The 114928-nt window shown below is 54.1% G+C and carries 108 protein-coding genes, 1 tRNA gene and 1 pseudogene (2 of these 110 only partly in view); 60 read left to right on the top strand and 50 right to left on the bottom strand.

Going from position 1 to position 114928, the window contains the following annotated elements; genetic code table 11:
• From BUC32_RS07500 to miaA, 4 genes are all read right to left on the bottom strand, one after another.
• A protein-coding gene (locus BUC32_RS07500; RefSeq protein ID WP_073251197.1) for an ABC transporter permease crosses the window boundary here: on the bottom strand, positions 1–1406 show its 5' portion. The gene continues 55 nt to the left of window position 1, outside the view; only the first 1406 of its 1461 coding nucleotides appear in the window; it begins with the start codon at positions 1404–1406; its stop codon lies beyond the left edge, outside the window.
• 13 nt (positions 1407–1419) lie between these two features.
• Positions 1420–2505, bottom strand: coding sequence for an ABC transporter permease (locus BUC32_RS07495; protein WP_073251274.1), 1086 nt, complete (start codon positions 2503–2505; stop codon positions 1420–1422).
• 468 nt (positions 2506–2973) lie between these two features.
• A complete protein-coding gene (locus BUC32_RS07490; protein ID WP_083599270.1) occupies positions 2974–3906 on the bottom strand; it encodes a helix-turn-helix domain-containing protein in 933 nt (310 codons plus the stop codon).
• Between the two features lie 83 nt (positions 3907–3989).
• Positions 3990–4871, bottom strand: coding sequence for a tRNA (adenosine(37)-N6)-dimethylallyltransferase MiaA (gene miaA, locus BUC32_RS07485; RefSeq protein ID WP_073251270.1), 882 nt, complete (start codon positions 4869–4871; stop codon positions 3990–3992).
• 119 nt (positions 4872–4990) lie between these two features.
• On the opposite strand from miaA, the gene pyrH reads away from it, so the two are divergent.
• The 15 genes from pyrH (at position 4991) to BUC32_RS07415 (ending at position 19243) form a co-directional block, all read left to right on the top strand.
• The gene (pyrH, locus tag BUC32_RS07480; protein ID WP_073251268.1) at positions 4991–5722 is read left to right on the top strand and encodes a UMP kinase; all 732 of its coding nucleotides are present in this window, start codon (positions 4991–4993) and stop codon (positions 5720–5722) included.
• A gap of 74 nt (positions 5723–5796) precedes the next feature.
• The gene (locus tag BUC32_RS07475) at positions 5797–7302 is read left to right on the top strand and encodes an SH3 domain-containing protein (RefSeq protein WP_073251195.1); all 1506 of its coding nucleotides are present in this window, start codon (positions 5797–5799) and stop codon (positions 7300–7302) included.
• A gap of 107 nt (positions 7303–7409) precedes the next feature.
• Positions 7410–7973: a ribosome recycling factor gene (gene frr / locus BUC32_RS07470; protein WP_073251265.1), complete on the top strand. Its 564-nt coding sequence runs from the start codon at positions 7410–7412 to the stop codon at positions 7971–7973.
• 24 nt (positions 7974–7997) lie between these two features.
• A complete protein-coding gene (locus BUC32_RS07465; protein WP_139280674.1) occupies positions 7998–8723 on the top strand; it encodes an isoprenyl transferase in 726 nt (241 codons plus the stop codon).
• Positions 8720–9496: a phosphatidate cytidylyltransferase gene (locus BUC32_RS07460; RefSeq protein ID WP_073251191.1), complete on the top strand. Its 777-nt coding sequence runs from the start codon at positions 8720–8722 to the stop codon at positions 9494–9496. The genes BUC32_RS07465 and BUC32_RS07460 overlap by 4 nt, the downstream gene beginning before the upstream one ends.
• On the top strand, positions 9496–10659 hold the full coding sequence (gene dxr, locus BUC32_RS07455) for a 1-deoxy-D-xylulose-5-phosphate reductoisomerase (RefSeq protein ID WP_073251264.1): 1164 nt from the start codon (positions 9496–9498) through the stop codon (positions 10657–10659). The genes BUC32_RS07460 and dxr overlap by 1 nt, the downstream gene beginning before the upstream one ends.
• A gap of 23 nt (positions 10660–10682) precedes the next feature.
• Positions 10683–12032: an RIP metalloprotease RseP gene (rseP, locus tag BUC32_RS07450; protein ID WP_073251189.1), complete on the top strand. Its 1350-nt coding sequence runs from the start codon at positions 10683–10685 to the stop codon at positions 12030–12032.
• An 86-nt stretch (positions 12033–12118) separates the two neighbouring features.
• On the top strand, positions 12119–12253 hold the full coding sequence (locus BUC32_RS21125; RefSeq protein ID WP_281248968.1) for a hypothetical protein: 135 nt from the start codon (positions 12119–12121) through the stop codon (positions 12251–12253).
• Between the two features lie 181 nt (positions 12254–12434).
• Positions 12435–14789: an outer membrane protein assembly factor BamA gene (gene bamA / locus BUC32_RS07445; RefSeq protein WP_073251188.1), complete on the top strand. Its 2355-nt coding sequence runs from the start codon at positions 12435–12437 to the stop codon at positions 14787–14789.
• A 66-nt stretch (positions 14790–14855) separates the two neighbouring features.
• A complete protein-coding gene (locus tag BUC32_RS07440) occupies positions 14856–15356 on the top strand; it encodes an OmpH family outer membrane protein (protein ID WP_245815147.1) in 501 nt (166 codons plus the stop codon).
• A 73-nt stretch (positions 15357–15429) separates the two neighbouring features.
• Complete coding sequence (gene fabZ / locus BUC32_RS07435; protein WP_073251186.1) at positions 15430–15894, top strand: 3-hydroxyacyl-ACP dehydratase FabZ; 465 nt, start codon at positions 15430–15432, stop codon at positions 15892–15894.
• Between the two features lie 6 nt (positions 15895–15900).
• Positions 15901–16698, top strand: a complete 798-nt coding sequence (lpxA, locus tag BUC32_RS07430) for an acyl-ACP--UDP-N-acetylglucosamine O-acyltransferase (protein ID WP_407695245.1) — start codon at positions 15901–15903, stop codon at positions 16696–16698.
• A gap of 4 nt (positions 16699–16702) precedes the next feature.
• Positions 16703–17506, top strand: a complete 804-nt coding sequence (locus BUC32_RS07425; protein WP_073251184.1) for an LpxI family protein — start codon at positions 16703–16705, stop codon at positions 17504–17506.
• Complete coding sequence (gene lpxB, locus BUC32_RS07420) at positions 17506–18663, top strand: lipid-A-disaccharide synthase (protein ID WP_073251182.1); 1158 nt, start codon at positions 17506–17508, stop codon at positions 18661–18663. The genes BUC32_RS07425 and lpxB overlap by 1 nt, the downstream gene beginning before the upstream one ends.
• Before the next feature lies 1 nt (position 18664).
• Complete coding sequence (locus tag BUC32_RS07415) at positions 18665–19243, top strand: hypothetical protein (protein ID WP_073251180.1); 579 nt, start codon at positions 18665–18667, stop codon at positions 19241–19243.
• Positions 19244–19255: 12 nt separating this feature from the next.
• Here BUC32_RS07415 and mnmA read toward each other — a convergent pair whose 3' ends face one another.
• Positions 19256–20401 (bottom strand): tRNA 2-thiouridine(34) synthase MnmA, encoded by a 1146-nt coding sequence (gene mnmA, locus BUC32_RS07410; protein ID WP_073251178.1) that lies wholly within the window; start codon positions 20399–20401, stop codon positions 19256–19258.
• Between the two features lie 122 nt (positions 20402–20523).
• On the opposite strand from mnmA, the gene sciP reads away from it, so the two are divergent.
• From sciP to BUC32_RS21120, 5 genes are all read left to right on the top strand, one after another.
• On the top strand, positions 20524–20802 hold the full coding sequence (sciP, locus tag BUC32_RS07405; protein WP_073251176.1) for a CtrA inhibitor SciP: 279 nt from the start codon (positions 20524–20526) through the stop codon (positions 20800–20802).
• Positions 20803–20898: 96 nt separating this feature from the next.
• On the top strand, positions 20899–21618 hold the full coding sequence (gene ctrA, locus BUC32_RS07400; RefSeq protein WP_073251175.1) for a response regulator transcription factor CtrA: 720 nt from the start codon (positions 20899–20901) through the stop codon (positions 21616–21618).
• 67 nt (positions 21619–21685) lie between these two features.
• A complete protein-coding gene (gene ligA, locus BUC32_RS07395) occupies positions 21686–24118 on the top strand; it encodes an NAD-dependent DNA ligase LigA (protein ID WP_073251173.1) in 2433 nt (810 codons plus the stop codon).
• Positions 24115–26205, top strand: a complete 2091-nt coding sequence (gene recG / locus BUC32_RS07390) for an ATP-dependent DNA helicase RecG (RefSeq protein ID WP_073251172.1) — start codon at positions 24115–24117, stop codon at positions 26203–26205. Before ligA ends, recG begins: the two co-directional genes overlap by 4 nt.
• Positions 26206–26316: 111 nt before the next feature.
• On the top strand, positions 26317–26439 hold the full coding sequence (locus BUC32_RS21120) for a hypothetical protein (protein ID WP_281248967.1): 123 nt from the start codon (positions 26317–26319) through the stop codon (positions 26437–26439).
• Positions 26440–26644: 205 nt separating this feature from the next.
• Here the strand turns inward: BUC32_RS21120 and BUC32_RS07385 are convergent, their stop codons facing one another.
• Entirely contained in the window at positions 26645–27097 is a 453-nt protein-coding gene (locus tag BUC32_RS07385; RefSeq protein ID WP_073251170.1) for an iron-sulfur cluster assembly scaffold protein, read from the bottom strand.
• Positions 27098–27162: 65 nt separating this feature from the next.
• On the opposite strand from BUC32_RS07385, the gene hisI reads away from it, so the two are divergent.
• Positions 27163–27522, top strand: a complete 360-nt coding sequence (gene hisI / locus BUC32_RS07380) for a phosphoribosyl-AMP cyclohydrolase (RefSeq protein WP_073251168.1) — start codon at positions 27163–27165, stop codon at positions 27520–27522.
• A 49-nt stretch (positions 27523–27571) separates the two neighbouring features.
• Here hisI and gluQRS read toward each other — a convergent pair whose 3' ends face one another.
• From gluQRS to BUC32_RS07360, 4 genes and pseudogenes are all read right to left on the bottom strand, one after another.
• On the bottom strand, positions 27572–28414 hold the full coding sequence (gene gluQRS / locus BUC32_RS07375; protein ID WP_073251167.1) for a tRNA glutamyl-Q(34) synthetase GluQRS: 843 nt from the start codon (positions 28412–28414) through the stop codon (positions 27572–27574).
• A complete protein-coding gene (locus tag BUC32_RS07370) occupies positions 28411–29025 on the bottom strand; it encodes a class I SAM-dependent DNA methyltransferase (RefSeq protein ID WP_073251165.1) in 615 nt (204 codons plus the stop codon). Before BUC32_RS07370 ends, gluQRS begins: the two co-directional genes overlap by 4 nt.
• 36 nt (positions 29026–29061) lie before the next feature.
• Positions 29062–30405 carry a methylenetetrahydrofolate--tRNA-(uracil(54)-C(5))-methyltransferase (FADH(2)-oxidizing) TrmFO gene (trmFO, locus tag BUC32_RS07365; RefSeq protein WP_073251163.1) on the bottom strand — a complete coding sequence of 448 codons (1344 nt, stop codon included), beginning with the start codon at positions 30403–30405 and terminating at the stop codon, positions 29062–29064.
• A 324-nt stretch (positions 30406–30729) separates the two neighbouring features.
• Positions 30730–31524: pseudogene (locus BUC32_RS07360) on the bottom strand (enoyl-CoA hydratase); the annotation flags it as partial.
• A gap of 47 nt (positions 31525–31571) precedes the next feature.
• Here BUC32_RS07360 and BUC32_RS07355 point away from each other — a divergent pair.
• Entirely contained in the window at positions 31572–31997 is a 426-nt protein-coding gene (locus tag BUC32_RS07355) for a PaaI family thioesterase (protein WP_073251160.1), read from the top strand.
• Between the two features lie 13 nt (positions 31998–32010).
• On the opposite strand, the gene BUC32_RS07350 is transcribed toward BUC32_RS07355, so the two are convergent.
• Positions 32011–32541: a hypothetical protein gene (locus tag BUC32_RS07350; protein ID WP_139280673.1), complete on the bottom strand. Its 531-nt coding sequence runs from the start codon at positions 32539–32541 to the stop codon at positions 32011–32013.
• A 284-nt stretch (positions 32542–32825) separates the two neighbouring features.
• On the opposite strand from BUC32_RS07350, the gene rplM reads away from it, so the two are divergent.
• From rplM to BUC32_RS07335, 3 genes are all read left to right on the top strand, one after another.
• Positions 32826–33287 (top strand): 50S ribosomal protein L13, encoded by a 462-nt coding sequence (gene rplM, locus BUC32_RS07345; RefSeq protein WP_073251156.1) that lies wholly within the window; start codon positions 32826–32828, stop codon positions 33285–33287.
• A 3-nt stretch (positions 33288–33290) separates the two neighbouring features.
• Positions 33291–33776 (top strand): 30S ribosomal protein S9, encoded by a 486-nt coding sequence (gene rpsI, locus BUC32_RS07340; protein ID WP_073251154.1) that lies wholly within the window; start codon positions 33291–33293, stop codon positions 33774–33776.
• Positions 33777–33944: 168 nt separating this feature from the next.
• Complete coding sequence (locus BUC32_RS07335; RefSeq protein ID WP_073251152.1) at positions 33945–34904, top strand: SLAC1 family transporter; 960 nt, start codon at positions 33945–33947, stop codon at positions 34902–34904.
• A 203-nt stretch (positions 34905–35107) separates the two neighbouring features.
• On the opposite strand, the gene BUC32_RS07330 is transcribed toward BUC32_RS07335, so the two are convergent.
• From BUC32_RS07330 to guaA, 10 genes are all read right to left on the bottom strand, one after another.
• Positions 35108–35860 carry an FkbM family methyltransferase gene (locus BUC32_RS07330; protein ID WP_073251150.1) on the bottom strand — a complete coding sequence of 251 codons (753 nt, stop codon included), beginning with the start codon at positions 35858–35860 and terminating at the stop codon, positions 35108–35110.
• Between the two features lie 64 nt (positions 35861–35924).
• Complete coding sequence (locus BUC32_RS07325) at positions 35925–36542, bottom strand: TetR/AcrR family transcriptional regulator (protein WP_073251149.1); 618 nt, start codon at positions 36540–36542, stop codon at positions 35925–35927.
• Positions 36535–37404: a polyphosphate kinase 2 gene (gene ppk2, locus BUC32_RS07320; protein ID WP_073251147.1), complete on the bottom strand. Its 870-nt coding sequence runs from the start codon at positions 37402–37404 to the stop codon at positions 36535–36537. Before ppk2 ends, BUC32_RS07325 begins: the two co-directional genes overlap by 8 nt.
• Positions 37405–37445: 41 nt before the next feature.
• Positions 37446–38363, bottom strand: coding sequence for an alpha/beta fold hydrolase (locus BUC32_RS07315; protein WP_073251145.1), 918 nt, complete (start codon positions 38361–38363; stop codon positions 37446–37448).
• A 25-nt stretch (positions 38364–38388) separates the two neighbouring features.
• Positions 38389–39312, bottom strand: a complete 924-nt coding sequence (gene metA / locus BUC32_RS07310) for a homoserine O-acetyltransferase MetA (protein WP_073251143.1) — start codon at positions 39310–39312, stop codon at positions 38389–38391.
• A gap of 33 nt (positions 39313–39345) precedes the next feature.
• Positions 39346–40215, bottom strand: a complete 870-nt coding sequence (locus tag BUC32_RS07305; protein ID WP_073251258.1) for an ATPase — start codon at positions 40213–40215, stop codon at positions 39346–39348.
• 111 nt (positions 40216–40326) lie between these two features.
• On the bottom strand, positions 40327–41262 hold the full coding sequence (locus BUC32_RS07300) for a DMT family transporter (protein ID WP_073251141.1): 936 nt from the start codon (positions 41260–41262) through the stop codon (positions 40327–40329).
• 141 nt (positions 41263–41403) lie between these two features.
• The gene (locus BUC32_RS07295) at positions 41404–42270 is read right to left on the bottom strand and encodes a DMT family transporter (RefSeq protein ID WP_073251138.1); all 867 of its coding nucleotides are present in this window, start codon (positions 42268–42270) and stop codon (positions 41404–41406) included.
• Entirely contained in the window at positions 42267–42626 is a 360-nt protein-coding gene (locus BUC32_RS07290; RefSeq protein ID WP_139280672.1) for a hypothetical protein, read from the bottom strand. Before BUC32_RS07290 ends, BUC32_RS07295 begins: the two co-directional genes overlap by 4 nt.
• Positions 42627–42776: 150 nt before the next feature.
• Positions 42777–44330, bottom strand: coding sequence for a glutamine-hydrolyzing GMP synthase (gene guaA / locus BUC32_RS07285; RefSeq protein ID WP_073251134.1), 1554 nt, complete (start codon positions 44328–44330; stop codon positions 42777–42779).
• A 174-nt stretch (positions 44331–44504) separates the two neighbouring features.
• Between guaA and BUC32_RS07280 the strand changes: the two genes are divergently transcribed.
• Both BUC32_RS07280 and BUC32_RS07275 read left to right on the top strand, forming a co-directional pair.
• Positions 44505–45194, top strand: coding sequence for an MgtC/SapB family protein (locus BUC32_RS07280; RefSeq protein WP_073251132.1), 690 nt, complete (start codon positions 44505–44507; stop codon positions 45192–45194).
• A gap of 140 nt (positions 45195–45334) precedes the next feature.
• Complete coding sequence (locus tag BUC32_RS07275; protein ID WP_073251130.1) at positions 45335–46879, top strand: trimethylamine methyltransferase family protein; 1545 nt, start codon at positions 45335–45337, stop codon at positions 46877–46879.
• A 1-nt stretch (position 46880) separates the two neighbouring features.
• Here BUC32_RS07275 and BUC32_RS07270 read toward each other — a convergent pair whose 3' ends face one another.
• Positions 46881–47192 carry a DUF6477 family protein gene (locus BUC32_RS07270; protein WP_073251128.1) on the bottom strand — a complete coding sequence of 104 codons (312 nt, stop codon included), beginning with the start codon at positions 47190–47192 and terminating at the stop codon, positions 46881–46883.
• Between the two features lie 489 nt (positions 47193–47681).
• Here BUC32_RS07270 and BUC32_RS07265 point away from each other — a divergent pair, with 489 nt between their 5' ends.
• Positions 47682–48521, top strand: a complete 840-nt coding sequence (locus tag BUC32_RS07265) for a DUF6456 domain-containing protein (protein ID WP_322788016.1) — start codon at positions 47682–47684, stop codon at positions 48519–48521.
• Positions 48522–48616: 95 nt separating this feature from the next.
• Here the strand turns inward: BUC32_RS07265 and BUC32_RS07260 are convergent, their stop codons facing one another.
• The 3 genes from BUC32_RS07260 to katG form a co-directional block, all read right to left on the bottom strand.
• Positions 48617–49306 carry a DsbA family oxidoreductase gene (locus BUC32_RS07260; RefSeq protein ID WP_073251127.1) on the bottom strand — a complete coding sequence of 230 codons (690 nt, stop codon included), beginning with the start codon at positions 49304–49306 and terminating at the stop codon, positions 48617–48619.
• A 150-nt stretch (positions 49307–49456) separates the two neighbouring features.
• A complete protein-coding gene (locus BUC32_RS07255) occupies positions 49457–50002 on the bottom strand; it encodes a peroxiredoxin (RefSeq protein ID WP_073251125.1) in 546 nt (181 codons plus the stop codon).
• A 162-nt stretch (positions 50003–50164) separates the two neighbouring features.
• Positions 50165–52357 carry a catalase/peroxidase HPI gene (gene katG, locus BUC32_RS07250; RefSeq protein ID WP_073251123.1) on the bottom strand — a complete coding sequence of 731 codons (2193 nt, stop codon included), beginning with the start codon at positions 52355–52357 and terminating at the stop codon, positions 50165–50167.
• A gap of 260 nt (positions 52358–52617) precedes the next feature.
• On the opposite strand from katG, the gene lipA reads away from it, so the two are divergent.
• Positions 52618–53568 carry a lipoyl synthase gene (gene lipA, locus BUC32_RS07245; protein ID WP_073251120.1) on the top strand — a complete coding sequence of 317 codons (951 nt, stop codon included), beginning with the start codon at positions 52618–52620 and terminating at the stop codon, positions 53566–53568.
• 255 nt (positions 53569–53823) lie between these two features.
• On the opposite strand, the gene hpt is transcribed toward lipA, so the two are convergent.
• Positions 53824–54363 (bottom strand): hypoxanthine phosphoribosyltransferase, encoded by a 540-nt coding sequence (hpt, locus tag BUC32_RS07235; RefSeq protein WP_073251255.1) that lies wholly within the window; start codon positions 54361–54363, stop codon positions 53824–53826.
• Between the two features lie 67 nt (positions 54364–54430).
• On the opposite strand from hpt, the gene BUC32_RS07230 reads away from it, so the two are divergent.
• Entirely contained in the window at positions 54431–54880 is a 450-nt protein-coding gene (locus tag BUC32_RS07230) for a type II toxin-antitoxin system RatA family toxin (RefSeq protein WP_073251116.1), read from the top strand.
• Positions 54881–54913: 33 nt separating this feature from the next.
• Positions 54914–56212, top strand: coding sequence for an MmgE/PrpD family protein (locus BUC32_RS07225; RefSeq protein ID WP_073251253.1), 1299 nt, complete (start codon positions 54914–54916; stop codon positions 56210–56212).
• 118 nt (positions 56213–56330) lie between these two features.
• On the opposite strand, the gene BUC32_RS07220 is transcribed toward BUC32_RS07225, so the two are convergent.
• From BUC32_RS07220 to BUC32_RS07205, 4 genes are all read right to left on the bottom strand, one after another.
• Positions 56331–57530 carry an ammonium transporter gene (locus tag BUC32_RS07220; RefSeq protein WP_073251251.1) on the bottom strand — a complete coding sequence of 400 codons (1200 nt, stop codon included), beginning with the start codon at positions 57528–57530 and terminating at the stop codon, positions 56331–56333.
• Positions 57531–57702: 172 nt separating this feature from the next.
• Positions 57703–58176, bottom strand: coding sequence for a CinA family protein (locus tag BUC32_RS07215; protein WP_073251114.1), 474 nt, complete (start codon positions 58174–58176; stop codon positions 57703–57705).
• The gene (locus BUC32_RS07210) at positions 58173–58664 is read right to left on the bottom strand and encodes a phosphatidylglycerophosphatase A family protein (RefSeq protein WP_073251112.1); all 492 of its coding nucleotides are present in this window, start codon (positions 58662–58664) and stop codon (positions 58173–58175) included. The genes BUC32_RS07215 and BUC32_RS07210 overlap by 4 nt, the downstream gene beginning before the upstream one ends.
• On the bottom strand, positions 58661–59803 hold the full coding sequence (locus BUC32_RS07205; protein WP_073251110.1) for a bifunctional 2-C-methyl-D-erythritol 4-phosphate cytidylyltransferase/2-C-methyl-D-erythritol 2,4-cyclodiphosphate synthase: 1143 nt from the start codon (positions 59801–59803) through the stop codon (positions 58661–58663). The genes BUC32_RS07210 and BUC32_RS07205 overlap by 4 nt, the downstream gene beginning before the upstream one ends.
• Positions 59804–59970: 167 nt before the next feature.
• Between BUC32_RS07205 and dusB the strand changes: the two genes are divergently transcribed.
• The 5 genes from dusB (at position 59971) to ntrX (ending at position 67199) form a co-directional block, all read left to right on the top strand.
• Positions 59971–60972, top strand: coding sequence for a tRNA dihydrouridine synthase DusB (gene dusB, locus BUC32_RS07200; protein ID WP_073251249.1), 1002 nt, complete (start codon positions 59971–59973; stop codon positions 60970–60972).
• Complete coding sequence (locus BUC32_RS07195; protein ID WP_073251108.1) at positions 60969–62054, top strand: two-component system sensor histidine kinase NtrB; 1086 nt, start codon at positions 60969–60971, stop codon at positions 62052–62054. Before dusB ends, BUC32_RS07195 begins: the two co-directional genes overlap by 4 nt.
• Entirely contained in the window at positions 62054–63418 is a 1365-nt protein-coding gene (locus BUC32_RS07190) for a response regulator (RefSeq protein WP_073251107.1), read from the top strand. Before BUC32_RS07195 ends, BUC32_RS07190 begins: the two co-directional genes overlap by 1 nt.
• 112 nt (positions 63419–63530) lie before the next feature.
• Positions 63531–65771: a sensor histidine kinase NtrY-like gene (locus BUC32_RS07185; RefSeq protein ID WP_407695246.1), complete on the top strand. Its 2241-nt coding sequence runs from the start codon at positions 63531–63533 to the stop codon at positions 65769–65771.
• A 12-nt stretch (positions 65772–65783) separates the two neighbouring features.
• Entirely contained in the window at positions 65784–67199 is a 1416-nt protein-coding gene (gene ntrX, locus BUC32_RS07180; protein WP_073251103.1) for a nitrogen assimilation response regulator NtrX, read from the top strand.
• Positions 67200–67204: 5 nt separating this feature from the next.
• Here ntrX and BUC32_RS07175 read toward each other — a convergent pair whose 3' ends face one another.
• On the bottom strand, positions 67205–67642 hold the full coding sequence (locus BUC32_RS07175) for a hypothetical protein (protein ID WP_139280671.1): 438 nt from the start codon (positions 67640–67642) through the stop codon (positions 67205–67207).
• A 24-nt stretch (positions 67643–67666) separates the two neighbouring features.
• Positions 67667–68137, bottom strand: a complete 471-nt coding sequence (locus BUC32_RS07170; protein WP_073251099.1) for a hypothetical protein — start codon at positions 68135–68137, stop codon at positions 67667–67669.
• 120 nt (positions 68138–68257) lie between these two features.
• Between BUC32_RS07170 and trkA the strand changes: the two genes are divergently transcribed.
• The 4 genes from trkA to hflX all read left to right on the top strand — a co-directional run bounded on the left by trkA (position 68258) and on the right by hflX (position 72938).
• On the top strand, positions 68258–69634 hold the full coding sequence (gene trkA, locus BUC32_RS07165) for a Trk system potassium transporter TrkA (RefSeq protein ID WP_073251097.1): 1377 nt from the start codon (positions 68258–68260) through the stop codon (positions 69632–69634).
• A gap of 3 nt (positions 69635–69637) precedes the next feature.
• The gene (locus BUC32_RS07160) at positions 69638–71152 is read left to right on the top strand and encodes a potassium transporter TrkG (RefSeq protein ID WP_073251095.1); all 1515 of its coding nucleotides are present in this window, start codon (positions 69638–69640) and stop codon (positions 71150–71152) included.
• A gap of 275 nt (positions 71153–71427) precedes the next feature.
• Complete coding sequence (hfq, locus tag BUC32_RS07155; RefSeq protein WP_007119530.1) at positions 71428–71667, top strand: RNA chaperone Hfq; 240 nt, start codon at positions 71428–71430, stop codon at positions 71665–71667.
• Positions 71667–72938 carry a GTPase HflX gene (hflX, locus tag BUC32_RS07150; RefSeq protein ID WP_073251093.1) on the top strand — a complete coding sequence of 424 codons (1272 nt, stop codon included), beginning with the start codon at positions 71667–71669 and terminating at the stop codon, positions 72936–72938. Before hfq ends, hflX begins: the two co-directional genes overlap by 1 nt.
• Before the next feature lie 50 nt (positions 72939–72988).
• On the opposite strand, the gene BUC32_RS07145 is transcribed toward hflX, so the two are convergent.
• The 5 genes from BUC32_RS07145 to BUC32_RS07125 all read right to left on the bottom strand — a co-directional run bounded on the left by BUC32_RS07145 (position 72989) and on the right by BUC32_RS07125 (position 77477).
• Entirely contained in the window at positions 72989–74650 is a 1662-nt protein-coding gene (locus BUC32_RS07145) for a Hint domain-containing protein (RefSeq protein ID WP_073251091.1), read from the bottom strand.
• A gap of 416 nt (positions 74651–75066) precedes the next feature.
• A complete protein-coding gene (locus BUC32_RS07140; protein ID WP_139280670.1) occupies positions 75067–75468 on the bottom strand; it encodes a hypothetical protein in 402 nt (133 codons plus the stop codon).
• 139 nt (positions 75469–75607) lie between these two features.
• Positions 75608–75823, bottom strand: a complete 216-nt coding sequence (locus BUC32_RS21210) for a Rieske (2Fe-2S) protein (protein ID WP_073251087.1) — start codon at positions 75821–75823, stop codon at positions 75608–75610.
• Between the two features lie 194 nt (positions 75824–76017).
• Entirely contained in the window at positions 76018–76254 is a 237-nt protein-coding gene (locus BUC32_RS07130; protein WP_073251085.1) for a hypothetical protein, read from the bottom strand.
• A 713-nt stretch (positions 76255–76967) separates the two neighbouring features.
• Positions 76968–77477, bottom strand: coding sequence for an RNA polymerase sigma factor (locus BUC32_RS07125; protein ID WP_073251084.1), 510 nt, complete (start codon positions 77475–77477; stop codon positions 76968–76970).
• A 253-nt stretch (positions 77478–77730) separates the two neighbouring features.
• Between BUC32_RS07125 and BUC32_RS07120 the strand changes: the two genes are divergently transcribed.
• The gene (locus BUC32_RS07120; RefSeq protein ID WP_073251082.1) at positions 77731–77973 is read left to right on the top strand and encodes an EF-hand domain-containing protein; all 243 of its coding nucleotides are present in this window, start codon (positions 77731–77733) and stop codon (positions 77971–77973) included.
• Positions 77974–78048: 75 nt separating this feature from the next.
• On the opposite strand, the gene BUC32_RS07115 is transcribed toward BUC32_RS07120, so the two are convergent.
• The 3 genes from BUC32_RS07115 to soxR all read right to left on the bottom strand — a co-directional run bounded on the left by BUC32_RS07115 (position 78049) and on the right by soxR (position 81633).
• Positions 78049–79587, bottom strand: coding sequence for a trimethylamine methyltransferase family protein (locus BUC32_RS07115; RefSeq protein ID WP_073251080.1), 1539 nt, complete (start codon positions 79585–79587; stop codon positions 78049–78051).
• Between the two features lie 223 nt (positions 79588–79810).
• Positions 79811–80989 carry a pyridoxal phosphate-dependent aminotransferase gene (locus BUC32_RS07110; protein ID WP_073251078.1) on the bottom strand — a complete coding sequence of 393 codons (1179 nt, stop codon included), beginning with the start codon at positions 80987–80989 and terminating at the stop codon, positions 79811–79813.
• Between the two features lie 179 nt (positions 80990–81168).
• Positions 81169–81633 (bottom strand): redox-sensitive transcriptional activator SoxR, encoded by a 465-nt coding sequence (gene soxR / locus BUC32_RS07105; protein WP_073251076.1) that lies wholly within the window; start codon positions 81631–81633, stop codon positions 81169–81171.
• Positions 81634–81710: 77 nt separating this feature from the next.
• Here soxR and BUC32_RS07100 point away from each other — a divergent pair, with 77 nt between their 5' ends.
• From BUC32_RS07100 to BUC32_RS07085, 4 genes are all read left to right on the top strand, one after another.
• A complete protein-coding gene (locus tag BUC32_RS07100; RefSeq protein WP_073251074.1) occupies positions 81711–82085 on the top strand; it encodes a VOC family protein in 375 nt (124 codons plus the stop codon).
• A 294-nt stretch (positions 82086–82379) separates the two neighbouring features.
• Positions 82380–83759 (top strand): cysteine--tRNA ligase, encoded by a 1380-nt coding sequence (cysS, locus tag BUC32_RS07095; RefSeq protein WP_073251072.1) that lies wholly within the window; start codon positions 82380–82382, stop codon positions 83757–83759.
• The gene (gene cimA / locus BUC32_RS07090) at positions 83756–85387 is read left to right on the top strand and encodes a citramalate synthase (RefSeq protein ID WP_073251070.1); all 1632 of its coding nucleotides are present in this window, start codon (positions 83756–83758) and stop codon (positions 85385–85387) included. Before cysS ends, cimA begins: the two co-directional genes overlap by 4 nt.
• Entirely contained in the window at positions 85387–86166 is a 780-nt protein-coding gene (locus BUC32_RS07085) for a squalene/phytoene synthase family protein (RefSeq protein WP_073251068.1), read from the top strand. The genes cimA and BUC32_RS07085 overlap by 1 nt, the downstream gene beginning before the upstream one ends.
• A 15-nt stretch (positions 86167–86181) precedes the next feature.
• On the opposite strand, the gene BUC32_RS07080 is transcribed toward BUC32_RS07085, so the two are convergent.
• On the bottom strand, positions 86182–87390 hold the full coding sequence (locus BUC32_RS07080) for an MFS transporter (protein ID WP_073251066.1): 1209 nt from the start codon (positions 87388–87390) through the stop codon (positions 86182–86184).
• A 93-nt stretch (positions 87391–87483) separates the two neighbouring features.
• On the opposite strand from BUC32_RS07080, the gene BUC32_RS07075 reads away from it, so the two are divergent.
• From BUC32_RS07075 to BUC32_RS07060, 4 genes are all read left to right on the top strand, one after another.
• Entirely contained in the window at positions 87484–88116 is a 633-nt protein-coding gene (locus BUC32_RS07075; RefSeq protein WP_073251065.1) for a DNA-3-methyladenine glycosylase family protein, read from the top strand.
• The gene (locus BUC32_RS07070; RefSeq protein ID WP_073251063.1) at positions 88113–88778 is read left to right on the top strand and encodes an alpha/beta hydrolase; all 666 of its coding nucleotides are present in this window, start codon (positions 88113–88115) and stop codon (positions 88776–88778) included. The genes BUC32_RS07075 and BUC32_RS07070 overlap by 4 nt, the downstream gene beginning before the upstream one ends.
• Positions 88779–88977: 199 nt before the next feature.
• On the top strand, positions 88978–90558 hold the full coding sequence (locus tag BUC32_RS07065) for a hypothetical protein (RefSeq protein ID WP_139280669.1): 1581 nt from the start codon (positions 88978–88980) through the stop codon (positions 90556–90558).
• A 180-nt stretch (positions 90559–90738) separates the two neighbouring features.
• Complete coding sequence (locus BUC32_RS07060) at positions 90739–91323, top strand: HNH endonuclease (RefSeq protein ID WP_073251059.1); 585 nt, start codon at positions 90739–90741, stop codon at positions 91321–91323.
• A 126-nt stretch (positions 91324–91449) separates the two neighbouring features.
• On the opposite strand, the gene BUC32_RS07055 is transcribed toward BUC32_RS07060, so the two are convergent.
• From BUC32_RS07055 to rocF, 3 genes are read right to left on the bottom strand one after another with little or no spacing between them, the layout of a single operon-like run.
• Positions 91450–92496, bottom strand: coding sequence for an ornithine cyclodeaminase (locus BUC32_RS07055; protein ID WP_073251058.1), 1047 nt, complete (start codon positions 92494–92496; stop codon positions 91450–91452).
• Positions 92493–93425: a citrulline utilization hydrolase CtlX gene (gene ctlX, locus BUC32_RS07050; RefSeq protein ID WP_073251056.1), complete on the bottom strand. Its 933-nt coding sequence runs from the start codon at positions 93423–93425 to the stop codon at positions 92493–92495. Before ctlX ends, BUC32_RS07055 begins: the two co-directional genes overlap by 4 nt.
• Positions 93425–94348, bottom strand: coding sequence for an arginase (gene rocF / locus BUC32_RS07045; protein ID WP_073251247.1), 924 nt, complete (start codon positions 94346–94348; stop codon positions 93425–93427). The genes ctlX and rocF overlap by 1 nt, the downstream gene beginning before the upstream one ends.
• A gap of 118 nt (positions 94349–94466) precedes the next feature.
• Here rocF and BUC32_RS07040 point away from each other — a divergent pair, with 118 nt between their 5' ends.
• The gene (locus BUC32_RS07040) at positions 94467–94892 is read left to right on the top strand and encodes an Lrp/AsnC family transcriptional regulator (RefSeq protein WP_073251245.1); all 426 of its coding nucleotides are present in this window, start codon (positions 94467–94469) and stop codon (positions 94890–94892) included.
• Here the strand turns inward: BUC32_RS07040 and BUC32_RS07035 are convergent.
• Together BUC32_RS07035 and BUC32_RS07030 are read right to left on the bottom strand one after the other, a co-directional pair.
• The gene (locus BUC32_RS07035; RefSeq protein WP_073251054.1) at positions 94889–95368 is read right to left on the bottom strand and encodes a disulfide bond formation protein B; all 480 of its coding nucleotides are present in this window, start codon (positions 95366–95368) and stop codon (positions 94889–94891) included. The two genes, BUC32_RS07040 and BUC32_RS07035, sit on opposite strands and share 4 nt — an antisense overlap.
• The gene (locus tag BUC32_RS07030) at positions 95365–95943 is read right to left on the bottom strand and encodes a YqaA family protein (protein WP_073251052.1); all 579 of its coding nucleotides are present in this window, start codon (positions 95941–95943) and stop codon (positions 95365–95367) included. Before BUC32_RS07030 ends, BUC32_RS07035 begins: the two co-directional genes overlap by 4 nt.
• A gap of 159 nt (positions 95944–96102) precedes the next feature.
• Between BUC32_RS07030 and BUC32_RS07025 the strand changes: the two genes are divergently transcribed.
• From BUC32_RS07025 to BUC32_RS06985, 8 genes are all read left to right on the top strand, one after another.
• Entirely contained in the window at positions 96103–97137 is a 1035-nt protein-coding gene (locus BUC32_RS07025) for a TRAP transporter substrate-binding protein (RefSeq protein WP_073251050.1), read from the top strand.
• 91 nt (positions 97138–97228) lie between these two features.
• Positions 97229–98482 carry a flavin-dependent oxidoreductase gene (locus BUC32_RS07020; RefSeq protein ID WP_073251048.1) on the top strand — a complete coding sequence of 418 codons (1254 nt, stop codon included), beginning with the start codon at positions 97229–97231 and terminating at the stop codon, positions 98480–98482.
• A 12-nt stretch (positions 98483–98494) separates the two neighbouring features.
• The gene (locus tag BUC32_RS07015; protein WP_083599269.1) at positions 98495–99079 is read left to right on the top strand and encodes a TRAP transporter small permease; all 585 of its coding nucleotides are present in this window, start codon (positions 98495–98497) and stop codon (positions 99077–99079) included.
• Positions 99076–100428, top strand: a complete 1353-nt coding sequence (locus tag BUC32_RS07010) for a TRAP transporter large permease (RefSeq protein WP_073251046.1) — start codon at positions 99076–99078, stop codon at positions 100426–100428. Before BUC32_RS07015 ends, BUC32_RS07010 begins: the two co-directional genes overlap by 4 nt.
• A 61-nt stretch (positions 100429–100489) precedes the next feature.
• A tRNA-Leu gene (locus BUC32_RS07005) sits at positions 100490–100575 on the top strand.
• A gap of 403 nt (positions 100576–100978) precedes the next feature.
• Positions 100979–101617, top strand: a complete 639-nt coding sequence (locus tag BUC32_RS06995; RefSeq protein WP_073251042.1) for a hypothetical protein — start codon at positions 100979–100981, stop codon at positions 101615–101617.
• Between the two features lie 20 nt (positions 101618–101637).
• Positions 101638–102678 carry a hypothetical protein gene (locus BUC32_RS06990; protein WP_073251040.1) on the top strand — a complete coding sequence of 347 codons (1041 nt, stop codon included), beginning with the start codon at positions 101638–101640 and terminating at the stop codon, positions 102676–102678.
• Between the two features lie 22 nt (positions 102679–102700).
• Positions 102701–105592 carry a DUF1036 domain-containing protein gene (locus BUC32_RS06985; protein WP_073251038.1) on the top strand — a complete coding sequence of 964 codons (2892 nt, stop codon included), beginning with the start codon at positions 102701–102703 and terminating at the stop codon, positions 105590–105592.
• Between the two features lie 236 nt (positions 105593–105828).
• Here the strand turns inward: BUC32_RS06985 and BUC32_RS06980 are convergent, their stop codons facing one another.
• Positions 105829–106041 carry a hypothetical protein gene (locus tag BUC32_RS06980; RefSeq protein ID WP_175556910.1) on the bottom strand — a complete coding sequence of 71 codons (213 nt, stop codon included), beginning with the start codon at positions 106039–106041 and terminating at the stop codon, positions 105829–105831.
• A 53-nt stretch (positions 106042–106094) separates the two neighbouring features.
• Here BUC32_RS06980 and BUC32_RS06975 point away from each other — a divergent pair, with 53 nt between their 5' ends.
• Positions 106095–107114, top strand: a complete 1020-nt coding sequence (locus tag BUC32_RS06975; protein WP_139280668.1) for an autotransporter outer membrane beta-barrel domain-containing protein — start codon at positions 106095–106097, stop codon at positions 107112–107114.
• Positions 107115–107190: 76 nt separating this feature from the next.
• Here the strand turns inward: BUC32_RS06975 and BUC32_RS06970 are convergent, their stop codons facing one another.
• Positions 107191–109260, bottom strand: a complete 2070-nt coding sequence (locus BUC32_RS06970) for a mechanosensitive ion channel family protein (RefSeq protein ID WP_083599268.1) — start codon at positions 109258–109260, stop codon at positions 107191–107193.
• A gap of 153 nt (positions 109261–109413) precedes the next feature.
• Between BUC32_RS06970 and BUC32_RS06965 the strand changes: the two genes are divergently transcribed.
• On the top strand, positions 109414–111138 hold the full coding sequence (locus BUC32_RS06965; RefSeq protein WP_139280667.1) for an alpha/beta hydrolase: 1725 nt from the start codon (positions 109414–109416) through the stop codon (positions 111136–111138).
• 62 nt (positions 111139–111200) lie between these two features.
• Here BUC32_RS06965 and BUC32_RS06960 read toward each other — a convergent pair whose 3' ends face one another.
• Together BUC32_RS06960 and BUC32_RS06955 are read right to left on the bottom strand one after the other, a co-directional pair.
• Positions 111201–114257 (bottom strand): efflux RND transporter permease subunit, encoded by a 3057-nt coding sequence (locus tag BUC32_RS06960; RefSeq protein WP_073251028.1) that lies wholly within the window; start codon positions 114255–114257, stop codon positions 111201–111203.
• 6 nt (positions 114258–114263) lie between these two features.
• Positions 114264–114928: the 3' portion of an efflux RND transporter periplasmic adaptor subunit gene (locus BUC32_RS06955; protein ID WP_175556909.1), read on the bottom strand. Its footprint extends 418 nt past the window's final position; 665 of the gene's 1083 nt are visible here — the last part of the coding sequence; the start codon falls outside the window, past its right edge; it ends in the stop codon at positions 114264–114266.

Below are 114928 nucleotides of genomic sequence, written 5' to 3'. Positions count from 1 at the left end.
ACAAGGCTCAACAACGAGAAGGCCGGTACCAGTGCGGGGTGCGGATAAATCGACAACAGCTTACGGCCATCGTTGATCGTCGTCCCCCAGTCCGGGCTCTCGGGGGGCAGGCCAAGGCCAAAGAACCCCAAAGTTCCCAAAAGGATTGTGGTGTAGCCAATGCGCAGACAGAAATCCACGATCAGTGGTCCTCGTGCGTTGGGCAGGATTTCCCAAAGCATGATGTACCAAGGACCCTCTCCTCGGGTTTGGGCGGCAGCCACATAATCCCGTGTCTGGATATCCATCGCAAGGCCACGCACAATCCGAAACACTGTCGGTGAGTTCACAAAGACCACGGATACGAACACCACAAGGATGCCGCCGGGAATATTGAACAAATCCAAAGTGCCCGGCAGGACGTCAATCACAGAACCCGCAGACGAAATACCAGAAAGGTAAATCCAGAACATTCCGATCAGAACACCAGCCAGCAACGGATTGCGCAACTTAGGTCTCGTATAGTACCGCGAATTCAGTAGGACGCCGACAAAGATGATCGGAAAGACGAACAAAACCATCCCCATATAGTTGGGAATGCCCGTGGCCACGATTTCCGGCGTTACAAGTAGGTAGAACAACAAGATCACCGGGAAAGCGAGGATCAGGTTGGCAAGGAACGATAGGCCAGTGTCCAGCCTGCCGCCAAAGTATCCAGCCGGAAGGCCTAGGGTGATCCCCACCATGAAGGCAAACAGCGTGGCGAACGGTGCAATCACAATGACAATTACGCTGCCGGTGACCATTCTGCTGAAGACGTCACGCGCTAGGTTGTCCCCCCCCAATAGATAGTAACAGGCCGATCCACATTCTTCCGGGTTGGCGCCGCGTACTGCCGTTCCAGGCAGCTTGTTCTTCATGCCGGAAAGCTGTGAAAGCGGATCTTGGGTGGCGATCAGGTCAAACAGGCCAACAAACAGCGCTGTATAGACCCAGAACATCACCAGACCAAAACCGATCATACCGATCATTGAATCAAACAGCTTGCCATAAAGGCCGAGGCGGCGTTTGTAGACTATCGACAAGAGAAAAGTCACCACAAGCGCCAGCCAGACCGGTGAAAATTGTGCGGAAACGGTTCCGATTATGCCCGTGGTTTCAGATGACAGAACCATCCCAAGGATCAGATAGGCAAGACAGATCGCAAGCAGAGCTAAGAAACTGTAGCGAACAGCCATGCCAATCAGAGCACTTGGGCCCCGATCCAACGTGATGGTGCCGTCTGAATTGATCTTGTCCGAGGCCGGAGCCAAAACAAGGCTGGTGACAAATTGCAGGGCCACCAAAAGGAGGAACACCACCGCAACGATTTGAAAAACAGGATCCAGGATTGATCCGAGAGAGCCTGTCCAGGTTAGATTTTCCATGTGCTCACCTCCCTCAAGAAATACGGATGCGTGGGTTGAGGTAGACATAGCCGATATCAGAGATCAGCTGGGTCACCAGAACCACGAAAACCGAAACCACCGAGACCGCCAAAAGCATCTCGATATCATTGTTGCCCGCGGCGTTCACCAACTGCCAGCCAAAGCCGGAATAGGAAAACAGGGTCTCAACAATCACCACACCGTTCAACAGCCAGGGAAACTGCAGCATAATCACTGTAAAAGGTGCAATAAGCGCATTGCGCAGAGCGTGTTTCATCACGATATTGCGGAAACTCACCCCCTTGAGGCGGGCAGTCCGCACATATTGCGCCGTCATAACTTCGGCCATTGAGGCCCGTGTCATACGCGCGATATAGCCCATACCGTACAAGGCAACGGTTAGGACCGGCAGGGTAAAGTTCTGAAAGGTGGCCTTATCCATGGCCGTCTTGGCTGTGCCTTTGAACAAGGCTTTGCCTTCGATCCATCCCCATTCATGTAAAATGGGTCCCAAACCGTTGCGCGTTGAGGCCAGTAGCGCAATGAAAATAACCCCAGAGACATACTCTGGCGTCGCAGTGGAAAGAATTGAGACTGTTGACAAAGACCGGTCCGTGCGGCTGCCTTCGTTCATTCCCGCCAGCACACCAATCACCAGTGCCGAGGGCACCATTACAACCATGACCCAGAACATCAGCTTACCTGTGTTCTTCAACCTTTTTCCCAGGGTTTCGGCCACCGGCGCTTTAGCCACAGTTGAAAAACCCCAGTCGCCCTGCAAAATACCGCAATACCGAGGCATATCTTCTGGAGCAACACCGGGCCGCACGCATTTACCAACGGTTTTGCCGTCTTCTTTGACGGTTTTATAACCGGGCATGAGGCCCAGCCATTGGGCGTATTTGATTGGTGCTGGTTGCAAATATCCGCGATCCGAAAGATAGGACGCCACGGCTTCATCCGACATACGGAAGTTGCCTTGGGATTTTGCCAGCTTCTCAAGGTTGGGGTAGAGGTTGGTCATAAAGAAAACGATGAACGTCAAGCAAATTGCCGTCACAATCATCATTCCGACCCGTCTGAGTATAAACAGTCCCATAATGTTCCCTGTTGGTCTGTTTCGGTGAGCCTGCAACTGCAAATGCGGCGCTGGCATACGAAAAAGGCAGCTCCGGTTTGGATGCCGCCAATTGTTAAATCAGTTTGCCTTAGAGGTGATCGCGCGCTGCTTGGCCGGTTTGAGTTCTGGTTGCAATCTGACTATCAAAGCCAGGCAAATACCGGACACAAGAACGCAGTTGAATGCGAGCATAAATTTCCCCCTAGTGAAAAAGCTTTTCTCTGTGCGCAGAGCAAGCCTCTTTCATTTTTTTGACCGGATATTTAGCCGTTAGGCGGCCCGATCTATTGTTGTATCGGGCATTCGGCACTAAAAATGGTTATGGGTCAATGATCTTGTTCGTCATTTAAGAGGCTAAAAACGACATTGATGGTGTCGAAAACAGGCTTTCAGCAGTTCATTAAGGGCATTTTGGGGGACCGTTTCCGTTTTTTCAGCTCTGCGATTCTAACCGCGCGGCGCGGCGGTCTTGCGAACCTGGCTTGGGGCCGCGCCGAAATGCTGTTGGCTGAAGCGGGTGAAGTAGGCCGCGCTACCGAAACCAAGTTTGTCTGCGATTTCGTTGATAGGTAAGTCGGTTTGGGTCAGCATGATCCGGGCTTTATGCTGGACCACCTGACTCACCATGTCGGCTGCAGTTAATCCCGAGCATTGGCGCGACACGCGGGTCAAATGCGTTGGAGTGATGCCTAAGTCTTCGGCATAATCCTGCATCGGTCGGCCAGATTGGAAGTTGTCCGACAGAATATCGCAAAACCGGCGCACAATGCGTTCGGCAGCACTGGCCAGCGGAGGCGCCCCCTGAATTTGCATTTGACGCCGCAACCAGATCGACACCAGAGAAGCAATGGCCGTCAGCGATTCATTCACAAATGGGCGATCTTCGTGCAACTCGCGACGCAGATCATCAAACAGTCCGGTCAATTCGGCCTGCGCAAGGCCGTCCTGCAGGCGCAGTTGCTGCGTACGATCCGGCAATTGCACACGTCCGTTATTTGGGATGATCAAAGCCTGACCCTGAATATGTCGCCCGACTTCGATGGAGGCAAGTTTGCCCGCGGGAATGAAAATAGCGTTGTGTGCGCCGAAACCTCGCCGCAGTCCATGCAGCAAAAGCCGACCTTGACCGCGGGTGATCCAAAGAAACAGATGATGATCGCGCACATGCAACTGCTCCAACTGCCAAAGACCGCCATGGGTCATTTGCGCAAGGGTCATCACTTGAATGCCATTTGTGTGCTGAACCGGATGTTGTAACAACGGTTCAGTAATAATTTTTTGGATCGGATCTTTCAGAGGCGCGCCGACCTCTCGCCGGGCCATCGCACCGGCTTGCGGGCGGGCCATAAATGACGGGATATGTAAATTCTTAGAGCTCATCTGCGGTGATATATGTCAGCAGGGTTCGGATTCGGCAAGTCACTTTGGGTCCATCAGCAGAGCTTTGCCATTGCCAAAACCGCTTATGAAGCATCTGGCTTATACGCAAACCAGTCACGCATTTTTGAGCGAAACCACGTGCGCTGCCTTTTGGCAAACTGACGTGTGGCAATGGTTGCAGCTTCGCGCGCCTGCGCCAACGTTATTTCGCCACGCAAATGAGCGATCAATTCAGGTGCACCTATCGCCTTTGAAGACAAGTGTGTAACAGCCCAATGGGCGAGGTTGGCGCGGGCTTCGTCCAATGCACCCTGTTCCAACATCAGATCAAAGCGGCGGCCAATCCGTTCGTTCAGCCAGTCCCGGTCAACATCAAACACAATAGACGCAGGCAGCTCCGGGGTCAGCAAGGGGGCGGGGGTGTTGTCTTGCCACTCGGCCAAAGGACGCCCGGTTGTGTGCAGCACCTCCCAGGCACGCTGAACCCGCATAGGGTTTTGCTGATCGATTCGCGCTGTGGTCATCGGATCCAACTCATCAAGCAATGCTTGGAATCCTTCGCTGGCTACACGGGCATCCGCTTCGGCGCGTATCTCGGGTGGTGTTGCCGGAATTTCAGCCAACCCTTGGGTTAGCGCGGTGAAATAGAGGCCGGTGCCACCTGTAATAATCGGGCGCTCGGGTCCTTGCAACAATGGCGCCACCTGACGCAACCAATGCCCGACAGAATAATCCGCATCAAATGCCACATGCCCGTAAAGCGCGTGGCGTGCCTGCGATTCGTCGTCTTCGGAGGGGCGTGCTGTCAGGACACGCCAGTTTTCATACACCTGAATGGCATCGGCGTTGATGATGACGCCGCCCTGTTCCTCTGCAATCTGCAAGGCTAGGGCGCTTTTGCCGCTTGCGGTAGGCCCGGCAATCAAAACAGGCTGATCCGGTGCAATTTGGGGCAGGGCCGTCATGTGTGAGCCTTGTCTTTTTTCCGCCGATGGGTCAAGGAATCGATATCGCGCATTGAACCTGCCTGTGTTTTCCGACATTTTGCGCCCGATCCTAATTCCTTGCGCAGATGGAGTGCAACATGACTGAGGCAGCCCCCGACAGCGAAACCACATACAAGCGCGTGATGCTGAAGATTTCGGGGGAGGCATTGATGGGAGATCAGGGCTTTGGCCTGCATCCGCCCACGGTTCAGCGCATCGCCGAAGAAGTGAAATCCGTGCATGATTTGGGTGTCGAGATTTGTATGGTCATCGGGGGTGGGAACATTTTCCGCGGGCTTCAGGGTTCGGCGCAAGGCATGGAGCGCACCACGGCAGACTATATGGGGATGCTGGCAACCGTGATGAATGCGCTGGCGATGCAGTCCGCTTTGGAAGAACTCGGCGTGTTTACCCGCACAATTTCAGCAATTCCGATGGATCAGGTCTGCGAGCCCTACATTCGACGCCGTGCTGTGCGCCACCTTGAGAAAAAGCGGGTCTGTATTTTTGCCGCCGGTACCGGGAACCCGTATTTCACAACCGATACAGCCGCGACCTTGCGCGCTTCAGAGATGGCTTGTGAAGCCATTTTCAAAGGCACCAAAGTGGACGGGGTTTACGACAAAGATCCGGTAAAATTTGACGACGCTGTGCGCTATGACACGGTGAGTTACGATGATGTTCTGACAAAACGTCTAGGCGTTATGGATGCCTCTGCGATTGCTTTGGCGCGCGACAACAGCCTGCCCATCATTGTGTTTTCATTGGATGAGCCCGGTGGGTTCCGCGGCATTCTTGCAGGTCGGGGTACCTATACCAAGGTTGGCTAAGATCCTGCTTTTTCCTTGATAATGTGATATTCTTGGTGCTGTTCCAGTAACCTGACCATCACCGGAGGACCACCTTGCGCTATCTTTTGAAATTGATCTTAACCTTGTGTTTTGTGGCCCCGGGTGCCTGGGCTGCGGACCTTTCGGTGTCCGGTTCCGACATTTGTCAAACCCGGCTGAGTGGGCAGATCACCAAGGGGGACGCTGAGACACTTCGGGCGTGGTACATCGACAAAGGTTTATTTGAGGGTAACATCCATAACGAGGCACTGTGTCTGGATGGACCAGGAGGATCGCTGGGCGAAGCTTTGAAAATGAGCCGGTTCTTGTACGAGTTCGGCATTCGAACTCGGCTGGACAAAAACGCGACCTGTCTGTCGGCCTGTGCCGTTTTGTTCATGATGGGAACAGAGTATGCCGATCACGGATCGGGTGATGGGCTGAACGCGGATCGCCGCATGCATGTGACCGCCCAATTGGGATTTCACCGCCCTGAACTACGTCTTCCATCCGGCGGTTCGGTCGATACAGAACAGTTGGGGCGTGCTTATGATCTGGCTATCGATACGGTGCTGGAGTTTGTGCGTTTGGCGAATTTTGCCTCTCATAGTGAGACTATGATCGCCTCAGATCTGATTGAAGTGATGATGGAACGGAAGGGCGAGAATTTTTTCTACATTGATACTGTGGGCAAGGCGGGACGCTGGAATATTGGGCTTGAAGGTTTGACCCTGCCACGCGCCATGGACAAGCAGGCGGCGCTGACTGCCTGCAACAATCTGGCCATCTGGCAGCTGCGCTATATCGATGACTACAATGATTATAGCTACGATGATCAGCCAGACTACGATGAGCAAGTCGAAGTGTTGACGTCCTCGAAAAAGTCTTTTGTTGTGTTCGGTGATTTTGGCGCCATGGATCATCATCATGAATGCATCATCCGGTTGAGCAATTTTGGGGACGGATTTTACGAGTTATCTGCCTGTGGTTTCATGGATGCAGAAGGTGTCACAATCGGCGAAAGACGCTGTGAAGACGCAGGTGTTGCCGACCCGATGCTTGAAACATGGAGCACTGATCTTGTTCCACTACCGGACGGTTCCCGGCTGGCGCTCTTGCCACCCGGAACGCGCTTGATCCAAGCAGATTCCGTTGCGCGCAATCTTGAATTGCGCGCCGTGAATGCCGAGAAAGCGCGAGATGAAGGGCTGCTGTCTTTCAGAACCCGCTGCTCTGGCTTGGTCATGTCAGCGCAAATTCGTGGCGTGACGTCCTTTACCAACCTGCGATCTTCGCCGGGCTTTGATGGTGAAGTGGTCGCGCAAATCGCATTGGGGGAAAGGGTGACACCGATCTCTTCCGAAGAAGAGTCCTTCATAATGGCCGAGGGCGCTTCGGAAGCCTGTCGCAGCTCGTGCGAGTGGATGGGGCCGGGTCCGGGCGGGCTTAAGGCGCTTTACGGGACTGCATCGGGGCTGGGCGACATCAACCAGTGTTTTGAAGACAACTTAATCTGGTACCATGTGGAAACACAGTCCGGGCAACAGGGGTATTTGAGCGGCAAGTTCTTGCGGTACTGATGAAAATCGCAACTGCAGTTTGATCCTGCCTGCAAACTGTGCGAAACCGGATATAGAAAATGACCGGGGCGCAAAGCACCGGACCAACTAAGACAAGAGCAACACCTATGTCTGATGATTTTGAACTTGATACCGACGACCTGACCCGCCGCATGGATGGCGCTATGGGGGCGCTGAAAACTGAATTTTCGTCACTACGTACCGGGCGTGCGTCGGCCAATATGCTCGAACCCGTTATGGTCGAAGCCTATGGCCAAAGAACGCCAATTAATCAGGTTGGCACTGTGAACGTGCCTGATCCACGAATGGTCACCGTGAATGTCTGGGATAAATCTCTGGTGCAGGCGGTCGAAAAAGCCATTATGAACTCTGGTCTTGGGATCAACCCTCAGACCAACGGCACAATCGTTATGTTGCCCATTCCAGAGCTGAACGAAGAGCGTCGCACTGAACTGGCCCGTGTCGCAGCACAATACGCGGAACATGCTCGTGTCGCCGTGCGCAATGTGCGCCGTGACGGTATGGACCAGATTAAGAAAGCCAAGTCTGATGGTTTGGGCGAGGATGATCAGAAGTTCTGGGAATCCGAAGTTCAGGATTTGACAGACCAATATATCAAAAATGTTGACGGCGCGCTTGAAAACAAGCAAGCCGAGATCATGCAGGTCTGAATTAGTAAAAAAGGGACCGCAGAATTGGGTTCAGAGCACACCGACACGGGCGGTCCTCGTCATGTGGCCATTATTATGGATGGCAATGGACGTTGGGCGCAGGCCCGCAATAGGCCGCGTCTATTTGGCCACCACGCTGGCGCTCGTCGCGTGCGAGAAATTGTCGAAGCGTGTCCGGAAAATAACGTTAAGTATCTGACAATATTCGCGTTCTCGACGGAAAACTGGAAAAGAACTCAGATCGAAGTGGCTGGATTAATGTCCCTTTTTCGCCGTTACATTTTTCGGGAAATGCAGGAATTTGTGAAGCGTAATGTCCGGGTACGGTTCATTGGCGACCGAATTAAGCTGGACGGCAAGCTGCGCGGATTGATGGATGAAGCCGAAGAACTGACCGAACACTGTACCGGTACCAATTTGACCATCGCCCTGAACTATGGCGGTCGCGACGAAGTGGCGCGCGCCACAAAACGGTTGGCCAGAGATGTTGCAACCGGGCATTTGGATCCAGAAGACGTTGATCAGGAAACATTGCCTAAATATCTGGATACCCGCGTTTTACCCGACCCGGACCTGGTGATCCGCACCAGCGGCGAGGCCCGGATTTCAAACTTTCTGCTGTGGCAATCGGCCTATGCTGAGTATGAATTTATCGACACGCTCTGGCCGGATTTTTCCGCCGAAGAGTTTCACAGCCTAGTGTCCTCATATGGAGGGCGCGAGCGCCGGTTTGGTGGGGTGAAGGCGTGAGCGGGGCTTCTGGCAAGTGGGGTGACCTTGGCCCAAGATTGGTGTCTGCCTTTGTCATGGTGGTGGTCGGCGTTGTCGAGGTTTGGCTGGGTGGAAACTGGTTTCACGGGCTGGTGGCTGTTGTCGGCGGCGGTATGATCTGGGAACTCACCAGAATGATGTCACCGAACAACCAGAAACTGGCATTGCCACTAGGAATTTTATGCGCCGTCATTTTGTTTGTTGCTCCATTGGTGCCACAGCAGGCGATGTTGCCAATCCTGTTGGCCCCAGCGGTTGTAGGGGCGACCCAAATTTCAAAAGATCGTTTGATTTACGCGGCTTATTCGTCGGCTTTGATGTTGGCCTGTCTGGGCCTTATGTTATTGCGCGACTTTAACGGCATTCGACTGATCGTGTGGTTGGTTTTGGTCGTGATTGCGACAGACGTTGCCGGTTACTTTGTAGGTCGGATTGTCGGCGGTCCCAAGTTTTGGCCAAAGGTCAGTCCTAAAAAGACCTGGTCTGGAACGATTGGTGGTTGGGTTGCGGCAGCTTGTGTTGGGGCAGCTTTTGGCGGCTTTCATTTGATTGTGATCAGCGTACTGACCTCGTTTTCGTCTCAAATGGGTGATGCTGCTGAAAGCGCAATAAAAAGGCGCACGGGCGTCAAAGACAGTTCAAATCTTATTCCGGGGCACGGCGGATTTCTGGATCGGTTTGATGCGATGATGGGGGCGGCGCTGTTTGTTATGGTTGTCGGTTTGGTCGTCGGCCTGCCAGCGGGGCAATGATGCGCAAAGTTTCTATTCTGGGAGCGACCGGGTCGATCGGGCAAAATACCATCGACCTGATCAGCCGTGATCCCAAGGCCTATGACGTTGTTGCGCTGACCGGTGGACAGAATATTGCCCAGCTGGCCAAGGATGCTATCGATCTGAATGCAGATGTCGCTGTGATTGCAGACGAAAATCTGCTGCCTGAACTTCGGGCCGCGCTTGGCGACAGTAGTGTTGAGGCTGCTGCAGGCAATCAGGCTATTTGCGAAGCCGCGACGCGCCCGGCAGACTGGGTCATGTCTGCAATTGTCGGGGCCGCGGGTCTCGCTCCGGGGTTGAAGGCGCTGGAACAGGGGGCGGTGCTGGCGCTGGCCAACAAAGAATCTTTGGTGACGGCTGGTCCCCTTATCCTGGGTACCGCCAAGGCGCACAATGCGCGTATTCTGCCGGTAGACAGCGAGCATTCCGCAGTCTTTCAGGGGCTAGCGGGCGAAGATTTCGACACCGTCGAGCGGATTATCATCACCGCAAGCGGTGGTGCATTTCGCGACTGGAGCCTTGAAGATATGGCCGTCGCCACGCCTGCGCAGGCGTCTTCACATCCCAATTGGAACATGGGACAGCGCATCACAATTGACAGCGCGTCGATGTTCAACAAAGCACTTGAAGTCATTGAAACAAAAGAGTTCTTTGGTTGCCCCCATGAGATGATTGAAGTCTTGGTACACCCTGAATCCATGGTGCATGCCTTGGTGGGTTATAATGACGGAGCGCTGATGGCGCATGTTGGCCCTGCGGATATGCGTCACGCTATCGGCTATGCTTTGCACTGGCCTCTTCGTCGTAAACTGCCTGTTGAAAGGCTGGATCTTGCGAAAATCGGCCAGCTGCATTTTCGCGATCCGGACCTTGTGCGTTATCCGGCCTTGCGTCTTGCCCATGAGGTGATGCAGGCAGGCGGTCTCAGCGGGGCGGTCTTTAATGCAGCCAAAGAACGGGCAATGGATGGCTTTATCGAAGGGCGCATTGGCTTTTTAGAAATGGCTGAGGTTGTCGAAGAAGTGATGGCCCGTTTGGATCGACGCCATATTAATGCCGAAATGACCCTTGATACGGTCTCGAAAACAGACCATCTCGCACGACAGACGGCAGATGCTGTGATGGCAGAGCGGCACTAGAGCGGCAACAAGGGTGAACACACGTGGATATTTTTAGCCTAATTTCCGGTTTTGGGAACGTTTTTTGGGTCATCATCGCCTTTGTTGTGGCGCTGTCGGTGATTGTGGCGATCCACGAATATGGCCATTACATTGTCGGCCGCTGGAGCGGCATTGGCGCAGATGTGTTTTCGCTTGGATTTGGGCCGGTGATTTGGTCTCGATTTGATAAACGCGGCACCAAATGGCAGATCGCAGCCCTGCCTTTAGGTGGTTATGTCAAGTTCAAAGGCGATGCCAACGCGGCCTCTGGCAAGGACGAAGGTGCCATGGCGGAAATGAGCGAAGAAGATCGGCGCCATACGATGCATGGTGCGCCTCTTTGGGCGCGTGCTGCCACTGCTGCTGCAGGGCCAGTTTTTAACTTTATTCTGTCGACCGCAATCTTTGCACTGGTTTTTATCAGCCGCGGTCAGATTGGCGACGACCTTGTGGTTGGCGAGTTGCAGGATTTACCACCGCCTGCCTATGAGTTGCGGGCTGGGGACGAGATTATCGCGATTGCCGGGCAAACCATGCCAGGATTCGGTGATGTTCAAATATTTAATGCGTTCTCAGACGCGATTCCGCTGGAAACACCGCTGGATTATCAGGTCATGCGCGACGGTTCGAGCGTTTCGGCCAGTGGCCCTTATCCCTATCCTCCTATTGTCTCGCATTTGGCACCGCAATCGGCAGCATACGCTGCGGGGCTTGAGGTTGGCGATGTTATCACCGCAATCGACGGAACCCGTATTACCGGTTTTTCCGAGCTGAAAAAGGCTGTGGAAACCGGCGAGGGCCGCGCAATGTTGCTGACGGTGTGGCGCATGGGGGAAACCTTGGAATTCACTCTGGTACCGCGCCGTATGGATGAACCTCAGGCTGAAGGTGGGTTTAAGACGTATTGGCGTATCGGCATTGGGGGAGGGCTGGCTTTTGACCCCGCGACGCAGTCCGTGCCTGCCGGCGATGCTGTGTGGCGTGGAATCGTCCAGACCGGTCGCATCATTGAAGGCTCAGTTTCAGGTCTTTATCATATGATAACCGGCGCCATTTCTAGCTGTAATCTTTCAGGTCCGGTGGGGATAGCCCAGACGTCCGGGGCGATGGCAAGTCAGGGTGTGATGAGCTTTGTGTGGTTTATCGGTGTGTTGTCGGCAGCCATTGGTATGTTGAACCTTTTCCCAATTCCGATGCTGGACGGTGGACATCTTGTGTTCTTTGCCTACGAGGCTGTGGTCGGCCGTCCGCCAAGTGATCAGGCACTGCGTGTTCTGATGAGTATTGGTCTGTTTTTGGTGTTGTCGTTGATGGTTTTTGGACTTCTCAACGATACCATTCGTTGCCCATGATCTAGGTTCCAGCACAGTGCTGCCCCATTCCTGCCTTATTTCGGGGGTAGATTTGAGTAAGCAACCAAGTGAGTGGAATAAGACCGATGCAAACGATTGGACATGGCTACCGAGCGATTAGTCTCCTGTTTGTCATAAACTGGGACCGGCTTTTGTTTCCGGCTGCAATTCTGGCCGGGCTGGTAACGGCTGCCTATATCGGATCGTTGGGTCTTTTCTAGACTTACACTTCCAAAGTTTTCGGTAATGCGACCTGCTTTCTGTTCATGAAGGCGGGTCGTTTCCTGTTGTGGATAAGTCTGTGGATAAAATAAAAATGCTTCGGGACAGTTTGGCGTTTTGACATCAATGGCTATTCCCGGTAGTCACATGCCATCTGGGATGTCTTGCAGGAATTGGGATATGACCAATCATATAGGGGCAGCAGTACAGGTTCGGGCAGTAAAAGATACCTGGCTGCAGCAGGCCGTAATGGCCATTTTTGTTTTAATTACAGCGCTTTTGCTTGCTCTGCCAAGTACAGCAGGCGCACAGGAATACAAGTTCAACTCGATTAAAGTTGACGGAAACCAGCGGATAGAATCTGCTGCGATCTTGAACTATGCTGGTATCGAAACGGGCAAAGTTGTTACCGCGGGCCAAATTAACGGCGCTTATCAGCGAATTCTTGACAGTGGTCTTTTCGAGACGGTCGAACTGACACCGCGCGGAAGTCGCCTTGATATCAAGGTTGTTGAGTACCCGACGATCAACCGTATCAGTATTGAAGGCAATGAACGCCTCAAAGATGACGCGTTGCTGTCGGCCATCGAGTCGCAACCTCGTAAAGTTCTGAACCCAACTGTCGCTGAACGAGATGCAGCCTTCATTGCTGAGGCCTATTCGCAATCTGGCCGGCTGGCAGCGCGTGTGACCCCTCGAATCATTCGCCGGAGTGACAACCGCGCAGATCTGGTGTTCGAAATCTTTGAAGGTGGTATTTCCGAAGTTGAACGGATCAGTTTTGTTGGCAACCAGCACTATTCTGATCGCCGTTTGCGGCGGGTACTGGGATCAAAGCAAGCCGGACTGCTCCGTGCGCTGATCAAGAAGGACACCTATGTCGCTGACCGCGTAGAGTTCGACAAGCAATTGTTGCGGGATTTCTATCTGTCGCGTGGGTATGTGGATTTCCGAACCACCGGTGTGAACGCAGAGCTTTCGCGGGAACGTGATGGGTATTTCCTGACCTTCAATCTTCAGGAAGGACAGCAGTTCCGCTTTGGTGAAATCAGCGTTGTCAGTGAAATCGACGCGATTGATGCTGTCGAGTATATGGAAGCTCTCAAGATTAAGCCTGGGGTGGTTTACTCCCCAACATTGATAGAAAACTCTATTGCGCGTCTGGAACGCCTGGCTTTACGTCACGGCCACGATTTTGTCCGGGTTGATCCCCGCGTCACCCGCAACGAACGTGAACTTTCGCTGGACGTCGAGTTTGCTGTTGTTCGCGGCCCACGCATCTTTGTTGAGCGTATTGATGTTGAAGGAAACACTGCTACTCTGGATCGTGTGATCCGTCATCAATTCCGTTCGGTTGAAGGGGACCCCTTTAATCCTCGGGAAATTCGTGAAAGTGCGGAACGTATCCGGGCTTTGGGCTTTTTCGAAACAGCCGAGGTGAATGCACGCGAAGGGTCGTCTCCCGATCAGGTTGTTGTGGATGTGGATGTTGTTGAACAGCCAACGGGGTCGCTTAAATTTGGTGGTACATTTTCGACCGACCACGGTATCGGACTTGTGATTGAATTTGCCGAAAGAAACTTTCTTGGTCGAGGACAGTATCTGTCTTTGTCGCTCGCGACGGCGTCTGAATTGGAAGACTATTCGTTTACCTTTATCGAGCCCGCCTTTTTGGGGCGCGATTTGGCTGCAGGGTTGGAATTTCGTTTCCAAGAGCAGGAACCTGATGAGGCTCGTTGGGTCACGCGTATCGGTGAAATCAAACCGACTCTTGCTTTTCCTGTCAGCGAGTTTGGCCGCTTAGAACTTCGTTACACTGGCACAAACAACAAAATGACAGTCGGTTCTGGTCAGTCTATCCCCGGCTCGTTGATTGATAACGAGGCGGCACGTGGTGACATCTGGAAAAGTTCACTCGGGTACACCTATGGCTATGATACCCGTTTCAAAGGTCTGGATCCGAACCGTGGTGTGCTGCTTGAATTCAGCCAGGATTTTGGTGGCCTGGGTGGCGACTATGAGTTTGTCGCGACCTCTGCCAGAGCAGTGGCCGAAACGAGAGTCCTTCAGGAGGAAGTCAGACTGTTCGCGACATTTGAAGGGGGCGCCTTGTACTCTCCCAATGATGATAGCCGTGTGACAGACAGATATTTCCTTTCAAGCAAACAATTGCGCGGGTTTGAACCATTGGGTGTAGGCCCAAGGGAGTATCAGGCGGGCGTTCAGGATGATGCGTTGGGCGGAAAATACTTTGCTGTGGCCCGTTTTGAAGCGCAGTTTCCATTGGGGCTGCCGGAAGAATATGGCGTGAACGGTGGTTTCTTCTATGATGTGGGCTCGGTTTGGGGATTAGACCAGAATTCGGGTGTCGGAACGGTCTTTTATGAAGACCTGAGCTGGCGGCATGTGATTGGCTTTTCTATCTTCTGGGAGACGCCTGTCGGCCCGTTGCGGTTCAACTTTACGAAGGCTCTAAAGAAAGAGGCTTTGGATCGGGAACGCAACTTTGACTTCACCATTTCCGCTCAGTTCTGATTGATGATGATGGGGCGCGTCATATCTGTGTGGCGCGCCGCTGTTTTTCTAGTGCTTTGGGCTGGCATGTCTGTCGCCCAAACCGCCGCCGTTCCACAGTCTCCGATACTGACAGTCGAATCTGATCGACTGTTTGTGGAATCGGCCTTTGGCCGGCGTGTGGCCGCTGAGATTGAGGCTGAACAATCTGTTCTTTTGGCGGAAAACCGCAAAATTGAAGCCGAGCTGGCTGCGGAAGAAAAGCGTTTGACTGATATCCGCAAAACCATGGAACCAGAGGATTTCAAGGCAGTCGCGGATGCGTTTGACGAACGTGTACAGCAAATCCGCACCTTTCAGGATGGCAAGGCACGGTCAATTAGTGAAATTGGCGACCGGGAGCGCTCGGTGTTCATACAGGCCGCACGGCCTATTTTGATTGAATTGATGCGCGAAGCCGGAGCAGGCATGATCTTGGAACGCCGTTCGATCCTTGTGTCGGTGGACGCTATTGACATCACAGACGTCGCGATTGGGCGGCTGAACCAAACCATCGGAGATGGTACGAACCTAAGCAGCGATCAGTGATCGGCTTGCCCAATTGGGCTGAGATTGTTAGGGCTATTTCATAACGAGCAGAGAACAATTGCAGGAGCACCTGATGTCTGAAAACCTCAAAACCGCCGATATCGGTTTGATCCAGCGAATTATTCCACACCGCTATCCGTTTCTTTTGGTGGACAAGGTCATTGACATCGACGGGTACAAATCGGCGACGGGCATCAAGAACGTCACCATGAATGAACCACATTTCCAGGGGCATTTTCCCGGAAAACCCATTATGCCCGGTGTGACTATTGCCGAAGCTATGGCGCAGACCGCTGCTGTTATGGTGGGGGTCGAACTGGACATGGCTGATAAGGAAATGCTGGTCTATTTCATGTCGATCGACAAATGCAAATTCCGTCGCATGGTGGTACCTGGGGACGTGCTTGAAATGCGTCTTGAGACTCTGCGCGGTAAGCCGGGCGCGCGTGTTTGGAAATTCTCGGGCATCGCGACTGTTGATGGTGAAATGGCCTGTGAATGCGAGTTTACGGCTATGATGGACTTGCCCAAGGAGTAGGCGCTTATGGCGATTTCTGAACTGGCCAATGTGCATTCAACAGCGGTTGTAGCGGATGGCGCCAGGATCGCGGAAGGGGTTGAAGTCGGCCCTTTGTGCGTGATTGGAGCCAATGTTGTTCTGCACAAGGGTGTGGTGCTGAAGTCTCATGTCGTTGTGACTGGAGATACTGAGATCGGAGAAGACACAGTTGTGTTTCCGTTTTCTGTCATCGGAGAAATTCCGCAAGACCTGAAGTTCAAGGGCGAAGATACCCGTCTCGTGATTGGAAAGCGTAATCGTATCCGTGAACATGTGACCATGAACACCGGCACCGAAGGCGGAGGTGGGTTAACCAAAGTCGGCGATGACGGGTTGTATATGGCGGGCTGTCACATCGCGCATGATGCCATCGTTGGGGATCGGGTTGTGATAGTGAATTCTGTCGCTATCGCTGGACATTGCGTTATTGAAGATGATGTTATCATCGGCGGACTATCGGGCATTCATCAATGGGTGCGCATTGGTAAAGGCGCCATAATCGGGGCCCTGTCGATGGTCACTAACGATGTGATTCCACATGGGCTGGTGCAAGGGCCACGCGGTAAGTTGGACGGCTTGAATCTGGTTGGCCTCAAGCGTCGGGGTGTATCGCGCGCCGATATCACAGCGCTTCGGGCTGCGTTTCAGATGATGGCTCAGGGCGAAGGCGCGTTTCAGGAACGCGCCAAGCGCATGGGCGAAGAGTTTGACAGTGTGTATGTGCAGGAAATCGTCGACTTTGTTTTGGGCGAAACGGATCGCTCATATCTGACGCCGGGTTGACGTGATGAGCGATCTTGCGATCCTTTCCGGGGCAGGCGCGTTACCGGTTACGTTGGCAAATGCGTACCCCGAAGCTGTGCGGGTGGTATTTCACGGCGTCGATCATGCCATGCAGGCCCCATTGGCACAACATCGCTTTGAAAAGTTGAGCGTCCTGTTTGAGGATCTGAAGCAGCGCGGCGTGACACGCGTGGTGCTGGCTGGTGCCATGTCCCGACCGGCCCTTGATCCGACGCAGCTTGATCCTTTTATGATGCGACTCGCGCCTCGTCTGATGGCGGCTATGCAAGGCGGCGATGATGCCATTTTGCGCCTGATTATTACTGTATTTGAAGAACAGGGTTTTGCGGTGGTTGGCGCACATGATCTGCTACCAGAGATCACAGTCCTTGATGGCGTGATTGCGGGCCCTGATCCAAGTGATGCGCAACTGGCAGACGCAGGCCGCGCCACGGACATACTGTTGGCTTTGTCGCCGCTGGATGTCGGGCAGGGGGCGGTTGTCTCTGCAGGCCTTTGTCTGGGCATTGAAACCTTGCAGGGCACAGATGCGTTGTTGCGTTTCGTTGCAGACACGCCAGAACATCTGCGCCGCGCCAAGGGCGGTGTTCTGGTCAAAGCCCCGAAACGGGGACAGGATTTGCGGGTTGATATGCCCGCGATTGGACCTGAAACGGTGCGCAATGCTGCGGCAGCTGGGCTCGACGGCATTGTGGTATCATCGGGTAAAGTTGTGTTGCTGGACCGTGCTGACACACTGAAAGCGCTGAACGAGACTGGTTTGTTCCTTCTGGGGCAGGTGCTCTGATGAAGGTGTTCCTGATCGCGGGCGAATTGTCCGGCGACAGGCTGGGCGCGGCCCTTATGGAGGGGTTGAAGGAGCTTTCTCCTGACGTGAATTTCCAAGGCGTCGGCGGTCCTTTGATGCAGGCAAAAGGCATGAACAGTTTGTTCGCAATGGATGAATTGAGTGTCATGGGCATTGCCGAGGTACTGCCGAAGTACCGCCATTTGTTGAAACGGATGCATCAGACAGCGCGGGCTGTGCTTGATGAAAAGCCCGATGTTTTGGTCACTATCGACAGCCCTGATTTCTGCCTGCGTGTTGCAAAAGAAGTCAAAGCCGCCAGTGCCATTCGCACAGTGCATTACGTCGCACCTTCTGTTTGGGCATGGCGCCCCAAACGAGCGGCGAAAATGGCCAAGGTGATTGATCAAGTGCTGGCGCTCTTGCCGTTTGAGCCGCCATATATGCAAGCGGCTGGTATGCGTTGCGATTTTGTTGGGCACCCGGTGGTGAACGAACCTGTCGCGACAGAGGCCGAAGTTCAGGCATTCCGCGACACCCACAGCATCGGGGACGCACCATTACTGGTGGCGTTACCCGGATCGCGCCAAGGCGAGGTGTCTCGTCTGACGCCCGCCTTTGGCGATGTGGTGGCCCGGATGAAGCAGGTGCGGCCGGATCTTCAGGTAGTTTTGCCCGCAGCAAGCCCGGTGGCCAATCTGGTGAAAGAATTGGCCGCAAGCTGGCCTCAACCTCCAGTGATCCTAGATCCAAATAGTATGGACGAAACAGCCGCTGTGACGCAAAAACGCGCGGCTTTCAGAGCAGCTGATGTGGCATTGGCTGCGTCGGGCACCGTGTCGCTGGAGTTGGCGGCCAGCGCGACTCCGATGGTGATAGCCTATAACCTAAGCTGGCTAAGTTGGCAGATCATGAGCCGAATGGCGCTGATTGATACGGTGACATTGGTCAATCTGGTGAGCGATACCCGCGTGGTGCCCGAGTTTTTGGGGCCGAATTTTCGCGCCGACGCAATTGCGCCTGCCTTGCTGGAAATTCTGGAACACCCCGAGACCCAGTATCAGGCGATGGCACGAACCATGGAGCTTTTAGGCAAAGGGCAGGCACGTCCTGGTCTGCGTGCAGCGCAGGCGGTGATTGAGGGGGTGAAGGGCTGATATGCTGGCGCATCTGGCGATGGCCGCGTCCTCTGGCTTTGCGATGGTTGCCACCAACCTCGACAATCTAGCCGTCATGGTCGCGTTGCTGCTGACTTCAAATCGACCGCGTGTGCTGGGAGGATATTTGGCGGCACAAGCAACTGTTTTGGTGATTGCCTTACTGATTGCCGAAGGCGCGGACGAGACCATGCCGGGCTGGACCGGCTATTTGGGATTTATTCCCTTGATATTGGGCTGCATGGGGGTTTGGCGCCAATGGAGGGGCCTAGGAGAGGGTGACATGCCGGTTTCCGCTGGTGCTACGCTGCTGGCGAGCACAGTACTGTTTCTCAGCTTGTCCACCGACAGTCTGGCAGTCCTGGCCCCTCTGATGGCTGATACGCTGCCGGCGTTGCGCATAACCGCCCTGATTGGGGCTGGGGTTGCGGTTTTGGGTCTTGGGTTACTGGGGCTTACATTGGCACGTGGGGCCGCGTTCAGCGGCGGCTGGATTGCCAAACTAGAGAAACTTGGCCCCTATGCCATGATCGCTGTCGGTCTTTATGTGTTGGCCAACAGTGCCACTGACACGATCTAGACCGCCGCCAGGTCAATACCCACGCCAAATCCAGCCACCGCCAAAGATGCGGCTGCTTTCGGTGTCATAAAACACACAAGCCTGACCCGGAGACACACCCGTTTCCGGGGTGAGCAGTTCAATTTCGGCCGTATCAGAACCCGTAGGGCGGATGATCGCGTCATGTGGAGGGCGGGTTGACCGCACTTTAACAGCCACATGCCATTCGGCGCGGCTCTCAAAAGGTTCATCGCCCAGCCAGTTGATCTCGCGCACCGGAATGACTCGAGTAGTTAGCATTTCCTTGGGGCCGACGATCACCTGTTTGGCGTCCACATCCAACCGCACGACATAAAGCGGCGTGGAAAGCCCCCCGATGCCAAGGCCGCGACGTTGACCGATCGTATAGTGGATCACCCCGTTGTGGGTGCCACGGACATTGCCTTCGTGGTCGACAATCTCTCCGGGCTCTGCAGAGCCGGGACGCAGTTTTTCAATCACGCTGGCATAGTCACCATCGGGCACAAAGCAGATATCCTGACTGTCGGGCTTGTCCGCCACGGCCAGCCCATACTCAGATGCCATCGCACGGGTCGCATCCTTGTTGGGCAAATGCCCTAAAGGAAATCGCAGATAGTCTAGCTGTTCTGGTGTTGTGGAGAACAGGAAATAGCTTTGATCGCGATTGGCGTCTTCGGCGCTGTGCAACTCAGGGCCATTTGGGCCTGTTTTGCGCTGAATATAGTGGCCGGTAGCCATGCAATCTGCATCCAGATCCTTGGCTGTCTCCAAAAGGTCTTTGAATTTCACCCGCTCGTTGCAGCGGATACAGGGCACAGGGGTTGCGCCCGCGAGGTAGCTATCGGCAAATTCATCGATCACGGCGTCCTGAAATATGTTTTCATAATCCAACACGTAATGTGGGAAACCCTTTTCTTCGGCGACATGGCGCGCGTCATGGATATCAATCCCCGCACAGCACGCACCTTTTTTGGCCAGAGCCGCGCCATGGTCATAAAGCTGCAACGTTACCCCAACAACGTCGTAACCTTCGTCTGCCAGTTTGGCGGCCACTACCGAACTGTCCACGCCACCCGACATGGCCACAACCACGCGGGTCTCGGCAGGGGGCTTGGCAAAGCCAAGGGAATTCAGGTTCGCGTCGCTATCGAGCGCCATGTTTTTATCTCCGATCAGAAGTCGATGAGAATATAGGAAAATCCTAACTACTCTCAAGGGGCAGTTTCACGCCTCGTTAAGGCTGATCCGTCAGAATCGCCCTGAATGTGAGGGGATAGGGCATGTATTTAAAGAAAGTTGAGGGGCCAAGAACCGTGACCACAGCCAGTGGTCACGTGATGTCTTTGGCAGATTTACCACCGGTGAACACCAGGCGTTGGGTGGCCTCGCGCAAAGCGGCTGTCGTACGGGGGGTGTTATATGGCCTGATAACACAGGCAGAAGCGCTCGACAGATACGGTTTGAGCGATGATGAATTCCGCGAATGGCTGCAGGCCGTGTCGCAGCATGGTACGGATGCACTCAAAGCGACAAACGTTCAGAAATATAGACAACCATAAGTTGTGTGTGTAAAACTCGTTTCAACAGTAACCAGTGGTTAACCTTTTTTCGCCAAGGTTAACAGCAACCACGATACTTTAAACGAGGAACCTGTCATGCGTGTGCTGTTGGTAGAAGACGATCCGGCAACTTCAAAAAGCATTGAAATGATGCTGACCCATGCGAATTTGAACGTATATGCCACCGATCTTGGAGAAGAAGGCATCGATCTGGCTAAGCTTTATGACTATGATCTGATTCTTCTGGACCTTGGCCTTCCAGATATGAATGGCCACGAGGTATTGCGCCAGTTGCGGTTGGCACGCATTGAAACGCCGATTTTGATTCTTTCAGGTGCGGATGACACCGAAAGCAAAATCAAAGGGTTTGGGTTTGGGGCAGATGATTATCTTACCAAACCATTTCACCGTGAAGAACTGGTAGCGCGTATTCATGCTATTATTCGGCGTTCCAAAGGTCATTCTCAGTCGGTGATTCACACTGGCAAGATTGCGGTTAATCTGGATGCCAAAACCGTGGACGTGGATGGTAAACCTGTGCATCTGACTGGCAAAGAATATCAAATGCTTGAGTTGCTGTCCCTACGCAAAGGTACAACTCTGACTAAGGAAATGTTCCTGAAGCATCTTTACGGTGGCATGGACGAGCCTGAATTAAAGATTATTGACGTCTTTATCTGCAAACTTCGCAAGAAACTGAGCGAGGCCACGGGTGGCGATAACCATATTGAGACGGTCTGGGGGCGGGGCTATGTATTGCGTGATCCTCAACCGACCGAACGTCTTGATCAGGAACGGATGGCGTTGCAGGCCTAAGTAGTTCCTCTGGACCTCAAGCCTGCTGACCCCTATCACTTAAAAAAACGTGACAGGGAGCGCCGCGATGACGGTTGAGATCGACATTGCCACGATGACCAAGGAGCAGGCCGAAGCGGAACTCGCGCGGCTTGCGGCCGTCTTGGGTGAAGCGAATACTGCCTATCACGCCAAGGATGCACCGGATATTTCCGATGCAGACTATGACGCGATAAAGCGGCGCAATACAGCAATTGAGGCGGCCTTTCCCGATCTGAAACGACCTGACAGCCCAAGTGAACAGGTTGGGGCGGCTCCGGTGGATGGGTTCGGCAAAATCACCCACGCCGTTGCGATGCTGTCCTTGGGGAATGCCTTTGAGGACACAGATGTTGTCGATTTTGATGAACGAGTACGCAAATACCTTGGGCTTGAAACCCAAGATATTTTCTACACAGCCGAACCCAAAATTGACGGTCTTAGCCTGTCGTTGCGCTATGAGAGTGGCAAATTGATACAGGCTGCCACTCGGGGGGATGGTGCCACCGGTGAAAATGTCACCGAGAATGCCCGCATGATTACTGACATTCCACAAGAAATTCAGGGCGCGCCTGATATTCTTGAAGTGCGCGGTGAAGTCTATATGAGCCACGCAGATTTTGAGGCATTGAACGCGCGCATTGATCTGGACAATGAAAAACGGACGCTGGCAGGCAAAAAATCTTTGACGCGGTTCGCTAATCCCCGAAATGCCGCTGCAGGATCATTGCGGCAACTGGATGCGTCCGTCACGCGTTCACGGCCTTTGCGTTTCTTCGCCTACGCTTGGGGAGAGTTGAGTTCTCCCTTGGCAGAAACGCAAAATGGGGCGATTGAGCGGTTGGCCTCACTTGGCTTTGTCACCAATGCTCTTACGGCTTTGTGTGACGGACCTGATGAGATGATTTCCCATTATCGGCGTATTGAAGCGCAACGTGCTACTTTGGGCTATGACATCGACGGCGTTGTCTACAAAGTAGACCGCCTAGATTTACAATCCCGCTTGGGGTTTCGCGCGACCACACCACGTTGGGCCGTGGCGCATAAGTTTCCGGCAGAGCTGGCCTGGACCCGCCTTGAGGCCATCGACATTCAGGTTGGACGCACCGGAGCTTTGTCACCCGTTGCGCGCCTGACCCCAGTCACTGTCGGAGGCGTGGTGGTGTCCAATGCGACGCTGCACAACGAAGATTACATACAGGGCCGCGACAGCAAGGGCGAAGAAATCCGTGGCGGCAAAGACATTCGGATCGGCGATTGGATTCAAGTTTATCGTGCCGGGGATGTGATCCCCAAGGTGGCTGATGTCGATCTGTCCAAACGCCCTGATGACAGCTTACCTTTTGATTTTCCGACTGTGTGCCCTGAGTGCGGCTCTTCTGCGGTACGCGAAGAGGGCGATGCAGTGCGCCGCTGCACTGGTGGGCTGATCTGTCCGGCACAGGCAGTCGAAAAGCTGAAACATTTTGTCGGTCGCAAGACCTTTGACATCGAAGGTTTAGGCGTCAAACAAGTTGCCGGATTTTATTGGCTTGGTTGGATATCGGAACCAGCCGACCTGTTCAGTCTGCTGAAACGGGATACGGCAGGCGACAAGTTTCTGCCCAAGGCGTGCGAACGAATTCAAAGTGAGTTGTTAAAAGAACCGACCGAACAATCGCTCGAGTTTCGCAGTATTCTAAACCTATGGGGGGTGGACTTTTCTCACTTTGATCCGAACAAAGTGATTAACTCAATTCATGAAACGGGTAAAAAGCTTCTGGCGGACACCAAGGGCTGGGGCGAACAAAGTGCCGCCAACCTGTTTGCAGCCATTACAGAAAAACGTCAGGTTCCTTTCGCACGCTTGTTGTTTTCACTGGGAATTCGCCACGTAGGCGAGGTTGCCGCCAAGGATATCGCGCTGCATTATGCCGATTGGAACGCGCTGGTTGATGCATTGGATCTGGCCCGTCCCGCAGCACTGGCCAATCGTGCTGCGGACGAGGCCGAAGCGACCGAACGCATCGCTGCCAACACCGAATCCCGCCGTGCCCGCATCAAGGAAAGCCGCGATCGAGCCATTGCAGATTTGCACGTCGACGCAGACGCCAGCGATGCATGGCAGGATCTGATTGGCATCGACGGCATTGGCACAACAGTGGGCCAGTCGTTGTCCGACGCCATGGCCAACCCGGTGGAACGTGCGGCCATCGACAGGCTTGTGGCGCATCTGACCGTGATCCCGCCCGACGCGCCCGACAGCGAAAGCCCCGTCGCGGGTAAGACCGTGGTTTTTACCGGCACGCTGGAACAGATGACCCGCGCCGAGGCCAAGGCCCGAGCCGAAAGCCTGGGCGCTAAGGTGTCGGGATCTGTTTCGGGTAAGACCGACATCCTGGTGGCAGGTCTCGGCGCAGGATCCAAAGCAAAGAAAGCGGCTGATCTGGGTGTGGAAACCATCGATGAACAGGCCTGGCTGGAACTGATTGAGGGGCTATGAGCGGTCGTCCGGAATCCCTGTTTCCGCTATTTGCGGATTTGACCACGTTAGATGGAGTCGGGCCCAAAACTGCGCAGCACATGGGGCAAATCGGTATTGAAAAGCCGCGTGATATGTTGTTTTCGCTGCCGTATTCCGGTGTGGATCGCTGCCAGCGCGACTCAGTTCTGGATGTGGAACTGCCCGAAGTTGTGACTGTTGAAGTGCTGGTCGGAGCCCATCGGCCCGGGCGTAATCGTGGCGCGGCTTACCGCATAACCGTCGAAGACGCGCGCACCTCTTTTCAGCTGGTGTTCTTTCATGCGCGTGGAGATTACTTGCAAAAAATCCTGCCGACTGGCGAGCGACGTTTGGTTTCCGGGCGAGTTGAAATGTTCGACGGGGTGGCGCAAATGGTTCACCCAGACCATATTCTGCCTTTGGATCAGGCCGCGTCCATTCCTGCTTATGAACCGGTGTATGCGTTGACCTCGGGGGTGACGCTCAAAGTCATGTCAAAGGCTGCGCAATCGGCGGTGGCGCGGGCACCAGATCTTGTGGAATGGATAGATCCGACCCAGAAATCACAGTCAAAATGGCCTGATTGGACAGATGCCTTGCGTGACGCACATGCGCCCACAGGGCTAAAAGACTTAGCTGCAATGGCCCCGGCGCGCGAACGATTGGCCTATGACGAGTTTTTTGCCCATCAGTTGACGTTGGCTTTGGCACGCGAAAAACTGCAGCGCGCCAAAGGAATAATCAGCGAAGCTACGGGAAAATTGCAGAGCAAAGTGCGTTCTGCGTTGCCTTATCAACCCACCAAAGCCCAAGAGCGCGCGATCGAAGAAATCACGCGCGATATGGGCACACCTTTGCGGATGAACCGATTACTTCAGGGGGACGTCGGAGCTGGCAAAACCCTCGTGGCTTTTATGGCGCTTTTAGTAGCGGTCGAAGCACGCGGACAGGGTGTGATGATGGCACCGACGGAAATTCTAGCGCGGCAGCATTTGCAAGGTCTGCGTCCGCTGGCCGAAAGCGCAGGCGTGGTATTGGAAATCCTGACCGGGCGCGACAAAGGCAAAGAACGCAAAGCCAAACTAGATGCATTGGCGCGCGGTGACATTCACATATTGGTCGGCACCCATGCTGTGTTTCAGCAGGACGTGCAATTTGGCGACCTTCGGTTGGCCATTATTGATGAGCAACATCGCTTTGGTGTGCGCCAACGGCTTGAGTTGGGTAAAAAAGGTGAGGGTGCAGATGTTCTGGTCATGACGGCCACGCCGATCCCGCGATCCCTGTCACTGGCGCAATATGGCGATATGGATGTGTCTGTTCTGGATGAAAAGCCTCCCGGTCGTCAGCCGATCACGACGGCTTTGGTGTCGGCTGGACGTATAGACGAAGTGGTAGGGCATCTGCGCAAGGCTGTGAGTGAAGGCAAACAAGCCTATTGGGTGTGTCCCTTGGTGGATGAGAGCGAGAGCCTGGACCTGACGGCGGCTGAGGAAAGGTTCAAACACCTGCGTGCAGCAATGGGTGAAGGGGTTGTTGGGCTTGTGCACGGCCAAATGCCCCCTGCTGACAAAGACGCAGCGATGGCGGCGTTTGAAAGAGGCGACACCAGTGTTTTGGTGGCCACAACCGTGATCGAAGTTGGTGTTGACGTGCCTAATGCAACGATCATGGTGATTGAGCGGGCCGAGATCTTCGGGTTGGCCCAGTTGCATCAGCTTCGTGGACGGGTTGGTCGTGGTGCGCAGGCTTCAACCTGCCTGTTGATGTATCAATCCCCCATGACGGAAGGGGGCCAAAAGCGCCTGACGACCTTGCGTGAGACCGAAGATGGTTTTCGCATTGCCGAAACCGACCTGCAAATGCGGGGCGCTGGGGACTTGATAGGTACGGTGCAATCGGGTGTTCCGCAGTTCCACGTGGCGGACATGGAAACCCAATCTGCGTTGATGGCGGTGGCACAAAGTGACGCGCGAAAGCTTCTGGCGGACGATCCAACACTACAAAGCCCGCGCGGGCAGGCTGCGCGCGTTCTTTTATGGCTCATGAAACAAGATCAGGCGATCCGTTTGATTTCAGTGGGTTAGCCGTAAGGGTTCCGATTTGTTCGCAAATGTTCTCAGAAAGTTCTTTACACGCAGTTGAGGGTGTGAGAACAAAGAGGCAACAAAAGTAATGTTCGAGCAGGAGCCGCCGCCATGATGACCCAAATCAAAAACGTGATCCGTAATTCACGCAGCACGTTGATTCAGGATTCTTTTGGCGCTGTTGCCCTGATCGTGATGATGCTTGTTGCCCTGCATGTGCCCGGAATAGCCTAAGTTTCTGCCTGCGCACTCGTGCCGGTCAGTTCCACGCATCCTGTCCCCACTTTGATGCATCGTGACTGACACTGCCTGTCTTTCGTCCCGAATAGGGTTCTGCCTCGATCCCATCGGAATTGTCCCGGGTCCCCACGAGAACGCACCAAACCTCCGCCGCCTTCCTTTTGGAAGTGCGGCGGTTTTTTTGGCAATGTGGACGGTGTCAGGCGCAGTTCGCCTGCGCGGCCTGATCCATGGCTTCAAGCGTTGCTTCCAATGCAAGAAGAATGGATGCATGGCGGTTTTTGTATTCCCGCGCCGGTCTCAGAACCTCGAGTTCTTCAAAAGGGGATGGGGGTGTTGGGCCGTCGGATTTCAGCATATCTTTCAGCGCATCGCGGGCGGATTCAATTTCGCCTTGGGAGCGACCGATTACGTTTGCACCCACAACGGATGCCGAAGCCTGACCCAATGCACAGGCTCTAACGTCCTGAGCGAAATCTGCGATATGTCCGTTCTCTAGCATGATGTCCACGGTCACGGTCGAACCGCAAAGTGGTGCGCGTTTTTTTACCGTGGCTTGTGGGGTAGCCAACCTGTCGGTGTGTGGAATGGCAGCAGCAAGCGCCAGAATGCGCCCGGAATAGAGTTTGATCAGGTCGTTTTCGCCGGACATGGCTGTTCCCTTTGTTTCGTAATTCCTAGATAGAGGAGGCAAAGCAGGATGCAAAGGGTTTGGACATGACATTTGATCCCGAGACTTTGAAATACAACGATGCAGGTCTGGTGCCCGCAATTGCGCAGGACGCCGATACCAGCGAAATTCTGATGATGGCCTGGATGAACTCAGAAGCTGTTCGGCGCACATTGGATAGCGGACGCGTGACCTATTGGTCGCGGTCGCGCCAATCCTTTTGGGTGAAGGGCGAAAGTTCGGGGCATGTTCAGGAGCTGGTGGATTTTCGCCTGGATTGTGATCGAGATTGCCTGCTGGTGATTGTGCGCCAGACCGGTCCTGCTTGCCACACCAACCGGCGGAGTTGTTTTTATACCGCAGTGCGGGCGGGCGACGAGACGGAATTGATGTCGCCGACGGGGTGAATGGCCATCTGGTCATGTCTGCGGCACGAGTATTTCTGAAACAGTGGAGTTAGAGACCCACCATGGCGCGGATGTCCTGTGGTGTGGCTCCTTCCGCGCGGTATTTGGCGATGGCACGGGCGTCATCACGTTTGGCAAGGCGCTTGCCATCTTCGTCCCGGATTAACCTGTGGTGGTGATATTCGGGCGTGGAAAGTCCAAGCAGAGATTGCAGCAAGACGTGAATACGGGTGGCGTCGAACAGGTCATGACCGCGGATGACATGACTGACACCGCAGGCCGCATCGTCAATCACAACAGACAGATGATACGAAGCGGTCATTTCGCGGCGTGCCAGAACGACATCGCCTACAGTCGCAATCAAGTCATCAATGTTTACCTCTTGAGAACTTGTTTGATCCAGGCCGGTTTCGATAAATGAAGCGGGAAGACCGGTTGAGCAGGCAGCTTTCATGTTGAGGCGGGTGCAAGTGGTCTTGTTTGACGAGAGTGCAAGTGTGCGGCAGGTTCCGGGATATATTCGGCCGTCTGGTCCAAAGTCCGGTACGCCTTCTTGCGGGGCATTTGCAGCAGTTTCGATGTCACGTCGGGAGCATTGGCACTCAAATGTGAGGTTTTTTTCGCGCAACTGATTCAAGGCGGCTGCATAGTCTTCAAAGTGCTCAGATTGGCGTCGAACCGGGCTATCCCAGGAAATACCGAGCCATCTTAAGTCGTCATAGATTTGCTGCTCCCAATGCACACGCGCGCGGGACTGGTCGAGATCATCAATACGCAGAAGGAATTCGCCGTTTTTTTGACGGGCCGTATCATGCGCGAGAAGAGCAGAGTAAGCGTGGCCCAGATGCAGCGGTCCGGTTGGGGATGGGGCAAATCTTGTTCGAAACATTATGCTTTTTCAAAGACATAAACGTCAGAGTTCAACCCTTGCCCCGGCAGGTGTGGGCCAAATTCACGTAGGCGTTCAATAGCCAGTCCACTCTCCAGAACCGCGTCGCGAGCCTCGGCATATTCGCCGTCCTGCATGACATGGTCATTGTATGAGAACACCAGCAGTCCACCTTTGGGCAGTGCATCTAACAAATCCTGCACCAGTGACGCTGGGCCTGCGCCGACCCCGATCACTCCAATTGCGGCGATCAGATCATATTGTCCGGCGATGCCTGCCAGCCCACCGTCTGGCGCGACCTGTTTGAGGTTGCGGTAGATCCCTTTGGCACGGGCCTGATCCAGCATTTCGTCCGAGAGATCACGTCCGTCCAGCACCCTAAATCCAGCAAGCCGCAGCGCCATGCCCGATAATCCGGTGCCACAGCCAAAATCCAGCACCGGACGGTTGAGGTCCGTAGCCACGAGCGTCAGCGCTTCTGCGCAGCGTTTTGGCGTGGCATAGCCGTTTCCTGAAATCTCTTTTTCGTAAGTGGCGGCCCATTGATCATAAAGCTCGGTTACGTCGGGCACGTTGTTGCGATCATAGATGTTCTGAAGGAAGGTTTTGCTCATGATCGAACTAAACCGTGTTCTAGGCGCGCCGTCTAGTTAACTTTGTGCGACGAGCCACCCTTGCCAGTCGGATTTTGCGCGATCTGTGTAGGCTTTATAGCGATCCTTGCGACCCCGACGTCCACTTTTTAGCCCCTCGACGGGTTGAAACAGGCCAAAATTCACATTCATTGGTTGGAAAGTTTTGGCGTCTGCGCCACCGGTGATATGGTGTACCAGTGCACCCATCGCGGTATTGAGCGGTGCAGTTTCCAGCGATTGACCAAGGATTTCTGCGGCAGCCAAACGGCCAGCTAGCAGACCCATGGCGGCGCTTTCGACGTAACCTTCAACACCAGTGACCTGACCGGCAAAGCGAATGTTTGGCTTCGAATGCATGCGCATCTGATTGTCCAAAAGGGTCGGGGAATTGATAAACGTATTGCGATGAATGCCGCCGAGACGGGCAAAGGATGCACCCTCCAGGCCGGGGATCATTTTGAGCACCTCGGCTTGTGCACCGTATTTCATTTTTGTCTGAAATCCCACAATGTTAAGGAGGGTTCCTAATGCATTGTCCCGGCGCAACTGAACCACTGCGTAGGGTTTGTTTTCCGGATCGTGCGAGTTGGTCAGGCCGACCGGCTTCATAGGGCCAAAGCGCAGGGTTTCACGGCCCCGTTCGGCCATGACTTCAATCGGCAGGCAGCCATCAAAGTAGCCGGCAGTTTCGCCTTCGTGAAATTCGGTCTTGTCAGCTGCTAAAAGCGCGTCGATGAAGGCCTCGTACTGATCTTTGGTCATCGGGCAATTGAGATAGGCTTTTTGTTCGGCTTCGGTGTCGCCCTTGTCATAGCGCGACTGCATCCAGGCCACGTCCATATTGATGCTTTCAGCATAGACGATGGGGGCAATGGCATCGAAAAATGCCAGACGTTCGGCGCCGGTTTCGGCCTGAATGGCCGCCCCTAGCCCGGCAGAAGTCAAAGGACCAGTGGCGAAAATCCAATGCCCGTCTGATGGCAGTTCGGTTATCTCGCCGTACTTAACCCGTACATTGGGCAGGGCCGTGAGGGCTTCTGTGACACTTTCAGCAAAGGGGTCACGGTCCACAGCCAAAGCACCACCCGCGGGCAGTCGGTGTTTGTCGGCCGTCGCCATGATAAGCCCGTTTGCAGCCCGCATTTCCCAATGTAACAGGCCAACCGCGTTTTGTTCGTCATCATCTGAACGGAACGAGTTGGAACACACCATTTCGGCCAGATGGCCCGTGCGGTGTGCAAAGGTTTTCACGTTCGGGCGCATTTCGTGGATCACCACGTTTACGCCCATGTGTGCGGCCTGCCATGCGGCCTCGGATCCGGCCATTCCGCCGCCAACGATATGCAATTCTTGTGTCATAGGCGCGACATAGGGCAGAGCAGAGGTATTTAAAAGGGGGATTGGGCGCGGTTTGGGTTTTGAACAGAGGTAAGTGTGTCGCCCAATTCCAAACCGCGCCATCCAACACCCCCTGGACAAAGGGGTGCGTTGCGTTCGAAGGGTGGCTAAGGTTTACAATGGGCAGCCACCCCAAGTGCGTCCGGTTGATGCAGGCGTTCAAGAAAAGAACAAACCACCGGCCGCGTGACGGGCAAACCCGCCGTTGTGGGCTTAGTTTGCCTCAAATCGGATACTTAAATAACCGGATCAATTGGAAAAACACCGTTTAGGGGTTGGAAACCATTATTGCTCCCAGGTGGGGGGACGTTTTTCCAGAAAGGCGCTGATGCCTTCTTCGGTGTCGCGGTTAAGCATGTTCTCAACCATCACGTCGCCTGTATAGGCATAGGCCTCGGGGGTGGTCATTGTGACCTGGCGGTAGAAAGCTTCTTTGCCGATCTTTACTGCCGCGCCAAGTTTGGCCGCGACAGTTTCGGCCAGTGACACAGCCGTTTCTTCAAGGTCGCCCAAGGGCGCGACGCGGTTGATAAGACCCAGAGCTTCGGCCGCATCGGCTTCGATGAATTGCCCGGTGGTCAGCATTTCAAAGGCCTTTTTGCGGTGGATATTGCGAGACAGAGCGACCATCGGAGTGGAGCAGAACAGGCCAATGTTCACGCCGTTTACGCCAAATCGAGTGCCCTCAGCGGCCACAGCCATATCACAGGTGGCGACCAGCTGGCAGCCGGCGGCTGTGGCGATGCCATGCACTTGAGCAATGACAGGTTGGGGCAGGGATTGCACGGACATCATCATCTGGGCGCAGCGATCGAAAAGGTCTTTGAAATAGGCCTTGCCACCATCTTCGGATTGGCGCCCTGCGGTCATTTGCTTCAGGTCGTGGCCTGCACAAAACGCTTTGCCCGTCCCAGAAAGGACAACCGCCCGAATTGAACTATCTTCTCGCAGCGCGTCCAGCTCGGATTGCAAAGCTGCCAGCATTTCGTCCGATAAGGCATTCAACCGCTCAGGCGCGTTCATGGTCAGGCGGGCGACTGAATTAACGTCGCGGCGTTCCAGAATTGTCATCTTGCTCTCCTGTGACTTTGCGGCAACCCTAGCCGGATAGGAACAGGGAGAAAAGCATGACGGTCAAAATCTCGGCCACTGAGATGAACGCATTTCTGGATGTGGTTTTTCCGCAGATCAAAGGGGCATTCTTTGTTGAACGGCTGGATGAAACCGGTTGTGTAATGCGCATGCCTATGGATGAAAGCCATCTGCGTCCTGGGGGCACTATTTCGGGGCCAACAATGTTCACGCTGGCCGATGTAGCTGCGTATGTCACGACGATGGGCCAGATTGGCAAACAGGCACTCGCTGTGACCACAGGCTGCTCACTTGATTTCATGCGCAAACCAGAGGCTGGACGTGATCTGATTGCGCATGCCACCTTGTTGAAAATAGGCAAGAGCCTATCTGTGACGGATATCTTATTGTATTCCGATGGAAAACAAGAGCCAGTGGCTAGGGCCACGATGACATACTCGATCCCTCCCACACGCTCCTAGTTGAGACAAAAGGCTAGTTCTGTGGCCAGACGGGAATCCAGACCACCTGTTCTGTATCGCCATACGTCCACTCGTCCCGTGAGATTGCCACGCCGGACGCAACGGCAGTTGTCACCAAAGCAACCGGACCGATTGCGGTTCCCATACCTGCGCCATCGAGTGATGGGACAATTTGGAATTCTGAACCGACCCCACGGCCGCTACAGGAAACATGGATTGCCGGCGGCTCGCCTTTCAGTTTTGGCACCACGAGCATGGCGGGTGAGGTGAACTCAACATGCAGGTCGCGCGAGTCGGCGACGCAATGCACGCCTTTAACCTCGGTCTTTTCCGCCAATGCGGCAAAAGTATCAGAGATTAAACCTTCCTCGGGGGGGGCGTCGGTGCGATACGTGCGCACTACGGGCATGCTATAGCCTGTGACAGTCACTTTTGCTGCCGCAGAAGGTTTTACTTTCACCATAACCGGAGAGCCGGTCGGGGGTGCTAGCTGCGCGCAGGCCGCCATAGACACAGCGGCAAGGGATGCAAGGATGGGTTTCACTGGACTCTCCGGGTTCATGGACGTCTTGAGTTATGCAAGGTATGTACTCTTGGTAGGCTTGAACGCAGCACCACTGGAATTCCGTCTGTAAATAATCAAAAATACGCATCAAGACGCCTCAAGTAATGGGGTAATATAATACCTAATTGGTAATACATTGAAAACAAATAGAAAATCCTGACAAGCTACACTTGACTGCATGGTTGAGGTATATATAACCCGCCCATCGAATTCCGGAACGCCGGAGATCGGCGTATCTGTCAACCAAACTTGGGTAGACCCACATGAAAACCTTTTCTGCTACACCGGCAGACATCGAGAAAAAATGGATCATCATCGACGCTGAAGGCGTCGTGCTGGGCCGTCTTGCATCGATTGTCGCCATGCGCCTGCGCGGCAAGCACAAGGCATCTTTTACTCCGCACATGGACATGGGTGACAATGTCATCGTGATCAACGCGGACAAGATCCAGCTGACCGGCAAAAAACGCACCGACAAAACTTACTATTGGCACACTGGTCACCCGGGCGGCATCAAATCCCGCACGGCTGAGCAAATTCTGGAAGGTAAATTTCCAGAGCGTGTCGTGACCAAAGCGGTACAACGTATGTTGCCAGGCAACCGTCTGAGCCGTCAGGTTATGACTAACCTGCGCGTTTATGCAGGTGCAGAGCATCCACACGAGGCGCAAAGCCCAGAAGTTCTGGATGTAAAATCCATGAACTCCAAGAACACGCGGAGCTAATCAATGGCTGATCAAATCAATTCGCTCGAAGAGCTGACCGAAGTCGCCGGCATCGAAGCCGTCGTAGAAGTCGCCGCGCCACGTGAACCTGTTCGTGACGAACTGGGCCGTGCATATGCTACAGGCAAGCGTAAAGACGCTGTTGCTCGTGTTTGGATCAAGCCGGGTTCCGGTAAGGTCGAAGTTAACGGCCGTACTATGGACAAGTATTTTGCACGCCCCGTGCTGCAAATGATCCTGCGTCAGCCGTTTCAGGTTGCCGGTGTTGAAGGTGAGTTTGACGTTTATGCAACTGTCAAAGGCGGCGGTCTTTCAGGTCAGGCCGGTGCGGTTAAGCACGGCATTTCGAAAGCTCTGCAGCTTTATGAACCCTCGCTGCGTGGTGCTCTGAAGGCCGCGGGCTTCCTGACACGCGACAGCCGCGTTGTGGAACGTAAGAAATACGGTAAGCGCAAAGCGCGTCGTTCGTTCCAGTTCTCGAAGCGTTAAGCTTTTCGCCGAACCGTACCAAAGTTCAAAGGGTGCCGCCTGCGGGTTGCGCCCTTTTTTCGACCTGCAAGTTGTGACTTAGGATCAGTATTCTTGGTTCGGTGCATTTGCCTGTCCGGCAATTGGGCTGTATAGCCCGGTAAAACCACTTTCGAACGAGGCCGGTCAATGCATATCGCACGTCCGCTCTGGCGTCGCACACCGCCAGCTGTATTTCCAATCTGTCTGGCGCTTCTGGGATTGGGGCTAGGCTGGCGAAATGCGTCTGAAGTGCTGCCTCTTGCCCATGAAATCGGCGATTTGTTTCTGGGCTGCGCATCGGCCTTCTTTCTTTATTTTCTGGTGGTATATACGGCAAAGGTCGTGGCCCGACCTGCCGTCATTCTGGAGGATATGCAAAGTGCACCCGCCCGTGCTGGAATTGCCGCAGCAGCCATGGCCATGATGCTGTTGGCGGCGGCTTTGATCCCGCTTGGTCTTTCGGTACCGCAGGTCTGGTGGACGGGCGTGGGTATGCAGGTTGTGGCCAGTGGTTTGGGGTGTTGGGCGATCTGGCTGGATCCACCAGAGAAACGAAATTTTTCTACGTTTCAGTACCTAACATTTGTGGGCCCGGTTGTGGGGCCAATTGCGGGCCTCCAGCTTGGCTATGTCTGGGAAAGTGTCGCTTTGATCTATGCTGCACTCGTTGCATATGTGGTAATAACTATTGGTCTGCTCTTCACGATACGCCCCCTCCAGATGCCAGTTGTTTTGCGCCCGTCACTGGCGATTTTCTTGGCGCCAAATTGCCTTTTTGGAATTGGATTTGGCCTTCTTGGACATGAGATCGGATTCCTGGTTTTCTACTGGTTCGCTACAGCGATTGCTGTGCTGCTGTTGGTGATATCGCCCTGGATGATCAAGCGCCCTTGGACACCTGTCTGGGGCTCGCTTTCTTTTCCGGTCGCCGCCTTTCTGCAATTGCAGGTCATGGGGCTTTCGCGCGGTTTTGGGGTGATTGCCGAGGTTTCAGTCTATGGCGCGTTGGCGATTGGAACTCCATTGATTTCCGGGCTTGCCTACATGACGATCTTGACTTGGGTAACAGGTGAATTGGCCGAAAAATCTGGTGCCGCGCGGGCGTGAAGCTAGGTTCATTGCACGGTGTGATCAGGACCAGCACCCGGACACAATTCCCGATCCCGCTTTCCAAAAGGTCTTTGGGTGAAAGCGGGCTTTGGGTGCCCGGAGAGTATCATGCAAACAGCTCCACAACGTCTTGGTCCAAGATTTCGAACGATACAAATTCAAAGGGCTGCCAACTGGCAACCCTTTTTGTTGAATTATGGTCAGTCCAAAAGATCTGGTCGTATGTACCAATCATCAAACCGCGACACGGGTTCAAGCACGCGTTTGTAGCCGTGAGATGTCAACAGCCTGAACAAATCTTCGCGCTGTGGTGCAAAATTGTGTTCGACATTTAAAACACGAAATGCGCGTGATTTGAAATCAAAGGCGTTCAGGATTTCAAATTCACTGCCTTCTGTGTCGATCGACACGTAATCCAGGATGTCGGGTGCATTATGCTGATCCAAAAGATCGTTCAGCGACACGGATTCAACCGAATAGTTTTGACCGCGCAGCTTCCGTTTTGAATTGGAGAAGGCTGAAATGCTCGAGTTTTCACCTCTGGGAGCCTCGGTGAACTGAATGGACTCGCCTGTCAGCTTCCAAACACAGCGGGTGTCGATAATGCATTTCCTCCTGGATTTTAAAGCGTCATGCCAACCCCTTGCAGGCTCGCTCAGGATGCCATTCCAGCCAAACTGGCATTCCATCAGGAAAGAGTTGTTATGCGCCAATCCGTCAGTTGCGCCAAACTCCAGAAAAAAGCCATTCCGCTTAAAGTTCAGTTGTGCCAGAGCAAACAAATCTTGACGCACCTGACTTTGAGATTGATCCAGAAGGTCAATACATTGATTGCGAACCTCTGGCGGCATGGCGCGGATGAACTCCAAATCAAAGTAACCACGCTCTCGCTCCTTAAGTTGCTTCAGGCGATCGCTCTTGGTGATTGTTTGGTTGAGTATAGATTTGGACATTTTGGGTCTCCCGGCTTGGGGGCAACGTAAGTGAGTGAATCATGAGTTCCAACAGGAATACGACTTAACCGTCGGGTTTTATCAATCCCAACCCGCGCAAATAAACCCCGATCCCGCTTTCCAGAAGGTCCTCGGGTGAGAACGGGCTTTGGGTTCCCGGAGAGTTCCGCGCAAACAGCTCAACAACACCATGGCTCATGGCCCAGATATGGGCCGAAAACATGCTGGCAGGCGGGCGTTTGTCAGATGGGATATGCTGGCTAAGATCCATGGCCGCTTTTTCCATGACGCCACGCGCCCGGGCGGCAACTTCGGCCAGTTCCGAGGTGCGGTTCACCGAAATGCCGCTTTCAAACATTGCGATGTAGTGCCCTGGATACTGACGCGCAAACGCCAGATAAGCACGGCCTGTGGCCTCAAATGAAGCCAAAGCAGAAGGTTGGCCTTTGTCATAGGCGTATTGCATCAGGTCCGCAAAAATCTCATAGCCTTGGCGGGCAGCTTCGGCGATCAGGTCTTCGCGGCCTTCAAAGTGACGGTACACGGCGGCCGGGGTGACGCCGGCCTGTTTGGCGGCTTCGGACAAGGTAAAGCCTGTCGGGCCTTTGGCTTCGATCAGCGTAAACGCTGCTTCGACCAAAGCTTGCCGCAAATTGCCATGATGGTAGCCACGCTTACGCATTCCAGATGTCCGGTCCGCCGCAAATCAACCCGTCGACCTTGCCGATAGCACTGTGATTTTTGCGATCATAGTCCAGCGATGACAGAATGTGTCGCACTGCCGCGAGGCGGGCGCGGCGTTTGTCATCTGACCGGATCACAGTCCAGGGTGTTTCCGGTGCGTGGGTGCGCTCGAGTGTTTCCTCAATCGCGGACGTATAGTCATCCCACATTTTTAGCCCTTCAACGTCAATCCAGCTGAGTTTCCATTGCTTTAACGGGTCAGATTCGCGTTTGAGAAAACGGCGCAACTGTTCAGCGCGACCGACATTTAGCCAAAACTTGAACAAGTGAATACCTTCATCGACCAGCATTTTCTCGAAATCGGGAACCTGCGTAAAGAAATGGGCGCGCTGAACATCATCGCAAAAGCCAAACACTTTTTCGACGACACCCCGATTGTACCATGAACGATCGAAGAATACGATTTCACCACCGGCGGGCAGGTGGTCGATGAAGCGTTGGAAGTACCATTGGGTTTGTTCGACCTCTGAGGGCTTTGGTAGAGCGACAATGCGCGCGCCTCGAGGATTAACATTCTCCCGGAAGCGTTTGATTGTACCGCCTTTTCCGGCGGCATCACGCCCTTCAAAAACAATCGCAACACGCGCGCCAGTGTCTTTGGCCCAACGTTGCACTTTGACCAGTTCGACTTGTAGTGCCGCCATTTCTGCGTCATAAGCCTTGCGGTTCAGCCGCTCTGAATGTGGATAGTCACTGTCAAGAATGTCACCCTTTTCGGCAAACTGGATGGCCTGACGCACGCTGTCAGGCGCATCGTTTCCGTAGTATGCGCTGATCGCTCCTTCAAAGGGCAGCTCCATGAAACCTCTCCGTTTTTTCTTAATATGGACGCGGAGAGCGCCTAGTGCAATCCGGCGCGGGTTGCCGCCCTGTCGATTGCGGCTACGACCTCCTTGGGCGCGACATGATGGGGCATATGCCCGATGCCGGGCAGGAGGGTCAGATGTGCCCCCTGAATTCGACTCACCAGACGCTCGGCATGGTTCCAGGCCGGAACGGTAGTGTCCTCTTCTCCGTGCACGATCTCAGTTGGCACTGATATGCTGCCAAAATGGGGCTGTAACGCCCGGATTTCCTCTAACAAGTTGGCGCGTTGCAGCCCATTGGCCCTCAGCGTTTTCCGCCGTAGCGTAAGACCGGGACCGAAATATGCGCCATAGCCTTTGGGTTCGTCCTGCGGCACAAATACGCTGGCCAGAACTTTGTCAACGTGAGCATCGGGTACAAAAGCCGTGATTAGAGGAATTGTCAACGGTCCCAACCATTTATGAGACACGATGCGATAATATGTGTTTAGAGGTGAAGCCCAGATACAGGATACGGCAGCAACAGGCACAAGCGCAGAAATCCGGTCTGGAAACCGTGCAGCCCATGTCAAAGCAACCGCGCCGCCATAACTCTGGCCCATAACGATCGGTCTGTCCGCCCCTAGTTGCGCCGCGGCCTCACTCAGCAGATCAGCCTGTTGTTCTAACGTGGCCCCGGTTTGGTTGATCCGGTCAGAATATCCAAGACCGGGACGATCAAAGATCAGTAGCCGGTAACGATCCTCGAGGTGTTGTGCCAGTTCAAAGGTCATATCCCGGGTTGATCCACTAGCCCCATGGATCAGAACAAGATCCGGACCTTTGCCACGCACTTCCACATGCACTCTGTGACCATTGACGTTCAGAAATTGCCCGCGCGGTGGATGGCTGAATTCCGCGCGTATTTCGTGGCGACGGGCTTTCCAAATCACAAAGCTCAAAAAAACCGACATAGAAATTACATAGAAAACAAACAGGTTACTTCCCAATCTCGCTCATATCGTAGGGGGTGGTCTCATAAATTTCGGTAATCCAATTGCCATACAAAAGGTGCGCGTGACTGCGCCAACGGTTCATCGGCGTTTGGCTGGGATCATCTCCTGGATAATAGTTCATCGGCACATTGATTGGGGTGCCTTCGGCCACATCCCGATCATATTCCTGCTTAAGCGTGCCACTGTCATATTCAAAATGGTTGAAGATATAGATGGCGTTATGCGCGGCATCCTGAACCAAACAGGGGCCGGAGTCTTCGCTGCTCAGTAAGGTTTTCAAGCCGTCGGCGGCATCGATCTCGTCCTGTTTCATCTCGGTCCAGCGGCTAACCGGAATGACACAATCATCTGAGAACCCGCGCAAAAAATGCGACGCGGGGTCTTGGTTGCTATGTCGAAAGCAGCCAAAGGCCTTGTGGTCCAGAATGTGTTTTTTGACGCCGTGGAAGTAGTTGATCATAGCCATCCCACCCCAGCAAACGCCAAAAGTGGAATGCACATGAGTCTGCGTCCACTCAAAAACCTCGCACATTTCCTGCCAATAGGTCACCTCGTCGAATGGCATATGCTCAATCGGGGCACCGGTGATGATCAGCCCATCAAATTTTTCACCTGAAGCTTTGATTTCCTCAAAGGGGCGGTAGAACTCAGCCATGTGCTCGGCCGCTGTATTGCGTGTTTTGTGTTCGCTCATACGGATCAAAGACAGTTCAATCTGCAATGCCGTAGCGCCGATCAGGCGGGCAAACTGGTTTTCGGTCTGAATCTTTTTGGGCATCAGGTTCAGCAGGCCAATGCGCAATGGGCGAATATCTTGCCGGGCTGCCTCACGCTCCGACATGACCATCACACCTTCGCGCGAAAGCACGTCAAAGGCGGGTAGGTCGGAAGGCAGTTTAATAGGCATCGGTCTGGTCTTTCCTGAAAGAAGCTTTGCGGGTTACTCGGTTGGTTCTGTGCGTTCAATGGCACGGGCGATAAGATCGTCGAAATCCGCGGCCGATTTAATTTTCGCAACCTCTTCGGCCGTGACGGTCACACCCCATTTTGACATGGCTTGGTACAAAGGTTGACGATGCGCCAAAGCGGCGGAATAGGTCCAGCGCACAAAGGCATTCGGGTCAACCTGATCTTCGGCAAGTTGGCTTTCTGATAGATATTGATCCCAGCGGGAGGTCAAGAAATCTGCCTGATAATACATAGGCTTGGGGGCCTTGTCGAACCGGCGCGCCAGTTCGTCTGCATGGGCATCTGATCCTTTGATCCAGACCATCAGCGTGTTGTCAGCAAGTGAATTCAGCACAGGATCATCTGGGTTGTTTGGGTCGACAACCTCGCAGATGGACCCGCCAGTATCACAGACAAAATTGTCATACCCATAAAGGTCATGCGCCCGATCAATAAAGGGGGCTGTGTCCAGCAATGCAGAAACTTCCGCTGCGTGGTGCTGCTCTTGGCGGCGCAGGTATTCCGCAAACGGCACGCCCCCCTGTTCGGGATTGCCGGGTTTGCCCAAATAGGCAGACAATGGGGCGAGATTGTTGAACGTGATATTGGAGCCGATATAGATCGAGTCTGTCATCAACAACTCGCGCAGGAATGGCACTTTCATTGCCTCAGATTTGGCGTTGTCGGCGATATGTTCGCCCATGTAACGCGTACCAATGCGGTAATCGACCGAGTAATGAAACCAGTCACCACTGTCGCGCAACAGATTTGAGACATGGGTTTTGCCCAGGCCTGACATGCCAAACAGCAGTACTTTTTTGCGCGGCGCATTGCGCCAGTCATCTGCGGATTTGTAGATCATCGCCTGACCCTCTGGTTTCATGAGGTTTTGGTAACGGGGGCAGGGCGTTGGGTCAAACGGTTATGCGGGATCACATGGCGAGAAAGAGAACCATCTCGTCCATCGTTCGCTTCATTCCTGCGGTTTTTTGGAAGTTCGGGTTTTGAGCCAACCAAACAAACGCCCATCCAAAACCAAAAGCCCCAAAGCCAACAGGCCAAACCCAGTGAATGCATTGGCTGAAAGGGTCTCTCCAAGGATCAGAGCCCCAAGTCCGATGGCGAAAGGTGGAATCAGTAGCGTGACCAGCATGAGATTGCCGCTGCCAGCCATAGCGAGAACCCGGTAATACAAAAGGTACGCGCCTGCAGTGGCGATCACTGAGAAGTAGGCCAGCGCTGCCCATGTTTGAGGCTGAAGGCCAAAACGAAACGGGCCGTCGACGATCCAGGCTGCTGGAAGAGCGATCAGAGCCGAGCATGTCACCATTCCGGCAGCCGCCACCTGAGGCGTGAGGCCAGCAAGCTGTTTGCGCGCCCAGACACCTGCAAAAGCATAGGACAAAGTGGCGCCAAGCGCGGCGAACTGTGCCACGCTGGTAATGTTAATCGCGGTAAGATTTTGGAATCCAATCACTGTAACGACGCCCAGAAACCCTATGACCACTCCAAGTGTTTTGCGGGCGCTTAAGCGTTCGTCAGCAAAGAAAATGGCTGCTACGACGACGCCAAAGATGGCGGTTGCCGCGTTGAAGATCGAGGTGAGCCCACTTTCGATATAGAGTTGGCTCCAGTTTAGGAGCGTGAATGGGATGATATTGTTGAGCAATCCCATGACCAGAAAAGCGCCCCAAACGCGTGGAGAACGTGGGATTGATAGCTTCAAAGAGGCGACAGCCATCCACAAGACAAGTGCAGCCCAAAACGTTCGGTGGGCAACCGCCGTAAGTACGCCAATTTCGTTTAGGGCAATACGAACAGCCAGAAAAACGCCGCCCCAAACAATCCCGAGCAGCAATAATTCGGCCCATGCACGGACGGATATGGTTTTTTGAGAAAGCTGTGTCATGTTTTCCGGGTACCAGCAGGTTTAACGGGAAGCACTCCGAAACATGCGCAAAAAACGACCAATTTCCTACTTATCGAAAGGCAAGGTGAAAGGGCTTCAGACCAGAACAGCCTTTGTAGCACTGCTTCGTATGGCTGCGATTTAGGCGTTAAATAGTCGTGTTTCGCTTAGTATGTTCAGATAGTTACCCGCAAAAATGACCGCTGCGCCAAGCAGCACAAACATGTCCAAAGGTTCATTGTAGAATAGCATCCCGATCACGGCGATTGCAGGAAGCCGGATGAAATCAATCGGGACGACAACTGTTGCAGGAGCGATGCTAAGAGCAGTTGTCAGGCAAAAGTGTGCCAACAAACCAGCACATCCGATCAGAATCAACCACGGCGCGGTTTGTGCCGAAGGCAAGGTGATATCCATGTCCCAGCCTGCACAAATGATGCCAAATATGGCTTGCATTGTGGTGAGGTAGAACAGAATGCAGGTGATGCTTTCGGTGCGCGTCAGCCGCTTTGTCAACATAATGGAAATTGCAAAGCCTATGGCAGAAAGTGCTGCAGCTATAACACCTGCGTTGATCGGGCTGGCACCTGGGCGTGCGACAATGAGGATACCTATGAACCCGAGAATTGCGGCAATCGCTCGGGTCGACGTCAAACGCTCTTTCAACACAAATGGAGATAACACCAAGACCCAAAGCGGAGAGGTGAACTCAAGCGCAAAGACCTGAGCTAGCGGAATGAGCGTGAGCGCAAAAAACCACAGGTTTTGTCCGGCAAAATGGGCGGCGTTGCGAACAAAATGTACACCCAGAGAGCGGCGCGTGATCTGGGACTGCGTCCGGGTCAAAGTCGAGATCACAACAACGATAACAACACCGACGAAACTCCGGTACATCATGATCTCAAATGTATCGAGTTCCGTGGCAACTGCACGTCCTGCAATGGCCATGGATGAAAATGAAAGGATTGCGCCGCTCATCCACAAAGCCGACCGCAGGATGTTGTTCATTCGGCCACCGTACAGCAGCCAGTCAAAAGGATTGGGGTTTGTCCGCGTTGAGTCAGTACATGAGCCGTGATCGGCCACTCGCGTCCCGCCAAAGCGCAACTGACTTCGTTCACCAGCACGATAGCCGTGTCAAAATCGGCGATCAGCGTGTAGGCACGCGGCCAGTTTTCCTGACCTTCGGCAATGTTGGATTGTGGAATCTCAAAGTCGGTTTTTCGACCAAACCGTATTTGTGCCTGAGTCTCAGTGAGGGTGAGAAACCAATCTGGTTCGTATCCCTCGCAAGTGAGCGGAGGAGCGGCAAAGGCTGAGTTGCTGACGGCAATCAGGCCAAGTGCTAGCATTCTGGTGATCACAGGGCATCCCTTGCGGTTGTTTACGACAGGACATCATTCCCTGAGATGATCAGAATTATCTAGAAAATTCGACGTGAAGAACACTTTTCTACAAATGTTTGGCCCATGGAAACCAAAGCGCCACCCGGTTAGGTGGCGCGAGGTCAGAACTTATTCCCACTCAATCGTGCCCGGAGGCTTTGAGGTAATATCATAGGTCACCCGGTTGATGCCTTTGACTTCGTTGATGATCCTTGTCGCGGTTTCCCCCAGGAACTCGTGGCTAAAGGGGAAATAATCCGCTGTCATACCATCCACGGAAGTGACTGCGCGCAGAGCGCAGGCAAAATCATATGTGCGGCCATCGCCCATCACGCCCACGGTGCGCACGGGCAGGATCGCGACAAACGCCTGCCAGATGTCATCATACAGACCGTGTTTACGAATCTGGTCGATGTAAACCGCGTCTGCCTCACGAAGAATTTCGAGCTTTTCACGAGTGATCTCGCCGGGGCACCGAATAGCAAGGCCGGGGCCAGGGAACGGGTGACGACCGATAAAGCTGGCAGGCAAGCCCAATTCGTGCCCCAAGGCGCGGACTTCGTCCTTGAACAACTCGCGCAGGGGTTCGACCAGTTTAAGGCCCATTTTTTCGGGCAGGCCGCCGACATTGTGGTGGGATTTGATCGTGACAGACGGGCCGCCAGAAAAGCTGACGGATTCAATCACATCCGGGTAAAGCGTGCCTTGAGCAAGGAACTCGGCGCCGTCGATCTGATCCGCGTATTTTTGGAATACATCGATAAACAGTCTGCCAATGATCTTGCGCTTGGTTTCAGGGTCGCTTTGCCCATCCAATTCGCCCAGAAACAGCTCGGTTTCGTCGGCATGGATAACTTGAAGGTTCATGTTGTCGCGGAACATTGCGACAACCTCTTTGGCTTCGTCTTTGCGTAAAAGGCCGTGGTCGACGAAGACGCACGTCAGTTGGTCGCCAATCGCTTCGTGCAACAAGGCAGCAGCGACCGACGAATCGACCCCGCCAGACAAACCGCATATGACTGTTTTGTCGCCAACCTGATCCTTGATCTTACCGATCATTTCATCGCGGTAGGCGCCCATGGTCCAGTCGCCCGTAAACCCGGCCAGTTTGACAAAATTCTCATAAAGCTTGGCGCCGTTTGGTGTGTGGTGCACCTCGGGATGGAACTGAACCGCGTAGAAATGACGCTTGGTATCTGCAGTGATCGCAAAAGGCGCATTGGGCGAGGTGCCGTAGACCTCAAACCCGGGTGCGATTTTGCTGACGTGGTCACCATGCGACATCCAGACTTGCTCGTCCCCGTCCGCAAACCAGCCGTCCAGAATGTCGAGATCATTTTTTTGAGTGACGTAGGCGCGGCCAAATTCGGCTGTACCGTGGCCGCTGTCGACGTGACCACCAAGCTGTTGCATCATCATTTGCTGACCATAGCAAATACCCAAGATCGGGACGCCAAAGTCGAAGATTTCCTGCGGCACACGCGGAGACCCTTCGCGGGTCACACTGTCGGGGCCACCAGAAAAGATAATCGCGCGGGGCGACATCTCGTGCACCACATCCATGGTGACATTCTGATAGGGGTGGATTTCGCAATAGACGTTTAGTTCACGCAGGCGACGCGCAATAAGCTGCGTAACCTGGCTGCCAAAGTCGATGATTAATAGGCGTGCATGCTGTGTCATAGCGAGGCTCTAAGTCAACCGCGCTGTCAGTGCAAGAATGCAAATGATCCCAGCTGCCAAAAATCCCACCAGAAAGGCCACGAGACGTCGCGGATGGCTCCTTTAACGGCGTAGCTGTCCGCCAACTCAACCCTGCCAAATATAGCTTTGGATCCAGAAAACATTGGAGACAACATGCCCATAAGCCTTGATCAAGCTGCCATCAATCTCGCTTTAGCGCTGCTTTGCGGTGCCATTATTGGCTCAGAACGGCAAGTGCGCCAACGAATGGCAGGTTTGAGAACAAACGCCCTGGTGTCAATTGGGGCGGCGGGTTTCGTGATATTCTCGGCCCTATATCCTAATGAAGTCAGTCCCACGCGGGTTGCAGCACAAGTTGTGACAGGGATCGGTTTTCTTGGTGCTGGTATTATTTTCCGCCACGGATTCACCATCCACGGGCTGAACACGGCTGCAACCCTTTGGTGTTCTGCCGCTGTTGGGTTGATGGCGGGGGCAGGGGCTGGGTTATTTGCGCTTTTGATGACGGCAACGATTGTGTTCGTGAATCTTGGCTTGCGACCGTTGGTCAAGTGGCTGAAGCGCAAGACGCAAGCCGGGCAACCCTTGTGTTTGGAATACCGTATTCGAGTCACTTCCAAAGAGAAACATGAACAGAAAGTGCGACAGATACTGGTTCATAAACTTTCTCTTCCGGGACTTAGTGTGATCGCAATGGATGTTCAGAGCGAAGACCATGAAACAGGTTTTGATGTTCTGGTAAGTGTCGAAGACAACAGCGACAGCATACTGAAAGCCGCCATAGCGCCTTTGATGATCGAGCCAAGCATTCAATCTGTGAATTGGGAAATGGCTGAAGTGTGATGTCAGATCAAATTGTTTGGGAAGCAATCCCGGCAGAATGTCGCTTTTCAACCTCAAAGGCCGTTATCCTTCGGCGCAATGGCATTCGGGCCGATTAAAACCATAGAGGAAACGTAACACCTTTGGGGTGAGGGGAAGTCATGCCAGAAGCAAGAACAGGTCGTCGGGGTCGTGGAGGCGGAGGTGCTGCTCGCCGCGCTGAGCGCAGTGCAGTGTCGTTTGAGACTGCAAAGTACATTCAGCGCAACATCCCGAATTTCGAAGTCCTCAACGAAGAAGCTATTGAGATCATCGAATACAATGCCGAAACTATTCTGGAAGAGGTCGGTGTCAACTTCGTCGACAATCCCGCCGCGCTTGATCGCTGGCGTGAAGCGGGTGCCGATATCACTGGAGAACGTGTGCGCATTCCGCGTGGTTTGGCCCGCAAATTGTGTTCAACAGCCCCTTCCGAATTCACCCAACACGCGCGCAACCCTGAAAAATCGGTTGTTATCGGTGGACGAAACCTGGTGTTGGCACCGGTCTATGGCCCGCCCTTCGTGCGCGACGTTGCAGGCGGCCGCCGTTATGCGACCATGGATGACTTTAACAAATTCGTGAAGCTCGCCTATATGTCCAAATGGTTGCACCATTCGGGTGGCACTGTTTGTGAACCCACCGACATTCCGGTGAACAAACGCCATCTGGATATGTTGATGGCGCATATGACCCTGTCAGACAAACCATTCATGGGATCGGTGACAGAGCCCAGCCGGGCTCAAGATTCGGTGGATATGTGTGGCGTTTTGTTTGGTGAAGACTTTGTGCAGAACAACACAGTGATGACCTCGCTAACCAACATCAATTCGCCGATGACCTTTGACGATGTGATGATGGGCTCGCTTGAGGTTTACGCTCAGAACAATCAGGCTTGTATCATTTCGCCCTTTATCGTTGGCGGCGCGATGGCGCCCGTTTCGGTGGCGGGTACGCTGACACAGGTTCTGGCCGAGGTTTTGGCTGGCGTGGCTTATAGCCAGATTGTACGCCCCGGTGCTCCTGCCATTTTTGGCGCCTTCGTGAGCTCGATCGACATGAATTCCGGCGCGCCGACTTTTGGCACGCCAGAAGCGTCTCTGATCACCTATGGCGCGGGTCAGCTGGCACGCCGTCTGGGGTTGCCGTATAGGTCTGCGGGTTCCTTCTGCGGCTCAAAATTGCCTGACGCGCAGGCAGCTTATGAAACCGCAAACTCGCTGAACATGGGGCTCACCTCTGGGGTGAATTTCATGTTGCATTCCTGTGGCTGGCTAGAAGGTGGACTGGTTGCAGACTTTGAGAAATTCGTGATGGATGCGGATCAGCTTGGTGCGCTGCATGGCCTGGCCAAAGGGGTCTCGGTTGACGAAGAAGCGCAGGCCATGGACGCTATCCGAGAAGTCGGCCCCGGTGGTCACTATCTTGGATGTGCGCACACCCAGGCGAACTTTAAAACTGCGTTCTGGAAGTCTGATCTGCTTGATTACAAACCCTATGAGACCTGGGAAGAAGAAGGCGCGCGAGATACGCGCAGCCTGGCCTCGGCCCGGGTCGAAAAGCTTTTGGGGGATTACCAGAAGCCAGCTCTCGAGCCGTCTGTCGAAGAAGCCCTGCAAGCCTTTGTCGCACAGCGGAAGGAATCCATGCCGGATTCTTTCATGTGATTTAGGCCAATGTGTCGGCAGTATTCACCGTGGGAGAAGTGCGCAACAAGCGTGCCTCTCCCATGATCGCAATCAAAATGTCAACATGATGCACAATTGAGTACCCGGCGTCCCCGCTGCGCCGTTGGTCGTTCATGGCACGTTCCTTTTCCACAAGTTGCATCAACGCTGCGCCATTTTTGGGTAGGCGGCCATACCCAAGGTGCCGTTTCAGGTGCTGCTCGCGCTGATATTCATCCACCCCATGTCGTGCTGCACGTATCAAAAGCCGTGGGCGGCGCAGGTCTTTGAGCAGGCTTAGAATATCTTTCATAATGTGAGTCCTTTCGTGTTTTCTTGAAAGGATACTCAACTTATGCGGGTGTTGCGTTGTGCTTGGGTCCGGCGCACGGGTGATTTTGAGACTGTTTATGAATTGGAAACAATCATGTCTTCACGGGCTTATTTTAACAGCTGGGTAACAAATAAGCTCTAATTTGTGGACAATTTTACGTAAAACCTGTGGGAAACTATGGGAGTCTTACTGACCTTAATGGGGCGCGACATGACGGCAAAGACACAAACACACTTGAGATCGAAATGGCCGCCAGTCGCTGTGCAAAGGTATTTGCTGCACACGGAAAAGGGGTTGTCGATCCGTGAAATTGCGCGTGCTCAAGCCAGTCATCCGTCTACCGTTATGCGCCAGATACGCAAACTCGAAAATTTGCGGGACGATCCGTTGATGGATGAAGCATTGCAGGCATTGGCTACGAATTCAGATTTTTCACCCCGCTCAGTGAAATTTGAGGAGACCTGTCAAATGAACGATATCTTGATGGACGAGAGCCTGCCAAATGAGGCCACTCTGAACCGAGAGGGCATGCGTATTTTGCGTCGCCTTTGCGAAACCGGCGCCGTTCTGGCTGTCGCCGCAGAGATGGAAAAGGCGGTCGTGGTTCGGGAAAACGACGATTCAACTGCGCGCACTGCGGTCGTGGATCGTGATATTGCACAGGCCATGGTGCTCAAAGACTGGATTGCCTGCAACACACCGGGGCGGATTTCGCGGTATCATATCACGGCAACGGGTCGCAGTGCTTTGAACCGAATGCTTGCTGAAGCGGAAAATCAGGCCCAGGGATTTGCCGAAGCCCAGGCAGCGTTCGCCGGCCCAAATCTCAGTGGTGCAGTGATGCCTGCCAAGGGGCGTCCAATGCGGTTTTCCATAGCGGATTCTCCGCTGACAGCTTTGGCGCGACGACGCGATAAATCGGGCGCGCCGTTTTTGGATGAAGACCTAGTCGTTGCAGGTGAAAGGCTTCGTGAAGACTTTGAGTTGGCTCAAATGGGGCCGCGTGACACCACCAACTGGAAACGGTTTCTCGACGGGCAGAATCCGGAAGACTATGTCACTGATACCGGCGTCAAAGGCACACCGGCCATGGCACGAGAACGTGTTGTGCAGGCCATTCGGGAATTGGGCGAAGGACTTTCGGATGTCGCGCTGCGCTGCTGTTGTTTCCTGGAAGGACTCGAGACTGCGGAAAAGCACCTTGGGTGGTCTGCTCGATCCGGCAAGATTGTGCTCAGAATCGCCCTAATGCGGTTGAGTGAATATTATCGTTCGCAATCAGGGGGTGCAGGACGTATGATTGGATAACCCCTCCAAGGGTTTTTCGCTTGAAGTTTTGAGCCAACAGCGAGCGAAAGGGCGGCGCGTTTCTAATGAAGCGCGCCGTCCGTACTCCTAAGTGCTCAGGAGCACTCAGTTGCGTTTTCACCAAAGTCTGTGCTGAGCAACTCTTTGACGTTGGCGCTTAGAATGCTGTAGGCCACATTGCCAAAAAGTTTTTGTCGCCCTTCGTTCAGAACATAGGTCGGGCTGCCCTGTACATGCATTGACTGCGCCAAATCGTAATCGGCAGCAAGGTTCGCTATGGCTTCACCGGTTTCAATCTTGTGCAGAACTCTGTCGAAATCCTGTCCGATGTCCTGGCAAATGGTCTTTTGAACGTTCCAGTTGGCGATATCCTGTGCCTCACCAAAAAATGCCTGACGTAATGCGCGTGCGGCCTTGGCAGAGGGTCGGTCTGAGTAGCTCGTTTGTTGCGCATCCGGACCTTCCAACGATTCAATGGCCTTTAGAAAAAGATGTGGGCTTGCCGAAGATCGTGGCTGAATTTTTCTCCAGACATCAGAATGCACCTTAAAGCCATCAAATTGCTCCGCAACGTCTTGGACATGCGCTGCGTATCCCTCAAAGCCGCCGCGATCTTTCCATAGGTTTTTGATCTTGGTCTGAGTGTCAGGGAAGACCGAACAATAGTGGGCTTCAACTTCAATTTTCTCGCCGAAGTTTTCCATGAGTTTTTGAAAGCTGGCTTGCCCAACATGTGCCCAAACACACAGAACATCTGAGAAGTGAACCAATTTGACCTTTGTCATGACCGAATTCCCCTTTTGTGAATGTGACACCGATAACAAAACTGTCGAACCGAATTCAATGTGACACTGTGCTAATTACAAGGTCGTATTAAAAAGGCCTGTGTGAAACACACAAGCCTTTCCGGTTTTCTACATTTCTAGAGCAGGCTCTTATGCGCTTTTCAGGCTCGCAGACTGCAAATAGTCCAAAACATTTTCTGGTGAAGACACACCATAAGGATCTTCAAGGTGGTTATCGGACAGGCCGGGTTCTTCGAACCATGCTTCGATCACACCGTCGTTGATTATCGCCGCATAGCGCCACGAGCGAGCGCCAAAACCGAGGTTATCCTTGGCTACCAGCATACCGATCTTGCGAGTGAATTCACCCGAACCGTCTGGGATGACTTTGACGTTGGACAAGTTCTGCGATTCTGCCCATTTGTTCATTACAAAACTATCGTTCACGGACATGCAGTAAATCTCATCGATACCATGCGCCGCGAAAGCCTCAGCGTTGTTTTCAAAGCCGGGCAGCTGATATGTTGAACAGGTTGGCGTAAACGCGCCGGGCAACGAGAAAAGCACTACGCGTTTTCCGGCAAAATAGTCCGCCGTTGTCATATTCTGCCAGCGGAACGGATTGTCACCGCCGATGGTTTCGTCGCGAACACGAGTTTTGAAAGTCACAACGGGGAGTTGCAGGCCTGATTTCATTTTGTACCTCATTTGGCAGATAATTGATTCCCCAAAAGGTGGGGCATCCCTATGAGTTTGAGAATTGGAAGTATTCTAATCTGAATTCAATAGGCAAAGGTGACGCAGATGTAAAAAGGCGCCGGAAACAATGCCGGCGCCCCAAGTTTCCATATATTAATGTCAATTTAGGTCGAAGCGGCCACAATTCATGACTTTGCTCCAGGCAGCGGCAAAATCACGGGCAAATTTCCCACCCGCATCGTCTTGACCGTAGACCTCGGCCAATGCGCGCAATTGAGAATTTGACCCAAACACCAGATCGACCCGCGTCGCAGTCCACTTCACGTTACCGGATGTGCGATTGCGACCCTCATAAATGCCGTCTTCGCCGCTTGGTGCCCAGTCAACGCCCATGTCCAAAAGGTTGACGAAAAAGTCGTTGCTTAAAGTACCCGGCCGGTCCGTCAGAACACCATGTCGGACGCCGCCGTGATTGGCGCCCAGCATCCGCATTCCTCCAACAAGAGCTGTCATTTCTGGTGCTGTCAGGGTCAAAAGCTGCGCCTTATCGACCAACATTTCCTCAGGCGATACTGCGAATTGTGCCCTTTGGAAGTTGCGGAAACCGTCTGCTGCAGGCTCGAGGACAGAAAAAGACTCTGCATCTGTTTGCTCAGCGGTGGCATCACCGCGTCCCAATGTCGTTTCGACATTAATTTCATGACCTGCATCACGTGCCGCTTTTTCAACCGCTGCCGCCCCGCCCAGAACAATCAGGTCGGCCATAGATACAGGTTTCGCAAAAGCAGCGCGCACTTTTTCGAGAGAGGTCAACACCCGTGCGAGTTCTTCCGGCTCATTTGCTTCCCAACCATTTTGTGGCTCTAGGCGAACACGGGCTCCGTTGGCGCCCCCACGCATGTCCGATCCACGATAGGTCGAAGCAGAAGCCCAAGCGGTTTTGACCAAATCCGACACTGACAGGCCTGACCCCAAAAGCTGCGCTTTCAATGCCGTTACATCGGCTTCGCTCAGGTCCGTTTCGGAAACTGGAACTGGATCTTGCCAGATCAACTCTTCACTCGGAACATCGTCGCCGAGATAACGTTCGATGGGGCCCATATCCCGGTGGGTCAGCTTGAACCAAGCGCGAGCAAAAGCATCCGCAAACTGGTCTGGATTTTCATGGAAACGTTTCGAAATTGGACCGTAAATCGGATCCATTCGCATTGCCATATCCGCCGTGGTCATCATTGTTGGGACCTTTTTGGAAGGGTCGTGAGCCTGCGGGGCCATGTCTTCCTCTTTGACGCCTACGGGCGCCCAGATCCACGCGCCAGACGGGCTTTTTTCCAAGTCCCAATCATAGCCAAACAGCAAGTCAAAGTAACCATTGTCCCAGTTTGTCGGATCTGCGGTCCAAGCGCCCTCAATGCCACTTGTGGTTGTGTCGCCCCCCTTGCCTGTACCATGGGCATTGATCCAACCCAAGCCCATGGCCTCGATTGGAGCGGCTTCGGGTTCCGGCCCAACAAGGTTTGGGTTGCCAGCCCCATGCCCTTTGCCAAATGTATGCCCACCCGCAACAAGCGCCACGGTTTCTTCGTCATTCATTGCCATACGCGCAAAGGTTTCGCGAATATCGCGGCCCGAAGCTAGGATGCTGGGTTGTCCGTCTGGGCCTTCAGGATTGACATAAATAAGTCCCATTTGCACAGCTGCTAGAGGATTTTCCAGATCGCGTTCGCCGGAGTATCGGCTGTTTTCGGTGTCACTGGTGGCCAGCCAAGCAGCCTCGGCACCCCAATAGACATCTTCTTCGGGCTCCCAAACATCAGCGCGACCGCCGCCAAACCCAAAAACAGGACCCCCCATAGATTCTATGGCGCAGTTGCCAGCTAGGATCAGTAGATCCGCCCAGGATATCTTGTTGCCGTATTTCTTTTTGATCGGCCACAAAAGCCTGCGAGCTTTATCGAGATTACCATTGTCGGGCCAGGAGTTTAGCGGGGCAAACCTTTGTTGGCCTGTTCCGGCACCGCCGCGGCCATCGGTTGTCCGATAGGTGCCGGCTGCGTGCCAGGCCATCCGAATGAAAAGCCCACCATAGTTGCCATAATCTGCCGGCCACCAGTCCTGACTGTCGGTCATCAAGGCGAACAGGTCCTTCTTGAGCGCCTCTTGATCCAGAGACTTGAAGGCGTCGGCATAGTTGAAATCGGTGCCCATCGGGTCGGATTTGGTCGAATTCTGATGAAGGATTTTCAAATTGAGTTGGTTCGGCCACCAATCTCGGTTTGATCGAAGTCCCACGTTGGTGGCGCCATGTGTCACCGGACATCCGGATGCACCTTTTGAACCATTTTCATCCATGAATTCTCTCCCTAATGCTTTGTTTGTTCGCGCATTTAGCAAAGAAATCTGCTTTTAAATTCAGCATCTCATTCGAATTTGGCAGATTCGCTTCGCAACACAACGGAGTTTAGAAGCATTCTAAAGATCGATCAACGAAGGATGCGCAGATTGTCGCAGTCCCAAAGGTGACGCATGGCAGACATGCGCCTATGGCCCTTTCCCAAGTGTATCTCTATGTTATGAAGCGACCCATCTGAATTGACCCGAGGTAAAGACCTTTGCGTGATCTGAAAATCCCTGAACAACGCCATCCAGAAAAGGCGCATCGCCCGGATAATGCCCAACCGCGCAAACCGAAATGGATTCGTGTGAAGGCACCAACCGGTGAGGGCTATAACGCCACTAAGAAAATCATGCGCGATAATAAGCTTGTGACGGTCTGCGAAGAAGCTGGGTGCCCCAATGCAGGCGAATGCTGGAGCCGGGGCCACGCGACCATGATGATTATGGGCGAGATCTGTACCCGAGGCTGCACATTCTGCAATATCGCAACTGGCAAACCCAGCGATTTGGATGCGTTTGAACCCGGGCGCGTGGCTGAGGCTGTTAAAAAGCTGAGCCTGAACCATGTGGTCATAACCTCAGTGGATCGTGATGATCTGGCCGATGGCGGCGCTGAGCATTTTGCCCAAACCATCCGCGCCGTGCGTCATCGCTCACCCAAGACGACAATTGAAGTCCTGACGCCGGATTTCCTCAAATGTGCCCCAGAGGTTCTTGAGGTCGTTGTTGAGGCCAAGCCGGATGTTTTCAATCACAACCTTGAGACTGTTCCGGGCTTTTACCCTTCGGTTCGCCCTGGCGCGCGGTATTTCCATTCGCTGCGCTTGTTGCAGCGTGTTAAAGAACTGGACCCATCGATCTTTACCAAATCTGGCATCATGGTGGGGCTTGGGGAAGACAAACAAGGTGTTCAGCAAGTGATGGATGATATGCGCGCGGCGGATATCGACTTCCTGACCATCGGCCAGTATTTACAACCTACGCCCAAACACCACGGGGTGGATCGCTTTGTAACGCCTGACGAGTTTAAGGCTTATGAAACCGCAGCCTATGGCAAGGGATTCCTGATGGTCTCGGCCACGCCGCTGACCCGGTCGTCCTATTTGGCGGGTGATGATTTTGCCAAACTTCAAGCCGCGCGCAACGAAAAATTCGGAGTGAATTAAGGGTAGGGGCGCCGCCCCTCATGGTCAAAATGCGGCATCTCGACCACTCACCCCGGAGTACCTCTAGCCAAATGATGGCTTAGGGGAGAATGCGGCCACGGACCATATTTGGAGTGAGGGCATCCGGCCAGCCAAACATGCGTTCAATCGCAAAAAGGGCAAGGCACAGAGCCACAATGCCAAAAACCAGCACAACCCGCCGTTTGGAGGGCGGGTTATGGACCCAATGGGCCATCCTTAGTAAATGGCGCAGGTTCATTCCTCGAAGCGCACCTTGCCGATAAAGGGCAGGTTGCGATTGCGTTGGGCGAAATCGATGCCATAGCCGACAACAAATTCATCCGGTATAGAAAAACCGATCCAGTCTGCCTTAATGTCTGCTTCGCGTCGCGAGGGCTTGTCCAGCAAGGCAATGGTTTTCAAACGGGCCGGATTGCGCGATTCCAACAGATGCATGACATGGGTGAGCGTGTGCCCGGTGTCGACAATGTCCTCGACAACGAGCAAATCACGTCCTTCAATTTCGCCTCGTAAGTCTTTGAGAATGCGCACTTCTCTACTGCTTTCCATGGAGTTTCCATAAGAGGAAGCCTCAAGGAAATCCACCTCAACCGGCAGATCAAGTTCGCGCACAAGGTCGGCGATAAACACAAATGAGCCGCGCAACAGCCCGACCACAATCAGCTTATCTGTACCTTCAAACTCTTTCGAAATTTCATCACACAGTTCTTCAATACGAGCCGCGATCGACTTGGCTGAGATCATCTGATCGATGACATATGGACGCTCTGGCATAACACCCCCTTGATTTTCCGCGCTCAGCATACGAAATGAGCGGCCACTGTCCACGTGAAATCAGGCCATGCCAACTCATTCCGAAATCCGCACCCTGCCGTATACCGCCCAACAGATGTATGATCTGGTGGCGGATGTGGCGTCTTATCCAGAATTCCTGCCGTGGTGTGCCGCCGCGCGCATTCGCTCCGAGACACCAGAAGGGGACGCGCGATTGATGCTCGCGGATCTTGTGATTTCGTTCAAAGTGTTTCGTGAAAAATTCGGCAGCCGTGTGGTTTTGCATGACGCCCGAAAGTCAGTGGATACCGAATACCTCGACGGACCTTTCAAGTTCCTGAAATCTACTTGGGATTTCAGGGATGTCGAAGGAGGATGTGAGGTGTCGTTCTTTGTGGATTTCGAGTTCCGCAATGTGATCCTGCAAAAAGCCATTGGCCTTGTGTTTGATGAAGCTATGCACCGGATCGTGCGCGCTTTTGAGACTCGTGCAGCCAAGCTTTACGGCGCGGCCTGAACCGTTAAGGTGGCCCTGAAACCCGAGGTTGCCATGATCACCCAAAGCCTGTCCGAATTCATCGTAAAAACCGACGCGAATGACATTCCCGATGCCACCCGCCAAATGCTGAGACTATCCATGTTGGACTGGGCAGCCTGTGGCATTGCCGGGGCGCCCGAACCAGTGGCTGAGATTACGCGTGGGATGGCTCTGTCTGAAGAGGGCATCGATGAGGCCCATGTTTTTGGCTGCGCGCAATCTTTGCCAGCTCGGGTAGCAGCCTTGGTGAATGGTACCACGTCGCATGCGTTGGACTATGACGACACCCATTTTGCCCATATCGGCCACCCCAGCGTTGCTGTTTTCCCGGCCGCGCTGGCAGTAGCGGAACAGCGGCACCTAACCGTGGCTGATCTGCAAATGGCGGCTCTGATCGGAATTGAGACGTCGATCCGGGTTGGTGTCTGGCTGGGGAGAGATCATTATCAGACTGGATTTCACCAAACCGGTACCGCAGGGGCCTTTGGTGCCGCTGCGGCGGTGGCAAAGCTGTTGGGTTTTGACGCACAGAAAACGGCCATGACACTCGGTCTGGTGGCCACGCGTGCCTCTGGTTTGAAGTCTCAGTTTGGCACAATGGGAAAGCCTTACAATGCCGGTCTTGCCGCCTCGAACGGAGTTGAGGCAGCGCTTCTGGTGGAGCGTGGGTTTGTCTCTAACCCCTTGGGTCTTGAGGCCGCGCAGGGGTTTGGAGCAACTCATGCTGGTCAAAACCGGGTTAGGGGCCTTGAAGGTCTGGGGCAGACTTGGCTGTTCGACGATATCAGCCACAAGTTTCACGCCTGTTGCCACGGGCTTCACGCCACGCTCGAGGCGTTGGCGGGTATGAACAGGCCTGCTGCCCGAGATGTGGAAAAGGTTGAAATTCAAACACATCCCAGATGGATTACTGTTTGCAACCAGCTGAACCCTGAAACGGGGTTGGGTGCCAAGTTCTCCTATCGCATGGTGACAGCCATGGCGCTTTTGGGGCATCCGACTTCGGCTTTGGAAAGCTATTCAGACGCCTTGTGCAAAGAGCCTGAGATTGTTGCTCTGCGGGGTAAAGTCCAAGTATGCGCCAACGCTGATTTAAGCGAAACTGAAGCCCGTGTGAAGATCACGCTTTTGGACGGTTCCATTCTTGCTGCCTCTCACGATCTCAACGCACCAATGACGCTGGAAGACCGTGAGGCGCGCTTGAAAACTAAGGCCAGCGCATTGATTGGAGGCTATCGAACAAAAGACCTCTGGGCGCTGATCATCTCGGATGTTTCGGCGCAATCGCTCGGTCACGCGATTGCATCCTGAATTTCAATTTTTCTCAAAAACTTTCGCCGGAGGCAGGCTTTCTGCCGGCTACTTTTCACAATGCAAAAAAGAGCGAGCCCGCCAAGGCTCGCCCTAATTTCACATTAAATTTGCAGCCTCATGAGTTCATATCGTAGGCGCGTTCACCATGGGCGCTAAGATCAAGACCGTTCACTTCGGTTTCCACATCCACCCGGATTGGCGTGAACATGGCGACGACCCTGACCAAAATGTAAGACACCACCAGCGTGAAGACACCCACCACCAGAAGCCCGCCAAACTGCGCGACAAATGTTCCGCCGGTATCAAACCCAAACAGGGCAAAGACCGCGATCATGATAGTGCCAAAGATGCCGCCGACGCCGTGGACCGCGAAGACATCCAGGGTATCGTCAATCTTGAACGTGTTACGTACCACATTCACCGCTTCCTGACACAGGACCCCAGCGATGGCGCCGATGATCAGTGCCTCAATTGGGCCAACAAAACCCGATGCCGGAGTGATCGAAGCCAGCCCCGCAATCGTGCCTGTAACCAGACCCACCAACGAGGCTTTTCCGTATTTGATCTTTTCCCAAAGAGCCCAGGTGAGCGACGCGGTTGCGGCCGATATATGGGTAACGGTCAAGGCCATGGCAGCTCCGCCATCAGCAGCAAGCTGAGAGCCGCCGTTAAAGCCAAACCAACCCACCCAAAGCATCGCAGCACCAATCATTACCATCCAAGGTGCGTGTGGCGGTGTAGTGCGATGGCGACGGGGCCCAAGCACAACCGCGATGACCAAGGCCGCAATACCAGCAGTTTCATGCACCACAATACCGCCTGCAAAATCCTTGACACCGGTTTCCCCAAAAATGCCGCCATCTGCCAGAAAACCACCACCCCAGATCCAGTGCACCACTGGTGCGTAGCACAACAACATCCAGAGACCGGAAAATAGCATTACGAAACCAAATCTGATGCGTTCCACATAAGCACCCACGATCAGCGCGGGCGTGATGATGGCAAAGGTCATTTGAAAGGCAAAAAACAAAACCTCGGGCAGGGTACCTGAAAGGCTGTCTGCGGTGACGCCATTGAGAAAGGATTTACCTAAGCCGCCCCAATAACCCGTGCTGCCGTCGCCAAAGGCGATTGTATAGCCAAACGCCAGCCAGAGAATGCTCATCAAGCAGGCGATGGCATAGCATTGCATAAAGACGCTTAGCACGTTGCGAGCGCGCACAAGCCCGCCATAAAACAGTGCAAGGCCGGGGAGTGTCATGAACAGGACCAAGGCTGTCGCCACGATGATCCATGCGGTGTCCGCTCCATTCATTGTCCCTTCCTTTCTTTTTGTTTGTGGTCGGTTGGCGATCACAAAGCGCAAAGAACGGGCAAATTAAAATCAAAAGCCGGGAATACATGCCTTAAACATGGGCATTTTTTGAGGTGATTAAAAAACAGGCGCCAAAGTCGCCAGCGCGCCCAATTATCAACCAGCGTGCAAATTAATGCGCATGGGCAGCTTTTAACAAAAGGTTGAGCGCGTGATCCCGCGCTGCCTCGCGAACAGCGGCACGACCCAGCGCACCAAACTCGATCGTTTCCGTGTCACAGCCCGCGCGCGTTGCGATACCAAAACACACGCGGCCTTCTGGTTTGAACTCTGACCCACCCGGGCCCGCGATTCCGGTAATAGACGCAGCAATCTCGGCGTCGCTGTTGACCAATGCACCCAGCGCCATTTCGCGCGCCACCTCTTCGGAGACAGCGCCAACTGCTTCTATTGTGGCCTCGCGCACACCCAACATTTCGGTCTTTGCGGTGTTGGTGTAGGTGACAAAACCCCGTTCAATCACGGCCGACGACCCAGCAATGTCGGTCAGCGCCGCGGCGACCATGCCGCCCGTGCAGCTTTCTGCAGTGGCCACTTTCAACCCTTTGGCTTTGCAAGCATTCAGAACATCGATGGCAAGGCTCATACGCCAAAGACCCCATGCCAAAGGCCCGCCAGAATACCTGTGCAAATTGCGGCAAAGATGCCTGCAAACACATCATCCAGCATCACACCCAATGCATCTCCGCGCCGGTCGGCCCAGCCGATGATGCTGGGTTTGGTGATATCAAACAGGCGAAACAACAGAAAACCGGCGATCCAGCCCGGGTACATCTTCAACGGATCGACGCCCGCATGCCATGCACCGTAGCTGACCAGTAACAAGGCGATCCACTGGCCCGCGACCTCATCAATCACAATTTCGCTGGGGTCATGATCGTCGGCGCCACGTGTGGCCTCGGCCGTTGCCCACCAACCAATGAAAAACACCAGCACCGTTGCCACCAGCAAGACGGGAAAGCCGCCCAGATATTGCAGGACCAGCGCTGCCAATACCCCTACAGCAGACCCCCATGTGCCGGGGGCCGGGCGGATGTGACCAACGCCAAAGACAGTTGCGATCATTTTGCTCATGTTTTCACCAATGTTGCGGTCGCAATCGCCGCAATCCCTTCTTCTCGACCGGTAAAGCCGAGCCGTTCGCTTGTTGTTGCTTTAACCGAAACCTGATCCGGCCTCAGGCCCATGATTTCGCCCATACGGGTCATCATGGCCGCGGCATGCGGGCCTACTTTGGGACGCTCGCAAATCAGGGTGCAGTCGATGTTTGAGATCGCGTAACCCTTGCTGGTTGCTAGCGCCACGGCATGTTTCAGGAAGATTGCGCTGTCAGCCCCTTTCCATTGCATATCCGACGGCGGGAAATGGCGACCAATGTCGCCTTCGGCCAGCGCGCCGTAAATTGCATCGGTTACCGCGTGCATGCCAACGTCTGCGTCTGAATGACCTTTGAGCCCCCGGTCGTGGGGCACAGCCACACCGCACAAAGTGACATGGTCGCCGTCGGTGAATGCGTGAACGTCGAACCCATTGCCCAACCTGATATCCATGGTGCCTCTCAGTATTTTTTCCACCCGCGCGAAATCTTCTGGGGTGGTGATTTTCAAATTGGCTTCGTCGCCGTTAACAATGACCACTTTTAGTCCCGCGGCGCGAGCCACTTCGACATCGTCCGCCGCGCTGCCTGCATAGCTGCGATGGGCGGCCAGTATTGCGTCATAATGAAACCCCTGTGGCGTTTGCGCCCGCCAAAGTCCTGCGCGATCCTGCGTGCCGTCCACCGCGCCGTCTGAGCCGCGCCAAAGGGCGTCTGTTACCGCAAGTGCTGGTGCTGCGCCTTCCGCCGTGCCCAGCGCGTCAATGACGTCAGAAATGATGCGTTCGGAAACTCCGGCGCGGGCGACATCGTGGATCAGCACATGCGTGATACCGCGCCCAGTGAGCGCCTCAAGTCCCGCCCGAACTGACGCGTCCCTTGTGGCGCCCCCGTGTACAAAGGGCACATCCAGATTTGTGGCCTCGGCATCATCATCGGAGTGCGTTACCGCGACAATTTCCGAAATGTCAGTGTGGGCAGAAAATGCAGCCACGGTCCAGTCTGCCACACGCCTGCCAGCCAGCGTGCGCCATTGCTTCGGCAGTCCTCCGCCAGCGCGGGTGCCTCGGCCTGCGGCAACCAAGATGGCGGCAATTTTTGGTGCGGGAGTTTTCATGGGGCCTGTCTAGAACTTGCGGGCGAAGGTGGCAATCGACCCTTTGAGCTTGCCTAAATTTTAGGCATTTGCATTTTTTTGCTGTAAAAATGGACGCCATTTCATTGAGTGCTTGCTCAAAACCGTCTAGCACAGGGCAAGCGCAAGAACCCTCCAAGGATTCATCAGTGTCCATCAGTGTTGCACATCTCAATCTCGACCCTCCGGTCTTTCTGGCCCCATTGGCTGGAATCACTGATCTGCCATTTCGCAATCTGGTGTCCAGCTTTGGGGCCGGGTTGGTTGTATCGGAAATGGTTGCCAGTCAGGAAATGGTGCAAGCCAAACCCGGCGTGCGTGAAAAGGCCGAGCTGGGATTTGGCAAGGCCAACACTGCGGTACAGATCGCGGGTCGTGACGCTTATTGGATGGGCGAAGCCGCACGTCAGGTTGAGGCCAATGGGGCTGCGATAATTGACATCAACATGGGATGCCCTGCCAAAAAGGTGACCTCGGCGTCGGGGGCTGGTGCCTCGGGCTCGGCCTTGATGAAGGATTTGGATCACGCACTTGAGTTAATCGAAGCGGTCGTCCGGACAGTCAAAATACCTGTGACCCTGAAAACCCGGTTGGGGTGGGACGATCACACACTGAACGCCGCCGAGCTGGCGCGGCGTGCCGAAGCCGCCGGTGTTCAGATGATTACCATTCATGGGCGCACAAGATGTCAGTTTTACAAAGGCTCTGCGGATTGGCGCGCGATTGGCGAAGTGAAAAACGCAGTTTCGGTTCCGGTGATTGCCAACGGGGACATTCTGGGTGTGGACAGCGCACGGGCCGCGTTGGATCAATCTGGCGCTGATGGCGTTATGGTGGGGCGCGGTGCGCAAGGTAGACCTTGGATTTTGGCGCAAATCGCCAACAGTATGTTTGGATATCAAAGCCCTGAAATACCACGAAAAAATGAACTCGTATGCATGGTGTGCGGGCACTATGAGGCGATGTTAGACTTCTATGGTGTTGATCTTGGGGCCCGCGTCGCTCGCAAACATTTGGGGTGGTACATGGATGACGTCAAAACGCCCAAGGATCTACGTCGCGCAATCCAGACCAGCCGTGATCCAAGGCAGGTTTTAGGGCTGCTGCCCGAGGCTTTGGGGCAGGACCCGGTCACAAAGGATGTGGCATGATGGATATGATTGCAATCTGGAATTCATTGCCTGTTCCGGCGTTAATGGTGAATGAAAATGACCTCATTCAAGACATCAATCCGGCGGCTGAGAGTTTTCTCAATACTTCCGCCAAATCTGCGCGCGGAGTGCCTGTCTGGGACAGAATTTCGGTGGATGCGCCTCTAGAAGAGGCTCTGGTGCGTGCACGCCAAAATGGCACGCCATTGTTCGTTAACGACGCCGGCATCGGTACGGGCGAAGGGCCGCCGATCCAAGGTAACTTACAAATCGCACCTGTGTCCGGTACGTCCGGAGACATGTTGGTACTGATCACTTCTCGGGAACTGGCTGGTAGGATGACCCGATCACAAGGGGTTAAATCCGCTGCTAAATCCGCCATTGGCATGGCTGAAATGCTTGCGCATGAGATTAAGAACCCGCTGGCTGGGATCACCGGCGCGGCGCAATTGCTGTCGATGAACCTTGCACCACAAGACCTTGAGTTGACAGATTTGATTGTCGAAGAAAGCCGACGCATCGTAAAATTGCTGGAACAGGTTGAGCAATTTGGGAATCTCTCACCGCCCCAAAAAGCGGGGGTTAATCTGCACGATGTTCTGGACCGTGCACGGCGCTCTGCGACAGTGGGCTTTGGTGCACATATGACCATTCTGGAAGAGTACGACCCCTCGCTACCTCTGGCACAAGGAGATGCAGATCAATTGCTTCAAGTGGTGCTGAACCTATTGAAGAATGCTTCGGAAGCTTCTGATAAAAAAGGCATTATTCGCCTGAGAACTTATTATGATCATTCGTTCCGAATGCGCCGTTCGGATGGATCGGGCCAGCCGTTGCCGTTGCAGATTGAGGTCGTGGACGATGGGCCCGGTCTTCCTCAGGATATCAAAGGTGACGTGTTCGATCCTTTTGTTTCCGGACGTGAAAACGGCACCGGTCTGGGGCTGGCTTTGGTCAGTAAAATTATTTCGGACCATGACGGTTTGATCACTGTCGACAGCGTTCCCGGGCACACGGTGTTCCGGATTTCCCTCTCCCGCCTTCCCAAAGAGGAAGAAGCCACGTTCAAGGAGATCAACTGATGGACGGAACAGTTCTTGTTGCTGACGACGATCGCACAATTCGCACGGTCTTAACCCAGGCGCTGACCCGCGCTGGCTGTAAAGTGCATGCAACGTCGTCGTTGACCACGCTGATGCGCTGGGTTCAGGAGGGCAAAGGCGATGTGGTGATCACGGATGTGATGATGCCAGACGGCAACGGGCTCGAAATGTTGCCAAAGATTTCCGAGGATCGCCCCGGCCTGCCGGTGATCGTCATTTCCGCACAAAACACCATCATGACCGCGATTAAAGCTGCCGAAGCTGAAGCCTATGACTATTTGCCAAAGCCTTTTGATCTGCCGGACCTGATGAAGCGCACTGGTAAAGCGTTGGAAATTAAGCGGCGCTCGCCAAGTTCCCAAACTGGAGCAATTGAGCGACCGGATGAGCTGCCGTTGGTGGGGCGCACGCCGGTGATGCAATCAGTCTATCGTTTGGTTGCTAGGGTGATGAATACGGAACTACCGGTGTTGATTTCTGGGGAAAGCGGCACGGGTAAATCTTTGATTTCACGTGAAATACATGACTTTTCCGATCGCCGAAACCTACCGTTTGTTGTGGCCACGATTTCTGATCTTTTGGACATCGAAGGCCCGGCCCGCGTATTGGCCAAAGCCAAGGGCGGCACAATCCTGTTTGACGAAATCAGCGACCTTGATGATGAGGCTCAGGCCCGTATCGTACGGATGATCGACAATCCCGGCGACCACAGCCCACGTTTTATGGCGACCTCGCAGGGACATCTTGGCAAGGCGATGGAAAAAGGAGAGGTGCGTCAGGACCTTTATTACAGGTTGACCGGCGCAACCATTCATGTGCCGTCCTTGCGCGAGCGTGTGGACGATATCCCGCTACTGATCGAACATTTTCTGATCCGGTCTGAGCGTGATGGCGCACCGATGCGCCGGTTTTCCGAGGCCGCAATGGATTTGTTTCGGGCCTATAGTTGGCCCGGAAATGTGCGGCAGTTGGAAAATGCGATTAAACGGTTGGTACTAACAGCGCGCACTGATGAGATCACCTTGCCGGAAACCGAGGCCGTATTGGGCGCGCAGCCCCAAGCCAGCCCGCTTTTGGGCGAAGGGGACACCGAAAGGCTGTCTGCTTCGGTCGCCCGACATCTGCGCCGTTATTTCGATTTGCACGGGAACATCCTGCCGCCAGTCGGGCTGTATCAGCGCATTCTGCGTGAGATCGAGGTGCCGATGATTGAGATTGCTTTGGATGCAACGGGCGGCAATCAGGCTAAATGTGCCGACCTTTTGGGGATCAATCGAAATACGTTGCGTAAGAAGATCGGCGATCTTGATATTCACGTGACACGCAGGCGTAAATTGATGTAAAAAGGCCACAATAGAGTGGCCGATCTGCCGCAGTGTGTGCAGTTAGGCCCAATAAATTAGGCGGTGCGTCACAATCACGGCGCGAAAACATTGAGGATGTCGGGTGAGCACCCTGGCAAGAACCAGTCATTGGACCAAGTTGCGGCGCCTGCGCCGTCAGCGGCGTGTGCGGAATTTCGCCACCTGGGGATTGGTGCTGCTTGGGCCAGTTTTGGCTATGGCCACGTTTCTAGTGATGGGGCCGATGAACCAAGGGGCCTCATCAGGCTCTTTGCGATTGGTTCTGCTTCTGGATTTGGTTTACGTCCTCGCGGTGGCTGCTTTAGTCATGCAAAGGGTGGCGCGCATTATTGCGTCGCGTCGTGCGCAATCAGCCGGATCACGGCTGCATATGCGCCTGACGGGTGCTTTTGCGCTGTTGGCTTTGGTGCCAACTATCTCGGTCGCAATTTTTGCGGGTCTGACCGTCAACATCGGGCTTGAGGGTTGGTTCTCGGAACGGGTCAGCCGAGTGGTGGGCAATTCGGTTTCTGCCGCGCAGGCTTACGAAGAAGAACATGTGCGGGATCTTGAAACTGATGCGGGTGCTTTGGCTGAGTATTTGAACGCCAATCGCCGCGCCACATTCTTTCTGGATTCCGGCAACCTGAGGGTGTTGCTGGCCAATGGGCAAGGGCAGATTCAACGCGGGTTAAAAGAGGCCTTTGTCATCGATGGCACGGGAGAAATCCGGGCGCGGGGGGAAGGGTCGTATCTGTTCGATTACGAACAGCCCACCAGCGAAGAAATCTCATTGGCGCAATCTGAAGGCAGCCATATCATTCGCGATTGGCGAACCAATGAATTGCGGGCTTTGGTGCGGCTTGAGGCTTTTGTGGACCGATATCTGTTCATCAGCCGCGAGATTGACGGAAGTATATTCAGCCTGCTGGACGAAACCCGGGAAACGGCCAAACTTTACCGCCAGTTAGAGAGCGAACGCGGGCGTGTTTTGTTTGAATTCAGCCTTATTTACCTTGGTTTTGCCGTGATCCTGATCCTAGCGGCGATCTGGATGGGATTATGGTTCGCCGAACGTCTGGCGCGCCCCATCGGACGGTTGGCCGGTGCAGCACAGCGTGTGGGAACTGGCGATCTGGATGTCCAAGTTATTGAGGAAGAGGGTGACGACGAGATCGCCATGATGGGGCGGTACTTTAATCAAATGACCCGTCAACTGAAGGTGCAGCGCGACACGCTATTGGACAATACTGGTCAGATCGAGCGGCGCCGCCGCTTGTTTGACTCTGTTCTGAGTTCAGTCACATCCGGCGTTGTTGGGCTGGATGCCACGGGGCGGGTCACTTTCGTGAACCGGTCTGCTGAGCGTTTACTGGACTGGACTGACACCCACGAAGACATGTTCATTGCGGTCGCAATTCCAGAGTTTGGGCCAACATATGAAGAGCTGGCCAAGGGCATGCAGGAAGTTGTGCAAGATGAGATCAAAGTGTCTCGTGCGGGTCGTCTTGAGAACCTGTTGGTGCGCATGTCGACACGGCGTAACGAGGATGGGCGGTTAGAAGGGTTTGTTGTCGCGTTTGACGATGTGACCGACCTTGTGACCGCGCAACGAATGGCGGCTTGGGGGGATGTCGCACGGCGCATTGCCCATGAGATCAAGAACCCGCTGACGCCGATCCAGCTGTCGGCTGAGCGGATCAAGCGCAAGTTCGTGTCACAGGTGGGCGAAGACAGTGAAAAACTTGAGCAGATGACCGACGTGATCGTGCGCCAGACCAATGATCTGCGACGCATTGTGGATGAGTTTTCAAAATTCGCCCGAATGCCCGAGCCAGATCGGCGCAAGATTGATGTGGTTCAGACACTGAATGGCTGTGTCCTTCTGCAAGAGGCGGGACAGCCAAATGTGCGCTTTGTGCGCGCCATCACGGATGAGGCATTAATAGGTGATCTTGATGAAACCATGATTTCGCAGGCCCTGACTAACCTTATTAAAAACGCAGGCGAGGCCATTGAAAGCCTTGAGGAAAAAGGCACAGACGACGTGTTCCATCCTGAAATCAACGTGTCCTGCCGCCGCGATGGCGATCGGGTTGAAATCCGCATCGCTGACAATGGTATTGGCCTGCCACAAGATCGTGCGCGGTTGTTTGAGCCCTACGTCACCACGCGTGAAAAGGGCACAGGTCTGGGCCTGCCGATTGTGAAGAAAATAATTGAAGAGCATGGCGGCAGCCTTGTTCTGGAAGACGCGCCCGTGTTCAAAGGCAACACACATGCGGGTGCGATGGCTGTCATTCGATTGCCGTTAACTGTTGAACAAAACAACAGCTCGGCTGAGCAGATGTGATGAGGTGAGTACATGAGCGATATTCTGATTGTTGACGACGAGCGCGATATTCGCGAGTTGATTTCCGATATTCTTGAGGACGAAGGTTATACTACGAGATTGGCCGGAAATTCCGATCAGGCCATGGAAGAGGTTTCCTCTGATCAACCTGCATTGTTGATCTTGGATATCTGGCTGAAAGACAGCAACATGGATGGCATCGACATCCTGAAGGTCGTCAAACGAGATTATCCCGATGTGCCGGTGGTGATCATTTCCGGACATGGCAATATCGAAATTGCGGTCGCTGCGATCAAGCAGGGTGCGTACGACTTTATCGAAAAGCCATTTAACATCGACCAGTTGCTGGTGGTTATTCGACGCGCCATGGAGACCTCGCGTTTGCGGCGCGAGAACCTGGAGCTTAAACGTCAGGATACCCGTCCGGCAGAAATGATCGGGGAAAGTGCGGCCTTCCGCACCCTGATCAGTCAGCTGGATAAGGTGACAAAATCCAACGGTCGGGTGATGCTGACCGGCCCCGCAGGCGTTGGCAAAGAAGTGGCCGCACGCTTTGTTCATACCAATTCAAACCGTGCCTCTGCGCCGTTTGTCACGGTCAACTGTGCCGGTATGGAGCCAGATCGCGTAGAAGAAATGCTGTTTGGACGCGAGACGCCCGAGCGAGGCATTGAACCTGGATTGTTGGAGCAAGCCAGCGGCGGCGTGGTGTATTTTGATGAAGTTGCAGACATGCCGATGGCAACTCAGTCAAAAATCCTGCGTGTTTTGGTGGATCAGCAATTTCAGCGTGTCGGAGGCAATGACAAGATCCGCGTGGATTTGCGGGTGATTTCTTCGACCAATCGGGATCTGGAAGTTGAGATTGCCGAAGAGCGCTTTCGTCAGGAACTGTATCACCGTTTGAACGTTGTTCCGATTTCGGTTCCTGCTTTGGAAGAACGGCGCGAAGATATTCCCCTGCTGGCCTCGCATTTTATCGAAGAATTCAATCAGTCTCAGGGATTGCCGAAACGCGCACTTTCGGATGAGGCCGTCGCGCTGATGCAGACAATGCTGTGGCCGGGCAACGTGCGTCAGTTGAAAAACCTGATTGAACGCGTGCTGATCCTTGGGGATGGCACCGGGCCGATCGAATCCAAAGAGCTTCCGGGCGAAAGTGGCGGCGTAGAAGAAGAGGGGCGGGTGGTCCTGTCTGGCGCGCTCGCAACTTTGCCATTGCGCGAAGCACGCGAAGCCTTTGAACGCGAATACCTGCTGACACAGATCAACCGGTTTGGCGGCAACATCAGCCGCACGGCCAATTTCGTGGGGATGGAACGCAGCGCGTTGCACCGCAAGCTCAAGTCTTTGGGCGTGGTGACATCCAACAAATCCGGCGCGCGAGTGGCCCATGTTGAACCCGGTGAAGAGGAGGATTCGGAATAAGTCGCCTAACCGGCGGGCTTGCTCAAATCGATCAGAACCCGACCACCGTCAGGTTGTTTAACCGCACAGATCGATCCGGTCAGCGGCGGAGACGTGGTAAGCGGGCGATAGCTGCGCCCCGCAAGTTGATCTTCGCTGCAATAGGGAATCGAAACTCGCTCATAGCCTTGCTCTTCCTGGCATTTTTGCACGGTTGAGTGGCGCCGCCCTTCATTGGCGTCGTAGTACTCGACGCGGTGCCCCACGATCCGGCCATTGGCGCCATAGATTGGCACCCAATCCTGAATGATCATTGGAGGTACTGTATTGGCGGCAAATGTATTGCATTGCGCCCGAGTGACATTGGCCTCGTGGGTTGTGGCCCCAACTTTGTACATCGGTGTGTATTCAAGACATCCGGCTAATCCTGCCAGCGCTGCGATCGAGAGTGTAAGGCGTTTCATGGCGTCCTCGTGCAGTAGTTGTGGCTATTGTTGCGGCTTGGAAAGGTCAACCAATGCGCGCTCTCCGCCCTCAAGAGTAACCGCGCAGATATTTGGTGACGGAGACGGAGAGCGCGTCAGCGGCGCATAAGACCGGCCAGCCAACTGTTCGGTGGTGCAGTTGGGGAAAACGTAGGGTTCATAGCCTCTTAAGCGCATACATTGATTGCGGTGCTGGTTGCGCATGCCTGCGTTTACGTCCGTGGAATGGATCACGCCAATGCCGCCGCCCCAGCCGCCGCCATAGTAGCCAACAGTTCCGTAGGGGTATGTTTGCGGGAAGTTTGCAGACGGAAACAGACGGTTTGCTTCGACATCACATTCTGCGCGATCCCGATTGACACGGTCCACTCCGGTGCCGGGTTTGACATAGGCCTGATAGCTGGTGGATGCGCACCCTGCTGCCAACACCCCGACCATCGTTAGAGCACCAAAGACACGCAGTTTATTACCCATTGACCCTAACTCCTCTGACACAGGGATCAAACCGCAACACATGGGTCAAGGTCAATGGTTGTATTTGACCTCACGAAGCCATTCTGTCATGCCTTGAGACCAAACCCGGAGAGGTAGGTCATGAAGGTCATTATCTGTGGGGCCGGTCAGGTTGGATGGCAGATCGCGCGTCATCTGTCAGGCGAAAAAAACGACGTCACGGTGGTCGACAACAACCCTGACCTAGTACGTCGGGCAACCGATACGCTGGATGTTCAGGGTATTTCAGGTTTTGCCAGCTATCCAGACGTTCTGGATCGGGCAGGGGCGCGGGATGCGGATATGATTATTGCTGCCACCCACTCGGATGAGGTCAACATGGTGACCTGTCAGGTGGCGCATTCCGTTTTTGCCATCCCAAGGAAAATCGCTCGTCTGCGCAGCCAATCTTATCTCGAAGCAATCTATTCTGATCTTTATCGTCGTGATCACATGCCAATTGATGTTGTGATCAGCCCGGAACAGGAAGTGGCCGAGGCCGCGTTGAAACGTCTGTCTGCACCTTCGGCTTTTGACACTGAAACCTTTCTGGATGGCCGTGTTCAGATGCTGGGTCTTACTGTGGATGAGGAATGCCCGGTGGTGAACACGCCTTTGCGCCAGCTGACCGATCTGTTTTCGACGTTGCGGGCTGTGGTTGTCGGGGTACGTCGTGAAGGTTCGCTGTTTGCACCAGAGCCCGGAGATCAGCTGTTCGTCGGTGATGACATCTATGTGTTTACGTTCCGGGAAGACATCAGCAGAACCATGGAAGTCTTTGGCAAGGCAAATAAAAAGCAAGAACGTGTGGTTTTGATCGGCGGCGGAAATGTCGGGCTGATGGTGGCCCAAAAGCTCGAATCCGGAGCGCAGCGTGTACGCACCAAAGTGATTGAGCGTAGCCGCAAAGTGGCCGAACGCGCTGCTGAAGCCTTGGAGCGTACGATTGTTCTGCATGGTGATGGTTTGGACGCTGTCATGCTTAATGAGGCAGGCATAGATCGCACAGACGCAGTGCTGGCTTTGACCGATGACGACAAGGTGAATCTTTTGTCTGCTGTTCGCGCCAAGTCTCGCGGGGTTCCGATGGCGGTGGCCCTGATCAATGATCCGACGCTTGTTCCTTTGATGGGGCCCCTTGGCATTGACGCATATATCAACCCACGCGCCACCACGGTGAGTTCGATTTTGCGCCACATCCGTCATGGCCGGGTGCGCGATGTGTATTCATTGGGCGACGCCGAGGCCGAGATTATTGAGGCCGAGGTATTGTCGACCTCGCCAATTGCGGGTCAGCAAGTGCGCGACATCGATTTTCCGGAAGGCGTGTTGATTGGCGCGATCATGAAAGGCAATGAAATCATCAAACCCAAAGGCGGTACACGAATCGAAGAAGGCGATGTGATTGCTCTTTTCTCACTGGCCGAAGATGTGCCCGAAGTCGAACGCCTGTTCCAGGTGTCGATCGACTTTTTCTGATCCATGATTGCGCGCCTGTCCCGATTGCCCTTGTTCCTGCTGTTTGTTGGGATATCCGGCGTGGCCATGCTGGTGCCGGCCCTTTATGCTGGGGCGCTGCATGACTTACACGAGGCGCGTAGCTTCTTTTACAGCGCCATTCTGGTACTTTTTGTCTTTGGACTGATTGCTCTGGCGATGAGTGATACTGGCAGGCCGCCGCGTACAGTAGATATGTTGATGGCCCTGTTTTTGGGTTTCACAGTACTCCCGATTGTTTTGGCACTGCCCTTTTGGTGGGGGCTCGCCACCACCAGCTATTTGAACGCCTATTTTGAAATGGTTTCATCCTTCACCACAACCGGTGCCACTCTGTTTGATGTACCGGGTCGGTTGTCGCCATCGCTTCATCTTTGGCGAGGATTAGTGGGCTGGCTCGGCGGCTTGTTGATGTGGATTGCGGCCGCAGCTGTCTTTGCTCCGCTTAGCCTTGGAGGGTTTGAAGTCACGACACGTTCAGACCCCGGAATTGCAGAAGGTGGACAGGATCACGTGGGGTCTGCGCATCCGATGAAGCGCTGGCACCGAGGCGCGATCACGTTAATCCCAATTTATTCGGGACTGACTTTGGTTGTTTGGGTCATGCTTTTGATTCTTGGGGAAAAAGGTATCACCGGATTGGTGCATGCCATGTCGGTTATGGCCACTAGCGGCATTTCGTCCGTGGGCGGAGTGGCCAATGCCAAAGCTGGTATTGGTGGCGAGATTGTCCTGTTTCTGTTTATGCTTTTTGCTCTGTCACGCACCACTTTTTCTTCGGACACTGGCGCGGTTCGACGTGACAATGTTTTGCAAGATTATGAATTTCGATTGGGCCTTTTGATTGTGGTCGTGGTGCCAGCCTTTTTATTCTTACGCCACTGGCTGGGCGCCTACGAAGTGAATGAGTTGCGAAACGCGACCGCTGCGGTAAGAGCAGCCTGGGGATCGACGTTTACTGTGCTGAGTTTTTTAACCACGACCGGATTTGAGAGCGTGGAATGGCAAACCTCTCAAGACTGGTCGGGATTGAGCACGCCGGGTTTGCTCTTGATGGGATTGGCCATTGTGGGCGGTGGTGTTGCGACAACGGCTGGCGGGGTCAAACTGTTACGGGTTTATGTGCTGTATTTGCAGGGTTATGGCGAAATGCAAAAACTGGTGCACCCGTCCATTGTGGTGGGCCGGTCTTCTGAAACCCGGGTGCGCCGTAAGGGGGCCGAGATTGCTTGGGTATTTTTTATGCTGTTTGCGATGTCCCTGGCGCTGATCACAGTGGCCTTGGCCGGGCTCGGTGCGGGATTTCAGGACGCGCTGATTATGGCAGTTGCCAGCCTGACCACCACTGGTCCGTTGGTCAACGTTGCCGCAGAGGCGCCGATCGACTTGGTGTCTCAAACCAACTCAGTAAAGCTAGTGATGTGCGCTGCCATGGCCCTTGGGCGGCTCGAGACGTTAGCTATTATCGCGCTATTGTCTCGTGAGTTGTGGCACAAGTAAATATTGTCAAAATGTCCAAAGATCAAAAGTAAGGCGAGTGATCGGCGTGAGATGTTGGAAACCCATCATCTGAGGTTTGTTTTCGTCTCACAAAACGCCAGTTCAGCTTGAACTAGAGAAGATGATGGTGTCGGCTGGGGCACAATTGTTGCGTTTCCGGACCCATCCAACAAGGAATGTTGCTTTTAGGGCTGGAAACTCGTCCAAGCGCGCTACATACTCGCTCTACTTCAATTGCACCCGTGGCACCCAACAAGAACAAAGGCAAACGCGCGATGGCTTCGGACCGACAAAATCTCCAAGATGCATTTCTCAATCACGTACGCAAAACCAAAGTTCCGGTGACGATTTTTCTGATTAACGGTGTAAAATTGCAGGGCGTGATCACCTGGTTTGACAATTTCTGCGTGCTTCTGCGCCGTGATGGACAAAGTCAACTGGTTTATAAACATGCGATTTCGACGATTATGCCGTCGCAACCCATCAGCCTTTATGAGGGTGAAGACGCCTCTTGATGGAGCATGACACGCAGGTCACCCGCGCATGGGTCCTGCATCCCGAAATTTACGGCGCCAATCAACGGCGTGGGGCCTCTTTCGCATTGGAAGAGGCCATTTCGCTTGCTCAGGCCTTGCCTGAACTTGAGGTGGTTGGCTCAAATACAGTGAAGCTGCCCAAGGCGCATGCTGGTATGTTGTTTGGATCAGGCAAGATCGAAGAGCTTAAAACCCTGTTTCACGCCAATGAAGTGGAACTGGTCTTGATTGACGGACCGGTGACGCCGGTGCAGCAGCGCAATCTGGAAAAAGCCTGGGGTGTCAAGCTTCTGGACAGGACGGGTTTGATTCTTGAGATTTTCTCGGACCGCGCGCGCACCCGTGAAGGTGTCTTACAGGTCGAGATGGCTGCCCTGAGTTATCAGCGCACCCGATTGGTGCGGGCCTGGACGCACCTTGAACGGCAACGTGGTGGACTTGGATTTGTCGGAGGCCCCGGTGAAACCCAGATTGAGGCTGACCGCCGCGCGATTGATGATCAGCTTGTACGTCTGCGCCGTCAATTGTCGAAAGTCGTGAAAACCCGTGAGTTGCACCGCAAGGCACGTGCCAAAGTTCCGTTCCCGATTGTTGCGCTTGTTGGCTATACCAATGCCGGAAAATCCACTCTTTTCAATTATGTAACCGGTGCGAATGTGCTGGCAAAAGACATGCTCTTTGCCACGCTGGACCCCACGATGCGAGCCGTCGAATTGCCGGATGGCCCCGAAGTGATCCTGTCTGACACGGTTGGTTTTATTTCGGATTTGCCGACCGAATTGGTCGCGTCCTTCCGCGCCACGCTTGAGGAAGTTCTGGCTGCAGATCTGATCCTGCACGTACGTGATATCGCCCATCCGGAAACAGAAATTCAGGCCGAAGACGTGCATGATATTCTGGGGTCTTTGGGGGTCGGCACGAATGCCAAAAAGCTTGAGGTTTGGAACAAAGTTGATCTGCTGGAAGGCGGAGAGGCTGAGTCCAGACGTGCCCGCGCTGCCCGTGATGATGAAATCTTTGCCGTTTCCTCAATCACTGGCGAAGGTTTGGAAGATCTGTTTCACGCTATCGCGGTTGCCCTTGAAGCAGATCGCACCGAAGCCGTTCTGGACCTGACTTTTGCTCAAGGCAAACAGCGCGCATGGCTGTTCAAAGAAGGCATCGTTGAGGATGAAACCCAAGATGAGACTGGGTTTCACGTGCGTGTCCGTTGGACCGCCCGCCAAGCCCGGAAATTTGAAAGCCTTTAATTGGCGGCCCGCAAAAGCTGCAGGCCGCGCAATGCACTTTTCCGTAGGTTTTACGCAGGTAGAACCCGAGCGATGCGGCCACGCAACTCTTCGCGGGCTCCGCCATAGGCGGCCGTGGCGCCCTCCAAGTCCAGTTCAGGGAACAGCTCAAGAAGTTCTTTGCGTTGTGGTGAAATAAGGCCTGCCACCGTCTCGGCAACAGGGTGGAAGCTTTCGGCTTCTACACCGTCCGCATAGACGATTTCATGGTTGTCAAAAGCCATGTGGAAATAGGTGACATCTTTGACAGCGTGATCTTCAATGATTGTATTGTCATTACACAGGGCAAATGCTGGAACCAAAACGCCATCGGGCTTGCCAAACATCAGTTCGGCCCGCCAGTCACGCACAAGAATGCGGTGCTGCCGAGAAACGCGCATGTCGCGTGCCGGTTGATCAGGGCCCAGAGCACCTTTGCGGATCAGAATTGGGCGCAACCGTTTATTCGCCGATACATAAGACCCTGACAACGTTGTGGACCCAATCCATCGGATTGTTTGCGCCCCATGATCACGGGTGACAACCTTGTCTCCTGCCACCAAATCTTCGATCAAGGCGGTGCCGTCCAATGTAAGAATATGAGTTCCGGGTGTGAAGCAGACCACGAGAGTAAGTTCGTGTTCGGTGACGATATTTTGCTCCGTAGTACCCGCGGGAACATCTGGGGGATCGCCTGGATCGGGGCCAAAGACTGATGTGACAGTTACGGTTACGTCTTGTCTGGCTGCAAATTCCGCATCAATGGGCAACAAGGATACATCAATAGCCGTGGGCGTTTGAATAACAAGTGGGTCGCTTGCATCCAATATGATGGTTTGAGTCTGGGAAACGCCGTTTTCATCAAGGCCTTCGATCTCGATTTCAAATCGCAGAAACTCCGCATCTGTAAGCGGCTCAATAATCACATCCAAAAGCTCGTCCGTGCTCAAAACCTGAGTAGCGCCGCCTGTGTTGTCCAGTTGCTGCAAAGCATCCAGGCTGCTGGCAGACCCCAGACCGATTCCGTTGATAGCTGCACCCCAGTCGCCTTCCAGGTCGGCTGCAGCGTCCTCAATTGGAGTTGTGGTACCGCCGGATGGAACGTCCGCTTGCGAGCTCGGAATTGGATATCCGTCTGAAAGAAACACAACAAGGTTTGTGTCTGTAACCGGATCAGCGCCTACTGCGGTAAATGCATCACCAGCCGCTTCTAACCCAGCGACATAGTTCGTGGTTCCGTTTGAACCGGCTGCGTTAATATCTTGCAGAGCCTGATTGAATTCATCCCGTTGATCCAAAGTGAAGTTGCCATGGACCTGAGCAGAGGGGCCATAGGAAACCAAAGAGATGTCGATTTCGCTGGGGTCGTATCCGGCAGCGACATATTCATCGAACAAATTCTGGGCGGCAATCAGTTCTGCCTGAAGAATGGTCTCATTGGTTCCATCGCCATCAAAATCAGTACCTGAATCCCCACCGGAAGAGCCGGATGTGTCGATCACAATAGCAATGTTAACCTGTTCCTGGACGTTGCTGCCTGTCAAATTGACGGACAAACAAAACTCATCTTCATCCAATCCGCCATTGTCCGTGAGGGACAAAGTCGATGTCTGTACAAACGACTCGGGGTTGTTTGAAGTGGGGTTGACCACTTGTGTCGACGTTGCGACGTCATCGTTTCCTGTTACCGGCATCTTCTAACTCCCAAGACTGCGTGTGGCGTGTCACCGCAAGAACAAGTATTAACCTTAAAAAAAACTGTGCACTAAAGGCGGTTTCAAAAACAGGAACTGTAATTCAACCCACGGAGGATTGTTTCCCGCTTGGACACAAACCACGTGTTAAATAGTTAAAACAAAGGTTTTTAGGCCAATTCGATTGTCCACATCATGCTGAACCTGTCAACAACTCTCATGAGCGGTTCTGGCGGGGATTTCAGGCATATGTGACCAATTCCTAAACCTCAAAGCGTTGGAAGTTTACCGATCAATTGACTACGTTGGGAGAGATAAGACTGGCGCAGGGTGTTTGGTGCGCACCAAAAACGAGGGCGCGTGTTGCCACGACTCAAGACTTTGCCTTCTCATCTTAGGGGTAAAAAACAGTGTTCCTAGAGCCAGCGGGCGAACCTGTTTTCCGTTGCAGCCAGCTTTTCTCCCGCCATCCGCTTGACCATTGACGTCTTGATGAAATCAAGCGGGCCTAGTGTGTATTTTGGCCCTCCAAAAGTCTGTAAGTTGTCGTTTCGAGCCGAAATTATTTCCTGATCTTCGCGTAAGATTTTTCTGTGAAACGCATCCATGGTTTGCCCCTTCAGCCACCCGGGCAGGCGGCCTTTAAGTGTCGAAAAAGTTGTAAGGGTTTGAATGTTGCAAATTGTCTCAGGCGCCAAGATCACCGTCACAAACATTTTTGGTCCGTTTTTAGCAAGAAATCCAATTTGGCCTGTTGTAGGACCATAAATTGTCCCAACCCTTTCAATCGGGCACCTTCCAACAGTGCCGGTAGCCAACCACGACGCCGTTCGGCCTCGTGTTACATACACTCGACCGACGTGGCCGTTTGCCTGCGGATCACCTCAACCTGAACCCGCTGTGGGATCCGCCCGGCAATTTGGTGCACTTGATTGTCCCGCCAAATGCCCAACCGTGTTAGGGGCAGGCAACAGAACCCATTTCAACTGTCCCGTTGGACAGCGGCACGTTCCGGTGTGGACGGCGGTTGTGTAAAACTGCGGGGCCATTATTGCCATTAGAGATGACCAAAGGCTGCCCGTGTAAAAGCACACGCCGTGGTTTTGCGCCCACCTCTTTGACAGCACAGACCGGCAGCCAAGCATCATGGACGGCCCTTGGATAGACGATCATTAATCATACCTTTGCAAAATAGGGTTTCCAATATGTTTGGCGATGGCCTGCAATCCGCCGAATGGCATACACCGTTTGCGTGGCAGGTGACGCATAAAAAAAGCTGAATTTTCAATTTCTGCTGTCGCTCCGCGGGTGCGTTTGAACTGGGGAACACACGAAGACATGTTGTAATGTAAATCATAGCGCGCCGCCTACAGGCTGTCGGCATGGCAAATCAAACGGTAGAGACCGTCTTTGCGGTGCATAGTTGTGTTGTAACCTACCATTGGCATTGTGGCATGTTGGCCAAAATGCAGCATCCCACCAAACGCCTGAATGACACCATCAATGTATCGTAACATCAAGAAACGCAGAAGGCCGGTTTGATAGGCAAAGGTGAGGAAAACAGGTGTATATTTAGGGTTAAGCTGCGAGTATTTTGCAGACATAGAAGATCATGAAAATGGGCCAGGCGCCGGGCATCTTCAGAACACATCTCGGCCAGATCTTGGTATATCTGAGCAACAAGCTCTACAACAAAAACGAGAAATGATACCGTTCGACGCATCTATTGATTGTTGCTGTTTCAGCACGAATTTTGATTTTGACGCTTATGGAAAACCCACTGCAGCGTTTAATTTGTAGACCTTCGAAAGCTTGCAATGCACCAATAGTTTCGTTCGAAAAACTCAGTGCCTGGTTTTTTTGGGGGGTAGCACAGTGGTTAATCTCTAGCCAGAGTTGAAAATTTGGATCGCAAGGCATTCGAGCGCGATTTTGCGATCTCGGAGTCCCATGTCGCTTAATCCAAGTTGAAGTATTGAAATGTACCCATCACATTCCCTCACTTGCTCGGCTGATCGCAAAGTTCAAAATATGCCGATAATCAGTTGAATCAAACACAACATCTTGTGGTCGTATCTAATTCTGATATGATCACGCGAATTGCTATGGTAACGGACGGTCGGCATATTGAAGGTTACACATAATTGTGGGGGAACCTCAGGAAGTAGCAAAAAAGTTACGGGGCGAGCACGCTTGCCCTGGCACGACACTCGGGCCGCAGGCAAAAAACATCGAGCGGTATTAAATAGTGAGCCTGAGTGGCGAAACTGGGGGGCTTCGGCCCCCCATTTTTTGTGAACCCCATGCATTTCTTGACCTAATCCAATAGTGTGACAATGCTTTTATCCTTTTCCAAACCGATTTCACTGCGCAACCGGCTGCGCGCCCGTGCCAGTCGCGAGTTCACCGTACCAAGTGGCAATCCGATCTCTTGGGCGGCCTCTGGCGCAGTGTGACCTTCTATCGTGATCAAGGTCATCACTTCGGCTTGTCCAGCAGGTAGACGGGAAACAGCGCTCAACGCATCCCGGCAGGCAAGGTGGCCAGTTGCTCTGGCGGGGGTGGCAAGCACTATGTCTTCAATGTCGACAGTAGGTTTTCGATCGCGCCAGTTTTGGAAAGCCAGATTGCGCATGACTGTCATTCCATAGGCTTGGATATCGGTAATCTCGTCCCCTGAAATCAACCGGCTCCAAATCCGCAAAACGGTTTCCTGGGTCAAATCGTCTGCAACATCGGGGCTTTCGCATAGGCGAAGGGCCCGGCGGCGTAACTTTGGCAGGATGCCAACCAAAACTTCGGGTGGCGAGATTTCATTGTGACACATGGACTGTCCTCTCAAACGTTTTCTAGGACCATGTGCCTATGAATACCGAGCTGAACAGACGGGGAGATTCCGCCGATCTAAGCGTAGCCCCCTTTTTGGGCGGTACGTTGCCGTGACATCAGCCGGCAATCGGCAGGTTTCGGCAATCTTTGGGGGAATCTTCAGAGCACACGGACGCGGATGTCGTTTGGTGCATCTCAGTCAGGGAACGCAGCGAAAGTGCCTTTGCACCTCAACAAACTGGAGAATTAAAATGAAAAATGCACTGATTACCGCCTTGGCCCTAACCGGCTTTTCCCTTCCAACATTGCCCATGGCGGCGGATCTGGACGCCAACGGCGATGGGGTTATGACCATCGAAGAAGTGCAAGTCATGTTCCCGGATGTCACGGCCGAGGCCTTTTCAGCGATGGACACCGATTCTGATGGGGTTCTGAGCACCGATGAGGTTCTGGCGGGGCAGGACGCAGGGCTGATGCCGGAAATCGCGTCTTGACGGTCTAACGCACTCAGGCGAAGACACCAAAAAGGCCGGGCATCATGATGTCCGGCCTCTTTCTGTTTGAATGGCTTATGAAGACAGATGAATGCGGAACCGTTCACGCAGGGCTTTGTCCTTGATGGGATCAAATCGCGCGGCTGAAGGCTCGGACAGAATCTCCTCTTTGCGGGCAATCGCTTTTTGATTGAGCTCCGGTTTGCCAACCTCGACCCATTCCTTGGGAGACGTGCGATCGCCAAGGGCAGGGTAGACGTAATCGGCCTGCATCCGAGCCAGTGTTTGTCCAGTTCCGAGATAATGGCCCGGGCCGCCCATGCAGACCTCGCGCATCTGATCTAACGCCAGAGTTTCGTCGTCCACTTCGATTCCACGCACACAACGCAGCGCATGACCCACAAGGTCGTCCCCCAGGATCAGCGATTCATGACAGAACCCCAAAAGTGACGCATGCATGCCGACGGATTCATACACCATGTTCAGCCCTGAAAGACCGGCCATGACGTTTGAACACATTTGTTCCCACCCGGCCTGCATGTCGGGTACTTTTGCATCGGTCATACCAGCGGCGGCACCACCAGGCAGGCCGTAAAATTTGTGCATCTGCGCACAACCAGCCGTCAGCAAAGCTTGTTCGCCTGAGCCACCTGTCATGGCTCCAGAGCGCAGATCAAGACCAAACGGCCATGTGCCAATAATGGCAGGGTGGCCGGGTTTGATGGCGTTCACGTAAACCAGACCCGCCAGACATTCAGCCACCGCCTGAGTAATCGCCCCGGCAATCGTCGATGGCGCGGTCGCACCCGCCATACCGGCGGACAACAGCAAAACAGGCATACCGCCTTCAATGCATTTTTCCATGACTTCACAGGATTCAGTGGCGAACTTCATCGGAGGCACCACGAAGCAGTTGGAATTGCTCATGAAAGGACGTGCGCGCCATTCGTCTTCACCGCCGGCAATCATATGCAGCATCTCAAGCGCATCATCCACATAATCCGGTTCCGTGAACGATGTGCCGATATGTTTGGTGGTGCCGGATGTCGTGGCATAGATGGTGTTGAGATCCATCTCGCGGTTGTCCGAGATATCACGGCACACCATGGGACGTTGCAAGAAGTGGATATTGTCCAGCTTGTCCGTGATCCGCGCCGCGTCATGTAAATCTTGGACGGTTGAATCGCGATAGTGGCGACCTTCAACATCCACCATATGCACCGCCGCACCCGCAGTGCCGAAATGTACACGATTGCCAGACAATGTCAGGTCATGTTCGCCATCACGGCTGTAGAGCGTGATTTCGCGGCAGGCCTTGGACAGGGCATCTTCGACCACAGCGCGGGGAATGCGAATGCGTCCGTCTTCGCCTTGGATCGCCCCTGCGCCAAGCAAATATTTCACGCCACTTTCGGGCGCATCGGCAAGGCCGATGGTTTCCAGCGCTTCCATCGCGGCTTCGTGGATACGTTGCATCTTTTCTTCGGTCAGCGGCTTGAGAACGCCACCTTCCATGCCCGGGCGAACCGAGCGTTCATCTTTTGCAATAGGAGCAGAGCGCGCTGCGCGACGGGCGTTGCGACCGCCGGAACGGCGAGAGACGGGTTGAGTCATGTTGTGATGAGTCCTGTTTTAGCATCTTAAATCGAATTTGGATTCAGATGCTAAATGGCCCACCACGCGCCGCGCGACCGCGTTCCGCCCCGATAGTGACGATCACCAACTGTAATTTGCTACGCATTCCCTGCATCGCAATTCTCCCTGTTCGCGGGTGATATTGCGTGAAGAATCGATGAAATCTGCAACAAAAACGACCACCTGTCGTTTTCAGGCCAACCTAGGTGGTTTCTGCTATGTCCTTGGCAAATTCACACAGAGTATTCAGCGCAGCTGCAAAACGTTCGTCATCGATGGTCATGGCCACGCGGATGTGGCCTGCCGCCGCTGTCCCAAAGCTTTCGCCGGGCATGACCGCAATCATATGCGTGTCGAGCAGCTTGTTGGCAAACTCTTCTCCCGAAAGGCCCGTCGCGCGGATATCCAACATCAGATACATCGCACCTTGTGCGGGGATCAGACCAACGGTGTTTTGTTGGGCCAATATTTCCTTAGCCAGCAGGCGGCGACGGCGGAAAGGTTCTGCGACTTTGTCTTCCAGCTCGGCACCTTGGCTCAAAGCAAATTCAGTGGCGTCCTGAATAAACCCGGCCACGCCATAAGTGGTGTTGGTGGCCAGATCAATCAAGCGGTTGATGACCTCTTTCGGGGCACAGATCCAGCCAATACGGCTACCGGTCATCGCATGGCTTTTGGACATTGAGCTGACCACGATCGTACGCTCAGCCATGTCGGGCAGGGCGCGTGGGCTGACGTGATCGCCTTCCCAGACTTGCGTGTCATAGACCTCGTCCGAGATCAGCCAAAGATCGTGGCGTTTGCAAACGTCAGCAATACCATCAAGGGTCTGGCGGCTGTAGACCGTACCCGTTGGGTTGTTGGGTGAGTTTATCAACAGCGATGTGGCACCTTCGGATTCGGCATCGATGTCTTCTGCGCGGGGCTGAAAGGCGTCCTCTGCATGGGTATGCACGACAACAGGCACAGCAGCCGTACCCCTGATGGTGCTCGGGTAGGTTGTATAATAAGGATCAAGATACAGTGCGCGATCACCAGGATTGCACACAGCCGTATGGGCTGCGAACAGACCAGCCTGACCACCCGCAGAGATTAAGACGTTTTCGTAAGTTGTTGGAACACCAGTTCTTTTTTGAATGCGAGAGGCCACAGCCTCGCGCAGGGACTTGATGCCGGGCACCATGGCATAGCCTGTATGCCCACCCAGTGCGGCTTTGTGCATGGCCTCAAGGATCGACGGGTCTGTACGGACATCATGTTCGCCAATGGTCAGCTCAATTACCGGTTCACCATCCGCCACCATTTGGCGCGAACGATAGAACACATCCCAGCCATCTGATCCATCGCCGGTCAGTTGGGTAATACGATCGGAAAGCTGCATAACATGTCTCCTGAGTCCGAGGTTTCGATGTAAAAGCCAGATTGGCACTGGATTCGTCAATTGTAATTCGGGGAGATGAAAATCTTTCGAATAGGATTCCGGGTATTTGACCGTTCGGGGGCGGCTTACCCCTCGTGTGGATGAATCCTATTAGGTGTCTTCTTGGGTGTTTGTCGGGGTCAATCGACCGGATCGCCCATAAGATAGCGTGGGCCCTGACCTTTGCGGCGCGCCCGGTCGTCAGCATTGTATAACTTACAGGTTTGTAGCGACAGACACCCGCAGCCGATGCAGCCGTCCAACTTGTCCCGCAGGATCTGCATTTGTGAAATCCTTTGATCCAGCTTGCGCCGGAACCGGGCCGAAATTCGTTCCCAGTCGCGTTTTGTAGGGGTGCGCCCTTCGGGCAAGGATTTCAAAGCCTCTCGAATTTCGGGCAGGGAAAATCCTAGACCTTGTGAAATCATCACAAATGACAACCGGCGGATATCTGAACGATCAAAGCGGCGCTGACCACCGGCATTGCGACCAGGAAACACCAGGCCTTCATCTTCATAGAATCGTATCGCAGAAGGTGCTAGGCCCGTGCGTTCAGATACATACCCGATTGTCAGCCCATTTCGTGTATGATCTTTGTTTTGCATGATTAAAAACTATTGACCTCAAGTTAACTTGAGCAATTACAATACCATCAGACAAAACTCAATCAAAGGAATTTCTGATGCACCTAGAGCATGTAAACATCACCGTACCAGACCCACAAACGACAGCCCAAACTCTTTGCGGAATTTTCGGCTGGCACATCCGTTGGGAAGGTGAGGCCAAAGACAACGGCTATACAGTTCATGTTGGGGATCAGGACAGTTATCTGGCCCTTTATGCGCCGAACAAAGATTTGGAGCCTATGGGCAATACCTATAGCCGCATCGGTGGCTTCAACCATGTGGGCGTTGCGGTCAATGATATTGATGCGATTGAGGTCAAGGTCAAGGCGGCGGGTTTTATACCGACCATGCATGGCGACTATGAACCGGGCTTGCGGTTCTACTTTGACGGTCCGCACGGCATCGAGTTTGAGGTTGTATCCTATGACTAGGTATTTGCGCGGGTTTCGGCGATGGATGCGCGCGCCTTTGGCCTTTCCATTGGGGCGCAGAACCCGGGCACGGATCGGTCTGGCGCTGACCAATTCCTGAACACACTTGACCGAACTCAGGGCTGGGCCTAAGGTCCGGCCTCATGAACACTGTACGCAACATCATTATTATTTGCTGCATTCCCTGCTGAGACAACTCGGCGGGCCGTTCTTCTATTTCAAACATGATCTGAAGTTGTTAAGCCCGCCACGAGCGTAACTGTGCCTTGTATCAAGGCCGCCCGAGGACACGACATGACGACGATTAAACTGCACAACTCAAAGACCCGCCGCAAAGAGGTGTTTGAGCCGATTGATGCCCAAAACGTGCGCATGTATGTCTGCGGGCCGACCGTCTATGACCGGGCCCATATCGGCAACGCGCGCCCTGTGGTGGTGTTTGACGTGCTGAACCGGCTGTTGCGCCATGTCTACGGCGAAGATCACGTGACCTATGTGCGCAATTTCACGGATGTGGATGACAAGATCAACGCACGTGCGGCCGAAAGCGGGCGCCCAATTTCGGACATCACGGCTGAGACGACGCAGTGGTTTCTTGACGACATGGCTGCTCTTGGGGCGCGCGACCCGGATCAAATGCCGCGTGCGACCCAGTATATCCCGCAGATGATCACCATGATCAAAAAGCTGATCGTGGATGGCTTTGCCTATGCCAAGGACGGTCATGTGTTGTTTCGGGTACGTGAATATCAGGACTATGGCGCGCTGTCTGGCCGATCTGTCGATGACATGATCGCAGGTGCCCGGGTGGAAGTGGCCCCCTACAAAGAAGACCCGATGGATTTTGTCCTGTGGAAGCCGTCGAACGAGGATCAACCCGGTTGGGAGAGCCCTTGGAGCTGGGGGCGCCCCGGTTGGCATATCGAATGCTCGGCGATGTCCTATGAGTTGCTGGGCGAGAGTTTTGACATTCACGGCGGCGGCAATGACCTGATGTTTCCGCATCATGAGAACGAGATCGCGCAAAGCTACTGTGCCCATCCAACCGGCGAGTTCGCCCGCTATTGGATGCACAACGAGATGCTGCAGGTCGAGGGCAAGAAGATGTCCAAATCCCTGGGCAATTTCTTTACCGTGCGCGACTTGCTGGATGGCCACGACGGCCAGCCCGCCGTACCGGGCGAGGTGATCCGGTTCGTGTTCCTGTCAACGCATTACGGCAAACCGATGGATTGGACTGCCAAAAAGGCGGGTGAAGCCGAGGCCACGCTGCGCAAGTGGCGTACGTTGACCGAGGGCGTCGAGCCCTCGTCCAACGTGGCCGCGTCTGTTGTTTCGTGTTTGGCGGATGATCTGAACACGGCCGGAGCAATTGCCGAGCTGCACAAATTCGCAGGTGCAGGTGAGGCAGCAGAGTTGTTGGCTGGTGCTCAAATGATGGGCTTGCTCACCGACGCTTTGAGCGATTGGGCCACTGGGAATGACCTCTCAGCATACGAAGTGTTGTTGGTAGGTGCTCGCGCAAAGGCAATGGAAACAAAAGACTTTTCTGATGTGGATCGTATAAAGGCGGCTCTGATGGACGCTGGCGTCGAGGTGCGAATGAGCAAAGCCGGTGTGGAATTACTACCCGCTACCGGATTCGATGCTACCAAGCTGGAGGGCCTGATATGACCAAACAACGCCTCTATCTTTACGACACCACCTTGCGAGACGGCCAACAAACCCAAGGCGTGCAATTCTCGACCCCGGAAAAGGCGCAGATCGCCGAAGTACTAGACACGCTTGGTGTGGACTATGTCGAAGGCGGCTGGCCCGGTGCTAATCCTACGGACTCGGAATTCTTCGATGCCAAACCCAAGATGGCCGCGACATTTACTGCTTTCGGTATGACCAAACGCGCAGGCATGTCAGCGGAGAACGATGACGTGCTGGCCGCGGTGATGAATGCGGGTACACCCGCCGTCTGTCTGGTTGGCAAATCCCATGATTTTCACGTCAAAACGGCCCTTGGCATCACGTTGGAGGAAAATACCGACAACGTTGCGCGCTCGATTGCCTATCTGGTGGCGCAGGGACGCGAGGCGCTGTTTGACGCCGAGCACTTCTTTGATGGTTATAAATCCAATCCGACTTATGCGTTGGAAGTGATCAAAGCGGCCTTTGCTGCTGGCGCACGCTGGATCGTGTTGTGCGACACCAACGGCGGGACCTTGCCGCGCGAGGTTTATGAAATCACCAAGGCGGTGATCGCAGCAGGCATTCCCGGCGACCATCTGGGCATCCATACCCATAACGACACCGAAAATGCCGTGGCCAATACCCTGGCTTCGGTTGATGCTGGCGCGCGACAAATCCAGGGTACGTTGAACGGCCTGGGCGAACGCTGCGGCAATGCCAACCTTACAACGCTCATTCCCACGCTGCTGCTGAAAGAACCATATACAAGCGCCTATGAGATTGGTGTGCGCAAAGAGGCTTTGATCGGTCTGACCCGCGCCAGCCGTCTTCTCGATGACATCCTGAACCGCGTTCCGATGAAGCAGGCGGCCTATGTCGGGGCCTCGGCCTTTGCCCACAAAGCGGGCCTGCACGCAAGCGCCATTCTCAAGGACCCAACCACCTATGAGCATATAGAACCGGGTGTGGTCGGAAATGAACGCATCATTCCGATGTCAAATCAGGCGGGCCAATCCAATCTACGCAAACGTCTGACCGATGCGGGTCTGAGCGTCGAAAAGAGAAACCCCGCTCTAAGTGCGATCCTGAACCGGATTAAAGAACGCGAAGCGGTTGGCTACAGCTATGACACCGCACAGGCTAGCTTCGAGCTGTTGGCGCGCTCTGAGCTGGGGCTTGCCGAAAGCTTTTTTGACGTGGAACGCTATCGGGTGATTTCCGAGCGTCGTCGCAATGCGCGCGGCCATCTGGTGGTCGAATCCGAGGCCGTGGTGACGGTTCAATTGCCCAGTGGCGCCAAAACCACATCGTACTACAAGAATGAACATTCCGACGAGATGAGCGATGATGGCCCCGTCAACGCGCTCTGGCAGGCGTTGAAACGGGATTTGGGCCCCTATCAGGATATTGTCGACGGCGTCCGTCTGGTGGATTTTAAGGTGCGCATCACCAATGGCGGTACCGAGGCTGTAACACGCGTCATCATCGATTTTGAAGACAGTGAAGGACGGCGGTGGTCGACTGTGGGTGTGTCTGCCAACATCGTGGATGCGTCGTTTGAAGCGCTGCTTGAGGCATTGAACTGGAAACTGGCGCGTGACGGCGCCATTCGGGCAGGCTGATGGATGCATCTCATGACGACATAGCTGCCTGCGCCGGATTGGTGCAGCGGGGCGACCCAGATCGCTTTATGGCAGCGATGGCCGCTAAGCCCGATGCACGCGATTTGTTGTTTCCGCTTTATGCGTTCAACCTCGAAGTCGCCCGGGCACCATGGTTGACCCAAGAGACAATGATTGCCGAGATGCGCCTGCAATGGTGGCGTGATGCATTGGAAGAGATCGGGCAGGGCGGCAACGTACGTCGTCACGAGGTTGTGACACCTTTGGCGGCATTTCTGGATCACGAAGGTGCCGAGACCTTGGACGCGCTGGTCGCGGCCCGGCAATGGGATATCTACAAAGATCCGTTTGAAGATGCAGCCAAGTTTGCGGCATACATCGATGCGACGTCTGGCAACCTGATGTGGGTTGCGGCGCGACTTTTGGGCGACGCACAAGAGGATGTCGTGCGCGATTTTGCCTACGCCACGGGCATTGCAAATTGGTTGCGGGCCATTCCTGATCTGCAAGAGCGTAAACGTATTCCGTTGGTTGACGGACGTCCCGAGGCCGTTGCTTTGCTGGCCAGTGGTGCTTTGCAGCGCCTGAAATCAGCCAGAAAAACGCGGGCCGCTGTGTCTAAACCTTCCGGGCAGGCTCTTTTGGCGGGCTGGCAGGCCGAAGCGGTTTTGCGACAGGCCAGCGAACAGCCCGAACGCGTTGTGGACGGCGCGCTTGGGCAAAGTGATTTTGTCAAAAAAATCACGTTGATGCGTTTGTCGATGACAGGTCGGTGGTAAGAGGCCGTTAAGGCGTTAATCCTCCCGGGGACGCAACACCAGCCAGATCAAAGCACCACCGGCCAACATCAGGAAGGGCGCCATCGCCAGATTAACGGATGTCCAGCCTGTAACCGCATCGCCGCCGGAACAGTTCATCAAACCGCCCGAGGCCAGTGACGCAACGGTAACGCCGCCAAACACGATCAGATCGTTCAGACCCTGCATACGGCCACGTTCATGTGGCTCATGCGCGCCGGCCAGCATGGTTGTGGCCCCGATAAAGCCAAAGTTCCAGCCAACGCCAAGCAGGATCAAAGCAACAAAGAAGTTTTCCAACTCAACCCCTTGCAAGGCAACGGCCCCGGCAGCGGCTAGGATAATCAGACCCAGCGCCATGATCTTTTCGACGCCAAACCGCGCAATCAGATGACCGGTGAAGAACGACGGTATGAACATCGCCAGAACGTGCGCAGACACCACGTCAGCGGCGCTGTTTTGCTCAAACCCACAGCCAACGACCGCAAGCGGTGTCGATGTCATCACAAGGTTCATCAACGCATAAGACACCATGGCGCAGATCACAGCCACAGTGATCCGCGGTGTGGTCAGCAATTGCCAACGCGTGCGGCCCTTGGGGGAATCTGCGCTTGGGGCTTTGGGTTTGGGGATATTGATGAACAGGAACAACGCAGAACCCACGACGTTGATCGCAATCACCATGAGATAAGTGCCAAGGAATGGGATCACCATGGATTGGCTGGTGACCTTGACCAACTGTGGGCCAATGATGGCCGAAGCCAACCCGCCTGCCATGACATAGGAAATCGCCTTAGGGCGGAAATTATCCGAGGCCGTATCTGCGGCGGCAAACCTATAAAACCCCTGCGCGCTCATGTATACACCGGTCAAAAGGCTGCCCAATAGGAAGACGGGAAAACTATTTAGATAAAGGCCATAGGCCCCAATCGCGCCGCCAACAGCACCGCCAGCAGAACCGACGAAAAAACCAACCCGGCGACCATATTTTTGCATGATTGCCGACAGCGGTGTGGCAGCAAGCATCGAACCCACAACGATCAGTGAAATCGGCAGGGTGGCAAAACACACATTGGATGCCAGCGACTGACCTGCCAGACCGCCTATGGTGAAAATCATCGGCATCTGCGCGCCCAAAAAGGCCTGCGCAAGAACAAGGATGAAAACGGTGCGCTTAGCGGAGGTATCGTCTACGGTATGGCTCATGGGCCAAGCGTTAGCTGCTTAACAAGCGAAGGTCCAGACGCGGCGAAAGTAACGTCGCGCATTTTGAAATGACGAACTGGAAGCCCACGAAGAATGTCTATCGGCAGGATCATCAAATCACATGAATGTGTGGCAGAAGGCGCGGCTTGGCTGGCCGGTCAGGACCCGCGTTTTGCACGGGCTCTGGATCAAACCGGACCCTTGCCATTACGCCTGCGCCCCGATGGTTTTTCCCAATTGCTGAGCGCGATCATGAGCCAGCAAGTCAGCGTGGCCTCTGCGGCTGCAATCTGGTCTCGTCTGAAAGAGGCCAAACTGACCGGCCCCCGCAAAATTATGGCTGCGACAGATGATGATTTGCGCGCGTGCGGCCTCAGCCGTCAGAAAATTCGATATGCGCGCGCGCTGGCAGAAGCACGAATCAATTACAAAGCTTTGCGGGATTGTCCTGACAACGAGGTTATTGCCACATTGACCAATGTCAGCGGCATTGGCCCCTGGACGGCCGAGGTCTATGCGATGTTTTCTTTGGGGCGGGCGGACGTCTTTGCGCCCGGGGATCTGGCCCTGCAGGAAAGTGCCCGGATTCTGTTTCAGCTTGATGCGCGCCCCTCTGAAAGCGCCTTTCGAAAAATGGCCGAAGACTGGTCGCCGTGGCGATCGGTTGCAGCGCGGGCATTGTGGGCTTACTACCGGGTGGCAAAGGACAGGGAAGGGATCCGATGACTCGCGTTTTGACCACAGGCCGTAAAGAGCCACTATCTGGCACCACTCGCAGTGTGGTGATCTTTCTGCATGGCTATGGTGCCAATGGTGCCGACCTTTTGGGGCTGGCGGATCCTTTGTCGGAACATTTGCCTGACACATTGTTTTTGTCGCCAGACGCGCCTGAAACCGTACCGGGCATGCCCTCCGGGTTTCAGTGGTTTCCGATTCCTTGGATTGACGGGTCTTCGGAAGAAGAGAGCGAACGCGGGATGCGTTCGGCAATCGACGACCTGAACGCATTTCTGGATGCGGTGATGGTGGACGAAGACGTGTTGCCGGAACAGGTGGTTCTGTTTGGCTTTAGTCAGGGCACAATGATGGCTTTGCATGTTGCCCCAAGGCGTGAAGACGAGATTGCCGGCATCGTCGCCTTTTCTGGTCGGCTTTTGTCGCCCGAGCTTTTGGCTGATGAAGCCCAATGCAAGCCTCCGATCCTGCTGGTACATGGTGATGCAGATGATGTGGTTCCACCTCAATCACTACCCGAAGCTGCTGAAGCCCTTCAAAACGCCGGATTTACGGATGTTTATGCCCATATTATGAAAGGCACTGCGCACGGTATTGCGCCAGATGGACTTTCGGTGGCTCTGGCCTTTATGCGAGATAAGTTGGGACTTTGAGCGTGAAATCCCCTCAATGAAGAGGTAACCTTTAGGCCAGAGTTCTGGCGACCCCAGTATTCGCATTTCAGGCGGTGGCATTTGGCCGTATTAACCGCCAACGAGTTTTAGTATTTTTTTAAAATCGGAGTCCGCCGTGGCCCATTTTCTGGAACACACTTTGAAGGGTAGCTTTTTTAAACCGCATAGAGGGGCATTGTTGGCTGCTACCTTGAGTACCATAGGGGCGACTGTTTCGGCCCAGGACAGTACGACGCCGCTGCACAATCAGCCAACCCGTTTTGTTTCTTTCGAGACTGCAAACACCTACAGAACAGGCACGGTTGAATTGTCTTTCGGGACGACACAGACCGACCCGAGAAGTGCCTTGGGAACAGGTAATCAGTTGTATTTTGGCGGCGGCAGCTATTCTCTAAATGATCGTCTGACGTTTGGTTTTGACCTGCACAATTATGTGGACGATGCTGGTGGGCCGATCGGAGGCGTTCCAACTGCGATTGAAATGACAACGTTGTCGGGGTGGGGCAAGTATCAGCTGTATTCAGACTCGCGCTGGACAGTGTCTGCTCTCGTCGCTCTTGAAAGCTTTCTGACTTTGGAATCTCCGATATTCGGAGGAACCAACACCTTTGTGATGAGCGGGGCTTTCAAGGCGCCGATCACCTACAATGCCTCGCAGAAATTGCAATTTCACGTGACGCCTTCGGTCTATTACTTCCCTGGCACCGTCGGTGGTCAAAATTTTTACGGAACGATTGCGTCGCTTGGATTTGGTGCCAGCTACAAGGCCAACGATCGGTTGGGTTTGTTCGGCTCTGTGGATGTCCCTCTGAGCGGAACCAACACGATTTCCAGCTCTGGGGCGTACGAAGATGTGCCGGTTTGGACGGCTGGCGGGCGCTATAACGTGACGCCAAAAATCGCCCTCGAAGGCTATGTCACCAACGGAATTGGGATGACTCCAGGCACCAGTATCCTGACCTTCTGGCCAGACGGCGACACGGCTTTGGCCGGATTGCGGTTGATCTATACGCCCGGGGCCAAAATTACCGATTCCTACCGTGCGCCATTGACCCCTGTGACACTGCGACAACGCAACGTTCAGCAGGATGGGTTTACGATGGGGTCAGCTGACGTGCTGGAGCCCGGCACAATCCGCACAAGCGCATGGTACGGGTCGGACAGCAATACAGGGATAATGTTTGGCTTTAGCCCGGATCAGGACAGCGAGATTCAGGTCATCTTTGAGCAATACTCAGATAATCCAACCGCGGATCCTGCTTTGGTACCAACAACAGATGTCCGTTATATGTTTGGTCCAAAGTTACGTTTCATGGACCAGAATAACGGGGATGCTTTTTCACTTTCTGGGCGCGCGCTCTACGGCCGCCGGATCGGTAGCGGAGCGTTGCTGGGCGTCTTTTTTGCGGAACTCATTGGCAGCTACAAAACCAATGGCGGGACGGTGTTTACGGTAAATCCCAAACTGGCGGCTTTTGGCAGCACGGAAATCGCCGGATTAGGGCTTGGTGTGAACTACGCGTTTTTGAGCGGCTTGGAACTCATTGCTGAGGTTACTCCGGTTGGCCTGGACGGAAGTGATCCGACGTGGGCGGCGGGACTGCGCTACACTGTCGGCACCAGCGGCTTTACAGTCGACGCACAGGCCACGAACGCGATTGGCCGGTATGGCATTGGTGGCATGATTGCGCAGGACGATACCAGAATTGCTTTGACGGTTTCCAAAGTTTTTGACGTCACACGCCTGAAATTCTATTAAACCGGCCATCGAAACGTCGCCATCTGATTGTATCAATTTGCCCCTAACGTCATGGCATTCCTCATAGATCATGAGGGTTGCCAGATGAATGCCACGATATATAGTGGGTCTTAAGCCGGGGCGGGATTGCCCGCTTCGTTGCTTCAAGACTGAGTAGACGGGCAAAGGATGCATTGCACCATGGACGGCGATTTCAGGACTGACTTTGTGCGACAACCCGCAGGCGCGCGCCACCATCCGGCACTTGTTCTGAATGCGGATTATCGGCCTTTGTCTTATTATCCGTTATCGCTCTGGTCCTGGCAGGACGCCATCAAGGCGGCCTATATGGACCGGGTCGATATCGTGGCTGAATATGATCAGGTGGTGCGAAGTCCCAGTACCGAAATCAGGATCCCCAGCGTGGTTGTCCTCAGAGACTATGTCAAACCTCAAAAGCGCGTGGCCTTCACGCGCTTTAATTTGTTTTTACGAGACGAATTTATTTGTCAGTACTGTGGTAGCAAGGGCGATCTGACCTTTGATCACGTTATTCCGCGGGCTGCAGGTGGTGTGACCAGCTGGCAAAACGTGGTTGCGGCCTGCAGCCCGTGCAATCTGCGAAAAGGCTCTAAATCGCTGCAACAAACACACATGCATTTACGCAAACCGCCGCGTCAACCCGAAGCGGAAGAACTGCGCAACATGGGGCGCAAATTTCCGCCCAATCACCTGCACGAAAGCTGGATGGACTTCCTGTACTGGGACGCCGAGCTAGAGGCCTAAATCGGCGTTTTGACCGTTTTGTACAAAAGTTTCAGGTCAAATCTCCGTTTTGTACAAAACGGAAACTGACCAAAATCTGGCTCCATCCAGTTCAATAACACTCCGCGAGACTGTCCCGCGGAATGGTTAGGTCTTTGCGCGGGTTAACATGCCGAACAGATCACGGGGATCGTCCGGGTCTGCGAGCAAGTCCAAATCATAGTGGTACGGCGTGTCTTTGACTTTGTCGCGGACGTAACGCAGGGCGCTAAAATCTTCGATGGCGAAGCCAACACTGTCAAACAGGGTGATTTGACGTTCGCTGGTGCGGCCCGGAGTTTGGCCGGTAAGCACTTTCCAAAATTCAGTGATTTTGAAGTCCTCTGACATCTGCTGAATTTCACCTTCCACGCGGGTTTGCGGGGGAAACTCTACAAACACGTCTGACCGTTCAAGAATGCCACTGGCCAGCTCTGTCTTTCCGGGACAGTCGCCGCCGATCGCATTGATGTGCACACCGGCACCAACCATGTTGTCTGACAGGATCGTGGCGTTTTGCTTGTCCGCCGTGCAGGTGGTCAGAATGTGTGCGCCTTCAATTGCCTGTTCGGGCGAGGTGCAGATCACCGTCTTCAGACCCGTTCCTGCAAGATTGGCAGCACATTTTTCAGTCGCGGCGCGGTCCTTGTCATAAAGACGGATGGTATCAACACCGCAGATAGCTTTCATGGCCAATGACTGAAACTCGGATTGAGCACCGTTTCCGATCATTGCCATCGTGGTAGAACCTTTAGGTGCCAGATGCTTAGCGACCATCGCTGATGTCGCCGCCGTGCGCAAAGCCGTCAGAATAGTCATCTCAGTCAAAAGCACCGGATAGCCCGTGTAGACATCTGCCAAAAGGCCAAACGCGGTGACGGTTTGCAGGCCTTCGGACGTGTTTTTTGGGTGGCCATTGACGTATTTGAACCCATAAGCCTCACCATCCGAGGTGGGCATCAGTTCGATCACGCCGACGTCAGAATGGGATGCAACGCGCGGGGTTTTGTCAAACAGCTCCCAACGGTGAAAATCGGCCTCGATATAGGCGGCGAGATCCCGGAGCACGTCCTCAACACCAATGTGATGCACAAGGCGCATCATGTTGTCGACGCTGACAAAGGGAACGAGGGCTTTATCGGAAGGGGTACTCATTGGTCAGTCCTTTCTGTGCGGCGGGTCAGGTGAATGCCCGCGAGCATGCAGCGGACCGAGCCGCCAGCAGTTTCGATTGTGGGAATGTCGAGCGGGAGAGGCTCGGCAGATTTTTCAATGATTCTAATTTGTTGCGTGGTGAGGCTGCGCAGTGCGCGTAAAGACAATGCAAGAATGCGGCGGTCTCCGGTCAGTTCCATCGCGTTGCCCGCAAACTCGGCAATCTGGGCATGTGTGAGGTGGATCACCTGACGCCCGGATTGTTCAAGACGTGTGGCCACCGTACGGCGGCGTTCGGCGTCGACGATCATATCAAGGCACACAAGCGCATATTCCGTGCCAATGCCCATCAACACATTGGTGTGATAGACGTCGCGCCCTTGGGCATCACGTGCGGCAAAAGCGATGGGTTCAAAGTTGAAATGCGTGCAGAACCGTTCGAGAAGCACAGGGTCTGCACGATTGGACTGTACCGTATAGGCAATGCGCCCAATATGGTCGAGCACCATCGCGCCGGTGCCTTCCAGCGCCAGGCCATCCTGTTCAAGACCGGAATAGTCGATCACATCCTGCACCCGGTAGTCGCGTTTCAGCATTTCAATCACGTCCGTGCGACGCTCCAGCCGGCGGTTGGCGGCAAACATGGGGTAAATCGCAACATGCCCGCCCGTATGGGTCGAGAACCAGTTGTTTGGAAACACAGAATCCGGAGTCTGGGTGCTGGTGTCGTCGAACACATGGACGCGCACGCCAGCCTTGCGCAATAGGGTCACAGCACCGTCAAATTCGGCCATTGCGGCCTCGGAGGTGGCCGTGGCGCTGTGATTGGACAGGGTTTGAAACGCGTTGTCGTCGCGGGTTTCCGGGTTGGAACAGAAATGGTGCGGACGGATCATGACAACCGCATCCGGAGCCTGCAAAACCTGCATCAATAGCTCCGTGTCACGCGATCAAAGATACGGCGCCCAAGGGCAGAGGCCGCCAGATCAACCATCAATTTGGCCGTGCGTCCGCGGGTATCAAGAAATGGGTTCAGCTCGACCAGATCAAGTGAGGTCATCAAGCCGCTGTCATGCAACATTTCCATGACCAGATGGGCCTCGCGAACGGTGGCACCACCCGGAACCGTGGTCCCGACCGCAGGGGCGACATCGGGGTCCAGGAAATCCACATCCAGACTGACATGCAGCATGCCATTGGCCGCCGCAACTCGTTCCAGAAACGCCGAAAGCGGGCGGGCAATGCCGTGTTCGTCAATCTCGCGCATGTCGTGGCGGTGAATTTGGCTGGCCTGCAGCGCCGCGCGTTCGGCATCATCAACCGATCTCAGGCCGATAATGCAGACGTTGTCCTGAGGCACCGGGTTCTTGACCTCTGGAAAGCCTTCAAACGTGCCATGGCCGGTGAAATAAGCAACCGGTGTGCCATGCAGATTGCCGGAATCGCTGCTTTCCATGGTGTGGAAATCGCTGTGGGCGTCCAGCCACAAAACAAACTGGGGGCGGCCTTGGGACGCGGCATGGTTTGCAGCACCCATGACGGTGCCCGCCGACAGGCTGTGATCGCCACCGAGAAAGATGGGCAGGCCTTGTGTCATGGCATCTTGCGAGGCCGCACTTAGCGTTTCGGTCCAGCCGATGGTCTCATTCAACGCGTGCACCGGATGCTCGGGGTGGTCATTTTCGTGTGGGGCAGGGGTTAGATTGCCCTTGTCGGTGACCGCATAGCCAAGCGACGTGAGGGTTTCGGCCAAGCCAGCGGTGCGATAGGCATCCGGGCCCATCAGGCAACCACGGCGGCGTTTGCCGGAATCCACAGGTGCGCCGATCAAAATACAGGTTTTTTGGGTCATGGTCATATCCGTCGCGTTTTGTTTAAAACGAAAATGATTTCGAAATGTGTTGATTTATACCCCTCAATTTGCTCAAAACGGGAGGTGTTTGTACAAATTGAAGGCTGAAAGCGTCGAAATGGATGATCTGGACCGAAAACTTGTTTCTGCTTTGCGACACGATGCAAGAGCGTCGCTGTCTGATCTGGCGATCCTTTTGGGGGTGTCGCGCACCACTGTGCGGGGGCGTATTGAACGCCTGCGCGATCGTGGTGATATTGTCGGGTTCACGGTTGTTCTGAAAGAGGATGCCCACAGGGATGCGGTGCGCGGTCTGATGATGATTGGTATTGAAGGGCGCGGGGCGGAAAGGGTTATTCGTCTGCTCAATGGGCTGACGTCCGTGCGCGCCATTCACTCGACCAATGGGCGTTGGGATTTGATTGTGGAATTGGGAACAGAGACTCTGGAAGACCTTGATGAGGTCTTGGGGCGCATCCGGCGCTTTGAAGGTATCAGCGCAAGCGAAACCAACCTGCTATTGGCGACGCGCAAGGCAAGTTAGAAAAACTTGCGACCTTCTTTGGGAAGGTGTGCGGCCCAAATCCACAAGCCAGCAATCACCAAAGAGCCGATGGCGTTCAGGTTGGCCATGGTGACACCCAGCATTTGCCACGGGATTTCGTCGCACATTGCCAGACTGGGCCCGTCCATGCTGAGCAGATTGCCGCTATCACTGCTGAGCCCGCGCCCGGTGCAGGAACTGGGGCCAAGCCACCACTTGCGTTCAACGCCCGAGTGATAAAACCCAATCATCGATGTCGTCAGAGCGGCCAGCGCCGCAAAGTAATACCAAAGTCGCGCTCCAAGCGCCAAAGCCAGAATGCCGAGCCCAATAGCCGCCCAATGTGGCCAGCGTTGCCAGTAACACATGGCACAAGGGGCCATGCCACCGATGTACTGGAATCCCCAGGCCCCAAGGATCGAGGCCACGGAAAACCCGGTCAAACATAAGGTGATGAAGCGACGGGACAGGGTCATAGATACCTCACAAGCACAAAGCCCCCAATCAAGAGCACGAAAAACACGGTGGTCACAAGCCCCAGACGACGTTCGATAAAGTCCCGAATGGGCGCGCCGAACTTCCACAACAGTGCCGCCACCAGAAAGAAGCGGATGGCGCGGGCAATAATGGCGGTCGACACGAACACAGCCATTGGCATGCCGGACCAGCCAGACATGATGGTGATGACTTTGAAGGGAAACGGCGTGATGCCTGCACCCAGCACCGCCCAGAACCCAAAATCATTGAACCGGGTGTTGAACTCGGCCACCGCATCGCCTTTGCCAAGGCTTTGCAGAATGGGCTGGCCAATTTGTTCAAAGGCCAGTGCACCAATGCCATACCCCAAAAGGCCTCCCAAAACCGAAGCCACCAAAGCCACAGTGGCAATCAGAAACGCGCGTGACGGGCGCGCAAGGATCATGGGAATCATCAAAACATCGGGCGGGATGGGAAAGACCGAGCTTTCCAGAAAGCTGACAGCCGCAAGCGCCCACAGAGCCTTGGGGTGATCTGCAAGGCTCATTGTCCATTTGTAGAGTTTGCTCAGCATGCCTGCTCACTTGGTATTGGTTTTGCTCTTGGAAGTATAATTTCTGCAAATAATCAAGCAAATAATGCGTGACTTGCGACAGGTGCCTATGTTTGCATGGCGTCCAGCGGCGCTCATCAAAGAAAGCGGCAGACATTTTGCGAACGGGGAGGATACGCAATGAAACTTACCCTTAAGGGAGCCCTTGCAGGTGCTGTGGCGATCATTGTGACAACGGGTGCTGCCTTTGCACAAGACGTCACTCTACGTTGTCAGCACTTCATTTCACCCAAAGGGTCTGTGCCTGCGTTTTTCATCACCCCTTGGGCGGAAAAGATTGAGAAAGACAGCGGTGGGCGGATCAAGGTTGAAATCTATCCTGCCATGCAGCTGGGTGGCAAACCGCCTGCGCTGTATGACCAGATCCGCGATGGCGTGATTGACTGTGGCTGGGCCATTCCAGCCTATACACCGGGTCGTTTCCCCGAAGCGGAAGCGTTTGAATTGCCCTTTATGACGTCGATGAGCGGTGAAGCCAGTTCAAAAGCGGCGTGGGACTATACCGCGAAATACATGGGCGAACGTTTTGGTGACATCCATTTGATGGCGGTGCACGTGCACGGCCCCGGCGTGGTTCACAAAAAGGGCCCGGCTGTAAAAACACTGGCGGACTTCGACGGTTTGAAACTGCGTGGACCTTCGCGTCAGGCCAACAAACTTTTGGAAAAGCTCGGTGCAACGCCAATTGGTATGCCGGTTCCGGCCTTTCCCGAAGCCTTGTCCAAAGGTGTGGTCGACGGCGGCGTGATCCCATGGGAGATTGTCCCGCCGCTGAAAGTTCAGGAACTGGCTGACAGTCATTCGCAGGTCGGTGGCGATCGTGCGCTTTATAACACCTATTTTATCTGGGGTATGAACAAGGATACCTATGCCGGCCTGCCAGATGATCTGAAGGCTGTGATTGATGCCAACTCGGGTCTTGAAACCTCGGGCTGGGCTGGGGCCGCCATGGATAAGGGCGACGACATCGGTGAAAAGATTACCATTGAGACAGGCAATGAAGTCTACACGATGGATGACGCCATGGTGGCTGAGCTTAAGGTCATTGGCGAAGAGCTGACCAATGCATGGATCGAAGAAGTCACGTCGAAGGGGCTTGATGGTCAGGCGATGGTGGACGATGCCCGTGCCTTGGTTGCGAAATACTCGGACTGAAGGTTCGAAGATAAAGCGGGCGCGAGGGTCATGAGGTTCTCGCGCCCATTTTTAAGAGGAGGCCGTGTGACGTGCTGAAGGAAGGCCTCAAATGACCGTATTGATTGCTGGCGCCGGGATTGGCGGGCTGACACTGGCCTTGTCACTGCATCAGGTGGGTGTGCCGTTTCGAATCTTTGAAGCCGTGCAGGAAATCAAACCCCTGGGTGTTGGTATCAACCTTCAGGCCCATGCCACACGCGAGCTGTTTGAGTTGGGTCTTGAGAGCGAGCTGGACAAGGTGGCGCTGCGCACAGAAAAGGTTGCCTATTTTTCGCGTCAGGGCGGGCTGATCTGGTCTGAACCGCGCGGGATTAAGGCGGGCTATCACTGGCCTCAGTATTCCATCCATCGGGGTGGTTTGCAGATGGCGTTGTTGCGCGCTCTTCAGGACCGTTGTGGTTTGGATGTGGTGGAAATGGGCACGGCCGTTACGGACTGGAAGAGTGCCACACAAGGTGTTGAAATAAAGCTGGAAAATAGAACTTCGATTGGTGAAAAGGGTGTCGCCTCTGGTGCTGTTCTGGTCGCCGCAGATGGGATTAACTCGATCCTGCGGGCCGGACAATACCCCAATGAGGGACCGGCCTGCTGGGGCGGCACGATGATGTGGCGCGGGGTGACCAAAGGACCAAAATTTCTGACCGGGCGGTCGATGGCCATGGCCGGTGAAAAACACCGTAAGTTTGTGGTCTATCCGATTGCCGACACTGCAGAGGGCGGTAGCGTGCTCAACTGGATTGCTGATTTAACCATGTCCGAGGATTACAAATGGCGCCAGCAAGACTGGAACCGCGCTGGAAATCTTGATGATTTTCTGCCCGAGTTTTCAGATTGGCGCTTTGACTGGCTGGATGTTCCAGAGGTTATCCAGCAGGCCGAGGCCGTCTATGAGTTTCCAATGGTGGATCGTAACCCATTGCCACAATGGAGTTTTGGTCCGATGACCCTGTTGGGGGATGCGGCGCACGCGATGTATCCGATTGGATCAAATGGTGCCTCGCAAGGCATCATAGATGCCCGCATTCTGGCGCGGGAATTGCGCGACAAAGGTGTGGGGCCAGAGGCCTTGCAATCATATGATGATATCCGCCGCGAGGCGGTGAATGCCGTTGTGCTGACCAATCGCGGCGATGGGCCGGACAAAATTCTTGATATCGTCTCAGAACGCGCGCCAGACGGGTTTGACGACATCGAGACTGTCATGCCGCTGGCCGAGCGTCAAAGCTTTGCGGATGGCTATAAGAAGGTTGCGGGAATGGACATCGCAACGTTAAACGCACGGGAACCGCTTATTGCACTGTGATTGGGGTCAAGCATGGCAATTGCCATAAACGCAGAACGGCGTGTGGGTCGTATCATTGAGACCGCGTCGCGGGGGATGGCGATCGGAGGCGGCATATTGCTGACCGCGATGGCCGTGATGACCGTGGTGTCTATCATTGGGCGGATGTTCACGGGCTTTGGGTTGGGGCCGGTGCGTGGAGACTATGAACTGGTCGCCAATGGCTGCGCGCTTGCGGTGTTTTCTTTCCTACCCTTTTGCCAGCTAAAACGCGGACATGTGACCGTGGACATTCTGACCACTCAGTTTTCCCAACGCGCGCAGGCCATTATTGGCTTTCTTGGCGATCTGTTAATCGCCATTGCTGCGATCGTCATTTTCAAACAGCTCTGGCATGGATTTGGTGAAAAATACCCCTATGGCAGTGACGCGATGCGCGACGCACTGGGCATGGGTTATAAACCGTTTTTTCCCGAAACCACCTATGAATTGGAAATCCCGGTCTGGATCCCATACGGCCTGGCCCTGATCGGGGCTGCGATGTTTGTGGTTGCGGCTTTGTACACCGTCTGGCGGAGCCTGAATTGGGCGATTGACGGACAAGAGGGCGCGGTATGACGGGTTTAACACTGGCTTTGACCGGATTTGCCCTCATGTTGGGGGGGATTTTCCTGCGGGTTCCGATAGCGCTGGCGATGGCGATGACGGGATTCTTTGGCACATGGTACGTGCTGGGCACGCCAAATGCGCCGATGGCGCAGTTGAAGTCTATGACCTACGAGACATTCTCAAATCAGGGGCTGTCGATTGTGCCGCTGTTTTTGCTGATGGGGCAATTCGCGACCCGTACTGGTATGTCTTCGGCGTTGTTCCGGGCGGCCAGCGACTGGCTGGGGCACCGCAAGGGCGGTATTGCCATGGCTTCGGTGGGGGCCTGTGCCGGGTTTGGCGCAATCTGTGGGTCTTCGTTGGCGACGGCATCAACTATGGGGCAGGTCGCCTTGCCCGAGATGCGCAAACGTGGCTATTCCGACAGCCTGTCGACTGGCGTTCTGGCGGCAGGTGGCACATTGGGTATCCTGATCCCGCCTTCGGTGATCCTGGTGATTTATGCGATTATGGCCGAACAAAACATCGTCAAGATGTTCATGGCCGCGATGGTGCCGGGTATTCTGGCCGCTTTGGGGTATATTCTGACGGTTGCCATCTATGTGCGCGTCAGACCCGATAGCGCCACGACCGCTGAACGCATTCCGATGAAGGAACGGTTCAAAACCTTTGCTGCCACCTGGCCGGTGATTGTGATTTTTGGCATGACCATGGGCGGCATTGTCGGCGACTGGAACTGGGTCAAGCCGGGACCACAAGCGTTGTTTACTCCAAACGAGGCTGCGGCCTTTGGCGCCACGGCCACTGCGCTGTACGGCATCCTTGTGGGACGGTTAAGCCTCGATGGGTTTGTGCAGGCGATCTATGAGACCGGCAAAGCCACGGCAATGATCTTTTTCATCCTACTGGGCGCCGAAATGTTCAAAGGTTTTCTCGCCTTAACACGTGCACCTGACATGTTGGCCGATTGGGTTTTGACAGCCCAGTTTACCCCCATCACAGTGCTGATCGTGATGCTGATCGCCTATCTGATCTTTGGGTGCGTGATGGATTCGCTGTCGATGATCCTGCTGACCATCCCAATCTTCCTGCCGGTGATCGAAGTACTTGATTTCGGCATGAACGTTGAAGACACGGCCATCTGGTTTGGTATCCTTGCGTTGATCGTGGTGGAAGTGGGGCTGATTACGCCGCCTGTAGGGATGAACCTGTTCATCATCAATGGCGTCGCACAAGATATCCCAATTTCACGCACCTATGCCGGGGTTGCCCCGTTTGTTTTGTCCGATTTGGTGCGGGTTGTGATCCTTGTATCTTTCCCGGCAATCACGCTTTGGCTGGTTGGAGTCATGTTTTAGCAAAAACTGTCGATTTCAGGGTGGACGCTGGCGCCAAGCTTGGGTAAATCGGTCAGGCAGTGCCCAAGTGGCGGAATGGTAGACGCAGGGGATTCAAAATCCCCCGCTGTAACAGGCGTGCCGGTTCGAGTCCGGCCTTGGGTACCAGCACTGCAACGCTAAGACGTTAAAACCTCATAAAAACAATGGAATACGTTGCGATTGGGCCTGTGTCACGAGGCACACATGGCTTTTCCGATGAAGTTTCAACACCCCAATCTACGTCCTAACGATGGCCTCCGATTCCAAAGGAGATTCCCTAAAGATTTCCGAGAGGCATTGGGCGAGAGAAACAATGCCATCCAGGACACCCGGTTGATGCAACGCAACGCATTGAAACCTCCTATCAAAGTACAATTGCGGAGTATTTGGAGGGTGGCCTTTTATGACCTTTCAAAGAGAATCCCAATCAGCGACGCATCTATTTCGCTCTTGGACCTCTAATATCCTTGCTGCAACGGCGGTGATTGGACTCGTTACTTCTGGTCAGGCTCAAACGTCGAATCCAAGCGTGAAAGACATTGTTGGAGGCTTGATCGAGCCAGTCACTGAAGGTGGCGGGCCTGGTGAAAAAGTCACCGGGTTTAAGGTTTCCAAAGGTGCTGACGAATTCAGGTTCCCCGATGCCAGTATCGCGGCGCTAAGTGACGCAATAGAATCCCGTAACAGGGCCGCTGTTCGCAAGGCGCAATTGGAACTTGGTATTTTGGCTTTTGGTGATACCCAAGGCTCATTTGCTGCCATCGGAACGATTGCTGAACACGCACTTTTGGTAAAATCCTTTTCGGGAGTGAACACAGCCCTCAACAGTATCGGCTTTGTGTTTGCGCTTGCCCAAGTCGCGCGTGATGCCACAAATGGCGACACAGAAAGCGCGGTTTTTGGGTCTCTCAAAGCGTTCATGAATTATTCCATCGGGCGTTGGCGATCTTCGGCATTGCAGATCGCCGGGATCGCCACATTTGTTGTCGATGTCACGCTGCGCGAATGGCAGGCTGGTTTGACAGATATTGGTGTCAACGTTTGGACCTGCCGTTACGACGCATTCTACCGCGATCAGGGGATGTCTGTCAGCGACTGGAAAATCAAAGCGTTGGAGCTGTATGAAGAAGCGAAAAAACCGACACTGAGTGGTTCAATACCTATTTAGACGGGGCAATAAACAAATACGTGCACCGCGCATTTGATGAGCGCAACATCGCTTTTTACAGTGAATGCAATGGTAGCTATTTTGGTGACACGGAAACTATTCAGCGCCTGATTGAGGCTGAGCATAAAGGCATGCTTGAGAAGCTTATGGTCAATCATGTCCTGCCAGAGGTCAGCGACCGCGCATGGAGTGACCATCTCAAGCAGCAGGTCGCTAATGCCAATGATCAGTTAAAACCGAGGTTAAACAGGACCTTTCTACTTGAGGTTACGGCTTATGACGTACCTGGCGGTGCACGCGTGGTTATGGATCTGCTCAATGGTGGAGAATGGGCTGGCGTCTTGCGCCCTGAAGGCACGTTCCAGGCTGAGATTACGTACTACGCGTTGTTGAAAGCAGGGTTCCCCACAATGGTTCGGCTTGAAACCTCTGAGGGTAGCGAAGAGCACGGTCTGGTTTTTGCTGATGGCAAGATGACCACGGTGTTTGGCGTGCCAAAGACACCGATCATTGCCCGATATGAGATCGAGGAAGGCGGCCAAACGTGTTCCGTGCGACGGATCAAAGCCGACAATTCATTCAGCGATGAGCAGCAGCTAAGAGACGCCAAACCACCCAGCACGATAGATTTGGCTCAGTCGCACAACATGACGATGCTTCTGGGGCATTACAATCTGGGCGACGACACATGGTCTCCCGCTTCGCCAGGGCGGATCATCAAGGAAGGCATGCTGTTTGGCGCGCTTTATGTGGATGACATTATGGCCATGAGAAACTGTAAGTTCGACATGTTTAGCGGCCAAAGCCTGACTCGTGGCGAGTGCTTTTTAGAGCGTTTCCAACGCAAAGCCTTTGGTAAAAACAAGGTGGTCGAACGTCTTTGTGAATCATCGGCAAAGATGGAGCTGGTTGGAATTTTTGCGTCTCATGGCGGCGGCAAAAAGCAGTATTTTGCGATGGATACCCCAACGGGTCGCGCCATGATCGACGTGGTCAAAAAATCCATACACAACATCCAGACTGGCAGCGATCCAGCTGCCCTTCTTCGTAGTCCTCAGTAACCTATATTTTATGAGGTTTTAGATGAAATTTTTTGTGCCCCGCATCACTCTGATCGCGGCTCTGTCAACGTCAATGCTCGCCCTTTCTGGATTTGCGCAATCAGACGATGAGTTCGATGCATTCGGCGTCACAGCCGACGGAACAACGCTGGACGAACTGGTGCCCGAAACAGATGAGCTGCCGCCACCCCAACCTTATTTCGAAGACGCCGCCGATGCAGCACCCGCAACCACCCCAACAGAGGCAACGGCCCCGTTAATGAATGAACCCACTGAGCAATCCGAAGCCCCCTCTGATATGGCTCCGGGATTTGCGACGTTCGATGCGCCGTCCAATTGGGTCAGCCATGAAATCAAGGGGTTTCACTTTAAGGCGCCACCTGATTGGAAGGTCGTGGTAGACAAAAAAGATAGCTTGGTACTGTTTGCGGGTGATATGGCCACACGCACCGGGGCGACAATTACGGTCATGTTTGACCGACACCGCCCGATGGATGACGACGAGGGGGAACTGCTCTCACAGTCAGACGTGAGGATGCCGAACGGTGAAATCTATCTGCGCGCTGAAACGGCTCTCAAACAAGGGGACGTAGCCATTCGCGCGACGGCTTACAGCTCTTCTGAGACCAATGAAGACGATGATTATACGACCATTGCTTTGGCCGCGATGAATCAACCCTATGAGCACTCGGCTGAAATTCTTGAGAGCATCCTTGGCACTTTGGTGATGCCCGAGACTTACGTCAAACCGCGTGATGAAGGGCTTGGTGGAATGGTCTCATTTGATCTGCCCAAAGGCTGGTCGGTCCACCATGCGAGAGATGACCAGCAGGTTTCATTTCGATCGCAATATTATTCCGGCTATGGAGAAGTGGCGACCGGACACTGGATAACAGACGAAGGCGGACTGGACAGTGTGGTCACTGAGCACGCCAGCGCCCCGGAGACTGCGCAAATATTTGGCTATCCGGCAACCCGTCAGACATGGCAAGGCAGTACGCCTGAGTTCTATGCCGGGGCAGCGATTGTTATGGGTGAATACACATATTATCGCCTGACCCAATGCTTGTCCAATGGCGAGCCCGTCGCGGTGATGCTGGCAGGAGCGCCAGATTTTCTGGGTGGAGAAGACCTCGCTGCGGTTTTAGCATCAGTTGAACTGAACTTGCCCGACGGGATCACAGATTGTCCCGCCGAACCCAGCAAAACGCCTGTGTCGGTTCAGTCCACCCCTCTTGATTCTGACACTCAAGTCCCGGCAACCGCACCCAGTCAGGCCGAGGCTTCCATGCCACTTGTTATGGGAACGGCGATTGATGTGGAAGGCGTGACATTCGTGCTGCCAGAGGGCTGGGAAACCACCTACGATACCCCTGCGGACAAGATGTTCCAAAGCCCCGACGGCCGCACCACCATTCTGGCGTTCTGGTGGTTCCCGGACGAGCCTCTGACCGGCTATGACGATGATGTGACTGTGAAAAACGTAATGATCGATCATGAGAGCGTGACACAGATCATGTCAAAGATTGGTGACTTGAAATCTGTTTTGAACGTTTCAGAACGGGCGCGTTCGGACGAGAAGCGCTTTATTTTTACGGTCGAAAGCAACGAATTATCTTTGGATGAATTGAACGCTTTGAACGAAACTCTGATCAAAAACCTGCGTTTGCAACCTGCTCTGGACCCCAATTGGCAGGCGCCCCAACCAACCTCGACATCATCACCTTTGCCGGCCCCCGAAGAAGATACAGCTTCACCGGGGGCAAGTGCGCGAAACGGGCACGCAGACGTGAGGTTTGGCAATTCCGGTCTCGGGAAATGGAGGGGCGAACATGTAACCCTTTCCAATCCTGGATCGGGCAGTCCAAGCGACGATGGCGAGCTTGAGGCCAGTGCTTTGGGAGATGGAAAGAACGGTTATTTTCTAGCCCCCAATCACGTCTTGGGTGATTGGCGCGGAACCGAGAGCTTGCGGCTGGTGCTCCGAGTAAAGTCCGGCAATGGCACCTATTATAGCCCTTACATTGACGGTGGTCGTGGCGATATCTTCCTTCAGAGCGGCACGATGTCTGCGAGCATTGAGTTTGACCATCCTGTCGGCACGGAATGGACAACCCAAATTGTCAGATTTGATGACCCACGCTGGCGGGTATCGGGTGCCTCATCTGTACAAGAGCTCCTTGTCAACGTAACCAGATTTGATGTGCGAGCCGAGTACTTGAACGGTGACACCCGTATGTCGATGGCTAAGATTGATTGGATCGCAGCCCAAGATGTCTCGGAGTTAGCGACGACTGAAGCGGTTAACCAGCCGACGACACCCGCCGGGAGCGGGGAACGCTCAACTGATGTCTGTGACGCGCTTTATGCAGAGGCCAAAGAAATTAACGCGTGCTTTGCCTATCGCGCCTTTGCGAATAGCTGTGGATCACATCTCTATGCAGGTTTTGCGACTGCCTACATCGATGAAAATTGCGCTGTTCCAAGTACGCCAAATGTGCCGATAAGTCCGGAACCAACGGCTGAAGCCATGCCAGACCGCAAACAGGACAGTACTGCAGAGGCCGCTGGTTTGCGCTTGTGCAATGCGACGCCGTACGTGCAAACAATTTCAATTGGCTATCACGATGTTAATGACAACTGGACCTCGGAAGGCTGGTGGGACCTGAAGCAGGACAAGTGTGTCACTGTCGTGTCGGGAGACTTGAAAAAGCGCTACTACTTTTATCGCGCCGAAGTCGACGGCGGGCCGGTCACAGAAGGCGATTATATGTTTTGCACCTCTCGAGATGAATACATCATTGTCGGGGATACAGACTGTGTGGAGCGCGGGTACAAGAGGGAAGGTTTCGCTCAGATTGATACTGGTCCGACGGGAACATCATTTGTGTTTACACTGACAGAGGCCGAATAGGTCCTGACGATATTTGCCAAGCCCTTCACCAAGCGAGTTTAACCTTGGGTAAGGGAAAAGACAGAGGGCGGATGAACAGGCCCACGTCAGGAATAGCTTTTGGGCTGACGTGGGCTGACCTGATGCGCAGAGTGGCCGTGGGGAAAAAGTGCCCAGATCAGGGAAATTGTGGATACCAGTGTTTTTTGGGGTTTGTAGCTGAAGTGATGTTTCTGTGATTCTGAGAGCCTCAATATCTATTTAATAACAATGCCTTGAAGCGATAAGCCGGGTTCAACCTTGGATGCCGGTACTTTATTTTCCAGTCTTTTGCCAACCGCGATGCGTCCTTGCGGGCACATTCCTTCTGGAATTTGATTTCTGTCTGGTTGCTCTGGCCGGAAACGCGCTAATTTGTCCCCAATCGCACTAATCAAAAATGCCAGCATATATGTTCGTCGATTCGCCATTTCGAAAAAGTCCTTCACAGGGCCGTTTCACTTTTGTTGGAGCAGCGCTGGCAATGTTTATGGCCGCAGGGCTTGCGCAAAGCGCGTCTGGCGAAGAGGATTTAATAACCTCACCGGATGAAACGATCCTCGACGACGGGACCCCTGATGGTATTTTGCCCCAGCTTGGTATTCTTCTGAAATTTCCAGACCATCTACAGCTGCGACGCCCTGAAAGTGCGGCACTGTCGGACGAGCCGATTGTTTATGACCGCAAGCTGCCGTTCTTTGCCCAACAGGCGGTGGACCGTGGGTTCTCGTTGCCATTACCTTACGGAATCAGCGGCATTCTGGTCAGCAATCAACAGCTTCAAAACATTACGGATTTGTCTGTAGCGCTGTCCAAAGGGGCACCACCTCCGCCAGGAACGCCGCTGGTTCCAATCCCCTTTGTGACGCTCGAAAATGTGATCAGTAAAACGGATTCTGCACAGGTCAAATTGGACGCCTGGATACTGCCAAACCTCAATGTTTTTGGGTCTTTCGGAAAGGTCGATGGCTCAGCCAATCTGGATGTGGTTGTCGATCTGGATAGTATGTTCCCGCCGCCCGTTTGTACGCCGATTGATCCTTGCGGCACGGCCACGGCCAATTTTACGGCAGGTATTGACGCCAGAACACTCACGATTGGTGCAACCGCAGTGTATGGATGGGACAATTTCTTTTTGACGGGCACGGCGTCGTTGACCGATACCTTGGGGTCCAGTTCGGACACGGTTGTGCGGTCACAAAATGCGTCGTTACGGTTTGGGCGACACTGGATCGTCAATGGAAAAACGGTTTTCGCGCCTTACATTGGCGTTTCGTATTTGAATTATGACCAATACATTGAAGGTGTCACAGCTTTGGCAAATGCCTTTCCCGACAATGATGATCTGAATGTTCGCTACCGCGCGCGTTCCACAAATGTGGACAAGTTTTCGGGCGTCATTGGGTTGAATATCGGATTTGAAAACGGCATGGGCGTGCAGATGGAATACAACAAGAGCCCAAGTGGCGAGCGTTTCGTTCTATCCGGGGTTCAGCGTTTTTAGGTCTTGTCTGCCTGTGTGTTCTCGAACAATCCAATTTCAATCAATAGACTGATTGCTGACTGCGACCAGATGCGGTCTAGGGCATGTCCTTGGTGTCCTTGGATTGTTTCAAGGCTGCCTCTGAAGCAATTTGCGCACCGGCTCCGCTCAATGCATCACTACTGGTCGAGCGTACCCGCACTTCGCGTACCGCCACGTCGATACCTTCTTCGCGAAACATGTTTCGCACAGCTTCATAGACCACGCGGCGCAGCTGAAATTGCTCACCCGGGCGTGATTTGAAAGACGCCCGCACAACCATTGCGCTGTCGTCCATCATCACCACTCCGGAGGATTTCAATGGCTCAACAAACAATCCTCCAAAGGTTTCGTCCAGCAGCAATTTTTGGCCCAAGGCTTTGAACTTTTTGCGCAAAGCGTTGGTGTCCGTTTCAAAGGGCAGGCGAAAATCCATTTTGAAAATCACCCAATCGCGCGAATGATTGGCAATGGTTTTGATCTCACCAAAAGGTACCGTGTGCAGCGCGCCAAGGTGATGGCGGATTTGCAAAGACCGGATCCCAGCGCGTTCGATCGTGCCCATGGCGACACCTGCATCAACATAATCGCCAACACGAAAGGCGTCATCCAACAGAAAGAAAATACCCGAAACCACATCTTTGACCAAAGTTTGGCTGCCGAGGCCGATTGCAAGTCCAATCACGCCAGCTCCTGCAAACAGCGGCAATACATCGACGCCAATAGCAGACAGGCCAATCATCACAGCAATGATCGCAATCGCCACCAGCATAAAGTTGCGCACCAAGGGCAAAAGGGTGGTGATGCGGGTCTGGCGCGCGGTATTGCCTGCGCCATCAGCTGGTGTGGCGCGGCTCATCACGCGCTCGGACCCAATCAGCACCAATTGCCACAACACATAAGCCATGAAAAAGGTGATCACCATCTGGGTAAGGGCGGGAACGACACCTTGGGACACACGAGACGTGATGTTGGCCCCGCCCCAAGGGGCACTCCAGATCCGGATCAAAAGAATGATGGTGGCGATCATTGCCGCTGCGCGTCCGAGGCGGGCAAAAAACTGAGCAAAGCTTGGAAGATTGGGCTGATCCGGGTCGCGATTGCGCATATCAACCCGCGACGCCCAATCATCCAGCAACAAAGATATGGCCAACAACCCCATCAGCGCCAGAAAGCTTAGCACTGCCAGTTCGTTGGCTTCTGTGCGTCCCAAAAGCAGTAGAACACAGGCGACAAACCACGACATCCCGACATAGATCGTTGCCAAAAGATGCCAGATTCGCGCAAAAGACGGCCAGCCGCCCGTACGATAGGTTCCATCCGGGCGCGTTTGGATCAGGCGGGCGACGCCCTTTTGATTGGCAAAAAAGGCCAGCACGACCAGACAGGCGACAAGGCTTCTGGTCATCAGGACAAACAACAGAACCGCCGCCTGCGCCATGCCACCCGAATGAAACAACGACGCGGTCACAAAAGAAACAACGGCAAAGCTCGCGATGAACAAGGCGTGAAAATAGAGTTGCCGCGCGTCTTCATTGTTCAGATGCGCGATGCGCATCTCGGGGCGGAACGGCGAAATAAGCATTCTGAGCGTGATGGCAAACCCGCGTACGGCCAGAATTGCGCTTAGGTATGTCACCACAACCGTTTGCGAGACAAGTTCCGTCTGGGTGGCCATCAGCAAAGGCCATCCCCCCACAAGCGCAAAGATACAAAGCCCGATCAGGTTTCCGCCGAACCAGCCCAACCGCTGCCCAAAGATAACGGGATGCTCGGGGTCAGGATCAGAGCGGATTTTACGAAGAACCAACCGGTAGGCCTGTTCGGCCATCGCGCCGAGGCCCAGCCAGAACACCGCCAACAAGATCATTGAGCCCGCTGAGAAACCTGTTTGGGACAGGCGGTCAAAGAAATTCGACACTTCGGTCATAAAATCAGGCGCGGAGACCATTAAGGACGTGAGGTTCTGGGCCGCCGTGGCCGAGGACGCCATCAGCAGGTCAAAAATGGCAATCGTGTTGCCAAAGAACGCGTCTGCCGAGACGTATTCAGCAACATCCTCAGCTAAAACCGGATTTGCAGCGAACAAAACGAATAATAGGCTGGCTGCCATGGCCGATCTGAGCATTGTGGATCCTTTGTGAAGGCTGAGGTCAGATGAACGCTAAACCACAACCACTTGAGCAAACAAGGGAAAGAGTTTGACCGCCCCCTACGCTGTGCTAGCTTTCCCGCACGCACAGCAGCGGACTAACGCCCGAAAAATCAACAGGAGTGCCTTGTGACGTTTTTATCAAAACCCCACCAGATCGTCTTTTCAAAGGTCGCATTAGGAATAGCCTGTTTGGGGTTTGGCACAGGAGTGGGCGCCCAAAGCCTGCCGGATGTGGCTGCGTTAGAGCTGTTTGCAGTTTACGAAGAAAGCAAGGCGGGGGATCCCGAAACAGCATTGGCCATCGCGGACGACATATTGGCCCGCACACAGGACACGGATCTGAGGCTTTATTTTGCTCAATCTGCACTGGATGCCAATGCACCGGCCCGCGCACTTGAATTTTTGACACCTATTTTGAACACGCTTGGGAAAAGCACCGCTGTATACGATCAGGCCGACCCGCGGGCATCTCAGGCCCTTGATTTGGCGGCACAGGCCTATGCTGCACTGGGTAAACGTCGCGAGGCGTTGCAGACTTCTCTTGAGGCCTACAATGCGGCAGAAGCCCGGCTGGGAGCGGAAAACCTCGCTCTGTTGGACCGGCTGGCGGTTTTGGAGCCTGAAGTGGAAGAGCTGTGGCCGGAATTGCTGCCCGCTCTGAAAAAAATGCGCAAACGGGTCAGTGACGCCAACGCGCCCAAGGCAACACCATTTGGAAATACCTCAACCCGCGCGGTTGGCAGCCCGACGGCCGTTCAGGTGTGGTTTGGCACCAATCGGGTTCCGACCGGATCTACGGATCCTGCGCAGATGTTTGGCAGTGATCGTGGCACTTTGACACTTGGGAAGCTGACGGTGACTATTCCCCCGGATCACACCGCGGGTATGATTGAGCGGCCTTCGGGTTGGTTTTTCACCGAACATCTTGATCCGTCCAAACACGTGGTTTTGGAAAGTCTGAAAACGCTGGCTTTTGATACTTTTGCCGAAGGATGCTGTGCCGCAGAGGACCGATTGCTGTTCATCCACGGCTATAATGTTACCTTCCATGATGGCGCATTGCGGGCGGCGCAATTGTTCTTTGATCTCGAATTTCCCGGGCAGGCGATGTATTATAGCTGGCCGTCTAAGGCCACTGTGTATGGGTATCTCAGCGATTCAAACGGTGTTTTGGCCACGCGCCCGGCGATGGAAGACTTTTTTGAAATCGCCACCCGCGGCGAAGGCAAACTGCACGTCATCGCGCATTCCATGGGCAATCGATATGCGGTTGAGGCGCTGGAGACTTTTTTCCTGAAACATCCTGACCGCCGTCTGGGGCAACTGGTTCTGGCCGCGCCGGATGTGGACCGCGCCGAACTCGTCGCGCGATTTGATGCGTTGAAAAACCACTCGGATGGGGTGACGCTTTATGCGTCCAAGAACGATCTGGCTTTGCAGGTATCTAACAAGGTCAACGGAGGGCGACGGGCAGGGGATGCCAATGGCGACCTGTTGCGCATCGAAGGGCTGGACACGGTGGATGCATCTCTGATCGAAGCGGATTCCCTGGGGCATTCCTATTTCGGCGACGCGCCGGAAATGCTGGGCGATATTCTGGGACTTGTGCGGCTTGGCTGGCGTCCGCCGGAACGCTGCGGCGTTGCCATGCGCGAAGGCAGCGATGAGGGCGGCGTTTGGGATGTGAAACCCGGAGGGTGTGCGGTGCAGGAGGTGCGCGCCGCAGGCGATTTGGTGCGTCTGTTTGGGGCCACAGCACTGGACGAAGCGCGACGCCGCATGGACATTGATGGCAGCAGCCGACGCGAGTTTTGGCTGGGTGTCATGAACGTCATCGAAGAACGTTTCTAACAGTGAGAATGCATTGTGGCCCCGCCTGATGGCAGAGCCACTTTTTTAGGGCTGTTGGTGTTTCACCCGGAAGCCGTTTCCGACATGCGAATGCGAAAGATTACCATATAGAGCGCTGGTACAACCAAAAGCGTCAGCACAGTTGCAAAGGTGAGGCCAAAGACCAGCACCACGGCCATGGATTTAAAAAACGCATCCAGAAACAACGGCACCACCCCAAGAACGGTGGTCAATGAGCCCATCATCACCGGGCGCACCCGGCTGGCGGCAGAATCCACCACAGCGTCAAATCGCGGCTTACCTTCGCCAATCTCAAGGTCCATTTGATCCACCAGCACAATCGCATTTTTGATCAACAGGCCTGAAAGGGACAAAACCCCAAGAATGGCCATGAACTCCATCGGCGTACCGGTTGAGACCAGCCCCACCGTCACCCCAATCATCGCCAAGGGCACTGTCAGAAAGATGACCAAAGGTTGACGCAGGGCGTTGAACAAAAAGATCACGGTGAGAACCATCGCGCCCAGGCCCACAGGTAAGGTCGAGGCGAGGTCTTCGTTGGCCTCGGTCGAGTCGCCGTATTCGCCTTCCCATTTCAGCTTGTAGCCGGGAGGCAGTTCTATTGCCTCGATCTGCGGGCGTAATTCGTTGAGCAGAATGCCTGCCAGAATACCTTCGGCAGGATCGCACTGCGCCTGAATGGCCCACACCCGGTCAACACGGCGGAACAATGAGTCCCGCCAAACCGTGTCAAACCCATCCACCAACTGCAGCAAGGGAATGGTGCCACCTGTGACCGGAGAAGAAACCTGAACCGTTTCAATCGCACTCAGACCCACGCGTTCATTGCGGGGCGTGCGTTGGATGATCGGAATGAGATAATCGGCTTCGCGGTAGAGTGCCACCTGACTGCCCGAAAAGTTGATGTTCATCGCGTTAGCAATATCCTCGCGCGTGACTCCAAGACGACGGGCGCGCGTTTCATTGACCAGCGGTTCAATGGTTGGAACCTGTTGGCGCCAGTCATCCTTGATCGAAATGGTGCCAGGATGCGCGGCCATGATGGCCTGTGCCTGATCGGCCAGCTGCCTCAGGACAACCGGATCGCGCCCGGTAAACAGTGCTTCGATTTTGGAACCACCGCCGGGTCCAAGTTGAAACCGCCAGACTTTGGACTGGGCATTGGGATAATTTTCATCCACATGGGCCTGCAGTTCCGGGATCAGCGTGTCGATCCGTTTATAATCATCCACCTTGACCAGCAATTGGCCATAGGCGGCTGTTGGGTCCTCGGGCGAGTACACAAGCATGTAGCGCAGTGTGCCGCCTCCGATCAGTGTGTGCACATCAGAAACCCCATCCAGCGCCGAAACTTCTTGTTCGAGATCAGCCATGCGTTGGTCTGTCAGATAGATGTCGGTGCCTTCGGGAAAGAACACATCAACCACCACCTGAGGCGTTGTGGATGATGGAAAGAACCCGGGCTTGATATAGGCCATGCCTGCAATCGCCAAGGCCAGAGCTCCAAAGCTCACGCCAATCACCCCCCAGCGCAATTTCAGCAGAACATGCATGAATTTCTTGTAATTGCGCATCATGGCGCCGTCGGGTTTGGGGCCTGTAACGCTGTCTTCTTCTTTGAACAGGATGTCAGCAAACAACGGTACGGCGGTCAGCGCAAAAAGCCAGCTGAACCCGAGCGAAATCATCACCACCCAGAACAGATCGCCGGTGTATTCAGCGGTTGATCCGGGAGCAAAGCCAATCGGGGCAAACGCGATGATGCCCACAAGCGTGCCGCCCAAAAGCGGCCATTTGGTGCGCGCAACCACATCAATCGACATCTCAAGCTTGCGTTTACCTTCTTTCACGCCGACCAGAATGCCTTCGGTCACAACGATGGCGTTATCCACCAGCATGCCCAGCGCAATAATCAACGCGCCCAGCGAAATCCGGTGCATTGGAATACCGGCAAGGTTCATCACTGCCAGTGTCGCCGCAATAGTGAGCAGCAACACGCCGCCAATCACCACAGCCGAACGCATGCCCATGAACACACCCAATGTGATCAGTACGATCAACAGGGCGGCCCCGACATTCTTGGCAAAATCCTTGACCGAGATATCGACGATTTCGCCTTGATGGTAAAACGTCTCGATCTCGATCCCCAGGGGGCGGTTGACTTCGGTGTCTTCGATCACTTTGGAAATGGCTTCGCCGACTTTGACGATGTTTTCACCGGGCAGGGCTGAGATTCCAACAATCACCGCAGGTCGCCCGTTATAGCGCATGATCTTGCTGGGGGGGTCTTGATAGCTGCGCACCACATCGGCGATATCGCGCAAGCGGACAATGCGGTCGGTGTCGTCTGTGGTGACAACTGTGTTCATGAGCGCGGTGACGGAATCCCCGATCTCCGGCAGCTGGAACTGAACCCGTTGCTGACCAATAACAACGTCACCTGCAGAAACCACCGAGGTATGTTGTTGAATTTGGCTGAACACCTGATCCAAAGACACGCCGGTGACAGACATTTGTGTCTGATTGAATTCAAGATAAATCGCTTCGTCCTGAACCCCATCGATGGCCACTTTGGCGACACCGTCTACAGCCAGCAATTCTGTGCGCACCGCTTTGGCGTAGTCCTGCATCTCACGAGGGCTAAAACCATCGCTGGTCAGCACATAATATAGGCCGTACACATTCGCGTAATCATCGTTCACATAAGGATCGCTCGCTCCGGGTGGCAGGCCGCGCGCGGCGTCTTTGGCCTTGTTGCGCAACTTGGTGTAAATCAGGCTAAGGTCTTCTTTGCTGGGGGAGAATTCGTAAAGAATATCCACCGAGATGGTGGATCGACCCGCTTCGGATTTCGAACGGATTTCTTCAACCTCAATCATTTCCTGAAAAGCGCTTTCCAAGGTTTCGGTAACCTCATTGGCGACTTCCAGCGGGGTCGCGCCGGGATACGACGTGATAACCTGGGCGGTTCGAATGACAAATTCGGGGTCTTCAAAGCGCGGCATGTTTTTATAGGCCTGCCAGCCGCCAATCAGCGACAAGACAATAACAACGCCCGCTATTAGCCTGTTTTTTATTGAAAATTCGGCAATGCTCATGGTGTATTAGCCCCCGAACCGACGGATTTTCATACCTTCAAACAAGTATGAGGCACCTGCGCCAACAATCTCGTCACCGACCTCAAGCCCTTCCAGAACCGCCAGGTTGATACCAATTTCGTCCTCCAGAACAATGTCTCGACGGGTCACACTCAGAGCGTCGCCCTGATCTTGTACCAGCCAGACAAATGGGGTTTGGCCATCGTACTGAACCGCGGCCATGGGCACTTCGATCACTTTGACATAAGGTTTGGAGGCGTTGGGCACGACCTTGGCATAGACCTGTCCGGTCATCCCCGGCAGCACCACCAGCCCGTCGGGGCGGGTGAAATTCATCTGTGCCTCGTATGTCTGGGTTGAGGGATCAGCTTGTTGGGCCAGCGATCGGAATTCGGCCGGAATGCTGATCAACGGGGCCACATCCAGCGCCAGATGGCTTTCCAGAATATCCACATCGGTGGCATCAACCAGTTGACTCGCCGGAATATGCATCACCGCGCGAAATTTGTTTTCGCTTTGCAAAGTGACTATTTCTTGCTGTGCATTGACGGTTTGAAACTGGTCCACATTCACAAGCGCGATCACACCGTCGAAAGGGGCCAGCAACGTAGCATCCTCTAACCGTTTGACCGAAGCTTCGACATTCAGTTCGCCCAACTCGTACTCGGTCG

Origin of the sequence: Shimia gijangensis (genome assembly GCF_900142085.1) — a bacterium.
GTDB classification, from domain to species: domain Bacteria; phylum Pseudomonadota; class Alphaproteobacteria; order Rhodobacterales; family Rhodobacteraceae; genus Shimia; species Shimia gijangensis.
This window is presented reverse-complemented; position numbering and strand designations above follow the sequence as displayed.

What these genes read in the sequence shown, in the direction of transcription:
- BUC32_RS06980 (WP_175556910.1), bottom strand. Translation starts at nt 106,041, where the DNA reads ATGGCGAATCGACGAACATATATGCTGGCATTTTTGATTAGTGCGATT.
- BUC32_RS07385 (WP_073251170.1), bottom strand. Translation starts at nt 27,097, where the DNA reads ATGTCCGGCGAAAACGACCTGATCAAACTCTATTCCGGGCGCATTCTG.
- BUC32_RS07060 (WP_073251059.1), top strand. Translation starts at nt 90,739, where the DNA reads ATGGACGGCGATTTCAGGACTGACTTTGTGCGACAACCCGCAGGCGCG.
- cimA (WP_073251070.1), top strand. Translation starts at nt 83,756, where the DNA reads ATGACCAAACAACGCCTCTATCTTTACGACACCACCTTGCGAGACGGC.
- bamA (WP_073251188.1), top strand. Translation starts at nt 12,435, where the DNA reads ATGACCAATCATATAGGGGCAGCAGTACAGGTTCGGGCAGTAAAAGAT.
- BUC32_RS07040 (WP_073251245.1), top strand. Translation starts at nt 94,467, where the DNA reads ATGGATGATCTGGACCGAAAACTTGTTTCTGCTTTGCGACACGATGCA.
- rpsI (WP_073251154.1), top strand. Translation starts at nt 33,291, where the DNA reads ATGGCTGATCAAATCAATTCGCTCGAAGAGCTGACCGAAGTCGCCGGC.
- BUC32_RS07110 (WP_073251078.1), bottom strand. Translation starts at nt 80,989, where the DNA reads ATGCAGCTTTCCGATCGTATTACCCAACTGACCGGCGATGGATCAGAT.
- BUC32_RS07070 (WP_073251063.1), top strand. Translation starts at nt 88,113, where the DNA reads ATGACTCGCGTTTTGACCACAGGCCGTAAAGAGCCACTATCTGGCACC.
- ntrX (WP_073251103.1), top strand. Translation starts at nt 65,784, where the DNA reads ATGAGCGATATTCTGATTGTTGACGACGAGCGCGATATTCGCGAGTTG.
- BUC32_RS07225 (WP_073251253.1), top strand. Translation starts at nt 54,914, where the DNA reads ATGATCACCCAAAGCCTGTCCGAATTCATCGTAAAAACCGACGCGAAT.
- trkA (WP_073251097.1), top strand. Translation starts at nt 68,258, where the DNA reads ATGAAGGTCATTATCTGTGGGGCCGGTCAGGTTGGATGGCAGATCGCG.
- BUC32_RS07075 (WP_073251065.1), top strand. Translation starts at nt 87,484, where the DNA reads ATGTCTATCGGCAGGATCATCAAATCACATGAATGTGTGGCAGAAGGC.
- BUC32_RS07100 (WP_073251074.1), top strand. Translation starts at nt 81,711, where the DNA reads ATGCACCTAGAGCATGTAAACATCACCGTACCAGACCCACAAACGACA.
- BUC32_RS07015 (WP_083599269.1), top strand. Translation starts at nt 98,495, where the DNA reads ATGGCAATTGCCATAAACGCAGAACGGCGTGTGGGTCGTATCATTGAG.
- BUC32_RS07490 (WP_083599270.1), bottom strand. Translation starts at nt 3,906, where the DNA reads ATGAGCTCTAAGAATTTACATATCCCGTCATTTATGGCCCGCCCGCAA.
- BUC32_RS07335 (WP_073251152.1), top strand. Translation starts at nt 33,945, where the DNA reads ATGCATATCGCACGTCCGCTCTGGCGTCGCACACCGCCAGCTGTATTT.
- BUC32_RS07125 (WP_073251084.1), bottom strand. Translation starts at nt 77,477, where the DNA reads ATGTGTCACAATGAAATCTCGCCACCCGAAGTTTTGGTTGGCATCCTG.
- BUC32_RS07230 (WP_073251116.1), top strand. Translation starts at nt 54,431, where the DNA reads ATGCCAACTCATTCCGAAATCCGCACCCTGCCGTATACCGCCCAACAG.
- BUC32_RS07055 (WP_073251058.1), bottom strand. Translation starts at nt 92,496, where the DNA reads ATGAGTACCCCTTCCGATAAAGCCCTCGTTCCCTTTGTCAGCGTCGAC.
- BUC32_RS21120 (WP_281248967.1), top strand. Translation starts at nt 26,317, where the DNA reads ATGATGACCCAAATCAAAAACGTGATCCGTAATTCACGCAGCACGTTG.
- BUC32_RS07115 (WP_073251080.1), bottom strand. Translation starts at nt 79,587, where the DNA reads ATGACTCAACCCGTCTCTCGCCGTTCCGGCGGTCGCAACGCCCGTCGC.
- BUC32_RS07415 (WP_073251180.1), top strand. Translation starts at nt 18,665, where the DNA reads ATGCTGGCGCATCTGGCGATGGCCGCGTCCTCTGGCTTTGCGATGGTT.
- katG (WP_073251123.1), bottom strand. Translation starts at nt 52,357, where the DNA reads ATGGATGAAAATGGTTCAAAAGGTGCATCCGGATGTCCGGTGACACAT.
- BUC32_RS07030 (WP_073251052.1), bottom strand. Translation starts at nt 95,943, where the DNA reads ATGCTGAGCAAACTCTACAAATGGACAATGAGCCTTGCAGATCACCCC.
- BUC32_RS06985 (WP_073251038.1), top strand. Translation starts at nt 102,701, where the DNA reads ATGAAATTTTTTGTGCCCCGCATCACTCTGATCGCGGCTCTGTCAACG.
- soxR (WP_073251076.1), bottom strand. Translation starts at nt 81,633, where the DNA reads ATGCAAAACAAAGATCATACACGAAATGGGCTGACAATCGGGTATGTA.
- hfq (WP_007119530.1), top strand. Translation starts at nt 71,428, where the DNA reads ATGGCTTCGGACCGACAAAATCTCCAAGATGCATTTCTCAATCACGTA.
- BUC32_RS07145 (WP_073251091.1), bottom strand. Translation starts at nt 74,650, where the DNA reads ATGCCGGTAACAGGAAACGATGACGTCGCAACGTCGACACAAGTGGTC.
- BUC32_RS07255 (WP_073251125.1), bottom strand. Translation starts at nt 50,002, where the DNA reads ATGAAATCAGGCCTGCAACTCCCCGTTGTGACTTTCAAAACTCGTGTT.
- frr (WP_073251265.1), top strand. Translation starts at nt 7,410, where the DNA reads ATGTCTGATGATTTTGAACTTGATACCGACGACCTGACCCGCCGCATG.
- BUC32_RS07020 (WP_073251048.1), top strand. Translation starts at nt 97,229, where the DNA reads ATGACCGTATTGATTGCTGGCGCCGGGATTGGCGGGCTGACACTGGCC.
- guaA (WP_073251134.1), bottom strand. Translation starts at nt 44,330, where the DNA reads ATGACACAGCATGCACGCCTATTAATCATCGACTTTGGCAGCCAGGTT.
- BUC32_RS07160 (WP_073251095.1), top strand. Translation starts at nt 69,638, where the DNA reads ATGATTGCGCGCCTGTCCCGATTGCCCTTGTTCCTGCTGTTTGTTGGG.
- BUC32_RS07190 (WP_073251107.1), top strand. Translation starts at nt 62,054, where the DNA reads ATGGACGGAACAGTTCTTGTTGCTGACGACGATCGCACAATTCGCACG.
- BUC32_RS07425 (WP_073251184.1), top strand. Translation starts at nt 16,703, where the DNA reads ATGAGCGATCTTGCGATCCTTTCCGGGGCAGGCGCGTTACCGGTTACG.
- BUC32_RS07265 (WP_322788016.1), top strand. Translation starts at nt 47,682, where the DNA reads ATGAACGATATCTTGATGGACGAGAGCCTGCCAAATGAGGCCACTCTG.
- BUC32_RS07325 (WP_073251149.1), bottom strand. Translation starts at nt 36,542, where the DNA reads ATGCGTAAGCGTGGCTACCATCATGGCAATTTGCGGCAAGCTTTGGTC.
- hflX (WP_073251093.1), top strand. Translation starts at nt 71,667, where the DNA reads ATGGAGCATGACACGCAGGTCACCCGCGCATGGGTCCTGCATCCCGAA.
- BUC32_RS07355 (WP_073251160.1), top strand. Translation starts at nt 31,572, where the DNA reads ATGACGGTCAAAATCTCGGCCACTGAGATGAACGCATTTCTGGATGTG.
- BUC32_RS07305 (WP_073251258.1), bottom strand. Translation starts at nt 40,215, where the DNA reads ATGATCTACAAATCCGCAGATGACTGGCGCAATGCGCCGCGCAAAAAA.
- ppk2 (WP_073251147.1), bottom strand. Translation starts at nt 37,404, where the DNA reads ATGGAGCTGCCCTTTGAAGGAGCGATCAGCGCATACTACGGAAACGAT.
- BUC32_RS07085 (WP_073251068.1), top strand. Translation starts at nt 85,387, where the DNA reads ATGGATGCATCTCATGACGACATAGCTGCCTGCGCCGGATTGGTGCAG.
- BUC32_RS07210 (WP_073251112.1), bottom strand. Translation starts at nt 58,664, where the DNA reads ATGAGCAAAATGATCGCAACTGTCTTTGGCGTTGGTCACATCCGCCCG.
- cysS (WP_073251072.1), top strand. Translation starts at nt 82,380, where the DNA reads ATGACGACGATTAAACTGCACAACTCAAAGACCCGCCGCAAAGAGGTG.
- BUC32_RS07370 (WP_073251165.1), bottom strand. Translation starts at nt 29,025, where the DNA reads ATGAGCAAAACCTTCCTTCAGAACATCTATGATCGCAACAACGTGCCC.
- BUC32_RS07130 (WP_073251085.1), bottom strand. Translation starts at nt 76,254, where the DNA reads ATGTCTGCAAAATACTCGCAGCTTAACCCTAAATATACACCTGTTTTC.
- recG (WP_073251172.1), top strand. Translation starts at nt 24,115, where the DNA reads ATGAGCGGTCGTCCGGAATCCCTGTTTCCGCTATTTGCGGATTTGACC.
- hisI (WP_073251168.1), top strand. Translation starts at nt 27,163, where the DNA reads ATGACATTTGATCCCGAGACTTTGAAATACAACGATGCAGGTCTGGTG.
- BUC32_RS07275 (WP_073251130.1), top strand. Translation starts at nt 45,335, where the DNA reads ATGCCAGAAGCAAGAACAGGTCGTCGGGGTCGTGGAGGCGGAGGTGCT.
- BUC32_RS07440 (WP_245815147.1), top strand. Translation starts at nt 14,856, where the DNA reads ATGTCTGTCGCCCAAACCGCCGCCGTTCCACAGTCTCCGATACTGACA.
- ctrA (WP_073251175.1), top strand. Translation starts at nt 20,899, where the DNA reads ATGCGTGTGCTGTTGGTAGAAGACGATCCGGCAACTTCAAAAAGCATT.
- BUC32_RS06970 (WP_083599268.1), bottom strand. Translation starts at nt 109,260, where the DNA reads ATGCTCAGATCGGCCATGGCAGCCAGCCTATTATTCGTTTTGTTCGCT.
- rplM (WP_073251156.1), top strand. Translation starts at nt 32,826, where the DNA reads ATGAAAACCTTTTCTGCTACACCGGCAGACATCGAGAAAAAATGGATC.
- BUC32_RS07120 (WP_073251082.1), top strand. Translation starts at nt 77,731, where the DNA reads ATGAAAAATGCACTGATTACCGCCTTGGCCCTAACCGGCTTTTCCCTT.
- BUC32_RS07025 (WP_073251050.1), top strand. Translation starts at nt 96,103, where the DNA reads ATGAAACTTACCCTTAAGGGAGCCCTTGCAGGTGCTGTGGCGATCATT.
- BUC32_RS07170 (WP_073251099.1), bottom strand. Translation starts at nt 68,137, where the DNA reads ATGGGTAATAAACTGCGTGTCTTTGGTGCTCTAACGATGGTCGGGGTG.
- mnmA (WP_073251178.1), bottom strand. Translation starts at nt 20,401, where the DNA reads ATGGCGCTCGATAGCGACGCGAACCTGAATTCCCTTGGCTTTGCCAAG.
- miaA (WP_073251270.1), bottom strand. Translation starts at nt 4,871, where the DNA reads ATGACGGCCCTGCCCCAAATTGCACCGGATCAGCCTGTTTTGATTGCC.
- BUC32_RS07205 (WP_073251110.1), bottom strand. Translation starts at nt 59,803, where the DNA reads ATGAAAACTCCCGCACCAAAAATTGCCGCCATCTTGGTTGCCGCAGGC.
- ctlX (WP_073251056.1), bottom strand. Translation starts at nt 93,425, where the DNA reads ATGCAGGTTTTGCAGGCTCCGGATGCGGTTGTCATGATCCGTCCGCAC.
- dxr (WP_073251264.1), top strand. Translation starts at nt 9,496, where the DNA reads ATGCGCAAAGTTTCTATTCTGGGAGCGACCGGGTCGATCGGGCAAAAT.
- trmFO (WP_073251163.1), bottom strand. Translation starts at nt 30,405, where the DNA reads ATGACACAAGAATTGCATATCGTTGGCGGCGGAATGGCCGGATCCGAG.
- pyrH (WP_073251268.1), top strand. Translation starts at nt 4,991, where the DNA reads ATGACTGAGGCAGCCCCCGACAGCGAAACCACATACAAGCGCGTGATG.
- BUC32_RS07330 (WP_073251150.1), bottom strand. Translation starts at nt 35,860, where the DNA reads ATGTCCAAATCTATACTCAACCAAACAATCACCAAGAGCGATCGCCTG.
- BUC32_RS07315 (WP_073251145.1), bottom strand. Translation starts at nt 38,363, where the DNA reads ATGTCGGTTTTTTTGAGCTTTGTGATTTGGAAAGCCCGTCGCCACGAA.
- BUC32_RS07295 (WP_073251138.1), bottom strand. Translation starts at nt 42,270, where the DNA reads ATGAACAACATCCTGCGGTCGGCTTTGTGGATGAGCGGCGCAATCCTT.
- BUC32_RS07270 (WP_073251128.1), bottom strand. Translation starts at nt 47,192, where the DNA reads ATGAAAGATATTCTAAGCCTGCTCAAAGACCTGCGCCGCCCACGGCTT.
- BUC32_RS07080 (WP_073251066.1), bottom strand. Translation starts at nt 87,390, where the DNA reads ATGAGCCATACCGTAGACGATACCTCCGCTAAGCGCACCGTTTTCATC.
- sciP (WP_073251176.1), top strand. Translation starts at nt 20,524, where the DNA reads ATGTATTTAAAGAAAGTTGAGGGGCCAAGAACCGTGACCACAGCCAGT.
- BUC32_RS07495 (WP_073251274.1), bottom strand. Translation starts at nt 2,505, where the DNA reads ATGGGACTGTTTATACTCAGACGGGTCGGAATGATGATTGTGACGGCA.
- lpxB (WP_073251182.1), top strand. Translation starts at nt 17,506, where the DNA reads ATGAAGGTGTTCCTGATCGCGGGCGAATTGTCCGGCGACAGGCTGGGC.
- metA (WP_073251143.1), bottom strand. Translation starts at nt 39,312, where the DNA reads ATGCCTATTAAACTGCCTTCCGACCTACCCGCCTTTGACGTGCTTTCG.
- BUC32_RS07300 (WP_073251141.1), bottom strand. Translation starts at nt 41,262, where the DNA reads ATGACACAGCTTTCTCAAAAAACCATATCCGTCCGTGCATGGGCCGAA.
- hpt (WP_073251255.1), bottom strand. Translation starts at nt 54,363, where the DNA reads ATGCCAGAGCGTCCATATGTCATCGATCAGATGATCTCAGCCAAGTCG.
- BUC32_RS06960 (WP_073251028.1), bottom strand. Translation starts at nt 114,257, where the DNA reads ATGAGCATTGCCGAATTTTCAATAAAAAACAGGCTAATAGCGGGCGTT.
- BUC32_RS21125 (WP_281248968.1), top strand. Translation starts at nt 12,119, where the DNA reads ATGCAAACGATTGGACATGGCTACCGAGCGATTAGTCTCCTGTTTGTC.
- BUC32_RS21210 (WP_073251087.1), bottom strand. Translation starts at nt 75,823, where the DNA reads ATGATCGTCTATCCAAGGGCCGTCCATGATGCTTGGCTGCCGGTCTGT.
- BUC32_RS07260 (WP_073251127.1), bottom strand. Translation starts at nt 49,306, where the DNA reads ATGACAAAGGTCAAATTGGTTCACTTCTCAGATGTTCTGTGTGTTTGG.
- BUC32_RS07035 (WP_073251054.1), bottom strand. Translation starts at nt 95,368, where the DNA reads ATGACCCTGTCCCGTCGCTTCATCACCTTATGTTTGACCGGGTTTTCC.
- BUC32_RS07010 (WP_073251046.1), top strand. Translation starts at nt 99,076, where the DNA reads ATGACGGGTTTAACACTGGCTTTGACCGGATTTGCCCTCATGTTGGGG.
- BUC32_RS07215 (WP_073251114.1), bottom strand. Translation starts at nt 58,176, where the DNA reads ATGAGCCTTGCCATCGATGTTCTGAATGCTTGCAAAGCCAAAGGGTTG.
- BUC32_RS07220 (WP_073251251.1), bottom strand. Translation starts at nt 57,530, where the DNA reads ATGAATGGAGCGGACACCGCATGGATCATCGTGGCGACAGCCTTGGTC.
- lpxA (WP_407695245.1), top strand. Translation starts at nt 15,901, where the DNA reads ATGGCGATTTCTGAACTGGCCAATGTGCATTCAACAGCGGTTGTAGCG.
- BUC32_RS07280 (WP_073251132.1), top strand. Translation starts at nt 44,505, where the DNA reads ATGCCCATAAGCCTTGATCAAGCTGCCATCAATCTCGCTTTAGCGCTG.
- BUC32_RS06975 (WP_139280668.1), top strand. Translation starts at nt 106,095, where the DNA reads ATGTTTATGGCCGCAGGGCTTGCGCAAAGCGCGTCTGGCGAAGAGGAT.
- rocF (WP_073251247.1), bottom strand. Translation starts at nt 94,348, where the DNA reads ATGACCCAAAAAACCTGTATTTTGATCGGCGCACCTGTGGATTCCGGC.
- BUC32_RS07195 (WP_073251108.1), top strand. Translation starts at nt 60,969, where the DNA reads ATGATGGATATGATTGCAATCTGGAATTCATTGCCTGTTCCGGCGTTA.
- ligA (WP_073251173.1), top strand. Translation starts at nt 21,686, where the DNA reads ATGACGGTTGAGATCGACATTGCCACGATGACCAAGGAGCAGGCCGAA.
- BUC32_RS07175 (WP_139280671.1), bottom strand. Translation starts at nt 67,642, where the DNA reads ATGAAACGCCTTACACTCTCGATCGCAGCGCTGGCAGGATTAGCCGGA.
- fabZ (WP_073251186.1), top strand. Translation starts at nt 15,430, where the DNA reads ATGTCTGAAAACCTCAAAACCGCCGATATCGGTTTGATCCAGCGAATT.